Annotated in this window: 109 protein-coding genes and 1 tRNA gene (2 of these 110 only partly in view); 42 read left to right on the plus strand and 68 right to left on the minus strand. The window is 56.7% G+C overall.

What is annotated here, in order from left to right; translation table 11 throughout:
* Nucleotides 1–220, minus strand: the 5' portion of a protein-coding gene (locus tag D4100_RS15360) for a DUF4282 domain-containing protein (protein WP_004950762.1). Its footprint begins 17 nt before the window's first position; only the first 220 of its 237 coding nucleotides appear in the window; the start codon lies at nucleotides 218–220; its stop codon lies off the left edge, out of view.
* Between the two features lie 160 nt (nucleotides 221–380).
* On the opposite strand from D4100_RS15360, the gene D4100_RS15365 reads away from it, so the two are divergent.
* Entirely contained in the window at nucleotides 381–980 is a 600-nt protein-coding gene (locus D4100_RS15365) for a histidine phosphatase family protein (RefSeq protein ID WP_119804701.1), read from the plus strand.
* A gap of 35 nt (nucleotides 981–1,015) precedes the next feature.
* On the opposite strand, the gene D4100_RS15370 is transcribed toward D4100_RS15365, so the two are convergent.
* The 4 genes from D4100_RS15370 to D4100_RS15385 form a co-directional block, all read right to left on the minus strand.
* The gene (locus tag D4100_RS15370) at nucleotides 1,016–1,753 is read right to left on the minus strand and encodes a helix-turn-helix transcriptional regulator (protein ID WP_119804702.1); all 738 of its coding nucleotides are present in this window, start codon (nucleotides 1,751–1,753) and stop codon (nucleotides 1,016–1,018) included.
* A gap of 488 nt (nucleotides 1,754–2,241) precedes the next feature.
* A complete protein-coding gene (locus tag D4100_RS15375) occupies nucleotides 2,242–2,994 on the minus strand; it encodes a nucleotidyltransferase domain-containing protein (RefSeq protein ID WP_119804703.1) in 753 nt (250 codons plus the stop codon).
* A 122-nt stretch (nucleotides 2,995–3,116) separates the two neighbouring features.
* Nucleotides 3,117–4,028: an O-acetylserine/cysteine exporter gene (locus D4100_RS15380; RefSeq protein ID WP_006316709.1), complete on the minus strand. Its 912-nt coding sequence runs from the start codon at nucleotides 4,026–4,028 to the stop codon at nucleotides 3,117–3,119.
* 284 nt (nucleotides 4,029–4,312) lie between these two features.
* A complete protein-coding gene (locus D4100_RS15385; RefSeq protein ID WP_332271536.1) occupies nucleotides 4,313–4,504 on the minus strand; it encodes a YdgH/BhsA/McbA family protein in 192 nt (63 codons plus the stop codon).
* Nucleotides 4,505–4,713: 209 nt separating this feature from the next.
* Here D4100_RS15385 and D4100_RS15390 point away from each other — a divergent pair, with 209 nt between their 5' ends.
* Entirely contained in the window at nucleotides 4,714–6,156 is a 1,443-nt protein-coding gene (locus D4100_RS15390; RefSeq protein WP_119804704.1) for an aminotransferase-like domain-containing protein, read from the plus strand.
* A 62-nt stretch (nucleotides 6,157–6,218) separates the two neighbouring features.
* On the opposite strand, the gene D4100_RS15395 is transcribed toward D4100_RS15390, so the two are convergent.
* Entirely contained in the window at nucleotides 6,219–6,497 is a 279-nt protein-coding gene (locus tag D4100_RS15395; protein ID WP_237141097.1) for a nucleotidyltransferase domain-containing protein, read from the minus strand.
* Between the two features lie 492 nt (nucleotides 6,498–6,989).
* Between D4100_RS15395 and D4100_RS15400 the strand changes: the two genes are divergently transcribed.
* From D4100_RS15400 to D4100_RS15410, 3 genes are all read left to right on the plus strand, one after another.
* A complete protein-coding gene (locus D4100_RS15400) occupies nucleotides 6,990–7,316 on the plus strand; it encodes a hypothetical protein (RefSeq protein WP_119804705.1) in 327 nt (108 codons plus the stop codon).
* Between the two features lie 257 nt (nucleotides 7,317–7,573).
* Nucleotides 7,574–8,068, plus strand: coding sequence for a helix-turn-helix domain-containing protein (locus D4100_RS15405; protein WP_119804706.1), 495 nt, complete (start codon nucleotides 7,574–7,576; stop codon nucleotides 8,066–8,068).
* A 2-nt stretch (nucleotides 8,069–8,070) separates the two neighbouring features.
* On the plus strand, nucleotides 8,071–9,339 hold the full coding sequence (locus tag D4100_RS15410; RefSeq protein ID WP_119804707.1) for a type II toxin-antitoxin system HipA family toxin: 1,269 nt from the start codon (nucleotides 8,071–8,073) through the stop codon (nucleotides 9,337–9,339).
* Between the two features lie 134 nt (nucleotides 9,340–9,473).
* Here the strand turns inward: D4100_RS15410 and D4100_RS25695 are convergent.
* From D4100_RS25695 to D4100_RS15425, 3 genes are all read right to left on the minus strand, one after another.
* Nucleotides 9,474–9,568: transfer RNA gene (locus D4100_RS25695), tRNA-Sec, on the minus strand.
* Between the two features lie 101 nt (nucleotides 9,569–9,669).
* A complete protein-coding gene (locus D4100_RS15420) occupies nucleotides 9,670–11,016 on the minus strand; it encodes an esterase-like activity of phytase family protein (protein ID WP_119804708.1) in 1,347 nt (448 codons plus the stop codon).
* A gap of 76 nt (nucleotides 11,017–11,092) precedes the next feature.
* A complete protein-coding gene (locus D4100_RS15425) occupies nucleotides 11,093–12,292 on the minus strand; it encodes a cyanate transporter (RefSeq protein ID WP_119804760.1) in 1,200 nt (399 codons plus the stop codon).
* Between the two features lie 126 nt (nucleotides 12,293–12,418).
* Between D4100_RS15425 and D4100_RS15430 the strand changes: the two genes are divergently transcribed.
* Nucleotides 12,419–13,273: a LysR family transcriptional regulator gene (locus tag D4100_RS15430; RefSeq protein ID WP_119804709.1), complete on the plus strand. Its 855-nt coding sequence runs from the start codon at nucleotides 12,419–12,421 to the stop codon at nucleotides 13,271–13,273.
* Nucleotides 13,274–13,279: 6 nt separating this feature from the next.
* Here the strand turns inward: D4100_RS15430 and D4100_RS15435 are convergent, their stop codons facing one another.
* The 6 genes from D4100_RS15435 to xylF form a co-directional block, all read right to left on the minus strand.
* Nucleotides 13,280–13,720 carry a HEPN domain-containing protein gene (locus D4100_RS15435; protein ID WP_119804710.1) on the minus strand — a complete coding sequence of 147 codons (441 nt, stop codon included), beginning with the start codon at nucleotides 13,718–13,720 and terminating at the stop codon, nucleotides 13,280–13,282.
* On the minus strand, nucleotides 13,671–14,291 hold the full coding sequence (locus D4100_RS15440; protein ID WP_065505666.1) for a nucleotidyltransferase domain-containing protein: 621 nt from the start codon (nucleotides 14,289–14,291) through the stop codon (nucleotides 13,671–13,673). The genes D4100_RS15435 and D4100_RS15440 overlap by 50 nt, the downstream gene beginning before the upstream one ends.
* 61 nt (nucleotides 14,292–14,352) lie before the next feature.
* Entirely contained in the window at nucleotides 14,353–15,531 is a 1,179-nt protein-coding gene (gene xylR / locus D4100_RS15445) for a D-xylose utilization transcriptional activator XylR (protein WP_119804711.1), read from the minus strand.
* 94 nt (nucleotides 15,532–15,625) lie between these two features.
* The gene (gene xylH / locus D4100_RS15450) at nucleotides 15,626–16,810 is read right to left on the minus strand and encodes a xylose ABC transporter permease XylH (RefSeq protein WP_119804712.1); all 1,185 of its coding nucleotides are present in this window, start codon (nucleotides 16,808–16,810) and stop codon (nucleotides 15,626–15,628) included.
* Nucleotides 16,788–18,329, minus strand: coding sequence for a xylose ABC transporter ATP-binding protein (locus tag D4100_RS15455; RefSeq protein WP_062869147.1), 1,542 nt, complete (start codon nucleotides 18,327–18,329; stop codon nucleotides 16,788–16,790). Before D4100_RS15455 ends, xylH begins: the two co-directional genes overlap by 23 nt.
* A 29-nt stretch (nucleotides 18,330–18,358) precedes the next feature.
* Nucleotides 18,359–19,354: a D-xylose ABC transporter substrate-binding protein gene (gene xylF / locus D4100_RS15460; protein ID WP_119804713.1), complete on the minus strand. Its 996-nt coding sequence runs from the start codon at nucleotides 19,352–19,354 to the stop codon at nucleotides 18,359–18,361.
* A 343-nt stretch (nucleotides 19,355–19,697) separates the two neighbouring features.
* Between xylF and xylA the strand changes: the two genes are divergently transcribed.
* The 5 genes from xylA (at nucleotide 19,698) to D4100_RS15485 (ending at nucleotide 25,633) form a co-directional block, all read left to right on the plus strand.
* On the plus strand, nucleotides 19,698–21,017 hold the full coding sequence (xylA, locus tag D4100_RS15465; protein WP_119804714.1) for a xylose isomerase: 1,320 nt from the start codon (nucleotides 19,698–19,700) through the stop codon (nucleotides 21,015–21,017).
* 47 nt (nucleotides 21,018–21,064) lie between these two features.
* Complete coding sequence (gene xylB / locus D4100_RS15470; RefSeq protein ID WP_119804715.1) at nucleotides 21,065–22,516, plus strand: xylulokinase; 1,452 nt, start codon at nucleotides 21,065–21,067, stop codon at nucleotides 22,514–22,516.
* Between the two features lie 145 nt (nucleotides 22,517–22,661).
* Entirely contained in the window at nucleotides 22,662–24,056 is a 1,395-nt protein-coding gene (locus D4100_RS15475; RefSeq protein WP_065505660.1) for an amidohydrolase family protein, read from the plus strand.
* A 99-nt stretch (nucleotides 24,057–24,155) separates the two neighbouring features.
* Complete coding sequence (locus D4100_RS15480; protein ID WP_119804716.1) at nucleotides 24,156–24,710, plus strand: cysteine hydrolase family protein; 555 nt, start codon at nucleotides 24,156–24,158, stop codon at nucleotides 24,708–24,710.
* Nucleotides 24,710–25,633, plus strand: coding sequence for a GlxA family transcriptional regulator (locus tag D4100_RS15485; RefSeq protein WP_065505658.1), 924 nt, complete (start codon nucleotides 24,710–24,712; stop codon nucleotides 25,631–25,633). The genes D4100_RS15480 and D4100_RS15485 overlap by 1 nt, the downstream gene beginning before the upstream one ends.
* Here the strand turns inward: D4100_RS15485 and D4100_RS15490 are convergent.
* Nucleotides 25,628–26,620, minus strand: coding sequence for an acyltransferase (locus tag D4100_RS15490; RefSeq protein ID WP_065505657.1), 993 nt, complete (start codon nucleotides 26,618–26,620; stop codon nucleotides 25,628–25,630). The two genes, D4100_RS15485 and D4100_RS15490, sit on opposite strands and share 6 nt — an antisense overlap.
* Nucleotides 26,621–26,839: 219 nt before the next feature.
* Here D4100_RS15490 and D4100_RS15495 point away from each other — a divergent pair, with 219 nt between their 5' ends.
* Complete coding sequence (locus tag D4100_RS15495) at nucleotides 26,840–28,087, plus strand: MFS transporter (protein WP_065505656.1); 1,248 nt, start codon at nucleotides 26,840–26,842, stop codon at nucleotides 28,085–28,087.
* 44 nt (nucleotides 28,088–28,131) lie between these two features.
* Here the strand turns inward: D4100_RS15495 and selB are convergent, their stop codons facing one another.
* The 8 genes from selB to fdnG form a co-directional block, all read right to left on the minus strand.
* Nucleotides 28,132–29,973 carry a selenocysteine-specific translation elongation factor gene (gene selB, locus D4100_RS15500; RefSeq protein ID WP_119804717.1) on the minus strand — a complete coding sequence of 614 codons (1,842 nt, stop codon included), beginning with the start codon at nucleotides 29,971–29,973 and terminating at the stop codon, nucleotides 28,132–28,134.
* Nucleotides 29,970–31,361: an L-seryl-tRNA(Sec) selenium transferase gene (gene selA, locus D4100_RS15505; RefSeq protein WP_119804718.1), complete on the minus strand. Its 1,392-nt coding sequence runs from the start codon at nucleotides 31,359–31,361 to the stop codon at nucleotides 29,970–29,972. Before selA ends, selB begins: the two co-directional genes overlap by 4 nt.
* 69 nt (nucleotides 31,362–31,430) lie before the next feature.
* Entirely contained in the window at nucleotides 31,431–32,036 is a 606-nt protein-coding gene (locus D4100_RS15510; protein ID WP_119804719.1) for a glutathione S-transferase, read from the minus strand.
* Between the two features lie 35 nt (nucleotides 32,037–32,071).
* Entirely contained in the window at nucleotides 32,072–32,713 is a 642-nt protein-coding gene (locus D4100_RS15515; RefSeq protein WP_119804720.1) for a DcrB/PsbP domain-containing protein, read from the minus strand.
* Nucleotides 32,714–32,844: 131 nt separating this feature from the next.
* Nucleotides 32,845–33,774: a formate dehydrogenase accessory protein FdhE gene (gene fdhE, locus D4100_RS15520; protein ID WP_119804721.1), complete on the minus strand. Its 930-nt coding sequence runs from the start codon at nucleotides 33,772–33,774 to the stop codon at nucleotides 32,845–32,847.
* Nucleotides 33,774–34,409: a formate dehydrogenase cytochrome b556 subunit gene (gene fdoI / locus D4100_RS15525; protein WP_006317206.1), complete on the minus strand. Its 636-nt coding sequence runs from the start codon at nucleotides 34,407–34,409 to the stop codon at nucleotides 33,774–33,776. Before fdoI ends, fdhE begins: the two co-directional genes overlap by 1 nt.
* The gene (gene fdxH, locus D4100_RS15530) at nucleotides 34,406–35,305 is read right to left on the minus strand and encodes a formate dehydrogenase subunit beta (RefSeq protein WP_006317209.1); all 900 of its coding nucleotides are present in this window, start codon (nucleotides 35,303–35,305) and stop codon (nucleotides 34,406–34,408) included. The genes fdoI and fdxH overlap by 4 nt, the downstream gene beginning before the upstream one ends.
* 12 nt (nucleotides 35,306–35,317) lie before the next feature.
* Nucleotides 35,318–38,365: a formate dehydrogenase-N subunit alpha gene (gene fdnG, locus D4100_RS15535; RefSeq protein ID WP_119804722.1), complete on the minus strand. Its 3,048-nt coding sequence runs from the start codon at nucleotides 38,363–38,365 to the stop codon at nucleotides 35,318–35,320.
* A 144-nt stretch (nucleotides 38,366–38,509) separates the two neighbouring features.
* On the opposite strand from fdnG, the gene fdhD reads away from it, so the two are divergent.
* The 5 genes from fdhD to D4100_RS15555 all read left to right on the plus strand — a co-directional run bounded on the left by fdhD (nucleotide 38,510) and on the right by D4100_RS15555 (nucleotide 41,982).
* Nucleotides 38,510–39,337, plus strand: a complete 828-nt coding sequence (gene fdhD / locus D4100_RS15540; protein ID WP_119804723.1) for a formate dehydrogenase accessory sulfurtransferase FdhD — start codon at nucleotides 38,510–38,512, stop codon at nucleotides 39,335–39,337.
* A gap of 127 nt (nucleotides 39,338–39,464) precedes the next feature.
* Nucleotides 39,465–40,085: a superoxide dismutase [Mn] gene (gene sodA / locus D4100_RS15545; protein WP_006317212.1), complete on the plus strand. Its 621-nt coding sequence runs from the start codon at nucleotides 39,465–39,467 to the stop codon at nucleotides 40,083–40,085.
* A gap of 124 nt (nucleotides 40,086–40,209) precedes the next feature.
* Nucleotides 40,210–40,338 (plus strand): hypothetical protein, encoded by a 129-nt coding sequence (locus D4100_RS25980; protein WP_006317213.1) that lies wholly within the window; start codon nucleotides 40,210–40,212, stop codon nucleotides 40,336–40,338.
* A gap of 140 nt (nucleotides 40,339–40,478) precedes the next feature.
* Entirely contained in the window at nucleotides 40,479–41,150 is a 672-nt protein-coding gene (gene yiiM, locus D4100_RS15550) for a 6-hydroxyaminopurine reductase (RefSeq protein WP_119804724.1), read from the plus strand.
* 52 nt (nucleotides 41,151–41,202) lie between these two features.
* Complete coding sequence (locus tag D4100_RS15555; protein WP_006321719.1) at nucleotides 41,203–41,982, plus strand: class I SAM-dependent methyltransferase; 780 nt, start codon at nucleotides 41,203–41,205, stop codon at nucleotides 41,980–41,982.
* 31 nt (nucleotides 41,983–42,013) lie between these two features.
* Here the strand turns inward: D4100_RS15555 and D4100_RS15560 are convergent, their stop codons facing one another.
* Both D4100_RS15560 and D4100_RS15565 read right to left on the minus strand, forming a co-directional pair.
* A complete protein-coding gene (locus tag D4100_RS15560) occupies nucleotides 42,014–42,376 on the minus strand; it encodes a YibL family ribosome-associated protein (protein ID WP_006321720.1) in 363 nt (120 codons plus the stop codon).
* Nucleotides 42,377–42,449: 73 nt separating this feature from the next.
* Nucleotides 42,450–43,916 carry an aminotransferase-like domain-containing protein gene (locus tag D4100_RS15565; RefSeq protein ID WP_006321721.1) on the minus strand — a complete coding sequence of 489 codons (1,467 nt, stop codon included), beginning with the start codon at nucleotides 43,914–43,916 and terminating at the stop codon, nucleotides 42,450–42,452.
* Between the two features lie 139 nt (nucleotides 43,917–44,055).
* Here D4100_RS15565 and D4100_RS15570 point away from each other — a divergent pair, with 139 nt between their 5' ends.
* Nucleotides 44,056–44,664, plus strand: coding sequence for a LysE family translocator (locus tag D4100_RS15570; protein ID WP_006321722.1), 609 nt, complete (start codon nucleotides 44,056–44,058; stop codon nucleotides 44,662–44,664).
* On the opposite strand, the gene D4100_RS15575 is transcribed toward D4100_RS15570, so the two are convergent.
* From D4100_RS15575 to D4100_RS15590, 4 genes are all read right to left on the minus strand, one after another.
* Nucleotides 44,661–45,212, minus strand: coding sequence for an MltR family transcriptional regulator (locus D4100_RS15575; protein ID WP_006321723.1), 552 nt, complete (start codon nucleotides 45,210–45,212; stop codon nucleotides 44,661–44,663). The two genes, D4100_RS15570 and D4100_RS15575, sit on opposite strands and share 4 nt — an antisense overlap.
* 94 nt (nucleotides 45,213–45,306) lie before the next feature.
* The gene (locus D4100_RS15580) at nucleotides 45,307–46,458 is read right to left on the minus strand and encodes a mannitol-1-phosphate 5-dehydrogenase (protein WP_119804726.1); all 1,152 of its coding nucleotides are present in this window, start codon (nucleotides 46,456–46,458) and stop codon (nucleotides 45,307–45,309) included.
* A gap of 58 nt (nucleotides 46,459–46,516) precedes the next feature.
* Nucleotides 46,517–48,436 (minus strand): PTS mannitol transporter subunit IICBA, encoded by a 1,920-nt coding sequence (locus D4100_RS15585; RefSeq protein ID WP_006321725.1) that lies wholly within the window; start codon nucleotides 48,434–48,436, stop codon nucleotides 46,517–46,519.
* Nucleotides 48,437–48,968: 532 nt separating this feature from the next.
* Nucleotides 48,969–49,688, minus strand: coding sequence for a DUF3053 domain-containing protein (locus D4100_RS15590; protein WP_004950637.1), 720 nt, complete (start codon nucleotides 49,686–49,688; stop codon nucleotides 48,969–48,971).
* A gap of 225 nt (nucleotides 49,689–49,913) precedes the next feature.
* On the opposite strand from D4100_RS15590, the gene D4100_RS15595 reads away from it, so the two are divergent.
* Nucleotides 49,914–50,918 carry a Fic family protein gene (locus D4100_RS15595; RefSeq protein WP_119804727.1) on the plus strand — a complete coding sequence of 335 codons (1,005 nt, stop codon included), beginning with the start codon at nucleotides 49,914–49,916 and terminating at the stop codon, nucleotides 50,916–50,918.
* 39 nt (nucleotides 50,919–50,957) lie between these two features.
* Here D4100_RS15595 and glyS read toward each other — a convergent pair whose 3' ends face one another.
* Nucleotides 50,958–53,027, minus strand: a complete 2,070-nt coding sequence (gene glyS, locus D4100_RS15600; protein WP_119804728.1) for a glycine--tRNA ligase subunit beta — start codon at nucleotides 53,025–53,027, stop codon at nucleotides 50,958–50,960.
* 9 nt (nucleotides 53,028–53,036) lie between these two features.
* A complete protein-coding gene (gene glyQ / locus D4100_RS15605) occupies nucleotides 53,037–53,951 on the minus strand; it encodes a glycine--tRNA ligase subunit alpha (RefSeq protein ID WP_006321728.1) in 915 nt (304 codons plus the stop codon).
* 262 nt (nucleotides 53,952–54,213) lie between these two features.
* Between glyQ and D4100_RS15610 the strand changes: the two genes are divergently transcribed.
* Nucleotides 54,214–55,554 (plus strand): MFS transporter, encoded by a 1,341-nt coding sequence (locus D4100_RS15610; protein WP_119804729.1) that lies wholly within the window; start codon nucleotides 54,214–54,216, stop codon nucleotides 55,552–55,554.
* Nucleotides 55,555–55,763: 209 nt separating this feature from the next.
* Here the strand turns inward: D4100_RS15610 and D4100_RS15615 are convergent, their stop codons facing one another.
* Together D4100_RS15615 and D4100_RS15620 are read right to left on the minus strand one after the other, a co-directional pair.
* Nucleotides 55,764–56,507 carry a helix-turn-helix transcriptional regulator gene (locus D4100_RS15615; RefSeq protein WP_119804730.1) on the minus strand — a complete coding sequence of 248 codons (744 nt, stop codon included), beginning with the start codon at nucleotides 56,505–56,507 and terminating at the stop codon, nucleotides 55,764–55,766.
* A gap of 811 nt (nucleotides 56,508–57,318) precedes the next feature.
* Nucleotides 57,319–59,307 (minus strand): autotransporter outer membrane beta-barrel domain-containing protein, encoded by a 1,989-nt coding sequence (locus tag D4100_RS15620; protein WP_119804731.1) that lies wholly within the window; start codon nucleotides 59,305–59,307, stop codon nucleotides 57,319–57,321.
* Nucleotides 59,308–59,504: 197 nt separating this feature from the next.
* On the opposite strand from D4100_RS15620, the gene D4100_RS15625 reads away from it, so the two are divergent.
* The 8 genes from D4100_RS15625 to ghrB all read left to right on the plus strand — a co-directional run bounded on the left by D4100_RS15625 (nucleotide 59,505) and on the right by ghrB (nucleotide 66,823).
* Complete coding sequence (locus D4100_RS15625) at nucleotides 59,505–60,071, plus strand: DNA-3-methyladenine glycosylase I (RefSeq protein ID WP_119804732.1); 567 nt, start codon at nucleotides 59,505–59,507, stop codon at nucleotides 60,069–60,071.
* Nucleotides 60,068–60,502 (plus strand): N-acetyltransferase, encoded by a 435-nt coding sequence (locus D4100_RS15630; protein WP_006321732.1) that lies wholly within the window; start codon nucleotides 60,068–60,070, stop codon nucleotides 60,500–60,502. The genes D4100_RS15625 and D4100_RS15630 overlap by 4 nt, the downstream gene beginning before the upstream one ends.
* A gap of 132 nt (nucleotides 60,503–60,634) precedes the next feature.
* Nucleotides 60,635–61,294, plus strand: coding sequence for an OmpA family lipoprotein (locus D4100_RS15635; RefSeq protein WP_119804733.1), 660 nt, complete (start codon nucleotides 60,635–60,637; stop codon nucleotides 61,292–61,294).
* 156 nt (nucleotides 61,295–61,450) lie between these two features.
* Entirely contained in the window at nucleotides 61,451–62,467 is a 1,017-nt protein-coding gene (locus tag D4100_RS15640) for a LacI family DNA-binding transcriptional regulator (protein WP_006321734.1), read from the plus strand.
* Nucleotides 62,468–62,650: 183 nt separating this feature from the next.
* A complete protein-coding gene (locus tag D4100_RS15645; protein WP_006321735.1) occupies nucleotides 62,651–63,403 on the plus strand; it encodes a sugar phosphate isomerase/epimerase family protein in 753 nt (250 codons plus the stop codon).
* A gap of 5 nt (nucleotides 63,404–63,408) precedes the next feature.
* Complete coding sequence (locus D4100_RS15650) at nucleotides 63,409–64,368, plus strand: sugar kinase (protein ID WP_119804734.1); 960 nt, start codon at nucleotides 63,409–63,411, stop codon at nucleotides 64,366–64,368.
* Nucleotides 64,369–64,475: 107 nt separating this feature from the next.
* Nucleotides 64,476–65,744, plus strand: coding sequence for an MFS transporter (locus D4100_RS15655; protein WP_006321737.1), 1,269 nt, complete (start codon nucleotides 64,476–64,478; stop codon nucleotides 65,742–65,744).
* A 101-nt stretch (nucleotides 65,745–65,845) separates the two neighbouring features.
* A complete protein-coding gene (gene ghrB, locus D4100_RS15660; RefSeq protein ID WP_119804735.1) occupies nucleotides 65,846–66,823 on the plus strand; it encodes a glyoxylate/hydroxypyruvate reductase GhrB in 978 nt (325 codons plus the stop codon).
* 44 nt (nucleotides 66,824–66,867) lie between these two features.
* Here ghrB and D4100_RS15665 read toward each other — a convergent pair whose 3' ends face one another.
* Nucleotides 66,868–67,155: a type II toxin-antitoxin system RelE/ParE family toxin gene (locus D4100_RS15665; protein ID WP_119804736.1), complete on the minus strand. Its 288-nt coding sequence runs from the start codon at nucleotides 67,153–67,155 to the stop codon at nucleotides 66,868–66,870.
* Nucleotides 67,145–67,393, minus strand: coding sequence for a CopG family ribbon-helix-helix protein (locus tag D4100_RS15670; protein WP_119804737.1), 249 nt, complete (start codon nucleotides 67,391–67,393; stop codon nucleotides 67,145–67,147). The genes D4100_RS15665 and D4100_RS15670 overlap by 11 nt, the downstream gene beginning before the upstream one ends.
* Nucleotides 67,394–67,580: 187 nt before the next feature.
* On the opposite strand from D4100_RS15670, the gene D4100_RS15675 reads away from it, so the two are divergent.
* Together D4100_RS15675 and D4100_RS15680 are read left to right on the plus strand one after the other, a co-directional pair.
* A complete protein-coding gene (locus tag D4100_RS15675; RefSeq protein WP_119804738.1) occupies nucleotides 67,581–69,647 on the plus strand; it encodes an alpha-amylase in 2,067 nt (688 codons plus the stop codon).
* A gap of 134 nt (nucleotides 69,648–69,781) precedes the next feature.
* Nucleotides 69,782–71,035, plus strand: a complete 1,254-nt coding sequence (locus tag D4100_RS15680) for a valine--pyruvate transaminase (RefSeq protein ID WP_119804739.1) — start codon at nucleotides 69,782–69,784, stop codon at nucleotides 71,033–71,035.
* Nucleotides 71,036–71,083: 48 nt separating this feature from the next.
* Here the strand turns inward: D4100_RS15680 and D4100_RS15685 are convergent, their stop codons facing one another.
* From D4100_RS15685 to ibpA, 3 genes are all read right to left on the minus strand, one after another.
* Nucleotides 71,084–72,742: a putative transporter gene (locus D4100_RS15685; RefSeq protein ID WP_119804740.1), complete on the minus strand. Its 1,659-nt coding sequence runs from the start codon at nucleotides 72,740–72,742 to the stop codon at nucleotides 71,084–71,086.
* A 167-nt stretch (nucleotides 72,743–72,909) separates the two neighbouring features.
* Entirely contained in the window at nucleotides 72,910–73,338 is a 429-nt protein-coding gene (gene ibpB, locus D4100_RS15690) for a small heat shock chaperone IbpB (RefSeq protein ID WP_119804741.1), read from the minus strand.
* A 228-nt stretch (nucleotides 73,339–73,566) separates the two neighbouring features.
* Complete coding sequence (ibpA, locus tag D4100_RS15695) at nucleotides 73,567–73,980, minus strand: small heat shock chaperone IbpA (RefSeq protein WP_006321748.1); 414 nt, start codon at nucleotides 73,978–73,980, stop codon at nucleotides 73,567–73,569.
* 303 nt (nucleotides 73,981–74,283) lie between these two features.
* Here ibpA and D4100_RS15700 point away from each other — a divergent pair, with 303 nt between their 5' ends.
* The gene (locus D4100_RS15700; RefSeq protein WP_043913092.1) at nucleotides 74,284–74,628 is read left to right on the plus strand and encodes a YceK/YidQ family lipoprotein; all 345 of its coding nucleotides are present in this window, start codon (nucleotides 74,284–74,286) and stop codon (nucleotides 74,626–74,628) included.
* A 35-nt stretch (nucleotides 74,629–74,663) separates the two neighbouring features.
* On the opposite strand, the gene D4100_RS15705 is transcribed toward D4100_RS15700, so the two are convergent.
* Complete coding sequence (locus tag D4100_RS15705) at nucleotides 74,664–75,944, minus strand: YidR family protein (RefSeq protein ID WP_006321750.1); 1,281 nt, start codon at nucleotides 75,942–75,944, stop codon at nucleotides 74,664–74,666.
* Between the two features lie 89 nt (nucleotides 75,945–76,033).
* A complete protein-coding gene (locus D4100_RS15710; RefSeq protein ID WP_119804742.1) occupies nucleotides 76,034–76,768 on the minus strand; it encodes an acid phosphatase in 735 nt (244 codons plus the stop codon).
* Nucleotides 76,769–77,000: 232 nt separating this feature from the next.
* Here D4100_RS15710 and D4100_RS15715 point away from each other — a divergent pair, with 232 nt between their 5' ends.
* Complete coding sequence (locus D4100_RS15715; RefSeq protein ID WP_006321752.1) at nucleotides 77,001–77,969, plus strand: threonine/serine dehydratase; 969 nt, start codon at nucleotides 77,001–77,003, stop codon at nucleotides 77,967–77,969.
* Entirely contained in the window at nucleotides 77,956–78,897 is a 942-nt protein-coding gene (locus tag D4100_RS15720; RefSeq protein ID WP_119804743.1) for an ornithine cyclodeaminase family protein, read from the plus strand. Before D4100_RS15715 ends, D4100_RS15720 begins: the two co-directional genes overlap by 14 nt.
* A 47-nt stretch (nucleotides 78,898–78,944) precedes the next feature.
* On the opposite strand, the gene yidA is transcribed toward D4100_RS15720, so the two are convergent.
* From yidA to dnaA, 5 genes are all read right to left on the minus strand, one after another.
* Complete coding sequence (gene yidA / locus D4100_RS15725; RefSeq protein ID WP_119804744.1) at nucleotides 78,945–79,760, minus strand: sugar-phosphatase; 816 nt, start codon at nucleotides 79,758–79,760, stop codon at nucleotides 78,945–78,947.
* Nucleotides 79,761–79,884: 124 nt separating this feature from the next.
* Nucleotides 79,885–82,299 (minus strand): DNA topoisomerase (ATP-hydrolyzing) subunit B, encoded by a 2,415-nt coding sequence (gene gyrB / locus D4100_RS15730; protein ID WP_006321763.1) that lies wholly within the window; start codon nucleotides 82,297–82,299, stop codon nucleotides 79,885–79,887.
* Between the two features lie 18 nt (nucleotides 82,300–82,317).
* Nucleotides 82,318–83,403: a DNA replication/repair protein RecF gene (gene recF / locus D4100_RS15735; RefSeq protein ID WP_119804745.1), complete on the minus strand. Its 1,086-nt coding sequence runs from the start codon at nucleotides 83,401–83,403 to the stop codon at nucleotides 82,318–82,320.
* Between the two features lie 145 nt (nucleotides 83,404–83,548).
* Complete coding sequence (dnaN, locus tag D4100_RS15740; protein WP_006321766.1) at nucleotides 83,549–84,649, minus strand: DNA polymerase III subunit beta; 1,101 nt, start codon at nucleotides 84,647–84,649, stop codon at nucleotides 83,549–83,551.
* Between the two features lie 4 nt (nucleotides 84,650–84,653).
* Complete coding sequence (gene dnaA, locus D4100_RS15745) at nucleotides 84,654–86,045, minus strand: chromosomal replication initiator protein DnaA (protein ID WP_006321767.1); 1,392 nt, start codon at nucleotides 86,043–86,045, stop codon at nucleotides 84,654–84,656.
* Nucleotides 86,046–86,727: 682 nt separating this feature from the next.
* Here dnaA and rpmH point away from each other — a divergent pair.
* From rpmH to D4100_RS15790, 8 genes are all read left to right on the plus strand, one after another.
* The gene (rpmH, locus tag D4100_RS15755) at nucleotides 86,728–86,868 is read left to right on the plus strand and encodes a 50S ribosomal protein L34 (RefSeq protein WP_004093983.1); all 141 of its coding nucleotides are present in this window, start codon (nucleotides 86,728–86,730) and stop codon (nucleotides 86,866–86,868) included.
* An 18-nt stretch (nucleotides 86,869–86,886) separates the two neighbouring features.
* Nucleotides 86,887–87,246, plus strand: coding sequence for a ribonuclease P protein component (rnpA, locus tag D4100_RS15760; protein ID WP_004950547.1), 360 nt, complete (start codon nucleotides 86,887–86,889; stop codon nucleotides 87,244–87,246).
* On the plus strand, nucleotides 87,210–87,467 hold the full coding sequence (gene yidD, locus D4100_RS15765; RefSeq protein WP_004933881.1) for a membrane protein insertion efficiency factor YidD: 258 nt from the start codon (nucleotides 87,210–87,212) through the stop codon (nucleotides 87,465–87,467). The genes rnpA and yidD overlap by 37 nt, the downstream gene beginning before the upstream one ends.
* 2 nt (nucleotides 87,468–87,469) lie before the next feature.
* Entirely contained in the window at nucleotides 87,470–89,107 is a 1,638-nt protein-coding gene (yidC, locus tag D4100_RS15770; protein WP_006321773.1) for a membrane protein insertase YidC, read from the plus strand.
* Between the two features lie 100 nt (nucleotides 89,108–89,207).
* Complete coding sequence (gene mnmE / locus D4100_RS15775) at nucleotides 89,208–90,575, plus strand: tRNA uridine-5-carboxymethylaminomethyl(34) synthesis GTPase MnmE (RefSeq protein ID WP_119804747.1); 1,368 nt, start codon at nucleotides 89,208–89,210, stop codon at nucleotides 90,573–90,575.
* A gap of 240 nt (nucleotides 90,576–90,815) precedes the next feature.
* On the plus strand, nucleotides 90,816–91,541 hold the full coding sequence (locus D4100_RS15780) for a 4'-phosphopantetheinyl transferase family protein (protein ID WP_043913073.1): 726 nt from the start codon (nucleotides 90,816–90,818) through the stop codon (nucleotides 91,539–91,541).
* A gap of 175 nt (nucleotides 91,542–91,716) precedes the next feature.
* The gene (locus D4100_RS15785) at nucleotides 91,717–92,283 is read left to right on the plus strand and encodes an NADPH-dependent FMN reductase (protein ID WP_119804748.1); all 567 of its coding nucleotides are present in this window, start codon (nucleotides 91,717–91,719) and stop codon (nucleotides 92,281–92,283) included.
* Nucleotides 92,284–92,380: 97 nt separating this feature from the next.
* Nucleotides 92,381–93,430 carry an alpha/beta hydrolase gene (locus D4100_RS15790; protein WP_119804749.1) on the plus strand — a complete coding sequence of 350 codons (1,050 nt, stop codon included), beginning with the start codon at nucleotides 92,381–92,383 and terminating at the stop codon, nucleotides 93,428–93,430.
* Between the two features lie 34 nt (nucleotides 93,431–93,464).
* Here the strand turns inward: D4100_RS15790 and D4100_RS15795 are convergent, their stop codons facing one another.
* Nucleotides 93,465–94,802, minus strand: a complete 1,338-nt coding sequence (locus D4100_RS15795; RefSeq protein ID WP_006321780.1) for an NCS2 family permease — start codon at nucleotides 94,800–94,802, stop codon at nucleotides 93,465–93,467.
* A 223-nt stretch (nucleotides 94,803–95,025) separates the two neighbouring features.
* Here D4100_RS15795 and yieH point away from each other — a divergent pair, with 223 nt between their 5' ends.
* On the plus strand, nucleotides 95,026–95,691 hold the full coding sequence (gene yieH / locus D4100_RS15800; RefSeq protein ID WP_119804750.1) for a 6-phosphogluconate phosphatase: 666 nt from the start codon (nucleotides 95,026–95,028) through the stop codon (nucleotides 95,689–95,691).
* Between the two features lie 10 nt (nucleotides 95,692–95,701).
* Here yieH and D4100_RS15805 read toward each other — a convergent pair whose 3' ends face one another.
* From D4100_RS15805 to mnmG, 21 genes are all read right to left on the minus strand, one after another.
* Nucleotides 95,702–96,442 carry an amino acid ABC transporter permease gene (locus D4100_RS15805; RefSeq protein ID WP_006321782.1) on the minus strand — a complete coding sequence of 247 codons (741 nt, stop codon included), beginning with the start codon at nucleotides 96,440–96,442 and terminating at the stop codon, nucleotides 95,702–95,704.
* A gap of 1 nt (nucleotide 96,443) precedes the next feature.
* The gene (locus D4100_RS15810; RefSeq protein ID WP_119804751.1) at nucleotides 96,444–97,157 is read right to left on the minus strand and encodes an amino acid ABC transporter permease; all 714 of its coding nucleotides are present in this window, start codon (nucleotides 97,155–97,157) and stop codon (nucleotides 96,444–96,446) included.
* A 79-nt stretch (nucleotides 97,158–97,236) separates the two neighbouring features.
* Entirely contained in the window at nucleotides 97,237–98,076 is an 840-nt protein-coding gene (locus D4100_RS15815; protein WP_006321785.1) for an ABC transporter substrate-binding protein, read from the minus strand.
* Nucleotides 98,077–98,245: 169 nt separating this feature from the next.
* Nucleotides 98,246–98,980, minus strand: coding sequence for a phosphate signaling complex protein PhoU (phoU, locus tag D4100_RS15820; RefSeq protein WP_006321786.1), 735 nt, complete (start codon nucleotides 98,978–98,980; stop codon nucleotides 98,246–98,248).
* Nucleotides 98,981–98,994: 14 nt separating this feature from the next.
* On the minus strand, nucleotides 98,995–99,765 hold the full coding sequence (pstB, locus tag D4100_RS15825; RefSeq protein WP_369982368.1) for a phosphate ABC transporter ATP-binding protein PstB: 771 nt from the start codon (nucleotides 99,763–99,765) through the stop codon (nucleotides 98,995–98,997).
* A gap of 54 nt (nucleotides 99,766–99,819) precedes the next feature.
* The gene (gene pstA / locus D4100_RS15830) at nucleotides 99,820–100,710 is read right to left on the minus strand and encodes a phosphate ABC transporter permease PstA (RefSeq protein ID WP_006321787.1); all 891 of its coding nucleotides are present in this window, start codon (nucleotides 100,708–100,710) and stop codon (nucleotides 99,820–99,822) included.
* Nucleotide 100,711: 1 nt separating this feature from the next.
* Nucleotides 100,712–101,668 (minus strand): phosphate ABC transporter permease PstC, encoded by a 957-nt coding sequence (gene pstC / locus D4100_RS15835; RefSeq protein ID WP_006321788.1) that lies wholly within the window; start codon nucleotides 101,666–101,668, stop codon nucleotides 100,712–100,714.
* Nucleotides 101,669–101,756: 88 nt separating this feature from the next.
* Complete coding sequence (gene pstS, locus D4100_RS15840) at nucleotides 101,757–102,797, minus strand: phosphate ABC transporter substrate-binding protein PstS (protein ID WP_006321789.1); 1,041 nt, start codon at nucleotides 102,795–102,797, stop codon at nucleotides 101,757–101,759.
* Between the two features lie 335 nt (nucleotides 102,798–103,132).
* Nucleotides 103,133–104,962, minus strand: a complete 1,830-nt coding sequence (glmS, locus tag D4100_RS15845) for a glutamine--fructose-6-phosphate transaminase (isomerizing) (RefSeq protein ID WP_006321790.1) — start codon at nucleotides 104,960–104,962, stop codon at nucleotides 103,133–103,135.
* Nucleotides 104,963–105,246: 284 nt separating this feature from the next.
* Nucleotides 105,247–106,617: a bifunctional UDP-N-acetylglucosamine diphosphorylase/glucosamine-1-phosphate N-acetyltransferase GlmU gene (gene glmU / locus D4100_RS15850; protein ID WP_006321791.1), complete on the minus strand. Its 1,371-nt coding sequence runs from the start codon at nucleotides 106,615–106,617 to the stop codon at nucleotides 105,247–105,249.
* Between the two features lie 296 nt (nucleotides 106,618–106,913).
* The gene (locus D4100_RS15855; RefSeq protein ID WP_004950490.1) at nucleotides 106,914–107,333 is read right to left on the minus strand and encodes a F0F1 ATP synthase subunit epsilon; all 420 of its coding nucleotides are present in this window, start codon (nucleotides 107,331–107,333) and stop codon (nucleotides 106,914–106,916) included.
* Between the two features lie 20 nt (nucleotides 107,334–107,353).
* On the minus strand, nucleotides 107,354–108,736 hold the full coding sequence (gene atpD / locus D4100_RS15860) for a F0F1 ATP synthase subunit beta (RefSeq protein ID WP_004950488.1): 1,383 nt from the start codon (nucleotides 108,734–108,736) through the stop codon (nucleotides 107,354–107,356).
* Between the two features lie 32 nt (nucleotides 108,737–108,768).
* Nucleotides 108,769–109,632 (minus strand): F0F1 ATP synthase subunit gamma, encoded by an 864-nt coding sequence (gene atpG / locus D4100_RS15865; protein WP_006321796.1) that lies wholly within the window; start codon nucleotides 109,630–109,632, stop codon nucleotides 108,769–108,771.
* A 59-nt stretch (nucleotides 109,633–109,691) separates the two neighbouring features.
* Nucleotides 109,692–111,233, minus strand: coding sequence for a F0F1 ATP synthase subunit alpha (atpA, locus tag D4100_RS15870; RefSeq protein WP_006321797.1), 1,542 nt, complete (start codon nucleotides 111,231–111,233; stop codon nucleotides 109,692–109,694).
* Between the two features lie 12 nt (nucleotides 111,234–111,245).
* Nucleotides 111,246–111,779 (minus strand): F0F1 ATP synthase subunit delta, encoded by a 534-nt coding sequence (gene atpH / locus D4100_RS15875; protein WP_006321798.1) that lies wholly within the window; start codon nucleotides 111,777–111,779, stop codon nucleotides 111,246–111,248.
* Nucleotides 111,780–111,793: 14 nt separating this feature from the next.
* Entirely contained in the window at nucleotides 111,794–112,264 is a 471-nt protein-coding gene (gene atpF / locus D4100_RS15880; protein ID WP_004950476.1) for a F0F1 ATP synthase subunit B, read from the minus strand.
* Nucleotides 112,265–112,319: 55 nt separating this feature from the next.
* On the minus strand, nucleotides 112,320–112,559 hold the full coding sequence (gene atpE, locus D4100_RS15885) for a F0F1 ATP synthase subunit C (RefSeq protein ID WP_004093904.1): 240 nt from the start codon (nucleotides 112,557–112,559) through the stop codon (nucleotides 112,320–112,322).
* Between the two features lie 49 nt (nucleotides 112,560–112,608).
* Nucleotides 112,609–113,385: a F0F1 ATP synthase subunit A gene (gene atpB, locus D4100_RS15890; RefSeq protein ID WP_119804752.1), complete on the minus strand. Its 777-nt coding sequence runs from the start codon at nucleotides 113,383–113,385 to the stop codon at nucleotides 112,609–112,611.
* A gap of 21 nt (nucleotides 113,386–113,406) precedes the next feature.
* Nucleotides 113,407–113,790, minus strand: a complete 384-nt coding sequence (atpI, locus tag D4100_RS15895) for a F0F1 ATP synthase subunit I (protein WP_006321811.1) — start codon at nucleotides 113,788–113,790, stop codon at nucleotides 113,407–113,409.
* Nucleotides 113,791–114,428: 638 nt separating this feature from the next.
* Nucleotides 114,429–115,049: a 16S rRNA (guanine(527)-N(7))-methyltransferase RsmG gene (gene rsmG / locus D4100_RS15900; protein WP_006321814.1), complete on the minus strand. Its 621-nt coding sequence runs from the start codon at nucleotides 115,047–115,049 to the stop codon at nucleotides 114,429–114,431.
* Between the two features lie 137 nt (nucleotides 115,050–115,186).
* Nucleotides 115,187–115,343: the final stretch of a tRNA uridine-5-carboxymethylaminomethyl(34) synthesis enzyme MnmG gene (gene mnmG / locus D4100_RS15905; RefSeq protein WP_119804753.1), read on the minus strand. The gene runs 1,733 nt beyond the window's last position; 157 of the gene's 1,890 nt are visible here — the last part of the coding sequence; the start codon falls outside the window, past its right edge; the stop codon is at nucleotides 115,187–115,189.

Consider the following 115,343-nt stretch of genomic DNA (forward strand, 5'->3'; position numbering starts at 1 on the left):
TTTTGCGCAGATATTCGTTATTTTTGAATGCAATGATGATCATTTCAAAACAGACGCGGGTAAACACGCCGCCGAGAATAATCCCGAGCAGGCCACGGAAGAATTCCCCGTAGAACATCGCCCCAATCCCGCTAACAAGAATGCCCAGCAGGCAAAGCCAGTAAACGGCGGTGATGATTTTCGGTGTCAGCATCGCGTCAAAAAAGAAAATATTTTTCATTGTAAATCCTTCCTTAGGTCAGTATTTAATTATCCCAGAGGCGACTCGTCAGCGTCAGTATGGCGGCCGGCCCTTTTTGTTACACCGGTTATGATAACGAGTTATGCGAGGCAAAGCGCAGGAAAATCAACGAACCATTGCATGAAGGTTGAGGGTAAAGATGCGCAATAAGATAGGCCAAAACATACTGGGCTGCTTGGCGGCATTGCTGCTGTGCAGCCAGAGCGTACAGGCGCAGGAAACGCTGATCTTCGTCCGGCACGGGGAGAAACCCGCCAACAACAGCGGCCAGTTGACCTGCAAGGGGTTGAACCGCGCACTGGCATTACCGCAGGTGCTGCTGGGCCGTTACGGCAAACCGGACTTTATCTTTGCCGCCGGGCCGAAGGAGAACAAAAGCGGCAGTTCGCTGCGCGCTTTATCGACCATTATGCCCACCGCCGTGCAGGCTGAGTTACCCATCAACATTCAGTTCCACGCCGACGACATCGCCGGGCTTGAACAAGAGCTGCTCAGCGATAAATACCGGAGTTCACGCGTCTTTATCGCCTGGGAACACAAGAACCTCGACAAGGCGGTGAAGAACATCGTTGCCGCACGCGGTGGCGACGCCAATCAGGTGCCCAAATGGCCGGGCAGCGACTTCGACAGCATTTTTGTGGTCACGCTGGATAACAGCGGCGGAGTGAATACGGTGTCATTTAAGCAGGAAAGTGAGGGGCTGACTCAATTGGCGGAGACCTGCCCATCCGCAGGGTAAAGCCAAAACAGCCTTCTATGAGATGGACCTCCTTATCACCTGACTGCTGTCGCTAACGGTGTAATAAGCCCCAACTCAACGCCCAATCGGATCGCCTGACGGGCGTTGCTGAAGCCCAGCTTCACCACAATATTACCCATATGAAACTTCACCGTTCTCACGGAAATACCCGCGATGGCGGCAATCTCTCCATAGGTTTTCCCCATGCTAGACCAATACAACACCTCATTCTCCCGTGGGGTGAAAATGGGTTTGCACACGCCCGCATGATGCTCTCTTATGCCGGAGGAGACCGACCCGGCGAGACGATACATCTGTTCATTAAAATCGATCAGTAACATCTGCATGGCTCCGCTATCGGACGAGAGCCGCTTTTTCATCGCCCCTTGTCCGTTGCTGCCGATGATGACAGACAGCAACGCCAGGTTGTTCATAGGGTCATGCAATACAAAAGTGAAGCCGTTAACGATGTTGTATCGCCTGGAGAGGGAAAATATTTTATCTGACATCAGGGTGATATTTTCACCCCATATAAAAGGCGAGGCACGTTTGAACGCAGTCAGTATCACCGGGTCAGTGAGCTGGAAATTATTGGCGCGGTAAAGATCCACCCATTCGTCAGGGTAACTGGAGATAATGAGAACATCTGACGGATTATTCTTCCTGACAACCGTGTAGGCGTATGCCGGGCTACCGAGTGATGATAACTTCCTGTCGATATGCTCCCGAAGCGTTCCCGCTATGATTTGATTTTCATTGAGGGTAGAAAACATACGGGCTCCGTGGCGCTCTGGCTTTCCCCTTTAGATGAAAGAACCTGAACTTAAGCACAGCTTATATATTATGACCCGCGATATATAATAAACCCGTTCGGTACTGGTAAAAAAAACCTGACCTTTACGGTCAGGTAGCCAATATGGCCAACACCAGGGAAAATTTTTCGGTCAGACAGGGCATACAAAAAGTCACTGCTGGCCGGGTTAATTACTTTAACACTGCTAACCTATTCTTTCAAACTCATCTTCGCCAAAACAGCAAATCTGTAGTTAGCCGACCCGTGTCCATGTGAGCTTGTCTCCTGCGCCAGGCACTGCCAGCGATAACGTCTTTGATCAGACAATCAGCAGGAAGGTCTGAAACTCTTGTAGAACCAAACTGTTTTTGTACGTTTTGCGAACAATACGTTAAATCGGGGCGAGCGCGTGTGCAAACCGGTCACATGGGTAACTGTTTTAAACTCGCATGGCAGACACCGCCCCTATTATTGGCGCTCAAGCCAGTCGAGAAAGCCCCTCGCGTTATCGGCAAATGCAGCGTCGTTAGCAGTACCGGCAGCATGCGCCAGCAGATATTCCAACTCTGCCGCCCTATCAGGATAAACAGCCAAAAATTGCTCAGCGTAATCATTAAGCGCAATCGGCCAAAACCGGCTATCTGGATCGCGCAGCATATTGGTTGCCCTGATCAGCTTTCTGGCCGCCTCACGTTTAAGCCGCTGTAGCTCTGCGGGTACCCGCTCGTCGGCGATGTTTTGGAAATATTGCTCAAGCACAGCCCGTAGATCGGCATTTACCGCCTGCGGAATGCGGCGGTCCGGCTGAAAAAGCGGAAACGCTGAGGAGAGATCGCTCCCCCAAATACATCGGCAATGGTGTTTCAGCCAATAGCCCCAGCTAAAGAGATTGCTCGGTTTCAGCGCCTGATCAACCGTACCGATATCAAAATCCACCTTGCTGACTATCGCGTGCTGTTGCTGAAAATTTTGGCGCCACTGCTCGATATGCTGCAACTCCACCGCCGCTGCTGGGCGGGCCAACAACAGGGTAATATCCAGATCGGAAACACCAGGTGTCGCTTCACCCCGCGCAACGCTGCCGTAGAGATAAATGCTGTGGATCAGTTCAGGAAATTGACGTGGCAACCCCGTGGTCAAAGCCGCCAGCACGAGAGCGAACGCATCCTGTAGCTGAAAGCCGGTCACCGTGGGAATAAAAATATCGCCGTTCAATATCATTGGCTGCTCCGTTTATCTGCCGATTGTGTGTTTGGATCGAAAAAAGGTGCACAAACTTCCAGAAGGCACCATTGCGAATGTCACTGCCTTACCTTTTTGTTTGGCGATAAACAGTCCAGCCGCTAACGCCGTTGATACTCTCCCCGACGAGACGTCAACACACCGCCAAATACATTCACCAACAAACCAGCGATAATCACCAGAGCGCCAATAAGCTGTTGGGATGACAGTTTTTCACCCAGTATTAAAGCAGCACTCAAAATACCGACAACGGGTACAAGTAACGACAGCGGCGCAATTCGCCAGGTTTCATAGCGGCTTAACAAAGCCCCCCAGATAGCGTAGCTGATGATGGTGGCAATAAATGCCAGATAAATCAGAGCAAGAAAGGTCTTCCCCTGAATATGCATCAGGCTATCGATCATCGCGGCTTTGCCCTCGAACAGCCAGGAGCAGGCGAGAAATGGCACTATTGGCACCCATGCGCTCCAAACGACCAAAGACATTATCGGCACCGGGTTATTACGCATGATCGCTTTATTCGTAATATTGCCAACCCCCCACGAAAACGCCGCAGCCAAGGTTAACATCATAGTGGTGAGCGTGACGCCGCCAGAGAACGGCCCTTCCAAACCAGCGACAGCCAGCATAAACATACCGATCGTCGCAATTAAAATTCCGGCGATATGGTTCCATTTCAATTTTTCGCCAAGTATCAAAGCCCCTAACAAAATGGTAAAAAAGGCCTGCGCTTGTATTACCAGTGATGCCAGCCCGGCCGGCATACCCATTTTTATCGCCAAAAACAAAAAGGCGAACTGGCCAAAGCTGATGGTCATGCCATACGCCACTAACCAACGAATAGGTATCTTTGGCGGTTTAACAAAGAATACGGCCGGAAACGCCACCAGTGCGAAACGCAAGCCAGCCAGTAAAAACGGCGGCATCGTCTGAAGCCCCATTTTTATCACGACAAAGTTAACCCCCCAGGCCACAATCACACACAGAGCCAACAATATATCTCTAACTGACATGGTGCCTTCCTTCCATCACTCGTTCGCTATTACCGGAACGGCAATCTCACCGATGCAATGCCGGCCTACCACACGGAAATAATCGTCAACACTCATTACCAGCGCGTCGTTGGCTACCGAACTGCGCCGTTGACATTGTCCGCGACCGCAGACTTTTTCCGCCGCGTGCTGTAAAAAAGCCCCCTGAACAACGGGGGCCTAAGTCTTACCGTTCAGCGAGAGTGTCGCCTGTTCTCATTTGCCGTCTGTTGGCGCGGCTTCGTTCCCTGGTACTGCATTTTCGCTTAGTGATACAACTCGGCGCTGACGTGAAGGGTGCTGTTGCTGTCCGGCTCATGCAGGGCAATGATGCGGTAGGCGGTGGCGTCATCCAGCGATACCACATTTTGGTTTAACGTGATGAAACCGACGCTCTGGCTCTGCTTCCCGGAGGAAATAATATATGGCGAGAGATATTTTTCGATATTGGTCATCATATCGGTGAGATTACTCATATTTTATCCTTTATAAAAAATGCGTTATTTAACCACAAATGGAATGCTGGGCGATTTTCAACCAACGCTAAAATAAAAAGACTCCTGTGAGGGAATATCCTGATTTCATTATTTCTAAGTCTTGATAGTTAAACTACTATCAAAGTAATCGCTTTTATACGCACAGATCGGATCGAAATGGAGTGGAACAGATGTCTGTTGAAAACGCGGAGCAAGGAAGGTCAGGCAGCCGATATCGTCAGATTACCGAACAGATAAAGCAGGCCATTCATGCGGGTTTGTTACTGCCCAATACGCGTCTGCCTTCGGTGAGAACCTTAGCCACTCAGTACCAAATCAGCCTGACAACCGCGTTAAAAACCTTGCGCACACTGGAAGATGAACATTACGCAGTGGCAAAACCCAAATCCGGTTTTTTTGTCGCGTCGCGGCAACACATTCAGCAAAAGAAGCCTGCCGTTGTCGAGCAGCCACGCGAGATTGCGCCACTCGATGAGCAAACGGAGTTACACATGGCAATGGTCGGTGAAAATTGCCGTGTTCGTTTGGATCTGGCCAACGGTGACAGCGCCTTGTATCCCATCAAAAAGCTGAGCTTGATCATGCGACAGCTAGGCTACAGTAAGCCATTTTTACTCGGGGATACGGTAAAAGGTACCGGTTATGCGCCGTTAAAAGCGGAAATAGCCCGACGAGCGATAGACTACGGGTGCAATATCAACTCGGATAACATTTTAGTGACCAACGGCTGTATTGAAGCTCTTTCGCTCTCGCTGCGTGCAACAGTAAACCCGGGGGATACGGTCGCCGTTGAATCACCATGCTATTTTGTTTTATTGCAAATGTTGCGTAATCTCAACTTGCGGGTGATTGAAGTCGACGCATGTAATGAAGGCTATGTTGACTGCGAAAAGCTGGTTGCGCTTTTCCAGAGAAAAGCCGTTAAAGTATTTGTTACTCTCGCCAATATTAATAACCCTCTGGGAAAAATAATACCCAATGAGAAAAAAGCACACATCACCCGACAAGCGGATGAAAATGATGTGATCATTATTGAAGATGATATTTTTGGTGATACGGCCTTTGGCGAGCAACGACCTTTTCCAATGCGAGCCTTTAGTCCGCACGTCATTTTGTGCAGTGGTTTTTCTAAAACGGTAGCGCCTGGCGTACGCATAGGTTGGGTGCATAGCAACAACTACATGCGCAAAATCACCTCGTTGAAGTATACATCGACCATGGGTTCGCCAATATTACCGCAGGCAACCATTAGCGAATTACTAAGAAATGGGGGATATGATGCTCATTTACGTAAGCTAAGACGTGAGCTGGCCTGTCAGATTGACAAGCTCCGTCAGGCAATACTACAAAAATTCCCCTTGGGGACGAAAGTTTCTAAACCGGAAGGCGGGTATGTGCTGTGGGTAGAAATGCCGAAGAAAGCCTTGAATGTACGATCCCTGTTTATCAAGGCTCGCAGTGCCGGGATCGGAATTGCCCCAGGGCATATTTTTGCCACTGATGATCGCTATGATCACTGCTTCCGGTTGAACGCGGGGTTTGGTTACAACGCTGAAGTTGAACAAGCGATAGCGCAACTTGCACAATGGTGTATTCAATCACTGAAAGAATAATAGTGCTTCCACCATCGCTGGTAGTTGTTCGGTAAAATCGAACAACTACATTTTTGACCTTTTCACCGCGTTGGCTGTTGCTGAAAATTTTGGCGCCACTGCTCGATATGCTGCAACTCCACCGCCGCGGCTGGGCGGGCCAACAACAGGGTAATATCCAGATCGGAAACACCGGGCCTCGCTTCACCCCGTGCAACGCTGCCGTAGAGATAAATGCTGTGGATCAGTTCAGGAAATTGACGTGGCAACCCCGTGGTCAAAGCCGCCAGCACGGGAGCGAACGCATCCTGTAGCTGAAAGCCGGTCACCGTGGGAATAAAAATATCGCCGTTCAATATCATTGGCTGCTCCGCGGGCGTGATTTGATCATCACAAGAATCGCATTTGATAACTAACTTTATGGATTTTACTTGTGGGGGCAAAAGGTATTCCGGCTACTTATTAGTATCGGTTTCCACAGTCACAAACCGGCAATATCTTTTCTCCTTCAGCTTCTGTTAAGCGGCATTGCTACTCACTTTGCGATCCCGATTCCAATCCCTACAACAAATCCCTGTAAATCCATCCAGCCTGTTTCCTGCACGTTATCGCCGGGATAGAGTCTTCTTGCTGCGGCAAAATCCGTAGCCGGGATTGGAACCCCCGATTATCTCAGAACTGAAAAACCTTGTGTTTTTTCAGCGCCTACGTGCACACTCTCTTTGGTGGCTCAGGCAGGGCAACCGCAAGGTTGACCGGTTTTTCTGAGAGCCGGGGTTCCAAACCTGTCTGGGCCACCACCCGAGATTGGAACCTCGCGTGATGGTAGCAATCACTACTATCTCGGAAAAAACATGATGAACACGACAATTGAAAACACCGCATCCTCTATCACCCTCTTCCGCAACCTCATTGCCGACCTGCAATTCTGCAAACTCAGCGATATCCAATTGTGCGATCTCAGCGCCGTGGCTCAGGAATCCGCAGAAGGGTTATGTCATGGCTTATTGTATCTGGCGGAATCGCTGGAAAACGGGGAACAGAGCTCAGCAAGCAGCAGGGTGCAAATCAGCTCCTGGCTCAAAGCCTCCGCGCATGTGCTCCCTGCCCTGTTAGAACTTTGCGAGCAGGCGAACAACCATCTGTTGCAGATGCATGAAGGCAATGTTTATCAATCCTAGTTTGCCCGGAATGCGTTATTGACTTGATGGCGAAACCTGCAAAAAAGACACCGAACGCGGGTGTCTTTTGCAGACAAAATGCAGAGCGCCCCTACCTAAACCCAACACTAAAAGTGCTAATATTTTGGCGTTTTAAAGGCTTTATAGAAGCAATATTAGCACTCCATACCACTTAACAAAGCATTCATCACCAGGCCACACGCAGATATGCTAATATTATGGCTATATCCACCGCTTAAAGATAAAATATTATCACTATGGCTAAAAAAACAGCTACTTTACTTCCTGGCACAAACCAGTTGCTTACTGACTTTGGTGAGCGGCTGAAACTTGCTCGCCTACGCCGGAAGTTGACTGCCAAACAGGTTGCAGAACGGGCAGGCATGACGCCAATGACGCTACGCTCCCTCGAAGCGGGGGGCGCAGGCGTCACGATTGGCGCTTACCTGTCCGTCATGCAGGTGCTGGGGCTTGAAAATGACCTGAATAAGCTGGCAGCCGAAGACGAACTGGGTCGCCAGCTTCAGGATTCTCGCCTGATAAAGAACGTAAACGCTTTTCCTTTTAGCGTTACTCCACCTCGCAACAAACCCATGACTGATGCCAGGAACGCAGAGTCAGACAAGCAAGTAACAACAACCGTAAAAGCCAGTTTGCCCCCAAACAATACCGTCCGAAAAACGACAGGTACTACCTCGGCGGCTCTGGCTTCCTTACTAAAACCATTGAAGAAACCAATAAAAGGCAATTAACAATGGCAATGATCGGTGTCTACGCAGACTGGAATGGATTACCAGAGCCAAAACGGATGGGTTTCTTGCATAGCCGACAAACCCGCATGCGGGAGCTCTTTGAATTTGAATACGACCCTCTGGCATTGGCCGATCCCACTATCAATCATCTACAACTTGACCCAGAGATACAGCTGTTTACCGGTGCTCAGTATCCCACTCAGCCAAAGGATAAGTTCGGAGTATTTGGCGATTCCAGCCCCGATCGCTGGGGCCGGTTGCTGATGAAGCGTCGCCTTGAACGAGATATTCGTGCAGGCAGTAAAGCGGTGGGAACCCGGCTATACGAATCAGATTATCTCTTGGGTGTACATGACCTTTATCGGGTAGGCGCTCTACGTTATAAACTTGAAGATGAAGGTGAATTTCTCGATAACAGGACTGGCGTAGCAGCTCCACCTTTTACCGAAATTCAAGCTTTAGAAAGAGCCAGCCGTGCACTGGAAGATGATCCCGGCAATACATCTCCGCAGGGCCAGGAATGGTTGCGGATGCTCATTGCTCCAGGTGGCTCTCTGGGTGGGGCAAGGCCAAAGGCCAGCGTTGCTGATGAGCACGGCCATCTCTATATCGCAAAATTCCCAAGTACCAGAGATGATTATGATGTCGGTGGTTGGGAGATGGTCGTCAATGCGCTTGCCGTTGGTTGTGGATTAAACGTCGCGGCAGCCGAAGCGCATAAATTTGCCAGCGATTATCACTGCTTTATGGTCCGCCGGTTCGATCGCACCCGCACAGGACAGCGCCTTCATTTTGCTTCCGCAATGACGATGACCCGGCATCAGGATGGTGATGATGCCTCGACCGGCGTCAGCTATCTGGAACTTGCCGAAGTTCTGATAAGAGAGGGTTCGCAAACCAACACCGATCTGAAGGAACTCTGGTCAAGGATCGTTTTCAATATCCTCGTATCCAACACAGACGATCACTTGCGTAATCATGGGTTTATTTTGGTGCCCGGCAGGGGCTGGCGGCTTTCAGAAGCCTACGATATAAATCCGGCCCCCTGGTCTGACGGCCTGAAACTTAATATCACCGAGTCGGATAATGCGTTAGATCTCGAATTGGCACGCGAGGTTGCCGGATACTTTCGCCTAAGCCTGGCTGAAGCAGATGAAATAATCGAAAATTTTATTGGCATCGTTAGCCAGTGGAGAACCATTGCTAATCGTTTGGAACTGCCTCTACGGGAACAGGAGCGCATGGCTGAAGCATTTAGGGGTGCCATATAGCCCGCAGAGAGTCGCCAGAGAACCACATCGAAACTCATTACTCGAATAAGGGTTATTTTCCTAAAAAATACCTGGGAGGTGATTCGCCCGGAGAGGGTTGCGTTGAATTTGAGAAAGTGCGGGAAACAGTGATTTGGCGGAAGATCACAGGAGTCGAACCTGCCCAGGACCGCTGGCGGCCCCAACCGGATTTGAAGTCCGGCCGCCCCACCGGGGACGAGGATCTTCCTTCGGGAGTCAGAAGCAAGAGGCTGATTATAGCGCAGTTTATCCCTGGCGCTAAGGGGGAATAGCGGTGGCCCCCGGCAGCGATACCGGAGGCCGGCGGGGTTAAGGCTTCAGCAAATCTTTCACGTCCAGCAGGATAAATTCGTTATCGTCCGCCACGTTCGGCTGGCGGCTGGAAGAGAACGGGAAGTTATTGTCGTTGCCGACAATGATATGGCTACCGTCTACCACATCAACATTCTCGATAGTGAAGAACGGGAAGGTCAGCACGCCGTCGTTCAGCGGCTTGCGCGCCAACTTGTTCGGGTCCTGAATGTTCAGCAGATCGATATACGCCAGTTTTTCCACCGGTTTGCCGACGTTGGCGTCCGAGAAGGCTATTTTATACACCCGTTTGAACTTCGCCAGCTGGCTGAAGCAGTTGTCGGTCGGTGCACCCGCCGCGCAGGCTTTGTCCGGCGTGCCTTCGCCGTTGTCGCGCTCAATCACCAGGCCATGCGTGGCGTCGATCATATTGAAATCGCCGATGGCGTTCTGGTTATCTTCCAGTACGTATTGCCAGCTGCGGCCGGTCCATGCCTGCTGTTTCACGTCAAACTCCAGCACCCGCAGGTAGCGTTTGCCGTCGACGTTTTCAAACTTCTCGCCGTCCCACAGTGCGCCTTCGAGCAGCGGGTAGAGTTTGCTGCCGTCCGGCGACGCCGCCATGCCTTCAAAGCCCTTGGAGCGCGCCACCTGGAAGTTCTGTTTGCCGTCCGGTGCGCCCGGCAGGGTCAGCGTCGGGTTGTCCGGCGATTTCACTACCTTGCCGTCCACCTTGGTGTCGAACACCGCCAGCACCTTGCCGTCCAGATCGGCCTTGATCAAGTAAGGGCCGAATTCGTCGCCGATCCACAGCGCATTGTCGGCGAACTGGAAGCTTTCAGGGTCGAAATCACTGCCGGTCAGGTAACGTTTTTCGGTGCTTTCATTGATGATATGGAAGGGCACCTTCTGATCCGGATCGTGCAGGAATACCGTCTTCAGCGGCGTGACCGTGCCGGTGCTGAAGTCGATTTTATAGTGATTAAGATACAGCATGGCGTCCGGCGAGTTGGCCTTGCTGCCAAAGCCGTTGTCGGTCAGCACCCAGTAGGTGCCGTCGGGCATATGTTTGATACCGGAATGGCCCTGCAAGGGTTGGCCGTTGATCGGCAGGCCGACGCCGGTCATGCGATCGGCAGATTTGCCCGCCACGCTGCCCAATTCGGTGACACGTTGGCCGCTGGTGTATTTGCCGCTTTGCCGTAAATCGCTCGGCGCATCCTGTGGCGCGGAGATGTTGGATTTAACCGGCAGCAGCGCATGCCCGGCCAGTATCGCCTGCGCCGGCTGCGCGTCGGCCCACAGGTTGCTGCTTAATGCCATACAGCCGGCCAACAGCGCCAAACGGGTTTTGGTGATGTGCATGTCATGGTTCCCTAGTTGTTGTTATCGCCCCGAGGTAAAAGCAACGTCACTATAGGGAGCCGCAATGACAGAAATATTATTCGCGGAACGCCTGCCGGTAGCTGCGCGGATGAAAACGACCGGTGATGGCGATCAACACCACCACCAGCAGCGCATGGATTTGCCAGTCCAGCGTAAAGCCGCCGCTGTAGTCGCGCAGCAGGCCGGAAAGATACGGCGTCACCCCCGCCAGCAGAAAACCGATGCCCTGCATAAACGCCACTAACCGCCCCGCCGCCGCCGGGTGCGGGAGATGATCGAGCGCCAGTACCAGGCACAGCGGGAAGGCACCGCCCAACCCCAGACCGGCGATCAGTACCCACAGCCACGGCAGCGTCTGCGGCAGGTAAATCAGGCCGATAAAACCGATCAGTTGCAGCATCAGCGCCAACCATAACAGCGGCCGACGATCCTGCGCCCGCGCCACCGCCGGCAGCAACAGCGCGCCAATCACCTGGCCGAAGGTCATCAGCGCCAGCAGCGTTCCGCTGGCCTGCGGCTGCCAGCCAAGCTGCATGTAATACGGCGGCAGCCAGGCGATCAGGCTGGTATAACCGCCGTTGATCAAACCAAAATAAGCGCCCAGCAACCAGGCGCGGCGGCTGAACAGCAGGCTCGGGCCGGCAGAAGCGCCGGATGGCGCAAGGCGAGTCAGCCCAAGGCTGACCGGCCACCAGGCGATCAACGCCACCAGCGCCGGTGCGGCCCACCAGGCCAGCGCACTGTGCCAGCCATGTCCGGCGCTCATCAGCCACGGCGTTATCGCCGCCCCCAATCCGCCGCCACCCATCAGCGCCGCCGACCACAGCCCGGCCACCAACGCCATCCGCTTGAGAAAGTGATGCTTGATAATGCCGGGCATCACCGCCTGGATCACCCCAATCCCCAGCCCGCCCAGCGCCGCGCTCAGCATCAGTTGCGCGCTGCCCGGTGCCAGTTCGCGCCAGGCAGCACCAAGGCCGATCGCCAGCAGGCTCAGCACTACGCTGGTCCGTTCGCTGAACATGCGATTGATCGCCCCACCCGCCAGCGCCATCAGCCCCATCATCAGCACCGGCAAGGTGGTCAGCAGCGCCGCGCCGCCAAAGCTCAGCCCGGTGGCCTGCCGCAGCGTCGGCAGCAGCGGGCCGACAGAGGTCAACAAGGGCCGCATATTCAGGCCAATCAGCACCAGCGCCCACAGCAGCGGGTTAAACCAGCGGCGCGGGGTGGCGGGGGAAGCGGAATGATTTAACACGGCATAATCCTGGTCTTGCGGCATGAAGAGTGCAGCGTCACAGCCTGTGCGCCACAGCGTTGCGTTACTGTAGGCACCACCGCTAGTATTGGGAAATTAAATAATAGAATAGCCGGCAGTGGGAAAATGAATCGTTACCCGATGTTCAATCCGCAGTTATTGCTCAGCTTTGTCGCGGTCTGCGACAGCGGCAGCTTCACCCGCGCTGCGGATCGGGTGTTCCTGTCGCAATCGACCGTCAGCCAGCAAGTGCGGCGGCTGGAGGAGATGCTCGGCAAACCGCTGTTTGAACGTTCATCCCATCAGGTGTTGCTGACCGAAGAGGGCGTCAAGCTATTGAGCTATGCGCGGCGGATTATCGCGTTGAATGAAGAAGCGCACGACGCGCTGACCGGCATCTGGCGCGACGGGGTATTGCGGTTGGGGATGCCGGAGGATTTCGCGGCACCGACCACCGAGCTGCTGGCGGAATTCAGCCGTGCGCACCCGCATCTGCGCCTCGACGTCGCCAGCGGCCTGAGCGCCGATCTGCACAGCGCCTACGCCCGCGAAGAGCTGGATCTGATCCTGGTCAAACAGCGCCGCAGCCAACCGCCGCGCGCCGCCAGGCCGGAACCGCTGCTGTGGCTGGACAGCCTGGCCTTTCCGGCGATCGAACAATCCCCGGTGCCGTTGGCGGTGTTTCCGCTCAATGGCCTGTACCGTGAGGAGCTGTGTCTGGCGCTGGATAACCTCGGCAAACGCTGGCGCATCGGTTACAGCAGCGCCAGCCTGGCGGCACTTACCGCCGCCTCCGCCGCCGGGTTGGGCGTCACCCTGTTGCCGGCCGGCTGCCGGTTGCCGAGCCACCGGGTGCTGGGCATCGCCGAGGGGTTACCGCCGGTCGGCAGCTTCGAGCTGGCACTTTACTACCGCGACAGTGCCCCCGCCGCCACCCCGGCGCTGGCCGAGCGCCTGAAGGCGTTCTGCGGGTTGGTGTGAGGGACGTTATTCCAAAAGCTGGGGATGTTTGAGTCGAAGCCAGTCATTGACCGCCAGCCATAATGCCTCGGCCTGTTCCAGACAAGCCTGCACCGCCGCATCTGTGACCAAATCACCTGAATAATCAGCAATGTTGCGTTGTTTTCGCAAAGTATCCAGACAAATCATGGTTTCACGGGGGATCCCCACCGTAAGCGGCAATGATTGAATCACAATCTGGTGATGGCCTGGTTTACTGGTCAACGTCCGAAAGCCTTGCGCCTGTAAAGCCGCATTGGCCATTTGCATTACCGCTTTATACGCCGTGTCAAAACGGCTTTCATTGCTGAGCTGCGCAATGCTGGCATCACGCCTATTACGTGCAGCGGCGGAGAGTAATTTTCTAATAGCGCCCGAATCAGGCGGTATCGCCTCCTGGCCGATGCCGACCAGATTGTCCAATGTCATCCTTGTCTCCCAAAATCCATAATTGCGGTTTATTCATAATGTCCTGAATAAACGCAGAACCCTCAGCCAAAGCCAACTGCCATTCTGCTGAAGAGTACAACTTAGGGTTAATTTCCCTGCCCAGCGTCTCCTGTAGCGGATAAAAAGTTTTGATAATCTCCGTGAAAGACACATCGCCGACGATCAAAACATCTATGTCGCTGTCTGCATTAGCTTTACCACTGGCGATTGAGCCAAAAACAAAGGCCAACTGAAGCTCGGCGTTGAGCCCGGACAAAGCCTGTTGCAAACACCCGACAACCCCGGAAGTTTTGCGGAAAACAGCCGCCAGCTCAGTAAAAATCAGGCAGTCGGGATTAGCCCTGTAACAAATTTGATTCCCCTGTTGCTGCCTGAGCAAAATGCCGCTCTGCGCCAGTTTATTCAACTCTTTATGCAGAGTGCCGGCCTGAGTTGCGGTCCGGCGCGCAATTTCACGCACATGAAACGCTTGCTCCGGCTGAGTTAGCAGCAGGCTTAGCACTTTTCGCCGATATTCGCTGAACAGGATGTCGAGCAGAGGATGGTACATGACGCCTCTTTTTGTAGCCTTATTTGCTACGAATGTAGCCTTTAAGGCTACAAAAAGGCAACTAATACCCGGCTTCACCATGGCGTTCGCGGTACTCTTTGGGCGTTGCGTCATAGCCTTTCTTGAACACCGAATAGAAATATTGCAACGACGGGTAGCCGCACATCTGCGAGATTTCGTTGATGGTCAGCGAAGTCGCCGTCAGCAGATTACGGGCGCGCTCCAGTTTTTCCTGATGGATCATATGGTGGATGGTTTCGCCGGTCTCGTCCCGAAAGCGTTTTTCCAGGTTGGAACGCGACATACCGACCGCATCCAGCACCTGCTCGACCTTGATGCCCTTGCAGGCGTGATGACGGATGTAATGCATGGCCTGAATCACCGCCGGATCGCGCAGCGAGCGGAAATCGGTGGAACGGCGTTCAATCACCTTCACCGGCGGCACCAGGATACGTTGCAGCGGCAGTTCGCGGCGGTCCAGCAACTGATGCAGCAGCTTGGCGGCGCGGTAACCCATCTGCCGGGTGCCCTGCGCCACCGAAGACAGCGCCACCCGCGACAGGTAGCGCGTCAGCTCTTCGTTATCGATGCCGATCACGCAGAGTTTCTCCGGCACCGCGATATCCAGGTGCTCGCACACCTGCAGCAAATGGCGCGCCCGCGCGTCGGTCACGGCGATGATGCCGGTCTGCTGCGGCAGGGTCTGCACCCAATCCGCCAGCCGGTTCTGCGCGTACTGCCAGTTCTCCGGCGCGGTGGCCATACCCTGATACACCACGCCCTGATATTGCTCTGCCACCACCCGCTGGCGGAAAGCCTGTTCGCGCTCCTGCGCCCAGCGTTTGCCGCCTTCCGCCGGCAGGCCGTAAAAAGCAAAGCGATTGATCCCCTTCTCCTTCAGGTGCATAAACGCCGCCTCCACCAGCGCCTGATTATCGGTGGCGATATAGTGCACCGGCGGGTAGTCCTCCTCACGGTGATAGGAGCCGCCAACGCCGACGATCGGCACATTGACGTTATGCAGCAACCGCTCAATCTCGCGATCGTCGTAATCGGCGATCACCCCATCGCCCAACCAGTCCTTGATGTTGTCGATACGGCAGCGAAAATCCTCTTCGATAAAGATGTCCCAGTCACACTGTGAAGCCTGTAAATACTCGCCGACGCCCTCGACCACCTGGCGGTCATACACTTTATTGGCGTTGAACAGTAACGTAATGCGAAAGCGCTTCGCGAACATGCGGCATCCCCGATAAATAAACTGCTCTCTGGGATAGCACAGCTATCTTCGAGAGCAGAAAGCATTACCTCATAACTGTGAGCTCAAGCGCGATTTATGCCCGGCGCTTGGTGGCAGAGTCCATCCACACCGCCAGCAGCAGTATCGCGCCCTTGACGATGTACTGCCAGAAGGTCGGCACGTCCAGCATGCTCATGCCGTTATCCAGCGACGCCATGATAAACGCCCCCATCACCGCGCCGGCTACGCTGCCGATGCCGCCGGCCAGGCTGGTGCCGCCAATCACGCAGGCGGCGATGGCATCCAGCTCGGCGATATTGCCCGCCGACGGCGAGCCGGCGCCCAGCCGCGAACTGAGGATCAGCCCGGCAATCGCCACCATCAGGCCATTGATGGCGAACACCGCCAGCTTGGTGCGTTCGACGTTGACCCCCGACAGGCGCGCGGCGTCGATATTGCCGCCAATGGCATAAATCCGGCGGCCAAAAGCGGTGCGGGTGGCCATAAATATCCCCGCCAGCATCAGCGCGGTGAGGATCAGTACCGGCGTGGGTACGCCGCGGTAATCGTTGAGCAGATAAATGGCCCCCAGCACCACCACCGCCAGGATACTTTGCCGTGTCACGTCGCCGGTCGCCGCGGCCACCGGCAGCCCGAGCTGCGCGCGTCGGCTGCGTCGCCGCCATTGCCAGGCGACGAACAGCATCAACCCGACGGCACCGATGCCAAAACCCACACCGCTCGGCAGATAGCTCTGGCCGATCTGCGACATGGCGCCGCTGGTCGGCGCTACCGTGGTGCCGTTGGTGATGCCGATCAGAATGCCGCGAAAGGCCAGCATGCCCGCCAGCGTGACGATAAACGACGGTACCTTGCGGTACGCCACCCACCAGCCGTTCCAGGCTCCCAACAGCAGGCCGGCCAGTAGCGTGACCACGATGGTCAGCGGCAGCGGCCAGCCGAGCCAGACGTCAAAAATCGCCGCCGCGCCGCCCAATAGCCCCATCATCGAACCGACCGACAAGTCGATCTCCGCCGAAATGATCACGAACACCATGCCTACCGCCAAAATGCCGGTAATCGCCGTCTGGCGCAGCAGGTTGGAGATATTGCGCGCGCTGAGATAAGCCCCCTCGGTGGTAAAGGTAAAGAACAGCATAATGACGGCGATCGCCGCCAGCATCACCAGCACCTGAAAATTGATGGATTTCAGCTTCAGGATGGGCTTTTTATCGGTAATTTCCTGCACTATCGCGTCAGACTGCGTGCTTTTCGACATCTGTTTCACTCCTCAATGCGGCTTCCATCACCTGTTCCTGGGTCAACCCCCGGTTTTCCAGCGACGCCTTGATACGCCCCTGATGCATCACCAACACGCGGTCGCTGAGGCCCAGCACTTCCGGCAGTTCCGAAGACACCACGATCACCGCGATACCCTGCTGTACCAGCTGATTGATTAATTTATAGATTTCCTGTTTTGCGCCGATATCGATACCGCGGGTCGGCTCGTCCAGAATGAGGATTTTCGGCTTCAGCAGCAGGCATTTGGCCAAAATCGCCTTCTGCTGATTACCGCCGCTCAGCCTGGCGATCGCCAGCTCGGGCGACGACGTTTTCACCTTCAGTTGCGCCAGCGACTGGCGAATGGTCGCCTGCTCCTGCGCGTCGTCGATCACCGTCAATGCGCCACTGAAATCGCTCAGCGCCGCCAGCGTCATATTCGCCCCGACGCCCATCACCGGCACAATGCCGTCGCGCTTGCGGTCTTCCGGCACCATGGCGATGCCGTGGCGCATCGCCTGCCGGCAATTATTGATAACGGCCGGCTGGCCGTTAATGCGGATGCTGCCCTGCCAGCGGCCGGCATAGACGCCGAACAGGCACTGCATGGTCTCGGTACGGCCGGAGCCGACCAACCCGGCGACGCCAAGAATTTCGCCGCGCCGCAGGCTGAACGACACTTCATCCACCCGGCGGACGTGGCGGTTCACCGGGTGCCAGGCGGTCAGGTTATCCACCTGCAAAATCACGTCGCCGATCGCATGCTGCTGTTGCGGGTACAGCTCGGTCAGTTCGCGCCCCACCATCATGGCGATAATGTCTTTTTCGCTCATCTCCGCCGCCGGCCGCGTGCCGATATGCTTGCCGTCGCGGATCACGCAGATCAGATCCGAGATCGCTTTCACCTCGTTCAGCTTGTGCGAAATGTAAATGCAGGCGATGCCGTGATCGCGCAGATCCTGAATGATCGCCAACAGCGTGGCGGTTTCGCTTTCGGTCAGCGACGCCGTCGGTTCATCCAGCACCAGCAGCCGCACCTGCTTGTTGAGCGCCTTGGCGATCTCCACCAGTTGCTGCTGCCCCAACCCCAACTCGCCGACGCGGGTATTGGGATCCACCTCCAGCTTGACCTGCGCCAGCATGCGCCGGCAGCGCAGGTACATGGCGTCGTAATCCATCACGCCACGGCGACACTGTTCGTTGCCGAGAAACATGTTTTCCAGCACCGTCATCTGCTTCACCAACGCCAATTCCTGATGGATGATGGCAATGCCTTTTTTCTCGGTGTCGCGGATATTTTTTGCCGCCAACACATCGTCGGAAAAATAAATATCGCCCTGATAACTGCCGTGCGGATATATTCCGCACAGCACTTTCATCAGCGTGGATTTTCCCGAGCCGTTTTCACCGCACAAGGATAATACCTGGCCGGCCTCCAGTTGCAGGCTGACATTATCCACGGCCTTGACCGCACCGAATTGCATGGTGATATTTTTCATTTCCAATAGGCAGGGCATTATTCCCTCCACGTCACCGGATATCGGTATTAATTAAGGTCGGATTTTTTATGGAAACCGTCGGCAATAATAGTGCTGTCGATATTCGATTTATCTACCGGGATCGGCGTCAATAACCAGGCCGGCACCGGTTTGACGCCGTTATTCAGGGTCGCGTTGGATTTGGGTTTTTCGCCTTTGCCCAGTTGCACGGCAATGCTCGCCGCCTCATCGGCCAGCTTGCTGATCGGCTTGTAGACCGTCATGGTCTGGGTGCCGGCCATGATGCGCTTCACCGCCGCCAGATCGGCGTCCTGGCCGGTGATGGCCACCTTGCCCGCCAGTCCCTGCGCGGCCAGTGCCTGGATCGCCCCGCCGGCGGTCGCGTCGTTGGAAGCCACCACGGCGTCGATATGGTTGCTGTTGGCGGTCAGCGCATTTTCCATGATTTTCAATGCGTTTTCCGGCAGCCAGCCATCAACCCACTGATCGCCCACCACCTTGATTTTCCCGCTGTCGATCAAGGGTTGCAGCACCTTCATCTGGCCCTGACGGAACAGTTTGGCGTTGTTATCCACCGGTGAACCGCCCATCAGGAAATAATTCCCCTGCGGCACCCGCTGCACCAGGCTTTGCGCCTGCAGTTCACCGACCTTTTCGTTATCGAAGGAGATATAGAAATCGATATCGGCGTTATTGATCATGCGATCATAGGCCAATACTTTAATGCCTTCCCGCTTGGCCTCGCTGATGACGTTGCTCAGCACCTGGCCGTTATAGGGAATGATCACCAACACGTCGACGCCGCGGTTAATCATGTTTTCTATCTGCGCCATCTGGGTTTCTTCATTGCCGTTGGCCGATTGAACAAAAACGTCCGCCCCCAATGTTTTGGCCTTGCTGACGAAAATGTCGCGGTCTTTTTGCCAGCGCTCCAGACGCAGATCGTCGATCGCCATGCCGATTTTGATTTCTTTGCTCAGTGCCGGTTGGCTGGCCAGCGCCAGCAGCGCGCAGACCGAAAGGAACAGGGGTTTTAATTTCATCTTATATACCTTTGTTATTTAATGTGTAAGGGTAATAATTGAAACGAACTGGTTAAGGATTGTTGTCGGTTATTTACTGTTCGGCAATTACAGATTTTTACCGGCGAATTATGTTTTTTGGTTTAATGTTGTTTTTATGATGGCGGTCATGCTTTCACCCTGAAAAAAGCCTTCGAGTACCATAAAATTCAAATGAAACACGCTTAAATACCTATTATGAGATCTGCCGCACATTTAATAATTCTGTGAATTTAAGAGTGAAATAACGTAATTGAGCCACAGGGCTCTAACTCCGAAGATAAATGCATCCCGTAAATCGGGCATCGCTACCCAGGAGTCGAAAATGCAATCCTATTTTGATCAGCTTGAGCAAGTTCGCTACGAAGGCCCCGACAGCAATAACCCGCTGGCTTTCCGCCACTATAATCCCGATGAGTTGGTGCTCGGCAAACGCATGGCCGACCATCTGCGCTTCGCCGCCTGTTACTGGCACACCTTCTGCTGGAACGGCGCGGACATGTTCGGCGTCGGGGCCTTTGATCGGCCCTGGCAGCAGCCGGGCGATGCGTTGACGCTGGCAAAACGCAAGGCCGACGTGGCGTTCGAATTCTTCCACAAGCTGAACGTGCCTTACTATTGCTTCCACGACGTCGACGTTTCGCCGGAAGGCGCTTCGCTGAAAGAGTATCTGAATAACTTTGCGGTGATGACCGACGTGCTGGCGGAAAAGCAGCAAAGCAGCGGCGTGAAGCTGTTGTGGGGCACCGCCAACTGCTTTACCCATCCGCGCTACGGCGCAGGCGCGGCCACCAACCCGGACCCGGAAGTGTTCAGTTGGGCAGCAACGCAGGTATTCACCGCCATGAACGCCACTCATCGACTGGGTGGCGAGAACTACGTGCTGTGGGGCGGGCGCGAAGGTTACGAAACCCTGCTGAATACCGACCTGCGCCAGGAGCGCGAGCAGATTGGCCGCTTTATGCAAATGGTGGTGGAGCACAAACACAAAACCGGTTTCCAGGGCACGCTGTTGATCGAACCCAAACCGCAGGAACCCACCAAGCATCAGTACGACTACGACGTCGCCACGGTGTACGGTTTCCTGAAGCAGTTCGGGCTGGAGAAGGAGATCAAGGTCAATATCGAGGCCAACCACGCCACCCTGGCCGGGCACTCCTTCCACCATGAAATCGCCACCGCCATCGCACTCGGCATCTTCGGCTCGGTCGACGCCAACCGCGGCGATCCGCAGTTGGGCTGGGATACCGACCAGTTCCCCAACAGCGTGGAGGAGAACGCCCTGGTGATGTTCGAAATCCTCAAGGCCGGCGGTTTCACCACCGGTGGCCTGAACTTCGACGCCAAGGTCCGCCGCCAAAGCACCGACAAATACGATCTGTTCTACGGCCATATCGGTGCGATGGACACGATGGCGCTGGCGCTGAAAGTGGCGGCCAGGATGACCGCCGATGGCCAACTTCCTCAGCAGGTCGCCCGACGTTACGCCGGCTGGAACGGTGAGCTGGGCCAGCAAATTTTGCAGGGCAAACTGTCGCTGGAAGCCTTGGCGCAGTACGCTGAACAGCATGCACTGGCGCCGCAGCACGCCAGCGGCCGTCAGGAGCAGCTCGAGAACCTGATGAACCGCTACCTGTTCGGTTAACTGACCCGCGCGGCGCACCGTCCGCCGCGCTTTAAAGGATCTCAATCATGTACATCGGCATCGATCTCGGCACCTCCGGCGTAAAAATCATTTTGCTCGGTGAGCAGGGCCAACTGCTCGCCAGCCAGAGTGAACCGCTGCCCATCTCCCGCCCCCATCCCCTGTGGTCAGAACAGGCGCCGCAGGACTGGTGGCACGCCACCGATCGCGCCATGCTGGCGCTGGGCAAACAGCACAGTCTGCAACAGGTGAAGGCCATTGGCCTCAGCGGCCAGATGCACGGCGCCACGCTGCTGGATGACCGCCAGCAGGTGCTGCGCCCGGCCATCTTGTGGAACGACGGCAGAAGCGCCGCGCAGTGCCAGGCGCTGGAGCGGGCGGTGCCGCAATCGCGGCAAATTACCGGCAACCTGATGATGCCCGGCTTTACCGCACCCAAGCTGCTGTGGGTGCAACAGCATGAACCGCACCTGTTCAGCCAGATCGATAAAGTGCTGTTACCCAAAGATTATCTGCGCTGGTGCATGACCGGTGAATTCGCCGGCGATATGTCGGACGCCGCAGGCACCGGGTGGCTGAACGTAGCGCAGCGCGACTGGAGCGACGAGATGCTGGCCGCCTGCGGCCTGTCGCGCCGCCACATGCCGCAGCTGTTCGAAGGCAATCAGATCACCGGCCAGACCCACACCGAGCTGGCAAGGCGCTGGGGGATGCCGCCGGTGCCGGTGGTGGCCGGCGGCGGCGACAATGCCGCCGGGGCGATCGGCGTTGGGCTGTATCAGGCCGGACAAGCCATGCTGTCGCTCGGCACCTCGGGCGTTTACTTTGCGGTCAGCGACGGCTTTCTCAGCAACCCGGCCAGCGCGGTGCACAGCTTCTGCCATGCGCTGCCCGACACCTGGCACCTGATGTCGGTGACGCTCAGCGCCGCCTCCTGCCTGGATTGGGTCTGCAAACTGACCAATGTCGACAGCGTCGCCACCCTGCTGCGCAACGTCGAACAGGCCCCTCCGGCGGAAGCCCCGCTGTGGTTTTTGCCTTACCTTTCCGGCGAACGCACGCCGCACAACAATCCCAACGCCAAGGGGGCGTTCTGGGGCCTCACCCACCAGCACGGGCCAAACGATCTGGCGCGCGCGGTGCTGGAAGGCGTCGGTTTTGCCCTGGCGGACGGCATGGACGTGCTGCACGCCAGCGGCCTGCAGCCTTCGAACATCACCTTGATCGGCGGCGGCGCACGCAGCCCGTTCTGGCGGCAGATGCTGGCGGATATCAGCGGCCAACGGCTGGAATACCGCACCGGCGGCGACGTCGGTCCGGCGCTGGGGGCAGCGCGCCTGGCGCAGATTGCCCTGAATCCGCAGCGCCCGCTGAGCGACCTGCTGCCCGAATTGCCACTGGAACAGCTGCACGAACCGGATGCCGAGCGCCATCGGCACTACGCCGCGCGGCGCAGCACCTTCCGCGAGCTGTATAGCTGTTTGTTGCCGCTGATGTAAGGCCGTGGGGGCGTTAACCCTGCCCCCTCATTATTACCAAATCGAATAGTCGCCAGTGGTAAATGTCACTGCCAACCTGCGGGTTCCTCTCCTAAATTGGTGGGTGTTTTTTGACGCACCTCACCTCTGGATTAAGGAACTGAACGTGGAAAAAACCCAACAACAAAGCCGCAGAGATTTCCTCAGCCAAACCGGCAAGCTAACCACCGCCTGCGCGGTGATCGGGCTGACCGGCGGCGTGGCGCAGGCTGCACCACAGGCTGGCGGCCACTGTGCACCGGAGGCCAACCCCATGACCCTGACCGACAATCACTACGTGCTGAGCGACGTGCGGCTGGAGGAGGGTTTCGAATACGATGGCGATACGGTGATCGGCACCCGCACTGCGCTCTACCAGTTGGAAATCAAAGACGGCAACATTGCCGCCATCCATGCGGCGGATGCGGCGCCGATCGCCGGCGTGCCGCGCTATCAGGCACAAGGCCAGTTGCTGCTGCCGGCGTTTCGCGACATGCACATCCATCTGGACAAAACCTTCTACAGCGGCCCGTGGCAGGCACCGCGCCCACGCCAGGGCAAAACCATCATGGACATGATCGCGCTGGAACAGACGCTGATCCCCAAGCTGCTGCCGACCTCGCAACAGCGCGCGGAAAACCTGATCGCCCTGTTGCAATCCAAAGGCAGCACCGTGGCGCGCAGCCACTGCAATATCGATCCGGTCAGCGGGCTGAAAAGCCTGGAGCATCTGCAACGTGCGCTGGAAAATCACCGGGCCGATTTCAGCTGCGAAATCGTCGCCTTCCCGCAGCACGGCCTGTTGCATTCTAAAGTCGACAGCTTGATGCGCGAAGCCATGCAGATGGGCGTGCAATACGTCGGCGGGCTGGATCCGACCAACGTCGACGGTGCGATGGAGAAGTCGCTGGACGCGATGTTCCAGATTGCACTCGACACCGGCAAAGGCGTCGATATCCACCTGCACGAAACCAGCCCCGCCGGGGTAGCGGCGATTAACTACATGATCGCCACCCTAGAAAAAAACCCGGCGCTGCGCGGTAAGGTCACCATCAGCCACGCGTTCGCCCTGACCTCGCTGAACCCGAATGAGCTGGCGGAAACCGCCACCCGCCTGGCGGCACAGCAAATCACCATCGCCTCCACGGTGCCGATCGGTGGGCTGATGATGCCGCTGCCGCAGCTCAGTGAAAAAGGGGTATTTGTGATGACCGGAACCGACAGCGTGATCGACCATTGGTCGCCGTTCGGTACCGGCGACATTCTGGAAAAAGCCAATCTCTACGCCCAGCTGTATCGCGGTTCGGACGAGTTCCATCTGTCGCGCGCCCTGGCCATTTCCACCGGCGGCGTGCTGCCGCTGAACGACAAAGGCCAACGCGCGTGGCCCAAAGCCGGCGACAGCGCGGAGTTCGTGCTGCTCAACGCCAGTTGCTCCGCCGAGGCGGTGGCCCGCCTGCCTGCACGCAGCGCCACCTTCCATCGGGGGCGTCTGGTCGCCGGCCAGGTCAGCAAAGCCTGATGCTGGTCCGCTGATGCCATCATGATGGCCGTTTTTGGCCTTCTTCCCTGCAGGATAACGGCGCAGTATGGCGTTATACCCCACAGGCGGAGGCCGAAAATGTCACATAGCGCACTATTGATCATCGATGTTCAGCAATCATTCCAGCATCGCCCTTTCTGGCAAGAGGACGATCTGCCCGCTTTCCAGCAGGCGATCACAAGATTAATTGAAGGCTGCCGCCGGCAGGGCGTGGCGCTGGTCGACGTGTTCCACGTTTCCCCGCAGGGGCCATTCTCGCTGGCGTCCGGTTTTGTGCAGCGTCTGCCGTTCCTCAGCCACCAGGCGGACGTTACCCTGCACAAACATGTGCATAACGCGCTGACCGAATCCGGGTTGGATGCCTGGCTACGTGAACGGGAGATCAACCACCTGATTATCTCCGGCATTCGTACCGAGCAGTGCTGCGAAACCACCACCCGCGTGGCAAACGATCTCGGCTATCGGGTGACCTTCGTCACCGAGGCGACCCTGACGTTCCCGATGCAGCACCCCGACGGCCAGATCTTTACCACCGAACAGCTCAAGCGGCATACTGAGACGGTGCTGGTCGACCGTTTCGCCCAGCTCGCCAGCGTGGATGAGGCGTTGGCGCAACTGTCACAGGAGTCATAATGCCGCAGGCCGTCTACTTTCTGATGCTGCCCCAGGTGCTGTCGCTGGACGTCAGCGGCCCGGCCGAAACCCTGCGCCTGGCCGGTACGTTCAGCCTGCATTACATCGGCCCGGAGCCGCAGGTAACCTGCTCCATCGGCATGACGCTGAGCCGGCTGGAGCCGCTGCCCGCCCGGCTGGAAGACGACGCAATTTTGGTGGTGCCGGGGGTCAGCGATTCGGCGCGCTACTTTGCCAATCCGCAAGCCGAGCAGGCTCGCCGCTGGCTGTCGGCGCTGCAACCCGATCTGCAAAGCCGGCGCATCACGCTGGTCTGCGTGTGTTCCGGCGCGCTGCTGGCGGCGCAGGCCGGCTTGCTCGACGGCTACCAGTGCACCACTCACCATGACGTGCTCGAACGCATGCGCCTGCAAGCGCCGGCAGCGCTGGTGAAAGAAAACCGCATCTTTGTCGAGGACCGCAGCGTCTACACCAGCGCCGGTATTACCGCCGGTATCGATCTGGCGCTGCACCTGATCAACCGCCAGTGCGGCGCAACCCGGGCGACGGAAGTCGCCCGCGAAATGGTGGTGTATTTCCGCCGTTCCGGCGACGACCCGCAGCTTTCGCCGTGGCTACGCTATCGCAATCATCTGCACCCGGCGGTCCACCGCGCCCAGGATGTGATGGCCGCCGAGCCTGAGGCCGAATGGTCAGTGCCGCAAGTGGCGGAAAAAGCCCACGTCAGCAGCCGCCATCTGGCGCGGCTGTTCCGCAGCCATATCGGCATCAGCGTACGGGAATATCATGAGCAGCTGCGGCTGGCCGTGGCGCAACAGCGACTGCAACAGGGATATGGGCTTGAGAAGGCGGCGCTGGCGGCCGGGTTCTCGTCCGGTCGCCAGCTGCGGCGCGCGCAACAGCGCGGGCAAAACCCGTTATGACACCAGCCTGCGAACATCCAGCTTTTGCAACCCCATCGACAACAGCAGGCTGAGCGCCAGCGCCACACCGAATACCCAGAAGATATCCAGCAGCGGATAAGCGCTGAGTTCAAGATGCCGGTTGCGCATAAAGTTGACGATAATGGCGTGAAAACCGTAGATCGCCAGCGAATGGCGGGAAAAAACGCCCAGCCAGCCGATCGGATCCGGCAGGCAGTTTTTAAACCATACCAGCAGCGACACCGCCGCGATAAACACCAGCGGGCCGCAGTAGATGTAAAAGGTATCGGCGAAACTGCCGTTGATGAACATCTGGCTTTTGGTGCCGCGAACAATCAGCGCCACGCTGAGTACAAAGCCCAGCGCCGCCAGCCAGCTGATGCCACGCCGCCCGGTGTCCATCATGCCAATCGCCCGCCCGGCCAGCGCGTACAGCAGGTAATAGAAGGTGTCGCCGTAGATATACAGATTCACCGGCAGCAGGTGGGCGTTGCCGACAGTCAGCGAGCCGGTATTGGGGTTGGCGATCACTGCCAGGATCACCAGTACCCCGGCCAGATAACGGCGCGAGACCGGTTTGACGCTGATCAGCGGCGAGAGCAAATAAATCACCGCAATCGCATAGAAGAACCACAGGTGATAAAACACCGGTTTTTGCAGCATGCCGCGCAGAGACGGCCAGAAGCCGATTTTGGTGAAGGCCGCGATATAGACCAGCGCAATGAGGCTGTAGAACAGGATGCAGCAGCCAATACGGATGAAATGTTTTTTGCCGGCGCTTTTCTCACCGAAAAACAGATAGCCGGAAATCATGAAAAACAGCGGCACCGAAACGCGCGACATGCCGTTCAGCACGTTGGCGATGTCCCAGTTATGTTCCCCCACCGCCATGCCGTTGGTGACGTAATAGGTGGTGGCGTGGATCATCACCACCATCATGCACGCCACCGCGCGCAGGTTATCTATCCAGCCAATTTTAGTGCTCAAAACGGTGCCCGACGTTGTGTCATATTTGTATGTTAATAAGAGGTTATAGAGCACGGGGCGCGGCGACAACCCAAAAGCGAAATATCAGAATGTGCTGAAACAACACCTTATCGTTGCTAAGGTGAACAATTGGCGGCAAAATAGCCGCCATAACTCGCTCAGTTTGCGCTTCCCGCCCTGGCAGTTCCTTTTTTCTTCTTCACTATCAGTACTATAAATATGAAAACGACATTACCACCTGCGGCACGCTTGGGCCGCCAGGCGCTTTTATTCCCTCTTTGTCTGGTGCTGTTCGAATTTGCCACCTATATCGCCAACGATATGATCCAGCCCGGTATGCTGGCGGTGGTGGCAGAGTTCAACGCCGGCGAAGAGTGGGTGCCGACATCCATGACCGCCTATCTGGCCGGTGGCATTTTCTTGCAATGGCTGCTCGGCCCGCTGTCGGACCGACGTGGCCGCCGCCCGGTGATGCTGGCCGGCGTAGCGTTCTTTATCGTCGCCTGTCTGGCCATTTTGCTGGTGACCAACATCGAGCAGTTTATCTTTATGCGTTTCCTGCAGGGTATTGGCCTGTGCTTTATCGGCGCGGTCGGCTACGCCACGATACAGGAATCCTTCGAGGAATCGGTGTGCATAAAAATCACTGCGCTGATGGCCAACGTGGCGCTGATCGCCCCGCTGCTCGGGCCGTTGGCCGGGGCTGCGCTGATCCACGTCGCGCCATGGCAGAGCATGTTCGTGCTGTTTGCGGCGCTGGCGGCGATTGCCTTTTACGGCTTGTGGAAAGCGATGCCGGAAACCGCCTCGCTACAGGGCGATAAATTCTCGGCCGCCAACCTGTGGCGCGACTATCGCCAGGTGCTGGCCAACCGCCGCTTTGTCTGCGGGGCGCTGGCCATCGGTTTCGCCAGCCTGCCGCTGCTGGCCTGGATTGCCCAGTCGCCGGTGATCCTGATCAGCGGCGAATCGCTGTCGACGCTGGATTACGGCCTGTTGCAGATCCCGGTGTTCGGCGCGCTGATCCTCGGCAACCTGACGCTGGCGCGCCTGACCGGCAAAAACAGCGTAGAACGCCTGATCAAGCTGGGCGCGGTACCTATGATGCTGGGGCTGCTGGTCGCGGCGCTGGCTACGCTGTTCTCCAGCCACGCCTATCTGTGGATGACCGCCGGGCTGAGCCTGTACGCCTTCGGTATCGGGCTGGCCAACGCCGGGCTGTACCGCCTGACGCTGTTCTCAAGCGCCGTCAGCAAAGGGACGGTCTCCGCCACCATGGGTATGTTGAGCATGCTGGTGTTTACCGTCGGTATCGAGCTGGCGAAAGTGGCCTATGTCTGGGGCGGCAGCGGGTTGTTCAACCTGTTTAACCTGATCAGCGGCCTGTGCTGGCTGGCGCTGGTGGCGCTGTTCCTCGGCAAACGCCGCAGCGGCGACGCAACGCCCACGCCTAACGAAGCGCTGTAACGACAAACGGGGCTAACGCCCCGCTTTTTTCTAGCGTATTACCATCAACCGCCAAACAGCCCGCCATCGCGCAGCAGATGTTGATTGCCTTTGCGACGGGTAAAGCCGCTGCGATCGAAAAATTCCAGCACCTGGATCGCCAGCTTGCGGCCGACGCCGAGCCTGTCGCGGAAATCCGCGGCGTTGGTGCTGCCCTGCGTGGCATCCAGCTCCCGGATAAGCGCAGCGAACTGTTCGATACGCCGGCTGAGATAGTAACGGTCCACCACCACCGCAGTGATGTGGCCCAACTGCGCCGCTTTACGCAGCGTCGCCCGCACGGGGGCCTCTTCCTCACCCAATTCGGCGGCCAAATCGCGCACCCACCAGGCTTCGTCACCGAACAGCGGCTCAATACGAGCCCACAGAATCTGTTCTTCAGCGCTGAACGCCAGGCCATGCTCCGGCAAGTGCAGCCAGCCGCGCGTATTGCGCACGCTGCCGGCGGCCAGCAGCCGATCGATCATCATAAATACCGGCGCTTCAGGCAACAAAGGCAACGCCATGCGCCGCAGGCGCGCTCGTCCCAACCCAAGCTGATCGGCATGTTGGCGGTGGTAATCTTCCAGCACCTGCAGCAGGCGTTGTTCGCTCTGCTGCACGTTATCCTGCGCCAGCGCCAACTCACCGGCGATCAACAGCTCATGACCCGCCAACAGCTCCGACAGCCCGCTTTCGGTCAGTTGCCGCGCCCAGGCGAACATCGCCAGATCCAGCGGCCCGTTGGGCAAGTGCAGCGCCAGCGCCTGGCGATCGTCGCCGGCCTGCGCCAATGCCGCCAACCAGGCAAGGTAGTCCGGCTGGCGTTTACCGCGTTTCGGCGTCGTCAAACTCAGCACCCGTGCGCCGCCCAGGGTCTGGCGCGCGCCGATATCGCGCAGCACCAGCCGATCGTTGTCCGCCAGCCACAGCGGGCGATCGAGGATCAGTTCCGCCAGGTGTTCATTCAATAACGCAATGCGTCCGGTGATATGGCTGGCGGCATGATGCAGATGCAGCGGTTGCCAATGCTTTATCGGCTGGTCGGCATCCAGCGCGACCAGAATGCGTTCTGCCGCCTGCAACGGCTTTTTCGCCAACAACCAGTCACCGCGAGCCACCTGCTCTTTGCCGACGTCACCGCTGATATTCAGCGCAATGCGCTGTCCGGCCTGCGCCCGTTCAACCTGTTGATTCTGCGCATGCAGGCCACGCACCCGCACCGGGGCGTCCGCACCGGTCAGCCATAACATATCCCCTACCGCCACCTGCCCACCCAGCGCGGTGCCGGTCACCACCAGACCCGCCCCTTTCACGCTGAAGGCGCGGTCTACCGCCAGCCGGAAACGGCGCGTCAACGCATGCTCATCAGGCCGTAACGCCAGTAAATGCGCACGCAGCGCGTCAATCCCCCGATCCCGCACCGCGGCGGTGACAAACTGCGGCGCATCGGGCCAGCCCTGCCGCGCCAGTTCATCGCTAACCTGCCACCGCACCTCGTCAACCCGCGCTTCGTCCACCCGATCGGCCTTGGTCAATGCCACCGTCAACGCCGGACGCCCGCTCAGCCGCAGGATCGCCAGGTGCTCACGGGTTTGCGCCATCACGCCGTCGTCGCAGGCCACCACCAGCAGCGCATGATCGATACCGCCGATGCCCGCCAGCATATTGGCGAGGAATTTTTCATGGCCGGGCACGTCGATAAATCCCAGCACCCGGCCGTCGGGCTGCGGCCAGTAGGCATAACCCAGATCTATGGTCATGCCACGGCGCTTTTCTTCCGGCAGGCGATCGGCGTTGATCCCGGAGATCGCCTGCAACAGGGTGGTTTTGCCATGATCGACATGGCCGGCGGTGGCGATAATCATGCGTTTAACGCCTCAATCAGCGCCTGTTCCTGCTCCAGACAGCGCAGATCCAGCCACAGCCGGCCGTCGTTAATTCGGCCAATCACCGGCTGCGGCAAGCGGCGCCAGCGTTCTGCCAGCGCTTCCAGCGTCGCCCCACGGCCGTCGAGCGGCGTAAAGGTCAATGCGTAGCTGGGTAACCTGTCCACCGGCAGCGAGCCGCTGCCAATTTGCGACCAGCACGGCTCGGCGCGCAGCTGGAAGCTTTCGCCAAACAGCGGTTCCAACGCGTGCGACAAGCGTTCGGCTGCGGCCTGCATCGCCTGCTGCGGGCGGGTCAGCAGCCGCAGCGTCGGCAGTTGCTCCACCAACAACTCAGGCTGTTGATAGAGGCGCAGCGTGGCTTCCAGCGCCGCCAGCGTCAGCTTGCCGACACGCAACGCACGTTTAAGCGGATGCTGCTGCAACCGGGCGATCAGCGCCTTTTTGCCGACGATAATCCCGGCCTGCGGGCCACCCAGCAGCTTGTCGCCGGAGAAAGTCACCAGATCCACCCCGGCGGCCAGCAACCGCTGCGGCATCGGCTCGGCCGGCAGGCCGTACTGCGCCATATCGATCAACGAACCGCTGCCCAGATCGGTGACGGTCGGCACGCCGTATTCGGCGCCGAGCTGCGCCAGTTCGGCTTCATCCACCGCAGCGGTAAAGCCCTGAATGCTGTAGTTGCTGGTATGCACCTTCATCAGCAACCCGGTCTGTTCGTTGATGGCGTTGCGGTAATCTTTCAGGTGGGTGCGATTAGTGGTGCCGACCTCAATCAGCCGGCAGCCCGCCTGGCGCATCACGTCGGGGATGCGAAATGCGCCGCCGATTTCCACCAGCTCACCGCGCGACACCACCACTTCCTTGCCGGGCGCTAGCGCCGCCAGCATCAGCAACACGGCCGCCGCATTGTTATTGACGATGCAGGCATCTTCCGCGCCGGTCAGACGGCACAGTAAATCCGCCACGGCGCGATCGCGATGCCCGCGCCCGGCGCCGTCCAGATCGTATTCCAGCGTCACCGCCGCCCCCATCGAATGCCTCACCGCCTCGATAGCCGGTTGTGCCAACAGGGCGCGGCCAAGGTTGGTGTGCAGCACGGTGCCGCTCAAATTGAAGACCGGCGTCAGCGCCGATCGCTGCCGTTGCGCCAATCCGGCGCAGAGCGCCTGCGACCAGTCGCTGCACCAATCGGGCAGCCGTTGCTGCTGCTTTATCGTCTCACGCGCCTGCAACTGCAGTTCGCGCAGCAGGTCGCCAATCAGCGTCTGACCATGCTGGGCCACCAGCGGTTCGATAGCGGGATCGCGCAGCAGGCGGTCAATGGCGGGTAACTGGCTGTAAAGACGGTGGGATTCAGTGCTCATGGTCGCTCGGTTTTTTTGTGTGATGATGTCGGCATAAACAAAACCCCCGCCAAAGCGGGGTGAGGGAATTCAGGGGGGTGAAGTACGGGCAAAACTTTCGCGGGCAAACAGCCGCTCGGCCAGTTTGATCAACGCAGGCCGTTCGACGCACCAGTTGGGCATGATGCGGCGGAAATTGAGGTAACCCAGCGCACAACCGGTAGCGATGTCCGCCAACGTCAGCTCGGCGGCGTTCAGCAGCGTCTTCTCCTGCGCCAGCTTCTCCAGCGCGTCCAGCCCGTGCGTCAGCTTGTCGCGCTGGCGCAGTATCCAGTTTTCATCCTGTTTTTCCGGTGCGCGCTTGCTCTCGCGAAACAGCGTAGCGGCGGCTTCGGTTACGCCGTCGGCCAGCGCTTCCACCTGGCGAATACGCAGCGCAGCCGCGCGATCGGCGGGCAAAAATGCCGGGGCGGCGGGAAGCAGTTCGAGGTATTCGGCAATCACCCGCGAGTCGTAATACACCGCGCCGTCATCGGCCACCAGCACCGGCACCTTGGCAAGCGGATTCAGCTCCACCACCCGGCTACCCGGTTCATAGGGCGGATCGTTAACGAACTCGAACGCTATCCCCTTTTCCAGCAGCATCACGGAAATCTTGCGTACAAAAGGGCTGGTATAGCTGCCTATCAGCTTCATTCGTCTTCCCCCCGAGCTGTCGAAACACAGCGTTGTTATTTCACCACCAGCGTGTCGATAACCCGCTGAACCAGCGCCTGGTGCGCCTCGGGCGTTTTGGCCGGTGACAGCATTTGCAACGTCACCACCCTTTTATTCAATACCGTCAGCACAAAGGTGGAAATCACCTTTTGCCCATTGACGCTTTGTTCGGTATCCAGCCGATGGAACTTCTGCTTACCGACGATGAAATTCTCTTCTTTGGTCGTCTTGATATTCTGATAGCGATCGGCCAGCTCGGTGATGATGCTTTGCGTCAGATCTTTCAGCATTTTATCGCTGGTATTGAGCTTCATGTCGTCGGGCGGGACCACTTCAGAAGAGACGGTGCTCTGACGTGTCTTGCCGTCGAGGAAACGCTGAATGGTGGATTTGCTGTCGTTGATAATGCCGCTGTTCTGGGTCTGATCGCTAAACCCCGCCGGCAGTAAAAAGGTCACGTTGCCCCTTTGCAGCGACACCTTCAGCCCCACAGGCTCGCTTTCCACCGGCGGTGGCGGTGGCGCAATGGGCTGCGTCACGATCGGCTTGGGGTCCGGCTTAGGTACTGCCGGTTTGGTGTCTTCCTTGTTGTCACAGGCCGACAGCCCGATCGCCAGAACGGCGACCGCCGTGAGTTTCGCAATGGTCTTCAACATCGTCCGTCCCTTTTCTTTCGCGTTGCGCGTCATTGCGTAAACGTAGCAACTCGCCCCTGCGAATGCCAGATGCGCAGTCTGAAATTAATCATCTGACCTCTCGTAAGGGGCAAATACCGGCGTTTTGCGATTTACTCCCCCGGGAACAGGAACGGGTTGATGCTGCTGCGGGCAAAACCTTCATCTTCCAGCTTGGCGTCGAGCACCAGCGAGGCCAGATCGTCGGCTACCGCCTCAACCTGCGGGTCCTTTTCCTGATATAAAATCTTCAGGTAAGTACCGCAGTCGCCACAGCTTTCCGCTTTCACCGCCGCCAGCTCGCTGTCCAGCGACCAGTAATTCAGATCGCGGGTTTGCTCGCAGTTGCTGCATTTTATCCGCACCACGTGCCACTCGCTTTCGCACAGGTTGCAGTGCAGATAGCGCAGGCCGCTGACGGTGCCGATATGCACCACGCTGGAGACCGGAATGCTGCCGCACACCGGGCAGAACTGACGGTGTTCGCCATATTCCGCACGCGCCTTGCCGGGGATCAGGCTTGCCATCTGCGTCCAGTAAAGCGACAGCGCCGCCCAGATGAACGGCGCTTTCTCGCTGCCGATCTTGCCGAACTCGCGGTTGAGCAAGGCGTCGGCCATCAGCTCCAGCTCATGCGCCGATGCCTTTTCCAGGTTATCCAGCACCGCCAGAATGTGTTCCGGCGCCTGTGGACGCAGCTCGGCGATCAACGAGCCCAGCAGCCGGTGCCAATGCTCGCTGCGCGGATAGACGCTCAAATCCAGCGGCGGCTTGCCGCTGGCCGCGCCCTTCAGCAGCGCTTCGGTCAGATCCAACTGCAACGGGTTGTCGTGCAGCGCATGGTGCTGCGCCTCGGCCAGTTGGGCGGCGAAGTTCAGGTAGTCGCCCAGCGGGTTGTCCGTCGCCAGCTTGCGCAGGCGTTCGGCGCGGCGGCTGTAGAGGCTTTTCAAATTGGCGAAAAGTAACGGCGGAATTGTCTCCGCCGTTGTGGACTTCTCGCGCTGTGCCCCTAACTGCTCTTTAGGAACGATGCGGATGCTCATCAGGGTTTGTCTTCCTGTCGTTTCTCGCGGACCTCTCGGTACCAGCGTGGATGATGTTTTTTAGCCCAGGCCGCAGGCACCCAGCCTTCGACCATCGCGGTGATGGTGCCTTTTACCCACAGCGCGGCGTAAATGTGCACCATAATCACGATGATCAGGCCGACCGCCGCCAGCGAATGCACCAGCAGCGCGATGCGGATCAGCGGTATCGGGAACGACGGCGCAAAGTACGGCCGCCAGATCACCACACCGCTGGCCAACAGCAGTACCAGGCTGATGATAGCTGCCCAGAATACGCACTTCTGACCGAAATTATAACGCCCGGTGTCGCCCACTTCCTCGTTCATGGCGATTTTGTGGATGTTTTTGGCCCAGACGATGTCTTCCCGGTTGATCAGATTATGCTTCCAGTAGCGCAGGAACATCAGCAGGAAGGCCGCAAACATGATCACCCCGACAAAGGGGTGCAGGATGCGCGCCAGCTGTGGCGTACCGAAAATGTTCATCAGCCAGTTGAAGGAGGGGAAAAAGAACCCCAACCCACTGATGGCGGCGAACACGAAACAGAACGCCACAATCCAGTGGTTAATCCGCTCCGGCGCGCTGTAGCGCTGAATCCGCTTTTCCTTCTTCATTTGCGCGTCTCCTCATCGTGCAGCTCGTCGTCGTCTTCCTCTTCGACGCGGTTTGGCCCGACGCCGACATAGTGGAACACGCTGGCTGCAAAGGTGGCGGCAAAGCCGATGGCCGCCAGGGGTTTCCACACGCCCTTCCAGAACGTGATCGCCGGGCTGATGGTCGGATTATCCGGCAAACCGTGATACAGCTGCGGTTTGTCGGCGTGGTGCAGCACGTACATCACATGGGTGCCGCCCACACCCGCCGGATCGTACAGACCGGCGTTCTGATAACCGCGGGTGTTCAGCTCGCCGACACGCTCGGCCGCAATCTGCTTCATCGCGTCCTTGGTGCCGAAGTGGATGGCGCCGGTCGGGCAGGTCTTCACGCAAGCCGGTTCCTGGCCGACATCAACGCGGTCGACGCACAGGGTGCATTTGTACACCCGGTTGTCGTCCTTGTTCATGCGCGGCACGTCGAACGGGCAGCCGGCGATGCAGTAACCACAGCCGATGCAGTGCTCGGACTGGAAGTCGACGATACCGTTGGCGTACTGAATGATTGCGCCTTCCGACGGGCAGGCCTTCAGGCAGCCCGGGTCGGCACAGTGCATGCAGCCATCCTTGCGGATCAACCATTCCAGCTTGCCGTTTTCCTCCACTTCGGAGAAGCGCATCACCGTCCAGGATTTGGCGGTCAGGTCGGCAGGGTTATCGTACACCCCGACGTTGCTGCCGATTTCATCGCGGATGTCGTTCCATTCGGAACAAGCCACCTGACAGGCCTTGCAGCCGATACAGGTGGTGACATCGATAAGTTTGGCCACTTCTTCCTGATGGTCACGGGCGCGCGGGGCCGGCGTGAAACCATTGGTGGCGGATTTACGAATGATGTCCTGAGATTGCATTGCCATAATTCGTCTCCGTTACACCTTTTCCACGTTAACCAGGAACGCCTTGAACTCCGGCGTTTGCGTGTTGGCATCGCCGACAAACGGCGTCAGCGTGTTGGCGATAAAGCCTTTCTTCGCCACCCCTTCGTAACCCCAGTGGATCGGGATGCCGATGGTGTCGACGTCCTGGCCGTTCACCTGCAATGTGCGGATACGCTTGGTCACCACCGCCTTGGCCTTGATATAGCCGCGGTTGGAGCTGACTTTCACCGTATCGCCGTGCTTGATGCCTTTTTTCTCCGCCAGCTTCTCGCCGATCTCCACAAACTGCTCCGGCTGCGCGATGGCATTGAGCTCCGCGTGCTTGGTCCAATAGTGGAAGTGCTCGGTCAGACGATAGGTGGTGCCGACATACGGGAACTTGTCGGATTTGCCCATCGCCGCCAGATCGTCCTTGAACACGCGCGCCGCCGGGTTGGAGACCACGTTCGGGTGCAGCGGGTTGGTGCCGAGCGGCGTTTCGAACGGCTCGTAGTGCTCAGGGAACGGCCCTTCCGCCATTTTGTCGGTGGCGAACAAGCGGCCCATGCCTTCCGGCTGCATGATAAACGGCCCGACGTCGCTGCCCGGTGCGGCGGCGCTGTAGTCCGGGATATCCACCCCGCCCCACTTGGCGCCGTCCCACTCCAGCAACTGACGTTTCGGATCCCAGGGTTTACCCTGCGGGTCGGCCGAAGCGCGGTTATACAAAATGCGGCGGTTGAGCGGCCAGGCCCAGGCCCAACCCAGCGTGTTGCCGAGACCGGACGGATCGGCGTTATCGCGCCGCGCCATCTGGTTGCCGGCCGGCGTCCAGCTGCCGGCGAAAATCCAACAGCCGCTGGCGGTGGTGCCGTCGTCGCGCAGGTGAGCGAAGGTGCTGAGCTGTTCGCCCTTTTTCGCCAGCACTTTGCCGTCGGCGTCGAGAATGTCCGCCAGCGCCTTGCCGTTGCTTTCCATCGCCACTTCTTCCGAAGCCGGGTTTTCCGGCGTCAGGTAATCCCAGGTCATGTTCAGCACCTGTTCAGGCACCGCACCGCCTTCACGCGCGTACATCTCACGCAGGCGGATGAAAATGCCCGCTAGGATTTCCCCGTCGTTCATCGCCTCACCCGGTGCGTCCGCGCCTTTCCAATGCCACTGCAGCCAGCGGCCGGAGTTGACGATCGAGCCGTTTTCTTCGGCAAAGCAGCTGGACGGCAGGCGGAACACCTCGGTCTGAATCTTCGACGGATCGACGTCGTTGAACTCACCGTGGTTCTGCCAGAAGTTGGACGTTTCGGTGTTGAGCGGATCTATGGTCACCAGGAACTTCAGCTTCGACAGCGAGGCCACGACCTTGTTTTTGTTCGGGAACGACGCGACCGGGTTAAAGCCCTGGCAGAAATAGCCGTTGACCTTCCCTTGCGACATCATCTCGAAGTACTGCAGTACGTCGTAGCCTTTGTCCCACTTCGGCAACCAGTCAAAACCCCAGCCGTTGTCTTTCTGCGCCTTGTCGCCGTAGAAGCTCTTCATCATGCTGACGAAGAATTTCGGGTAGTTGCTCCAGTAGTTCACCTGGCCCGGCAGCAGCGCCTTCGGCGTGTTGGCCTTCAGGTAGGTGTCGATATCCGGCTGTTTATCCGAAGGTAGCGTCATATAGCCCGGCAGGCTCTGCGACAGCAGGCCCAGATCGGTCAGGCCCTGGATATTGGAGTGGCCGCGCAGCGCGTTGACGCCGCCGCCCGCCATGCCCATGTTGCCGAGCAGCAGCTGGATCATCGCCATGGTGCGGATGTTCTGCGCGCCGACCGAGTGTTGGGTCCAACCCAGAGCGTACAGGAACGACGCGGTTTTATCCGCCACGCAGGTTTCGGCGATGTATTCGCAGACCTTGATGAAATCCTCGGTCGGCGTGCCGCAGATATTGTTCACCACCTCCGGCGTATAGCGGCTGACGTGCTGTTTGAGCATGTTCCACACGCAACGCGGATCCTGCAGCGTCAGATCACGCTTGGCGAAGCCGTTTTCATCGAGTTGATAATTCCAGGTGGTTTTGTCGTATTTGCGATTTTCGGCGTCGTAGCCGCTGAACAGACCGTCTTCGAAGGTAAAGTCTTCCCGCACCAGCAGGCTGGCGTTGGTGTAGGCCTCGACGTATTCGCGGTTGATTTTGTTGTTGGTGATCAGGTACAGCAACACGCCCGACAGGAAGGCGATGTCGGTCCCGGGACGGATCGGCGTGTAGAAATCCGCCACCGATGCGGTACGGGTAAAGCGCGGATCGATCACGATCAGCTTGGCTTTATTGTGAATTTTGGCTTCCATCGCCCAGCGGAACCCCACCGGATGCGCTTCTGCCGCATTACCGCCCATGACGATAATCAAATTCGCGTTCTTGATATCAACCCAGTGGTTGGTCATCGCACCGCGACCAAATGTTGGAGCAAGACTTGCTACCGTTGGTCCGTGTCAGACACGCGCCTGGTTATCTACGGCAAGCATGCCGAGAGCGCGACTAAATTTTTGGGTTAAATATCCGGTTTCGTTACTGGAAGCGGAGGCACACAGCATGCCGGTGCTCAGCCAGCGGTTGACGGTAACGCCCTGTTCGTTGGTTTTTACGAAGTTGGCGTCGCGATCTTCCTTCATCAGTTTGGCGATGCGGGTAAAGGCATCGTCCCAGGTAATGCGCTGCCATTTATCTGAACCTGGCGCACGATACTCCGGGAACTGGAGACGGCTTGCACTGTGGATGAAGTCGACCAGCCCCGCGCCTTTCGGGCAAAGCGCGCCGCGGTTTACCGGGTGATCCGGGTCCCCTTCAATGTGGAATATGCTTTCTTTGGCGTTTTTGGCGCCATCACCAAGGCTGTACATCAACAGCCCACAGCCGACGGAACAATACGTACAGGTATTACGGGTTTCACGGGCGCGCAGCAGTTTGTACTGCCGGGTCTCCGCTAACGCCACTTCCGGGGCAAAGCCCAGTGCGGCTACCGTCGTTCCTGCCATACCGCCAGCGCAGATCTTAAAGAACTGCCTTCTGCTGACCTGCATGGGGATCTCCTTTCACTCTCGATTGTCACATTGTTTCAAATGGCGCTTTCCCCCTCGAAGCGGGAAGCGCTAAAATTGATCTTGTTTTTACGCGGCAATATTACCACAGCGTATATGTGGTTGTTACAAACAGGTGCCAGTTAAGTGAACACTATAAACCCAGAGCAGCACATAAATGAGACCCCGCTCACAGGGGTGACCCAGGCCCGGGTTTATCAGCGCGGGCAACTCGCCACCGCACAACCGGACTGGCTGGCGGAAGAAGTGCCGGTCGCCCTGGTCTATAACGGCATCTCTCACGTAGTGATGATGTGCACGCCAAAAGATCTGGAGGCATTCGCCCTCGGCTTTTCGCTGTCCGAAGGCATTATCGAGTCACCGCGCGATATCTACAGTATAGAGATTAACCAAACCTGTAACGGGCTGGAGGTGCAAATAGAGCTCTCCAGCCGCCGATTTGCCGGTTTGAAGGAGCGCCGCCGCGCCATGGCGGGCCGTACCGGCTGCGGCGTGTGCGGCATCGAACAGTTGGCGGACATCTTCCGCCCGTTGCCTGCGCTGCCGTTCACCCAACGCTTTTCTCTCGCCAACCTCGATCATGCGCTGGGGCAGCTCAAGCAGGTGCAGAGCGTCGGGCAGCTCACCGGCTGCACCCACGCCGCCAGCTGGATTTCGCCGCAAGGTGAACTGCTGGGTGGCTGCGAAGACGTCGGCCGCCACGTAGCGCTCGACAAGCTGCTCGGCGTGCGCGCCAAGCAAGATTGGCAACAGGGCGCGATCCTGGTCTCCAGCCGCGCCAGCTATGAAATGGTGCAAAAATCCGCGATGTGCGGCGTCGAGATCCTGTTCGTGGTTTCTGCGGCCACCTCGTTGGCGGTGGAAATCGCCGAGCGCAGCAACCTGACGCTGGTCGGCTTCAGCAAACCCGGCCGCGCTACGGTGTTTACTCACCCGCAGCGCATTGTGGATTGATTTAATCCCTTACACTAAGTAGGGCATTGATAATCATTTTCAAGATCATTTAATTAACTATAATGATCCGACTGCTTACGCGGTGCTAGCACCTTGCGCCGCCCATACACCACTGGAGATGATGATTATGAGTTATTCACTGCCATCCCTGCCGTACGCCTACGACGCACTGGAACCGCATTTCGACAAGCAGACGATGGAAATCCATCACACCAAACACCACCAGACTTACGTCAACAACGCGAACACCGTGCTGGAAGCGTACCCTGAGCTGGCTTCGCTGAGCGTTGAAGCGCTGATCCAGGATCTGGATAAAGTGCCTGCCGACAAGCGCACTTTCATGCGTAACAACGCCGGCGGCCACGCTAACCACAGCCTGTTCTGGAAAGGCCTGAAAATCGGCACCACGCTGGGTGGCGATCTGAAAGCCGCTATCGAGCGCGATTTCGGCAGCGTTGAGAAATTCCAGGAAGAGTTCGAGAAAGCCGCAGCGACCCGCTTCGGTTCAGGTTGGGCCTGGCTGGTGCTGAAAGGCGACAAACTGGCCGTGGTGTCTACCGCTAACCAGGACAGCCCGCTGATGGGCGAAGCCGTTGCCGGCGCTTCAGGCTTCCCAATCATTGGCCTGGACGTGTGGGAACACGCTTACTACCTGAAATATCAGAACAAACGCCCAGACTACATCAAGGCATTCTGGAACGTGGTTAACTGGGACGAAGCGGCAGCACGCTTCGCTGCGAAGAAGTAATTCGCCCCCAGCATTGATGATGCCCGCGTGAAGCGGGCATTTTTTTGCCCAAAATCCGCTAAAGTTTGACCGCCCTTTGCCGATGGTTTGTTCGATCGACGTTCGCCCGCAAAGAAAAAATAATATGGCGGCATTGCAAACATTGGCAGGAAAGTTCGTTCATCTCACCGTGGGTAAAAAGCTCGGTCTCGGGTTTGGCCTGATGCTGCTGCTGACGGCGATCATCGCCGGCACCAAAGGTTCCGGCGGTTAAAGCGGCTGCCGCAACAGCGCAAGACAGCTGGACCACTTTCTGATACTTCCCCCCGCCCGGTTATTTTCGGGCGGGATATTCTGTTCCCGCCGATCAACTCAGGCTATGCTGAACCTCTGACGCAAAGAACGGAGGCGCATATGCATCACCCAGAGGTTTACATCGGCACCATCCAGCCTTATGAAGGCGGGCGGCCGAGCGGCATCGCCAAACGCCAGGTGGACGGCGCCATCAAGCTGACCCCGCTCGGCCTGGAAGGCGACGAGCAGGCGGAAAAAAGCTATCACGGCGGGCCGGACCGCGCACTGTGCCACTATCCGCGCGAACATTACGCTCACTGGCGCGAACAGTTTCCCGCGCAAGCGGAACAGTTCAGCGCGCCGGCCTTCGGCGAGAATATTTCCACTCTGGGGCTGACCGAGCACAACGTGTTTATGGGCGATATCTTCCGCTGGGGCGAAGCCTTGATTCAGGTCACCCAGCCGCGCTCTCCCTGCTTCAAGCTCAATTACCACTTCGAGATCGACGACATCTCGGTGCTGATGCAGCAGAGCGGCCGCTGCGGCTGGCTGTACCGGGTGGTGTCCGTCGGCGCCGTCAGCGGCGATCGTCCACTGGAGCTGGTGACACGCAACAGCGACATCTCTGTGGCCGAAGCCATCGGCATCGCCTGGCATATGCCGTTCGATGAAGAACAGTATCGCCGTCTGCTGGCGGTCGCCGGGCTGTCCGCAAGCTGGAGCAAAACCATGCTGACGCGCATCACTACCGGCCGTATCGAAAACCTTAACCGCCGTCTGTTGGGGCGTTGAAACAGACCCAGGCATACTGTTGTACAACCTCTTTCAGGCAGGAGCAGAAGCTATGACCACCCCATCTCGTTCGATCCACCACACCGCAGCCGTTGGTTATCAGGCCAATGCCGACCGTTACGTGAAAGGGCGACCGGATTATCCGCCGGAGATCGCCACCTGGCTGCATGAGGTTATCGGCCTGCACGCCGGCATGACGGTTGTCGACCTCGGCGCAGGTACCGGCAAATTCACCCCGCGCCTGCTGGAAACCGGAGCGCAGGTGATCGCCGTCGAACCGATAGCGCAGATGCTGGAGAAACTCTCGGCCGCACTGCCGCAGGTGAAAACGCTGGCGGCCACCGCCGAGTCGATCCCGTTGCCGGACGAATCGGTCGACGCCGTGGTCTGCGCGCAGTCCTTCCACTGGTTCGCCACGCCGCAGGCGCTGGCTGAAATTCAGCGCATCCTCAAGCCCGGCGGCAAACTGGGTCTGGTGTGGAACATGCGCGATGCGCGGGTGAGTTGGGTACGCAAGCTGAATCAGATCGTGGATCGACACGAAGGCGACGCGCCGCGTTTCTACACCGGCGATTGGCGCAAACTTTTTCCGGTCAAGGGATTAGAACCTCTGCAGGAACAGGTGTTTATGTTCGGCCATCAGGGCGCAGCAGAAGACGTGATTTACAACAGGGTGCGCTCCACCAGCTTTATCGCCGCTTTGCCGGCGCAACAGCAGGAACAGGTGATCGATCAGATTCGCCAGTTGGTGGCGGAGGAAGGGGAATTGCAGGGCAAGGAAACAGTGACCGTGCCCTATCAAACCAAGGCGTATTTCACGACCAAGCGATGAAAACCGGGCGCCAAAGATGGCGCCCCGGCGATCAGAAGGCTTTTTTGGCGTAGCCGGTGACCACTTTCAGGCCCATCTCACGGCCCAGCGCGGTCATCGGGTGCACCACGATCAGGCCGCGCGCACTTTTCTTCAACGAGCCCATATCCGCCTGCTCTTTCTTGGTGATTTCGCGGCTGAAAGGCAGTTGACTCAGCTTCTGCGCCTCCGCACTCAGCTTCTCGACGCGCACGCCTTTCAGACGTTCGATTTCCGCCGCCAACTTCTCTTTTTCTTTGGTGTGCTGGGCAATCAGCTCGACATTGCCCTGTTGGATCACCGCCGTGTCTTTGTGATTCAGTGCGTCCAGCAGGTCGCTAAGGCGCTTAATTTCTGCCTTTTCTTTCTCTTTCATGGTTTATGGCCTGTTTGTGCCTGTACGGCACGCTAATCAACGATGCCCACATTGTAGCAAAATGCGCACGCAGTTACTCGCCTTGCTCGATTCCCGGCGGCAACCCGCTCATCTCGCAGGCTTTCGCCCCCACGCGCGCCAACGCCTGGGTATAACGTGCATTAAACGGATAGCAGCAAGAGAGCCGCAGCCCGTTGCGGTAGCGACCGCTGGGGGAATACAAGGTGCCCGGCGTCAGGCAGATTTGTTCCTCCAGCAACTGGTGGAACAGCGCCACGCTGTCGACCCCGCCCGGCAGCTCAACCCAGAACACAAAACCGCCCGCCGGCTGCGTCGCCCGCGTGCCGCGCGGGAAATGGCGGGCAATCAAGGCCCGCGCCGCCTCCACCTGAGCGGCATAGCGTTTACGCAGGTTGCGCAAATGGTGATCGTAGCCGCCGGTTTCCAGGAACATCGCCAGCGTCTCCGACAGCAGCTGTGATTCCGCCATCGATGACACCGCCTTCAGCTTGCGCAGCGCGTCGTTGAAGCGCCCGCCGGCGATCCAACCGATGCGGAAATCCGGTGCCAGCGTCTTGGTAAAGCTGGAACAAAACAGCACCCAGCCGTCGCGATCGAAAGATTTCACCGCCGGCGACAGCGCGCCGCCGAACTGAATCTCGGCGTACAGCCCGTCTTCAATCAGCGGTACCCGATGATCGTTCATCAGCTGCGCCAGCCGTTTCTTGGCCGCCAGCGGCATGGTGCAGCCCATCGGATTCTGCACCGTCGGCATGGCGATTACCGCATCCAGCCGCTTCTCATTCAACAACAACTCCAGCGCGTCCAGCGACAGGCCATGCTGCGGATCGGTCGGGATTTCCAGCGCCTTCAGCCCCAGGCTGGCCAGCAGCGGCAGCAGATAAAAATAGGTCGGCGACTCCAGCCCGATACAGTCGCCCGGCTTGGTGGTCACGCGCAGCGCCAGCTGCAGCGCTTCCATGCAGCCGTGGGTCAGAGTGATATCGCCAGGCTCCAGCAGCATGCCCAGCGTCATCGAGCGACGAGCTATCTGCTGGCGCAGCCGCAAACTGCCGGGCGGTAACGCGTACTTGCCGATCAGATCGGGCTGGCGACGCAGCTGCGACGACAGCATCCGCCCCAACTTACCGCCGGGATAAAAATCGGCGGTTTGCGGGCAGGCCAACGACAGATTGGTGAACGCCGGGTTCTGCTGGGCGGCAAACACCCTGTCGATCAGCGCCAGCACGTCATCCGCCGGCGGTTCTATCCGGCTACTGGGCTGCGAGGCGGTTTTCAGCGCCGGCAGCGTGCTGCGCACATAGAAACCGGACTGCGGCCGCGCTTCGATCAGCCCACGGTCTTCCAACGCACGGTAAGCCGCCACCACGGTATTGATGCTGACGCTGTGGGTCTGCGCGCAGCGGCGCACCGAAGGCAAACGGCTGCCGGGCAGCAGCGTGCCGCGGTGAATGGCCTGCGCCAGGGTATCCGCCAGTTGCTGATAACGCGTTTCAGGCATTTCATCGAGCAGGGTCACAGTTTATCTCCAGAGAATGGGTACAGTTTGCATTTTATAAAACTGTACCCGTAACAATAGCGGGTTTCTGGTTCTGTCACCATCCGTCCGCAAGTTTTATGCTGGTTCCTTTGCTACTGTGCCGTTTAAGGAACCCGTTATGCTGGACTCCGCCTTTATCAGTTATGTCACGGTGATGTCGATCACCCCCGGCCCCAACAACCTGCTGCTGGCCTCTTCCGGGGTCAACTTCGGCCTGCGTCGCACCCTGCCGATGGTGTTCGGCATCAGCCTGGGTTGTGGGGTACAGTTGGCCCTGACCACCAGCCTGCTGGCGCTGGTGCTCAGTTGGGCCGGAGCGATACGTTTCCCGCTGGCGGTGATTGGTTGCGCCTATTTACTGTGGCTGTCGTGGAAGCTGTTCCAGGCAACCTCGCCGGATGCCAAACAGCAGGCGCAGCCGATGCGGTTGCTCAACGGCGCGCTGTTCCAGGCGGTCAATCCCAAAGCCTGGTTGATGGCCATTAACATCGCGATCCTGTTCACCCCGCGCGAAGGGACCAGTCTTAGCCACACGCTAATGCTCGTTGCCGGCTTTGTCGCCTTGAATATCCCTTGCGTGCTGGTGTGGGCGGCGCTGGGCGATCGCCTGCGCGATGCGCTGCGCGTCACCTGGAAGCTGCGGCTGTTTAACGCGACGATGGCGGGTTTGATGGCGGTAACGGCGCTGTGGCTGTTGTTCGATGAGTGGCGCGCGGCCTTTGCTTAACCGCGGCCGAGAGGAGAAAGCCGGGACGGCTGTTTGGCGCCGATGCCGGCGATCAGATCGGTAATCGACAGCACCATGGTGGAGCGCACTACCTGCTGGTAACGCTGACGCTGCATGGCGATCAGCGATTCTTCCGCTTCACCCGGCTGCAGAAAAGTCGGCACCGGCGGCAGCGCGGCCACGCAGTGCAGTTCGCCGAACGGGCCGAGGATTTCATCGTCGACAAAACGGTATTCCGTCCCGTCGTGATTGAGCTCTTCGCGCATCGCCATCAGCAGTTCGGCGTCTTCGTATTCGTGACGCGAGATAACGCCCAGCCCGTACATCAGCTTAAGGCGCACCGACAGCTCACCCAAGGGGCCGGCACCGGACAATAGCGGTTCAACGGCATACTTCACCGCATAGTCGTCCTTGCGGAACACCTGCACCACCAGCACGTTGAGCGCTTCCGCCAGCAGCTCTACCGCTGCGATCAGAAAACTGCGCACCGTCTTGCCTGCGTTCAGCTTTTCCAGAACCTGGTTTTCAAATGCCTGTGGCTCGATCATCGTCGCTTTTCGAATGGCCTGGGAGATACCGTCAATGCTGAAGTCGGGGTATAGGGGCGCAGCTTGCCGCGCCCGTGGATTCGTCATACTGAATCTACTTTTGCATGGCGTTATACACAGCAACCGCCTGTTCTACAACCTCACTTTCAACCGGCAGGCCGGAAATTTGCGCCAGAGCCGCTTTTGGCCCCAGTTTGGCCAGCAACGCCACCAACTCTTGCGCCTGCGGATCCTGCTCACTCCGGTAGCTCATGGCGGCGGCGATGCCCTGGATCAGGTTGTCGTGCGGCAGGCCATATTCCAACGTGCCCAGCAGCGGTTTGATCAGGCGGTCACCGGCGCTCAGCTTGCGCAGCGGCTGGCGGCCCACGCGCTCGACATCATCGTGCAGGTACGGGTTTTCAAAGCGGCCGAGGATTTTGTCGATGTAGGCGGCGTGCTTGTCGGCGTCAAAGCCGTAGCGCTTGATCAGCACCGCACCGCTCTCTTCCATCGCGCCTTTCACCACGCGGCGGATAGCCGAGTCGAGGATCGCATCACGGATGGTCAGCAGACCGGCCTGTTGGCCAAGATACGCGGTGATGGCGTGGCCGGTATTGAGCGTAAACAGCTTGCGTTCGACAAACGCCATCAGGTTATCGGTCAGTTCCATGCCGGCGATCGCCGGTGGTTGGCCCTTGAACTGGGTCTGATCGACAATCCACTCGCTGAAGGTTTCTACCGTCACTTCCAGCGGATCGTTGCTGCCCGCTTCCGCCGGCGGCACGATGCGGTCCACCGCCGAATCGACAAAGCCGACATGCTGTTCGACCCACGCCTGCTCATCTTGCGGCAGCGCGTCGAACACGTGCTGTTTTAACTGGCTGGTGCCGCGCACCATGTTTTCGCAGGCGATGATGTTCAGCGGCCGGGTGTTGCCCTGCTGATGGCGCTTGATCAGCCCTTTGGCGACAGTGCCGGCAATTTTAGCCAGGATCTGCGGGCCGACGGCGGTGGTCACGATGTCCGCTTCGGCGATCAGCGCCACCGCCTCTTCGCTGCCGCTGTTAACCGCGCTGACGTTATTCACGCTCTCAACCCGCGCCTGCTCGCCCACGACGTGAACCTGATAGCTTTTGCGGCTGTTCAGCAGGTCCAGTACGCTTTGGTTAACGTCGGCAAAGGTCAGTTCGGCGTGTGCGTCCGCCAGCAGCTTACCGATAAAGCCACGCCCGATATTCCCTGCACCGAAATGTAATGCTTTCATATTCCTACCTTTCCAATGTCGAAGGGTGCAGCAAGCTGCACCCCTTAAAATGATTCTGTTACCCGGCTTTTTTGCCACCCAGCAGATCCAACACTTCCTGCACACTGGTGGTATTCGCCAACCGCTCGATGACGCCTTCGTCATCCAACGCGTTGGTCAGGCTGGTGATCACCTGGATATGTTCGTTGTTGCGGGCGGCGATACCGATAACCAGCCGCGCCACTTCATCCTCTTCATCCCCGAAGCGCACGCCCTGCGGATACTGGCAGAACACCACGCCGGTACGCAGCACCCGATCTTTGGCTTCGATGGTGCCATGCGGCACCGCGATCGACTCGCCCAGATAGGTGGAGGTGAGTTTTTCACGCTCCAGCATCGCCGGGACGTATTCCGGCTCTACGTAGCCGCCTTTAACCAATTGTTCGCCGGCGAAGCGGATCGCCTGCTCCTTGTCGCTGGCCTGCAGGTTAAGGAACACGTTGCTTTCGCTCAGTTTGAACAGGTTTTGCTCGGTCGCTTCAAAGCTGTCGTCAAGCGTGCTGATGACTTTTTGCTGGTTATCGGTGGTTTTGTTGGCCGCCACCAGACGTTCGGTCAGATCGCTGTACAGCTTGCTGTCGAGGAAGTTGGTCAGCGAGATGTGCTGGGCCTGCGGCGCATGACGCATCGCACGCTCGGTCAGATCGCGGTGGGTGATCACCAGATCCACATCGTCCGGCAGGCTGTTGATGGCGCTGTTGGTCACGGAGATGTTTTTCAGCCCGGCGTCCGCCACTTTTTTGCGCAGCACGCCGGCGCCCATGGCGCTGGACCCCATGCCCGCATCGCAGGCGACGATGATTTTACGTACGGTAGTCAGGTCGCCGTCCACCGCAGCGTGCACTGCAGCACCACCTTTAGCCTGAGACTTCATCTCCTGCATGCGGCGGGTCGCTTCTTCCAGATCGTCCTCTTCCTTCACTTTCGAGGTTTTCAGCAAGAAGGCGGAGACCACGAATGATACGGCAAAGGCCGCCGCAACCGCCGCGATATTGGCGAAATAAGCGCCTTTCGGCGTCATCGCCAGCACCGCCAGGATGGAGCCAGGGGAAGCCGGAGAAACCAGGCCGCCGTTCAGCATGGTCAGGGTGAACACGCCGGTCATGCCGCCCAGAATCACCGCCAGCAGCAGGCGTGGATTCATCAGCACGTACGGGAAGTAAATTTCGTGGATACCGCCGAGGAAGTGAATGATCGCCGCACCGCCGGCAGACTGCTTGGCGCTGCCACGGCCAAAGAACATGTAAGCCATCAGCACACCCATGCCCGGGCCTGGGTTGGCTTCAATCAGGAAGAATACTGACTTGCCGGCCTCGGTGGCCTGCTGAATGCCCAACGGCGAGAAGATACCGTGGTTGATGGCGTTGTTCAGGAACAGGATCTTCGCCGGTTCGACGAAGATTGACGCCAGCGGCAGCAGGTTATTCACCACCATCACATGTACGCCGGCCGCCAGCAGCTTGGACAGCACCTCCACCAGCGGCCCGATGCCCAGGAAGGCCAGGATCGCCAGCAGCATACCGATAATGCCGGCGGAGAAGTTGTTCACCAACATCTCGAAGCCGCTTTTGATTTTGCCATCGACCCAGCGGTCAAAATGCTTGATAGCCCAGCCACCCAGCGGGCCGGCAATCATCGCACCGAGGAACATCGGCATGTCTGCACCGACGATCACCCCCATGGTGGTAATGGCGCCGACTACCCCGCCGCGATCGCCCCCCACCAGCCGCCCACCGGTGAAACCGATCAGCAGCGGCAGCAGGTAGGTGATCATCGGGCCAACCAGCTTGGCTAAGGTTTCATTGGGCAGCCAGCCGGTAGGAATGAATAACGCGGTGATGATACCCCAGGCGATAAAAGCGCCAATGTTGGGCATCACCATGTTGCTCAGGAAGCGGCCAAAGTTTTGAACTTTGACTTTGATGTCTGGTGAAAACATAAAACACACCCCTATTGTTACGCGCTGACAATAGAGCGCGTGATTATTGTTGTTACGATCCAGCCGTGTTGGTGCTGTCTGCGAGTGGACTCTATCACGCTGTTTTTACCACGCGAACTTCACGGATTTTTCGTGATCAACATCACACCAAACACCCCATACACCGGGCACTTATAGTGATATTCATCACAATTACTCCGTGTAAAAAAAACACAGCGAGAGCAAAACCCGCGTAAATGCGCAAAAATAGTGATACATGTCACATTTTCAAGATGCGTGTTTGTTTTTAAATTGTGATATTGGTCACAATTTATTTTATCGGTGACTACCGAATCCTGGTTTGAGGAAGACCTTCCCTGTGAGCACTCATCCCGCCGGGAAATAGCGATGTGATGAATGTAAGAAAACTACATGACGAAATACGGTGATTCATTGAAGTGTAGTACAGAAGCGCCGGGGAAGAAGTGAGCAAGTTATTGGAAAGCTGGGGGGATAAATAACAGAAGCCGGCAAGCCGGCCTCTTAAAAACAATTACTGGGTCACGCTCGCAACGGTTTTCTGTGCATTCAGTAAATCCTGCTGCTTGGCCACCAGATTCGACATCATGGTGTTGTACTGCGTTGCCTGCTGCGAAGTACGGAACTGCACGCCGTTATTGTTGAAGCTCACCTGATTGCCCTGGGTACGCAGGAAATCCCCGACCTGCACCAGATCCTGAACGAAACTGGCAGTGGTAGGGATAACCGGCATCAGCGCATTGGCCGGCCCGGTGACAATCTTGTCATACACCTGATTATAAACGGCTTTCAGATCGTCAGGTTGCTTCAGCGCCGCCCGGGAGGTGTCCGCCTGTGACTTGGCCGACTGAATCTGCTGGCCCAGCAGGTTCAGCGCCCCAACGGATTGCTGCAGCGAATCGCGCTTGCTCATGTAATCCTGTGCGGTGCGGATCTGGTTAATCTGATCCAACGCCGGCGTCAGGCTGGCATCCAGCGATTTGGACAACTGCTGTGAAAAACCGACCAGGATGGCGTAATCACCGGCATAGTTGCCGAATTTCTGCTTCTGATCTTCGCTCAGCGTCGGGATTTTCGCGCCGCTGCGCATAACCGTATTCTGTAAGTAATCAACAAACGCCTTGCGTTGTTCCGGCTCTTTATCGCCGCAGGCGGTCAATTGCATGACCACCAACAATGCCAATACCGGGGCCAACCAACGCGCGAAAACTCTGCTCTGGATCCCTACCGCCATGTGACATAACTCCTGTTATAAACCTGCTTTCTCATCGGACTCCGTCCCTTTTGTTGCACTCCTTGCGCCTATAAGAATAGATCAACTGAATGCGATCCGATACGCGATTCACCATTCGGTTGCGATTCTGTGGCGAAAGGCGGCTTGCCCAAGGGCAACAGGCTACTGCACGGGCTCTGGCACATGGTACACTTTTGTATCATTTCTCACCGAGCCAACCTGCGCATGTCATCCTATCAGCCACCGTTGACCATCACCTCACGCATTCTGCATCTGACGACCGATGTAGGCGCTGCGTTGGCTCGCCTAAAGATGCAGGCCGAACACGAGCACAGCCTTCGGCTGCGCCGCATCAACCGGATCCGCACTATTCAGGGCTCACTGGCAATTGAAGGAAATACCCTGAGTGAAGAGCAGATCACCGCCATCATCGCTGGAAAACGCATCATTGCACCGCCACGGGATATTCAGGAAGCCCTCAATGCCATTCGTTGTTATGCAAACCTGAGTCATTGGCGTGCCCATAGGGTGGCGGATTTACTCGCCGCACACCGTATGTTGATGGAAAGCCTGCTGCCAGATGCCGGGCATTATCGTCGCGGTGGCGTCGGAGTCATGAACGGTAAAACGGTCATTCATATGGCGCCGCCGGCAGAGCGGGTATCCCCGTTGATGCATCAGTTGCTGGTCTGGTTGCAAGAGACGGACCTGCCGCCGTTGATCGGCAGTTGCGTGTTTCATTATGAGTTTGAATTTATTCACCCCTTTGCTGATGGCAACGGGCGTATGGGCAGATTGTGGCAAACGTTAATTCTTTCACGCTGGGATCCGCTGTTTGCCAACGTGCCGGTTGAAAGCCTGGTGCATGATAACCAATCCGGGTATTACCAGGCACTCAATACCAGTAACCAACGCACCGACTGCGCGCCCTTTGTTGAGTTTATGCTGGAGATGATTTTGCGGGCGCTGGAGCAAAGTCTTACCCCCCAAGTCACCCCCCAAGTCACCCCCCAAGTCGGCGAGCTGTTAGCGGCGCTAAAGGGAGAGATGTCGCGCGAAGCCATTCAGAGCGCGCTGCAACTGCAGGATCGGAAATCTTTCCGCGAACGTTATCTGCAACCGGCGCTGAACGCAGGATGGATCGAAATGACGCTACCGGATAAGCCCAACAGCCGTCTGCAAAAATACCGGCTCACCGCAGAAGGCGCAGCACAGCGCCGCCCGCAATAGAAAAGGCGCCCGCAGGCGCCTTTTTCACGGCAGAACCGCTTACTGCAATACGGAGATATCCGCCACCTGCAGGAACAGCTCACGCAGCTTGCTCAGCAGCGTCAGGCGATTGACGCGCACGGCGTCATCCTCGGCCATGACCATTACGTTGTCGAAGAACGCATCCACCGGCTCGCGCAGGGCAGCCAGTTGCACCAGCGCATCCTGATAGTCGCCTGCGGCGAACACTGGCTCCAGCTTGTCGCGCAGCACCACCAGGTGGGTCGCCAGTTGGATCTCGGCCGCTTCCTTCAATACCGCTGCGTGAACGCGATCGTTCAGCGTATCGGTGGATTTAGCCAGGATATTGGACACCCGCTTGTTGGCCGCCGCCAGCGCCGCCGCTTCTTCCAGAGTACGGAAGTGGGTCACCGCCTTGACGCGCGCGTCGAAGTCCGCAGGTTTGGTCGGACGACGCGCCAACACCGCCTGAATGGTGTCGACGGCGTGGCCTTCTTCCTGATACCAGGCGCGGAAGCGGCCCAGCATGAATTCGACAACCTCATCGACGACCTTGGCGTTGCTCAGCTTGCTGCCGTACAGGCGCACGGCCTCTTCGGTCAGGGTCTGCAGATCCAGCGGCAGGTTTTTCTCAACGATGATGCGCAGCACGCCCAATGCAGCACGGCGCAGAGCGAACGGATCCTTGTCGCCTTTCGGATGTTGCCCGATGCCGAAGATACCGGCCAGGGTGTCCATTTTGTCGGCGATCGCCAGCGAACAGGCCACCAGCGATTCCGGCAGCGCATCACCGGCAAAGCGCGGCTGATACTGCTCGTTCAGCGCAACGGCAACGTCTTCCGCTTCGCCGTCGTGGCGCGCGTAGTGCATGCCCATCACGCCCTGGGTGTCGGTGAATTCGAACACCATGTTGGTCATCAGATCGCACTTCGACAGCAGGCCCGCGCGGGTAGCGTGGTTAACGTCGGCGCCGATTTGGCCGGCAACCCAGCCCGCCAGCGCCTGGATGCGATCGGTCTTGTCGCGCAGGGTGCCCAGTTGCTGTTGGAACAGCACGGTTTCCAGACGCGGCAGATTGTCTTCCAGGCGTTTTTTGCGGTCGGTGTTGAAGAAGAACTCGGCATCGGCCAGACGCGGGCGCACCACCTTCTCGTTACCGGAGATGATTTGCTGCGGATCTTTGGATTCGATATTCGCCACGAAGATAAAGTTCGGCAGCAGTTTACCCGCGGCGTCATACACCGGGAAATACTTCTGGTCACCCTTCATGGTGTACACCAGCGCTTCCGCCGGCACCGCCAGGAATTTCTCTTCGAATTTGGCGGTCAGCACCACCGGCCATTCCACCAGCGAGGCCACTTCTTCCAGCAGGCTTTCGCTCAGATCGGCCTTGCCGCCAATCTGCTGTGCCGCCAGCTCGGCGTCGCGCTTGATCAGCGCCTTGCGGGCTTCGTAATCGGCAATCACCTTACCGCGCTCCAGCAGGATCTCCGGATATTGGTCGGCGTTGTCGATAGTGAACTCGGCTTCGCCCATAAAACGGTGGCCGCGAAGGGTGCGAGCGGAATCGATACCCAGCACGGTGCCCGGGATCAGTTCATCGCCCAGCAGCAGGGTCACGGTGTGTACCGGACGCACGAACTGCACTTCGGAGTCGCCCCAGCGCATCAGTTTCGGGATCGGCAGTTTGGACAGCGCAGTGCTGACCATGCCCGCCAGCAGCGCTTGCGCGGACTGGCCTTTGACATGGGCGCGATACAGCAACCACTCACCTTTGTCGGTCACCAGGCGCTCGGCCTGATCGACAGTGATGCCGCAGCCACGCGCCCAGCCTTCGGCCGCTTTGCTCGGCTTGCCTTCGGCGTCGAACGCCTGGGCAATCGCCGGGCCGCGCTTTTCGACTTCGCGATCGGCCTGTGCGGCGCTCAGATTGGCCACTTTCAGCGCCAAGCGGCGCGGAGCGGCAAACCAGCTCACTTCGCCGTGCTCGAGGTTGGCGCTATCGAGCTCAGCGGTAAAATTCGCGGCAAAGGATTCTGCCAGTGAACGAAGAGCCTTCGGCGGCAGCTCTTCCGTGCCGATTTCCACCAGGAAAGTCTGTTGAGTCATGGCTGCCTCTTAGTTCTCGTTCTTTTTGCACATCGGGAAGCCCAGCGCTTCACGGGAAGCGTAGTAAGCCTCGGCAACGGCTTTGGTCAGCGTGCGGATGCGCAGAATATAGCGCTGACGCTCGGTCACCGAGATCGCCTTGCGCGCATCCAACAGGTTGAAGGTGTGCCCGGCCTTCAGAATACGTTCGTAAGCCGGCAACGGCAGCGGTTTTTCCAACGCCAGCAGCGACTGAGCTTCTTTCTCGTACTGCTCGAAGCAGGAGAACAGGAAGTCGACGTCGGCATACTCGAAGTTGTAAGTGGACTGCTCCACTTCGTTCTGGTGGAACACATCGCCGTAGGTGGTCACACCCAGCGGGCCGTCGCTCCAGACCAGATCGTAGACGCTGTCCACGCCCTGGATGTACATCGCCAGGCGCTCCAGACCGTAAGTGATCTCGCCGGTCACCGGTTTGCACTCCAGGCCGCCGACCTGCTGGAAGTAAGTGAACTGCGTCACTTCCATGCCGTTCAGCCACACTTCCCAGCCCAGGCCCCAGGCGCCGAGCGTCGGGTTTTCCCAGTTGTCTTCTACGAAGCGGATATCGTGGATGGTCGGATCCAGACCCAGCTCTTTCAACGAGCCGAGGTACAGTTCCTGAATGTTGTCCGGCGACGGTTTAATGATCACCTGGAACTGATAATAGTGTTGCAGGCGGTTAGGGTTTTCACCGTAACGGCCGTCGGTCGGGCGACGGGACGGCTGCACATAGGCGGCGGCAATCGGCTCTGGGCCGAGTGCGCGCAGGCAGGTCATCGGGTGAGAGGTTCCCGCGCCGACTTCCATGTCCAATGGTTGAACAATGGTGCAGCCTTGGCGCGCCCAATAGTCCTGCAGTGTCAGGATCAGGCCCTGAAAGGTCTTGGTATCAAACTTTTGCATGTTGAATTCGCACGCGATACAAGTGGATTTATATGGAATGCGCCAGTATACCCGTTGACCGTAAGATATACAGCCAGAATCCGGCAACAACTGCGAATCGGCAAAGAAGCGTCGCCTTTTCATGCACTCTTTTAGGGCAAATGCTCCTGCCAAGCGCCCGTTCAACGCCCTCGCCGCCCCGCCGCATCCCGTCCCGCAACGATCACGATACTGGCACCAACCTTGCAACGTCCTGATATCAAACGTTTCAGGAGGTTCGCTGATGACCAACACCTTAACCGACAGCCGCTATCGCTACCGTATTTTCGCCATGGTGTTTTTTATTGCGCTGATTAACTACGTCGACCGCGGCGCGTTATCCTTCGCCGCCAACGATATCTCGCGTGAATTCAACTTCAACAAGGCACAGCTGGGCGCCGTGCTGGGCTACTTCGGCTTTGGTTATTTGTTCGGTTCGCTGTGCGGTGGCTTTCTGGCCGACCGTATCGGCACCAAGAAAGTCTGGCTGATGGCCGGTGCGCTGTGGTCGCTGCTGGAGATCGCCACCGCCTGGGCCGGCGAGCTGGGGGTGGCGCTGTTCGGCGGCTCGGCGATCATGGGTTTCGCCGCGCTGCGGATCATGTTCGGCTTCGCCGAAGGCCCGGCCTACGCGCTGATGAACAAAACCATCGCCAACTGGGCACCACGCAAGGAACGGGGATTTTCATTGGGCATCGGCCTGTTGAGTACCCAGGTGGGCTCGCTGCTCACCGCACCCTTGGCGGTGGGGCTGCTGCTGTTGACCGATGACTGGCGCAGCATGTTTATCCTGCTGGGCCTGTTCTCGCTGATCGCCATTTTGCTGTTCGCCCGCGTCTTTACCGATACTCCGCAGGAGCATCCTCTGGTTAACGCCACCGAACTGGCGGCCATCGGCGCCGATCAGGAGCCGGACAGCCGGCAACCGCACCTGCCGTGGTGGGCATTTTTCACTAACCGCACGCTGGTGTTTAACGCCCTGGGTTACTTCTCTTTCCTCTACGTCACCTTTGTGCTGGTCACCTGGGGGCCGAAATACCTGCAGGACACCTTTAATTACGATCTGCACTCGCTGTGGTATGTGGCGATGATCCCGTGGAGCGGCGCCTGCTTTACCGTGCTGCTCGGCGGCCGCATCGCCGATGCTTTGCTGAGGCGTTTTGACAACCTGCGGCTGGCGCGCAACCTGTTTGCGGCGGTGACGCTGCTGCTGACCGCCACCTGCTTCCTGCTGATCCCGTTTATGAGCACGGCGACCGAAATCATTCTGTTGATGACGCTGGGCAATGCGCTGAACGCGCTGGTGAATAACGTGTATTGGTCGGTGGTGATCGACGTCACGCCGAAGGCGTCGGTGGGCGCTTACAGCGGCATGACGCTGGCGATCGCCAATATTGCGTCGATCACCGCGCCGATGCTGAGCGGTTGGTTGGCGCAGCACCACGGCTATGGCGCCATGTTCTTCGCCACCGCCGCAGTATCCTTCTGCAGCATGTTGTGCATGACCCTGCTGCAACCGGAAAGGAAGATGAGAGCTAACGGCTCACTACCGAACCACAGTAGCATGCAGCAAACCTCTTCCTGACAACAGCATGGCCCCAAGGCAAGGATGCCTTCAGGTCAGCGCATTCTGCATTAAGTTAATTTCGGCTCCCATCGCCTCGATAATGATGCTTCATATTATCTATCGCGGAAATTAACGGGTTTACGTACAAATGGACGACCGCAACCGGCAAATATGGGTCGTTCGCATCAACCAAGCCAGGCTTAAAATCAGATTGCGACACTCGTCCGTTAGCCTTCCGCGTCAAGGAGCACGGGCCTGATGAGCTGCAGCTCGACCCCAAGTCTAATGGCATGCTTAGCATTGGTGACGCCCAGTTTTTTTACTGCGTTACCGACATGATATTTTATTGTCGTTAACTTCACGCCCAAGATAAGTGCAATTTCTGGATAGGATTTCCCCATACTTGCCAGATAAAGCACTTCATTTTCGCGAGCAGAGAAAATTTCTTTGTCATTTATTCTTTCAAAATATCTCTCACCGTTAATATTCTGATATCCAGTGATTAATTTTTCATGTGTAGTTATTAACAACATCTGAATTTTATTTTTATTTCTCTCTAACTTCCCTCTATTTTCAGAGAGCAGATCATCCAAAAAGAAAGACAACACGACAAGATTATGATGATTATCATGCAGTACAAAAGTATAACCATGAACGATGTTATAATCTTTAGCCGCATCAAATAACTTTGAGAATTTCACCCCTGACTCAACGATGAGGTTTTCATCCCAGGAAAATGGGGTAATCCGATTAGACGCAGTGATAAGCACGGGGTCGATAAACTGAAAGTTACTTTGCGTGTAGAGTTCAAACCAATCCATTCTGTTTGATATGACAGAAAAATTCGCCGGATTTCTTTTATTCATTATTGCATAAACGTAATTTATATTATTATAACTTACAAGGTTATTTTCCAGATCCTTTTTTATTTTCTCATTGATTAATTTATTATCGAAGAATGAGCTATTCACGTAACATCTCCTTGAAAGAAAATAAAAGTATAATATAGTATACTAATCCAATGTCACACTAATAAATTTGTTAACTGACATTCATTAAAAAATATTTAATGACTACTATTTCATACCAAAACAATAAATATAACAGTCACATTATGAAATATAACAGAATTTGAAGTATATATTAAGATCCGATCACAATAGAGATTGTCATAAGGTAAAAAAAAGTAAACCGACTGCTCGTCTAAGGTTATATCTGGAGAAAGGTTATGACACGAAGTGGTTGATGGATGAGCTGAAAAATCAGCGACCAATGCTGTTACTTGACCTGAAATGAACATCCTTACGCTATGTTGATACCAGGCAGATCGCCAGAGCCACCTGATAGGAAAATAGAAGCGCCAGAAGGCACATTCAAGTGAGACGAAGGACTAACAACAACGATGAAAAAAATATCTTATTGATTAATAATGATTCCCTGGTGTTGAGCAATAAATTCTAAAGCGACTTTTTTCTTTAACTTCATAAGTCGTCGCAGTAGGGCTGCTCCACATCAAGCACCCTACTAAAGTACAGTCGCTACACTATGCTTTTTCTTATGGCATGTAAATAGTCTATACGGTAAGTTCCTTACCCCTACGGTTCGAACTCCAAATAAACTCAATATTTTCAATACCGTAACAGGAAAGGACTCCAACCAGAGGATGAGTCATTATTTATGGCAGCTTTGTGATTTTTGTCGTACAAGGCGAAGGATCAAACGGAAAAAAATAACTAATTAATATTTGTAGGCCTTGTGCTTTAGGCCCACAAACCTTAACGATCAAAACCGCGCGCTGACGCCGACGTTATACATAAACTGCTCGCCGCTGCTCAGGCCACCGGTTTGCGAAACGGTGGCGAACGCCGCCACCTGATCGGTCAGCGGCATGTTTGCCCCCAGCGTCACATCCACCCAGTTTTTATCCTGGCCGGCGCTGTCGCGGGTGAACGAGGTCTGCGTGGACTTCAACCCGCCGCCGGCACGATAAACGTCATCGCCAAACTGATGTTGATAGCTGACTTCAGCGTACGGATTAAACAGGCCAAATTGGCTGTCCAACCGCCAGCCCAACGCGCCGATCTGCGAATGGTAGGTCTGGTCGTTGAAGCGCATTGAGGTACTGTTGTCGCCATCCTCGCTGTAACCGGAGACGTTGCTGTAATCCCAGGCAAACTGCGCCATCGGGCCGGTCGTCAGGTAAGAAGTTATGGGGAAGTCGTATCCGGCGGTAAGGCGCGCGCCCCACTGCTTGCCGGAAGTCGAGCCGGTTTCGGTACGGGTTAGCGGCCCAAGCTGCATGCTGCGGCGAATATCGTCGTAATCCATCGTCGCGTAATGCAGATCGGCATTCACCCAGCCGTGTTCAAACAGATCAAGGGCGGTAAAGGCCGACAACAACAGGCCGCGCGCCTTGTATTCATAGCGGCTGGACGGCTGTTGATCGTCATTGGAGCCGGATATCAGCGCGCCAATCAGCCAGCCTTCGGTCAACTGATAATCTACCCCAACCGTCAGATTATGGCTGGTAGCGTTGCCGTCGCCCGCCGCCTTATTGGCCGAGTAATCATAATGCTGCCCGGCATAGCCGCCGAAGACGCCCAGCGCTCCCTGTGGGTTGTCGCCATTGCGCAGTTGCTGGAAACGGCTGTCGAGCGTCGCGCGGCTGTCACGCGCCATCGCCGCCGTCGCCTGATTCAGCGCCACCACCTGCGCCGGGCCGTCCAGCACCGCCTGAATATAATCGGCAATCAGCAGATGCGCCTGCGGGCTGGGGTGAAAATGGTCGGAGAACAGATAGGACTGGTTGGCGTCGAAACCCGGCGTGGCGGAACTGCACACCGCCGACGACACGCCGGCCGGACAGGCCATGCCGGCGGTATTGGCGAAGCCAAACTGCGCCGGATTGGCTATCGCCTCGGCGAACAGCTTGTTCACGTCGACGCGAACAATATTACCGCCGCCCTGCGCCAGCAGGCGATCCTCACTCTGGTTATAAAAATCGGTCAGTTGCGCGGCCTGAGCACTCAGGCTGTCGTAGGCGGCAATCAGCTGCGCGGCAATCGCCTGCTGCACCTGCGGGATTGCGCTGGCCTGTGCGGCGGCGGACGTCAGCGCCTGATGAATTGCCTGGGTGCGCGAAGCACTATCCGGCGTGGTCAGCGAATTGAGGGTGGCGTAGGCCGCCTGCACTGCTGCGCCCTGCACCGGCGTCAACGCCTGCTGGATAATCAGCTCCATCAGCTGCGGCGTTGAACCAATATTCGGTACCGTCGGTACGATCACCGTACCGGCGCCGGCATTCAACAGTGAACGAACCTGTATTGCGGCTGCCGCTGCACTGTTATAAGCCACGTCCGGCCCGGTCGCAGGGTTTAACGCCGCCGCCGCCAGATCGTTGCCGCCAATCCAGTGAATATACAGACCGTCGCCATCGGCCCGGCCATCGACCCGACCAAGGTAACTCTGCACCTGATCCTGAGTATTGTCCGCCGGGTTGAGCGCCGGCACCGCCACGCCGCCGCCGGCGGCATAGTTGTAGCCACCGTCGTCCGACGCCACCAGCGCTGCGCCGATGCGTTGCGCCAGGACTTCGTCATACAGCAGGTGTTTATCGCTGTCGTAGGTAAAGCGACCATTGTTGCCGGTATCGCTCAGGCTATCGCCAAATACGTAGACTTGGTCATAAGCCGGCGCCGGGGTAGTCATACTGCATAATATCGCCACTGCAAGCGCCGCCGGGCGGGGCATGCGAGTTATTTTTAGAGGCATGAAGAGACTCCTGAGAGCCAGCAAATGAAGGAAAACCGTTTCTTATCATTGACCTTTTTTACCTGCGGCCATCTAGTAAATATTGCTGGCTTTTTCGCCACGTCAAGTCGCTTGATGATAAAACAATCAGGGGCTTGCCAAGTTTACCGCTTCAGGCGATGATTACTGTAAATAAACACAGCTTAAGGACAGGCAGTATGACCAGCGAACGTTGCGGTTGGGTAACGGCAGATCCGTTATATCTCGACTATCACGATAAGGAATGGGGCGCACCGACCACCGATGCGCGCGAACTGTTTGAAATGCTGTGTCTGGAAGGTCAGCAGGCCGGGCTTTCCTGGATCACGGTGCTGAAAAAGCGTGAAAATTACCGTCGCGCCTTCCACAATTTCGATCCGCAACGGGTGGCGGCCATGACCGAACAGGACGTGGAAACGCTCCTGCAGGACAGCGGCATCATCCGCCATCGCGGCAAAATCGAAGCCATCATCACCAACGCCAGAGCCTATTTGGCCATGGCAGCGGCCGGCGAAGATTTTTCCGCCTTTATCTGGGGCTTTGTCGGTGGCGAGCCGCAGCTCAACGGCTGGCAAGCGCTGAGCCAGGTGCCGGCGAAAACCGAGCTGTCCGATGCCCTGTCCAAGGCGTTGAAAAAACGCGGCTTCAAATTTATCGGCTCCACCATCTGTTACGCCTTCATGCAGGCCTGCGGGTTGGTGAACGATCATCTGACCGGGTGTATTTGCTACCCAAAGCAGAAATGATCCGCGCCTGCCGTCCGGCCGATATGCCACGGCTGATGGCCCTGTGGTTGCCCAGCACCATCGCCGCCCACCCGTTCGTGGTGGAAAGCTATTGGCGGGAAAGCGCCGTGCTGGTGCGGGATAGCTATCTGCCGCGGGCGCAAAGCTGGGCGTATTGCCACGCCGGGGAGATCGTCGGGTTTATCAGCGTGCTGGATGAACGCTTTATCGGCGCGCTGTTCGTCGAACAGGCCTTTCACGGCCACGGTGTCGGCCAGGCGCTGATGACGCACGTACAGCAGCGCTATCCCCGGTTGAGCCTTGAGGTGTATGAACAAAATCTGCGCGCCTGCGCGTTCTACCGTAAACAGGGTTTTCAGGTGGCCCAACGGCTGTTCAATGAAGAAACCCAGGCTTATACGCTGATCATGAACTGGGCACCGGCCGTCTGAACCCTGTCGATTTCGCTTAAAAATAACGCATCCCGCACCGGGGTGCGTTCAATTCAGAATCCGCTGCATGGTATTCCCCTGATTTTTCCCTGATAACAGGTTCAGCTTCTATCCGCTTGTTAAGGAAAAAACATGAAACGCATTGCGATTATTGCCGGCGCGGTGAGCGTCGCGCTCACGCTGTCGGCCTGTACCACCAACCCGTACACCGGGGAATCTGAAGCCGGTAAAGCCGGTATTGGCGCCGGCCTTGGCGCGGCACTGGGTGCCGGTGTGGGCGTGCTCTCCTCGTCGAAAAAAGACCGCGGCAAAGGTGCGCTGATCGGCGCAGCAGCCGGTGCGGCCCTGGGCGGCGGCGCAGGATATTACATGGACGCGCAGGAAGCCAAACTGCGTGACAAAATGAAAGGCACCGGCGTCAGCGTCACCCGCCAGGGCGACAATATCGTGCTGAATATGCCGAACAATGTCACCTTCGACAGCAGCAGCGCTACCCTGAAACCGGCGGGCGCCAACACCCTGACCGGCGTAGCCATGGTGCTGAAGGAATACCCAAAAACTGCGGTTAACGTGATTGGCTACACCGACAGTTCCGGTTCCCGCTCCCTGAACATGACCCTGTCGCAGCAGCGCGCCGACGGCGTGGGCAGCGCGTTGATCACCCAGGGCGTGGCGGCAAACCGTATCCGCACCTCAGGCGCAGGCCCGGATAATCCAATCGCCTCCAACAGCACGGCGGAAGGCAAGGCGCAAAACCGCCGCGTCGAGATCACCCTCAGCCCGCTGCAATAATCCCGTGCGGGGCGCCAAGCCCCGCCGCTTCTCGCTTTCCGCCCATCCCTTAGTCACACACAACCTGCCATTCAGCATTCCCGGCCCCGCGCCGGGTGTGGTAGTCTCCTTGGCAATTAACCGCAGGGGAGATCGGCAGTGAGCACTGTTAAGGCAATGCGCGCCTCGGGGCGTGCCACCATCAGCGATGTGGCGAAAACCGCCAAAACCGGCAAGACCAGCGTATCGCGCTATCTCAATGGTGAGCAGCACCTGCTTTCTGACGATCTCAAACAGCGCATCGAACAGGCAATCCATCAGCTCGACTACCGGCCCAGCCAGATGGCACGCAGCCTGAAGGGCGGGCAAACTCGCCTGATTGGCCTGATCATCGCCGATATCACCAACCCCTACTCGGTGGACGTCATGCGCGGCATCGAAGCCGCCTGCCGTCAACACGGCTTTACCCTGCTGGTGTGTAATACCAATAACGAGGTCAATCAGGAGCAACACTACCTGCAGTTACTCAGCAGCTATCGGGTGGAGGGCATCGTGGTCAACGCCGTCGGCATGCGTGAAGAAGCGTTGTCGACGCTGCAACAATCCATGCTGCCGATGGTCCTGATCGACCGCAAAATCCCTGATTTCGCCTGCGACGTGGTCGGCCTGAACAACCATGAGGCGGCGACCACCGCCACCGAACATCTGTTGCAACAGGGATTCGAAGCCATCCTGTTTCTCAGCGAGCCTATCGGCACGGTCAATACCCGGCTGGAGCGGCTGCACGCCTTTAACCAGACCATGGCGCAACATGACGGGCTGCTGGCTGAACAGGCCGAGACGCCGCTTAACGACCTGAAGCAGCTGGAAAGCGTGCTCAGTGGCTTTAACGCCCGCCACCGCGGTATGCGCAAGGCGGTGATTTCCGCCAACGGCGCGCTGACGTTGCAGGTCGCGCGCGCCATGCGCCGGCTGGGCATTCAATGGGGCAGCGATATCGGCCTGCTCGGCTTTGACGAACTGGAGTGGGCCGAACTGGCGGGAGTAGGCATCACCACCTTGAAGCAACCGACCTATCAAATGGGCCACGCGGCTCTGGAACAACTGGTACAACGCATTCAGGGCCTGGATGCGCCGATCGGCGAACAGATGTTCTCCGGTGAACTGATCGTGCGCGGCTCCACCACCCGCTAATCCCCCTTTTCCCCAGCTGTGGCGCGGTTTACGGCGCCTATCCACCTCCCCTGAAAGACTATTTTTTGCTCATGTTCGTGATTGCGATCATATTTTTACATTCTGTCGCTTTCGTCTGGAACCGGTTCCATTTAACGTACCCTTAACAGCAGCGGTGGGAATAACGCCACCTCAGGAGCCAAAATGAAAAGAGAAATTATCGTAGTGACCGGCGCATACGGCACCGATGTGGTTCAGCAATACGGTGGGCAAGCCGCCTTACTGCCGATCATCGCCGGCGCGGGCGCTGATGGCGTGGAGATCCGCCGCGAACTGTTTTCCGCCCAGGAGCTGGAAAGCCTGCCGGCGCTGGCTCAGGCGATTGAACAACAACAGCTATTTGCCGTTTATTCCGCCCCTGAGGCGCTATTTACCCCACAGCATTCGCTGAACCCAAACCTGCCGGCGCTGCTGGCAGAAGCCCAGTTGCTGAAGGCACGCCAGTTGAAGCTTTCCCTTGGCCACTACCAACCGGGTTTCGATTTTACCGAACTGAAAGTGGCGCTGGAGCAGCACCCGATCAAGCTGGTGGTGGAAAATGACCAGACCCCTGATTGCGGCATTCTGTCGCTGTTGAATGCTTTTTTCCATGCGGCGGAAGACAACCACCTGCCGGTCAGCATGACGTTCGATATGGCCAACTGGCACTGGGTGGGGCAAGACGCCTTCATCGCCGCCGAGCGCCTGGCGCGCCACGTCAGCTATGTTCACGTCAAAGCCGCCACCCACGGCCTGCGCGGCTGGCGCGCGGTGGCACTGGATGATACCGACGGCAGTTGGCGCGGCCTGCTGGCCCGCCTGCCGCTGGATGCGCCGCGCGGCATCGAATTCCCTCTGCAGGGTGACAGCCTGGAAGCCGTTACCCGCCACTACGTTAACCTTCTGCGTGCGGAGTAACCATCATGACAATGCTGACAGCGGCGCGTAACGCGCCATTGGACGTAGTTACGCTGGGTGAGGCCATGGCGATGTTCGTGGCCACACAAACCGGCGATCTGGCTGAAGTCGAGACCTTCACCAAACGCATCGCCGGTGCCGAGCTGAACGTGGCGATCGGACTTGCGCGCCTGGGTCTGAACGTGGGCTGGGTCAGCCGGGTCGGCAACGACGCTTTCGGCCGTTTCGCCCTGCAACAGCTGAAAAAGGAAGGCATTAACTTCCAGCAGGTCACGGTAGACGGCAACTATCCGACCGGTTTTCAGATCAAATCGAAAACCACCGATGGTACCGATCCCAGCGTGGAATATTTCCGCAAAGGCTCAGCGGCCAGCCACCTGTCGACCGCCGATTTTAACCGTGAGTACTTCGGCTCCGCACGTCATCTGCACCTGAGTGGCGTGGCTGCAGCCCTGTCAGGCCAGTCGCTGGAGCTGTGCAACCATGCCGCTCGTGAAATGCGCGCCATGGGCAAAACCATTTCATTCGATCCCAACCTGCGTCCGGTGTTGTGGTCCAGCCAGCAGGTGATGATCGATCAGTTGAACAAACTGGCGTTCGCCGCCGATTGGGTGCTGCCGGGGCTCAAAGAGGGGCAAATTCTTACCGGCCAATCGACGCCGGAAGGTATCGCCGATTTCTACCTGGAACGCGGCGTGCAAGCGGTGATCATCAAAACCGGCCCGGACGGCGCCTGGTTTAAAACCGCTGCCGGCGATCGGGCCACGGTGCCGGCGATCAAAGTCAGCAACGTGGTGGATACCGTAGGTGCGGGAGACGGCTTTGCCGTCGGGACAATCAGCGCCCTGCTGGAGGGCAAAACGCTGAAACAGGCGGTGCAACGCGGCAATAAAATCGGCTCGCTGGCGATCCAGGCCATCGGCGACAGCGAAGGGTTGCCAACCCGCGCGGCACTGGCTGAATAAAAATAACAAACATAAACAGTTAACAGCCTTCTCCGAACGGCAAACGCCTCTGGCCCTACAACCAGACTCGCCGGGAGAGCACCACTCCGACACTGAGGAATCTGAACATGAATACAGTCACTCTCGCGGCCAAACGCTGGTGGTACATCATGCCCATCGTGTTTATCACCTACAGCCTGGCCTACCTCGATCGCGCTAACTTCAGCTTTGCTTCAGCCGCCGGTATCAACGACGATCTGGGCATTACCAAAGGCATGTCCTCGCTGCTGGGCGCACTGTTTTTCCTTGGCTATTTCTTCTTCCAAATTCCCGGCGCGATTTATGCCGAACGCCGTAGCGTAAAAAAACTGATCTTCTGGTGCCTGATCCTGTGGGGCGGTTGTGCCTCGTTGACCGGCGTGGTCAGCAATATCCCTATGCTGGCCGCCATTCGCTTTATTCTCGGTGTGGTGGAAGCCGCCGTGATGCCGGCGATGCTGATTTACATCAGCAACTGGTTCACCAAATCAGAACGTTCACGCGCCAATACCTTCTTGATCCTCGGTAACCCGGTAACCGTGTTGTGGATGTCGGTGGTTTCCGGCTACCTGATCCACGCCTTCGGCTGGCGCGAGATGTTCATCATCGAAGGTATTCCGGCGGTACTCTGGGCCTTCTGCTGGTGGGTGCTGGCGAAAGACAAGCCGGCGCAGGCCAAATGGTTGAGCGAAGACGAGAAATCGGCGCTGCAAAAGCAGCTTGATGAGGAGCAGAAAGGCATCAAGGCGGTGCGCAACTACGGTGAAGCCTTCCGCTCACGCAACGTGATCCTGCTGTGCGTACAGTATTTCGCCTGGAGCATCGGCGTATACGGCTTCGTGCTGTGGCTGCCGTCCATTTTGCGCAGCGGCATGCAAATGGGCATGGTGGAAGCCGGCTGGCTGTCGGCGGTACCTTACCTGGCGGCGACTATCTCTATGATCCTGGTGTCCTGGGCGTCGGACAAAATGCAGAACCGCAAACTGTTCGTCTGGCCGCTGCTGCTGATCGGCGCGCTGGCGTTCTTCGGTTCCTATGCCATCGGCACCAACCATTTCTGGGTTTCCTACAGCCTGCTGGTGATCGCCGGCGCGGCAATGTATGCCCCGTACGGGCCGTTCTTCGCCATCATTCCGGAAATGCTGCCGAAAAACGTCGCCGGTGGCGCGATGGCGCTGATCAACAGCATGGGTGCGCTGGGCTCCTTCTTCGGTTCCTGGTTCGTCGGCTACCTGAACGGCGCGACCGGCAACCCGTCGGCGTCCTATATGTTTATGGCGATTGCGCTGGTGGTGGCGGTGGTGGTGACGTTGATCGTCAAACCCGCCCGCAACGAGGTTCATCCACAAGTAGCCTGATCTCGTTATACTTTATTTTCCGTTGAACATACCCAATGGATTTAAGGCTGTAGCCAATAACGCTGCAGCCTGAAAGACAAAGGGTATTGCTGGAGTTCGTGATGAAGCCTTCTATCGTATTGTACAAAAGTATTCCCACCGAGCTGCGTAAACGGCTGGAACAGCACTTCACCGTGCACGCCTTCGATGGCCTGTCGCCGGATAACCGCGACGAGCTGAAACAGGCGCTCGCTCAAGCGGAAGGGATCATAGGTTCCGGCGGCAAGATTGATGAAGCTTTCCTGCAACAGGCACCCAAACTGCGCGCCGCCTCGACCATTTCCGTCGGTTACGACAATTTCGACGTCGATGCGCTTAACGCCCATAACGTGGTGCTGATGCATACCCCGACCGTGCTGACCGAAACCGTCGCCGATACCATCATGAGCCTGGTGCTGGCGACGGCGCGCCGCGTGGTGGAAGTGGCCGAGCGGGTCAAAGCCGGTGAATGGCAGGGCAGCATCGGGCCGGACTGGTTTGGCGTCGACGTACACCATAAAACCCTCGGCATCCTCGGCATGGGCCGCATCGGTCTGGCGCTGGCGCAGCGCGCGCATTTCGGCTTCGGTATGCCGATACTGTACAACGCCCGCCGCACTCACGAAGAGGCCGAGACGCGTTTTAACGCCCGCCGCTGCGATCTGGACACCCTGTTGGCCGAGTCCGATTTCATCTGCATCACGCTGCCGCTGACCGAAGAAACCTTCCATATGATCAGCCGCGACCAACTGGCGAAGATGAAAAAGAGCGGTATTTTGATCAATGCCGGCCGTGGCCCGGTGGTGGATGAAGCCGCACTGATCGAAGCGTTGCAGAACGGAACGATCCACGCCGCCGGGCTGGACGTGTTCGAGAAAGAGCCGCTGCCGGTCTCTTCGCCGCTGCTGACGCTGCCGAACGTGGTGGCGCTGCCGCACATCGGCTCCGCCACTCATGAAACCCGCTATGGCATGGCCGAATGCGCGGTGGATAACCTGATTGCCGCACTGACCGGCACGGTAAAAGAAAACTGCGTCAATCCGCAGGTACTGAAGAGGTAACTTTCATGGATGCCAGCGGGTGACAAACTGGCATCCATGCAAAACTACCAACCGTCTTTCGGTGAGCGTCTCCGCATATGAAATATCCTAAGAATATGTATTTCATTGTTTTTAATTCTGTAGGGGATCAGATAAGGGAAGGTTTGCATCACGATTTCCCGGGTTCCCATCACTCTGCCGGCCCGGCCCAGGGCCGGGTTTGTAACCAGCAAACTCACTAAACGAAAAACCTCCCTGGCAAATTCTGTCGCAACCTGCGGACTCTCTAGATAAAGCCAATCGTACTCATCATCAAAATTGCTTGCGGCTTTCCTTAGCCATTTAATTTTCATCGTTATCACTCACTCCCATCCTCTTGAAGCGGGTTTCCATTTCATCATCAGCAGCAAAATCCCCCTTATCCGCCTCAGTGATGGCCTGTTGAATTTCCGCAATCTGCCAGGCTTCACGGTTGATGAAATCCCGGATAGCCTGCCCGGCCAGAAATGATTTTGTCCTGCCGGTCGCTTTGGCCAAAGCTTCTAGCTGCTCACTGAGCTCTTCCGGGAGTCGAACGGACATCACGCTCATAGGTCACCTCACACTACAATGTATACATTGTAATATAGATTAAAAAAACACCGGATAACAGACCGGGCTCTCCCCCTTCTCCCTCCTCCCTGAAAATACGCCATCGGGATGAGGCTATTTTTTCTTCATTTGTCACACTGACCTTACCTTAGAATAAAAACGCTTCCTGCCACGCGTAAGGAGAGCCATGAAACGCCTGACCCTACCTCTGCTGATGCTGCTGTCACCGACCGCAACAGCAGGCTGGACGCTGCAAAGCTTCCCGGCCTTTGACGAATCCACCGCCGGGCTGTTCACCAGCCAGGCCACGCTGCCCAAGGGCGAACTGCCGCTGAAAATTTATCAGGATCGGCAATGTTGGCAGCCGACCACTGCGGCCAGGCTGAATCAAACCCTGTCGCTGCAACCTTGCGGCGATGGCCCTCCGGTCAATTGGCGGCTGTTCCGCGACGGTGAATATCGGGTGCGCATCGATACCCGCAGCGGTACACCGACGCTGCAACTCAGCCTGAAAACGCCCCCACAGGCCACCGCAGCAACGACACCCCGCGTCTGCCAGCGCTGGGACGGCAAGCCCGTCACTCTTGACGTAGCGGCGACCTTCGCCGAAGGCGAAAGGGTACGCGATTTCTATTCCGGCCAAACGGCCAAGGTCAGCCAGGGCAAAGTGACCCTTCAGCCTGCCGCAGGCAGCGGCGGCATGCTGCTGCTGGAATCCGCCGGCACGGAAAAACCGGCACCGTTCAACTGGCACAACGCCACGGTCTATTTCGCACTGACGGATCGCTTTGAGAACGGCAACCCGGCCAACGATCACAGCTACGGCCGCCGCAGCGACGGCATGCAGGAGATCGGTACCTTCCACGGCGGCGATCTCGCCGGGCTGACGCAAAAACTGGATTACCTGCAACAGCTTGGCGTCAACGCACTGTGGATAAGTTCGCCGCTGGAACAGATCCACGGTTGGGTCGGCGGCGGTACCAAGGGCGATTTCCCGCACTACGCTTATCACGGCTACTACGCGCTGGACTGGACCCGGCTCGACGCCAATATGGGCAGCGAGCAAGACCTGCGCAAGCTGGTCGAACAGGCGCACCGACGCGGTATCCGCATTCTGTTCGACGTGGTGGTAAACCATGTCGGCTACGCCACATTGGCCGATATGCAGACCTTCCAATTCGGCTCGCTCTACCTGAAGGGCGCGGAGATAGAAAAAACGCTGGGTAAAAACTGGGGTGACTGGCGGCCTGGTCCAGGCCAAAACTGGCACAGTTTCAACGATTACATTAATTTCAGCGACAAGACAGGTTGGGGACCCTGGTGGGGGAAAAATTGGATCCGCACCGATATCGGCGACTATGACTCCCCGGGTTATAACGACCTCACCATGTCACTGGCTTTCCTCCCGGACATCAAAACCGAAGCGCCCGGCGCCAGCGGTCTGCCGCTGTTCTACCGCCACAAACCCGACACCGCCGCGCATGACATTCCCGGTGCCACGACCCGCGACTACCTCACTACCTGGCTCAGCCAATGGGTGCGCGATTACGGCATTGACGGCTTCCGCGTCGATACCGCCAAGCACGTAGATAAACCCACGCTGGCGCTGCTGAAACAACGTGCCACGGCGGCGCTGGCGCAATGGAAAGCCGCTAATCCGCAACAGGCGCTGGATGACGCTCCGTTCTGGATGACCGGCGAAGCCTGGGGCCACGGCGTGATGAAAAGTGATTATTACCAGAATGGCTTTGACGCGATGATCAATTTCGATTTTCAGGATCAGGCTGCGCAGGCGCTGAGCTGTTTCTCCAGTATCGATGCCACTTACCAGCAAATGGCCGGCAAACTGAAGGATTTCAACGTACTGAGTTATCTTTCCTCGCACGATACCCGGCTGTTCTTCGCCAGCGACGCCAAAGGTTCGCTGCCATTGCAGCAGCGTGCGGCAGATCTGCTGCTGCTGGCTCCGGGGGCGGTGCAAATTTACTACGGTGATGAAAGCGGTCGCCAGCTCGGCCCGACCGGTTCGGATCCGCTACAAGGTACGCGTTCCGATATGAACTGGAGCGAGCTGCAAGGCACCAAAGCGCCGCTGCTGGCGCATTGGCAGCGGCTTGGGCAGTTCCGCGCCCGCCATCCGGCGATCGGCGCCGGCACGCAGCAGTCGCAGCAAACCGCAGGCTACTATGCTTTCAGCCGTCGGCTCGGCGACGACAAGGTGATGGTGGTGTGGGTCGGCGATCGGTCACATTAATTCAGCACAATATGCTGGCAAACTATCGCCGGGTGACGTTTATTCCCGGCGGTTGTTTTATGTACCGCATTGCGCCGAAAATTATCTGACGGTATGGTGGGCGATTACCTGCTAAAAACAATACTGCTGCACCTATGACTTTTTCACTTTTCGGCGACAAATTTACCCGTTACGCGGGCATTACCCGTTTAATGGATGACCTGAACGAAGGCCTGCGCACGCCCGGCGCCATCATGCTCGGCGGCGGCAATCCGGCGCAAATTCCAGAGATGGAAAGCTACTTCAAACAGCTGTGTCAGGACATGCTCGACCAGGGCAAACTGACCGAGGCGCTGTGTAACTACGATGGCCCGCAGGGCAAAGACGCCCTGCTGAAAGCGCTGGCTACTTTACTGCGCGACGAGCTGGGCTGGCAGATTTCACCACAGAATATTGCACTGACAAACGGCAGCCAGAGCGCGTTTTTCTACTTGTTTAACCTGTTTGCCGGGCGTTATGCCGACGGCAGCCGCCGCCGTGTGCTGTTCCCGCTGGCACCGGAATATATCGGCTATGCCGACGCCGGGTTGGACGAGGGGCTGTTCGTTTCGGCCAAGCCCAATATCGAGCTGCTGCCGGAAGGCCAGTTTAAATATCACGTTGATTTCGAACATCTGAACATCGGCGACGATATCGGCATGATCTGCGTCTCGCGCCCGACCAACCCAACCGGTAACGTGATCACCGACGAAGAGCTGATGAAGCTCGATCTGCTGGCGCAACAACGCAATATTCCACTGGTGATCGATAACGCTTACGGCGTGCCGTTCCCCGGAATTATTTTCAGCGAAGCGACGCCGCTGTGGAACCCGAACATCATCCTGTGCATGAGCTTGTCCAAGCTCGGGTTGCCCGGCTCGCGCTGCGGTATCGTGATTGCCGATGAGAAAATCATCAGCGCCCTGACCAACATGAACGGCATCATCAGCCTGTCACCGGGCAGCATGGGGCCGGCGATGGCAGCTGAAATGATCGAACGTGGCGATCTGCTGCGCCTGTCGAACGAGGTGATCCGCCCGTTCTACAAACAGCGCGTTGAACACACCATCGAGATAATCCGCCGTTATCTGTCGCCAGAGCGTTGCCTGATCCACAAACCGGAAGGGGCGATTTTCCTTTGGTTGTGGTTCAAAGATCTGCCGATCACCACCGAGCTGCTGTATCAGCGCCTGAAAAAACGCGGCGTGCTGATGGTGCCGGGCCACTACTTCTTCCCGGGATTGGAGCATGAATGGCCGCATACTCACCAGTGCATGCGGATGAACTACGTGCCGGATCCGGAGAAAATCGAGCGCGGCGTGGCGATTTTGGCGGAAGAGATCGAACGCGCGCACCAGGAAGCGGGCTAACGCCCGAGCCGGAGCGCAGCTGGCAGGTAAAAGCTGCGCCCCGGCAGGTTACATCGCCCAAAACAGCACCGCCAGCAACTGCGGCGACATGATGCGCAGGAACATCGCCAGAGGGTAAACCGTGGCGTAGGACAGCGCGGCAGCGCCGCTGGTCGGGTGCAGGCCGTTGGCGAAGGCCAACGCCGGCGGATCGGTCATCGAACCAGCCAGCATGCCGGACAGCGTCAGATAATTCATCTTGCCTACCACCCGCGCCAGCACGCCCACGCTGAACAACGGGATGGCGGTAATCAACGCGCCGTAGCCAACCCACGCCAACCCTTCGCCGTGCATCAGGGTATCGACAAAGTTTCCCCCCGATTTCAGCCCCACCACCGCCAGAAACAGCACAATGCCCAACTCGCGCAGCGCCAGGTTGGCGCTCGGTGGCATAAACCAGTACAGCTTGCCAATGCTGCCGATACGCCCGAGGATCAATGCCGCCACCAACGGCCCGCCGGCCAGCCCAAGGCGCAATGCCGCCGGGAAACCCGGAACAAACAGCGGGACAGAACCCAGTAATACTCCCAGCCCGATGCCGATAAATACCGGCAGCATCTGCACCTGCTGCAATTTCTGTTGAGCGTTGCCGACGATGGCCGCGACCGCCTCAATCGATTCCGGCCGGCCAACCAGGTTGAGGATATCGCCAAATTGCAGCGTAACGTTGCTACCGGCCACCAGTTCAACCCCGGAACGGTTGAGGCGAGAGATCACCACGTCATATTTTTGCTTAAGGTTAAGATCGCGGATTTTGCTGCCCAGCACCTTCTCATTGGTCACCACCGCCCTCACTACCTGTAACGCCGTGCCGCGCGTTGACAATGAGACGTCCACCTCTTCGCCAATCACCAATCGGGCATTTTCCAGGCTCTCGCGCTTCCCTACCAAATGCAGATAGTCGTCCAACTCCAGCCTCTCGAGCGGTGCAGGCACCATCAGCAGATCGCCGCGTTTCAGCCGTGAGCAGATGATGTCCTCCCCGTTCAGCAGCGGCACATTTTTTATCGCCATTCCCTGCAGATTGGGATTCCGCACCGCCACGTTCATGGTGTGCAGCAGCTCGCGGTGATTGCCCAGACTGTTTTCGAACGCCTGCGCTTCCCGATCGATATTGATACGGAAGAACAGGCGGATCAGCCACATCACCAGCAGAATGCCGCAGATACCGAACGGATAGGCCATGGCGTAACCCATCCCCATGCGATCGACCAGCGCCGGATCCGACCCCAGATCGGTAAGAATTTGCTGCCCGGCACCGAGCGCGGGGGTGTTGGTGACTGCCCCGGAGAACACGCCGAGAATGATCGGTAGCGGCACGTCAAACAGCTTGTGAACCGCCGCCGCCACCACGCCGCCAACCAACACCAGTAAAATGGCGAAACCGTTGAGCCGCAGCCCGGACACTCGCAGGGAAGAGAAGAAGCCGGGCCCCACCTGAATACCAATGGTGTAAACGAACAGGATCAACCCGAATTCCTGAATGAAATGCAGCATGTCGCCGTTAAGACTGATTTGCCAGCTCTGGGCGAAATGCCCCACGAGAATGCCACCGAACAGCACCCCGCCAATGCCCAGCCCGACGCCATACACCTTCCAGTTGCCCATCCACAGCCCGAGAACGGCCACCAATGCCAACATACTGACGGTCAGGGCGATATCGCTCATAGGTCACATCCTTGCCAGAAGTTTAACAACAGGCTCGCGGTTAAAGACGCACAATTAGCAGGGATTTTGACATAAGCAGGAAAGGGGGAATGTGGGTTGCGCCACAGAATGCAACGGGGGAAGCCCTTTTGGACTTCCCCCGTGTTATTACCGTTTTTTTCAGTCGGTTACCGGGTTTCTAACCCCGGAGTGGTGCCGATGGCGATACGTTGTGGCTGCAAGGCATCCGGCACCTGACGCACCAGATCGATATGCAACAGGCCGTTTTCAAACTGCGCCTCGGAAACCTGCAGATGCTCGGCCAGCGTGAAGGTCAGAGTAAACTCTTTGCACACCAACCCCTGATGCAGATATTCCACCTGTTTTTCCGGCGGCGTCGGTTTACCGCTCACGGTCAGGCGTGGGCCTTCCACTTCAATATTCAGTTCGCTTTGTTTGAACCCGGCCAGCGCCAGAGAAATGCGGTAGTGATTGTCATCGCTTTTTTCGATGTTATAAGGCGGGAAGCCCTGAGGTTCCTGACCGCCCATTGAGCTGGCCAACTTGTCAAAACCAATCCACTGACGCAGCAAAGGTGACAAATCGTAATTACGCATGATGTAAACTCCTTCTATGAAGCGAGATTTTACCCGTCGCCTTTCAAGCTACGGCGTTGTTATCTGCACTCATTCACCCCAGTTACTTACTAAAGTAAGCTCCTGGGGATGAATGAGCTGGTCGCCTGGCCGTAACTTAAAATTCATAGGGTAAATTAAGGTATGCCCCCTGACGGCAGGCAAGCTAACATTTAACACCAGCGAGACGTTTCGCTGATGAAATAAGAATTATTTAATTTCAATCCGACGCGGTTTTAATGTTTCCGGCACGATGCGCTCCATTTCGATATACAACAACCCATTTTCCAGCTTCGCGCCTTTAATTTGGATATGCTCGGCCAACTGGAATTTACGCTCGAAGTTACGCTCGGCAATACCTTGATATAAGTAGGTTCTTTCAGCAGGTTCGTTATTATGGGCGCCACGTACAATCAGAAGATTGTCCTGGGTGGTGATCTCCAGTTCCTGCTCGGAAAACCCGGCCACCGCGATCGCAATGCGATAATGGTTTTCATCCACCAGCTCAACGTTATAAGGGGGATAGCCGCCATTCCCCTGGCTCTGCCCGGCCTCCAACGCGTTAAACAAACGGTCAAAACCAATGGCGGAACGGTATAGCGGGGAAAGATCAAAATTGCGCATAAAACAGCCTCCTACGGCACTTCAGCGAGGTTTAATAATTAAGCCTTCCACTAAGGACAGACTAATAATAAGAATTCCCTTACGGCAAATTCTTAATTTGGTTCTGATAAGAAAATGGGGGTTGATTTCATCATTTCAACCGACGGCGATCAAAAAAATGACAATCAGTTCGGCGAAAGTTTTTTTATCCCTTACAATAAAGTGAGAGAGCCGCCACAGAGCGTGACCTTGCTCCTTTTAAAACATCGACAAGATGTTATAGATCAGCAAATTTTGGGGAACAGCACCCTGCAGGATGGAATAATGAAAACGATAAAAGTGATAGCAACCAGTTGCATACTGCTGGCAACCAACGGCTGCTCCAGCGTCATGAGCCACACCGGCCCGAATCAGGGCTACTATCCGGGTACCCGCGCCAGCATGGGTATGCTGAAGGACGACAACACCAGTTGGGCGATGATGCCGTTGGTGGCATTGGATCTACCCTTCTCCGCCGTGATGGACACCGTGCTGCTGCCTTACGACTATATGCGCTCCGACAGCGACGACACCGCAGACTCACCGAAAGCACGCATCCTGCGCGGCGAAGAGCAGAACCTGGCGGCCAGCGGCGATCCCAGCCATGCAGCCAACGTAGCCGCGCATTAATATGCCTTACGCGGGCTGTACGGCCCGCGTCCTGATCACACCTCAGCCACAAAAATCTGGCTGAATCCCTCAACCTCGCGCATAAATGCCACATGATTGCCGTCCGGCGAAAAGACAATGGCATCGCCCGACGGCGGCAGCGCAGTGCGTTGCGTCAGCCGCTGCATACGGCCGCTGGCTACTTCGCACAACATCAGGCTGTTATCACACACCAGTGCGATCCGCCGGCCCTGCGGGTGCCAACTGAACGCCGACTGGATCCCATGTTCGCCCCGGGTAATTTGGCGCGGCTCACCGCCGTTCGGCGAAACCGTCCACAGTTGCACTACGCCCTCGTCATCCTTCATCAGAAAGGCAATCATGCTGCCATCAGGCGAGCTGCGCAGCCAGTGGCGCGGCGCGGTGGCGACCCCCGGATAACGACGCCGGCCGGTAAAGGTCAGGCGACGTTGGCGCACGCCCAAAGGGGGAGCGGGTAAATGGGTCGAGGTGCCCTGCAACGGTCGGGAACCGGCTTTGGCATAGTCGGCGTCGTCGTGCGGCAAGTCGACAATAAACACTTCCGGCAACTTTTCGTCGGCAGCGGAACGCGTATCGCCGATAAACGCCAGTGCCCAACGCTGTTGGCGTCCATCGGACCGGGCATAGCCGCACTGCCCGACCCATCCCTCTTCGTAGGCGCGGCTAATCTGGTCACTGCCCGGCTGCGGTTGTGGTGTGGTCTCGCTGACCAGCACGCAGTAATGGCTGCCATCATATTCACGCGGATGCTGCTTGGGCGGATTTACGCCCTGCAAAGGCACAGCCACACCAACGTTACGCAAATCCAGTGCCGGGTCCAGCTCATGCATCACATGGTCGTTATAGGTAAAACTCAGGCGGCTGCCGTCCGGGCTGAATACGTGGACATGAGTGCCGCCGCGCAGCGCCCCGGGGGTATAAGGTGCGGAGATATCCATCGCATCGAGAGTAATGGCCAGTTCAAGATCCGGTTCGCTGACGACCACGCCACGCCGGTGATGAAAATCGTAATGCCAAACGCTGTCCGGGTGTTCCGGGCCGTGAATAAAAGCGTAACGGGCCGGCGCGTCCGGGCTGACGGTCACCACACCTACATGTGCGCCGTGCTGGGCTCTATATAACACCTCTACCTTGCCGCTGTTGGCATTCACCCGTTCAATACTCAGGCCGGTAAAGGAAGCGCCGTTCGGACGCACGTCGTAAGCCAGCCACTGGCTGTCTGGCGTCCAGACGTTGATATTGGTTAACTGATGTCCACGTGGATCAAAAGTCAGCTGTTTTTCCCGGTAGCTCATGGCGGCTCCCCTGCACATGTTGGCACTAAGTCACCATCTTACCGGATTGGCCGGCGCGTTTCATTTCGCCGGCCGGGGATGAGAAAAGATTACTTTTTCAGGCCGTTGAATTCGTCCTTGGCCTTTTGCAACAGGGCGGCAAAGGTGGGCTCGGCATGCAAACGGGCCACGATGGCCGACGCCACCATGCGCGCCGCAGTCACGTCGCTTTGCCAGTGGTAACCGCAGATAACCCGGCTTTGGCCCATATCATAGCCACGCTGCAGGATCTCGCCCTGCCTGGCGGGGTTGATTTCAGCCAGCACCAGCGCGGTCGCCCAGCCAATGGTGGTATGCCCGGAAGGGTAAGAGCCGTTCTTCGACAGGGAGCTTTCTTCATCCGGCCGGCAGGTTGATTCATTATAAAAAGCAAAAGGACGAATGCGCATATAGTGATTTTTTGCGCTGCGGGTCGCCAGATCGCCGGCATCTTCGCGCATTTTCATCACCAATCGATACAGTTCCGGCGTTTTCTGCTGGGTTATTTCCACGCCGAAGGCGTTGGAAAATGCGGCGGCGACGCCGTCCCCTGCAACATGGGCATCATCATAAGCCTGCTTGCCCCTGGCGGTATTGCGCACTATTTTCCCGGCGTCGTATTGCGCCTTGTCATTGAGGAAATCAATGCTGTCCATCGCCGGTGGCGGCGGCAGCAATGCCAGGCTATCTATGGACTGCGACTCTTGCAGAAAATAAACCTCTGGCTGAGTGGTGACATCTTTGGCGGCAAATGAAAACTGCGTTAACGCGGCACTGGTTAACGCGGCTAATAATATCTTTTTCATATCAATTCCCTTATTAAAATAATTAATTTTTATTCAACATCCTTGATGCAAATAATTAAAAAATACGGCCGGTTAACTATAAATTAATAAGGATTTTTCACCTCAATAGCGATCACAGAACTCAACATTGGTTTTCTGACCGCACCTGGGGTTGTAGGGGTTTACAAAAAATACTAAAAAGTACAAAATGGATTTAAAGTCTACAATAAACTCTCTGTCTACAGGAACCCATATGAGCCACCTCTTCGATGCCATTGTTTCCGCCCATCAGCAGTTGCGCCCGCAGGTTCGCGTGACCCCTCTGGAGCGCAGTGTGCTGTTGTCGCAACAACTGGGTTGCGAGCTGTATCTGAAATGCGACCATCTGCAGCCAACCGGTTCATTCAAGTTTCGCGGTGCCAGCAATAAACTGCGGCTGCTGAGCGACGAACAGCGTCGACGCGGGGTGATCGCCGCCTCCAGCGGTAATCACGGCCAGGCGATGGCGCTGGCGGGCAAACTGATGGGTGTCAGCGTGACGGTCTATGCGCCGGAAACCGCCGCCGCGATCAAGCTCGAAACCATCCGCGCTTTGGGCGGGAAAGTCGTGACGGTGCCGGGAGATGCTCTGAAAGCGGAACAGGCAGGCGAGAAGGCAGCCCAGGAACAGGGCAAAGTGTATGTCTCCCCTTATAACGACGAGCAAGTGATCGCCGGTCAAGGCACCTGCGGCATGGAGCTGGTCGAACAGCAGCCGGATCTGGATGCGGTGATTGTCGCCGTGGGCGGCGGTGGCTATATTTCAGGTATTGGCACCGTGCTGCGGCAATTGTCGCCGAAAACCCAACTGATCGCCTGTTGGCCCGAGAATGCCACCAGCATGTACAGCGCACTGGAAGCCGGCCATATCTTCCCGGTAGAAGAGCAGGAGACCTTGTCCGACGGTACCGCCGGCGGCGTGGAGCCGAACGCCATTACCTTCCCGCTGTGCCAGCGGCTAATCGATCGCAAAATTCTGGTCAGTGAAAAGGAAATCAAACGGGCGATGCGCCAGATTGCCGCCAGCGATCGCTGGATTATTGAAGGCGCAGCCGGGGTGGCCCTGGCGGCAGCTATCAAACTGGCACCGGAATTTCAGGGAAAAAAAGTGGCGGTCGTGCTGTGCGGAAAAAACATCGTGCTGGAGAAATACCTCAAGGCCATTGCCGATGAAAATCATTAACCAGCAACAGATAATGGACAGTTTCGACGCAGATAGCATCACGTCGCTGCTTAAATCTGGATTTATTGCTTACTCGCGCCAACAGGTACAACAACCGCCGGTACAGCATTTCCTGTTTAAGCAGGCCGCAGGCGACTGCTGTATTAAATCGGCGTGGCTGGAAGGCGATGAGCAGTTTGTCGTCAAGGTGTCCGCCGGTTTCTACCGCAACCCGGCGCAAGGGTTGGCCAGCAATCAGGGATTGCTGATGGCTTTCTCTGCGCTGACCGGCGAACCGCAGGCGCTGCTGCTGGACGAAGGCTGGCTGACCGCGTTACGCACCGCGCTGGCAGGGCGTATCGCCGCCGAGCTGTGCGCCCCGGCGGACATCCCGGCGATCGGCATCGTCGGCTGCGGCATGCAGGCCCGGTTGCAGTTGCAGCAGTTAAAACCTCTCACTCCGTGCCGTGATGTCTGGCTGTGGGGGCGTAGCGAAGCGGCTCTGCAAGCCTTTCGCCACGATGCCGAAACAGAGGGTTTCCGGGTGCATACCACCCGGGATGCGGCAGCGCTGGCGGCACATTGTCGGCTGATTGTCACCACCACCCCCAGCCGCGAGCCCATTTTGCAGGCGGCGGATATTCAGCCTGGCACCCATATTACGGCGATTGGCGCAGATGCCCACGGCAAGCAGGAGCTGGCGACCGATTTGGTGGCCAGAGCGGATCTGTTGCTGGTTGATGCTTTGTCGCAGTGTGCAGACTATGGCGAGATCGCCACCGCTTATCGACAAGGTTTGCTGACATCAAAGCCGATCGTTGAATTTGGCGCAGCTCTGGCGCAGGGAGGAACGCTGCGCAGCAGCCCGCAGCAAATCACTATTGCCGATCTTACCGGGCTGGCGATTCAGGACGTCCAGATTGTGAAGGGTATTTTAGCGCGGCTCTAACGCGCTTCAAGGGCGCAGATGCGCGCCCCCGGTGATGCAACAACGCCTCAGACATTCAGCACAAACTTCTCAATGGCGTGCGCCACGCCGTCTTCAGTGTTGGTGGTGGTAACGAACTGCGCCACCGCTTTCAGTTCCGGAATGGCGTTACCCATAGCTACGCCAACGCCGGCGTATTCGATCATCGCAGTATCATTGGCCTGATCGCCCAACGCCATCACGTTTTCCTGCGCAATACCGAGGTGTTCTGCCAGCATTTTCACCCCGGTGCCCTTATCAACCCGTTTATGCAAAATCTCCAGGAAGTAAGGCGCGCTTTTCAGGATGGTGTAACGCTCCCACGCTTCGGCAGGCAGACGCGCAATCGCGCGATCGAGCAGCTCCGGTTCATCAATCATCATCACTTTCGGGAAACGCATCTGGCGGTCCATTTCTTCCACGCTGCGGTATTTCAACGGAATACCGGTCATATGGGCTTCATGGATGGTGTATTTGCCGATGTCCTTGTTCGGCGTATACAGGGTATCGAAATCAAACGCGTGATAGTGCACGCCAAACTCGCGCGCCAGCCGTTCTACATAGACATAGTCTTCGAAATCCAGGGTTTCCTGCAGGATGCAGGAGCCGTCTGCCGCCTGTAAAACCAGCGCACCGTTATAGGTAATGCAGAAATCACCGCTGCCCTGAATGTCCAATTGACGCAGATAGTCCTGCACGCCGACGTAAGGCCGCCCGGTAGCCAGCACCACGTGAACCCCTTTGCGGCGCGCCTCGGTGATGGCCTGCTTCACCGCAGGCGTTATCTGGTGCTGCGGATTAAGCAACGTGCCGTCCATATCAATCGCAATCAGTTCAATAGCCATTCGAGCTTCTCCCAGTGGTTTTTTCCCATGCTAACGCGTTTCAGCCCGCGCTGTCAGCGCCAAAAAAGGCGTAAAAAAATCCGCGCGGGTCGCCCGGCGCGGATTTTCATGGCCATTTAACCGGTTAGATATCGATGTTCGCCGCTTTCAGGGCGTTTTCTTCGATAAAGGCGCGGCGCGGCTCAACCGCATCACCCATCAGGGTGGTGAACAGCTGATCGGCAGCGATGGCGTCCTTCACGGTCACGCGCAGCATACGGCGGCTTTCCGGATCCATGGTAGTTTCCCACAGCTGCTCAGGGTTCATTTCGCCCAGACCTTTATAACGCTGTACCGACAGGCCACGGCGTGACTCTTTCACCAGCCACTCCAGCGCTTGCTCGAAGCTGTCTACCGGTTGACGGCGCTCGCCGCGTTCGATGAAGGCATCTTCTTCGATCAGGCCACGCAGTTTTTCGCCCAGCAGGCAGAGTTTGCGGTATTCGCCGCCGTGGAAGAACTCGAAGTCCAGCGGATAATCGGTATCCACACCGTGGGTACGGATGCGCAGCACCGGCTCGAACATCTGGCGTTCGCGATTTTCGAAGATCACCGAGTCATAGCTGCTGCCGTGCTGCTCATTATCGTTCAACAGTTTTACCAGCGACTCAATCCATACCTGAACTTTGCTCTGATCGGTCAGATCGCTTTCATTCAGGGTTGGCTGGTAGATCAGGTTGTTCAGCAGCGCGCGCGGGTAGCGGCGTTCCATACGACCGATCAGTTTCTGCACGCTGTAGTGCTCGGACACCAGTTTCTCCAGTGGTTCACCGGCAAGTGCCGGCGCGTTGGCATTGGTGTGCAGGGTTGCGCCGTCCATCGCGATGGCGATCTGGTACTGATCCATCGCCTCGTCATCTTTGATGTACTGTTCCTGCTTGCCTTTTTTCACCTTGTAGAGCGGCGGCTGGGCAATGAACACGTGGCCGCGCTCAATGATTTCCGGCATCTGGCGGTAGAAGAAGGTCAACAACAGCGTACGGATGTGCGAGCCGTCGACGTCGGCATCGGTCATGATGATGATGCTGTGGTAACGCAGCTTGTCCGGGTTGTACTCGTCGCGGCCAATGCCGCAGCCCAGCGCGGTGATCAGCGTCGCCACTTCTTGCGAAGACAGCATCTTGTCGAAGCGCGCCTTCTCAACGTTGAGGATTTTACCTTTCAGCGGCAAAATCGCCTGGTTTTTACGGTTACGCCCCTGCTTGGCAGAGCCGCCCGCAGAGTCCCCTTCCACCAGGTACAGTTCCGACAGCGCAGGGTCACGTTCCTGGCAGTCCGCCAGTTTGCCCGGCAGGCCTGCCAGATCCAACGCGCCTTTACGACGGGTCATTTCACGCGCTTTACGCGCCGCTTCACGGGCACGCGCCGCATCGATGATTTTACCGACGACGATTTTCGCATCGCCCGGGTTTTCCATCAGATAATCGACCAGCTTTTCGTTCATCAGCGTTTCAACCGCGGTTTTCACCTCGGAGGAAACCAGCTTGTCTTTGGTCTGAGAAGAGAACTTGGGATCCGGCACCTTCACCGAAACCACGGCAATCAGGCCTTCACGCGCATCATCGCCGGTGGCGCTGATTTTGGCCTTTTTGCTGTAGCCTTCTTTATCCATGTAGCTGTTCAGGGTACGGGTCATCGCGGTACGGAAACCGACCAGATGGGTACCACCATCACGCTGCGGGATGTTGTTGGTGAAGCAGTAGATGTTTTCCTGGAAACCGTCGTTCCACTGCAACGCCACTTCCACACCGATATCGTCTTTCACGGTGGAGAAATAGAACACGTTGGGGTGAATTGGGGTTTTATTTTTGTTCAGATACTCAACAAACGCCTTGATACCGCCTTCGTAGTGGAAGTGGTCTTCTTTGTCCGTGCGTTTGTCTTTCAGGCGGATAGACACGCCGGAGTTAAGGAAAGACAGCTCGCGCAGGCGCTTGGCCAGAATATCGTACTCAAATTCGGTATTGTTGGTGAAGGTTTCATAGCTTGGCCAGAAACGCACCGTGGTGCCGGTCTGATCGGTTTCACCGACCACTTTCAGCGGCGCCTGCGGTTCGCCCATGGCATAGGTCTGCTCATGCACCTTGCCTTCACGGCGGATCACCAGTTCCAGTTTCTCCGACAGGGCGTTAACAACGGAAACACCCACGCCGTGCAGGCCGCCGGATACCTTGTAGGAGTTGTCGTCAAATTTGCCGCCGGCATGCAGCACGGTCATGATCACCTGCGCTGCGGAAACCCCTTCCTCTTCGTGAATACCGGTCGGGATACCGCGACCATCATCCTGTACCGAAACAGAGTTATCGGCATGGATGACCACCTGAATGTCACTACAGTGGCCAGCGAGTGCTTCGTCGATAGCGTTGTCCACAACCTCGAATACCATGTGGTGCAGACCGGTGCCATCATCGGTGTCGCCGATATACATGCCCGGGCGCTTACGCACCGCATCCAGCCCTTTTAATACCTTGATACTTGAGGAGTCATAAGAATTCGACATCAACGTTTCTCGCTCATTTTAGTCCTGTGGTTGAACCTCTATTTTACCTTGTTCCACGCGGAACATCTTGCCCTTTTCACCGGCCATGTCGGTCACTTGCTCAGCGCTCACGGCGCTGACAAAGACCTGGGCCTGGGTGGCTTTCAGGCGATCGGCCAGTAACCGGCGACGGCCGGTGTCCAGCTCGGAGGCAAAATCATCAATCAGATACAGGCAACGCCGCCCGCTCTGCCGGGTGAGAAACTCACCCTGCGCTAAGCGCAACGCGCACATCAGCAGTTTCAACTGACCGCGCGATAACAAATCCTCTACCGGCGTGCCGTCGGCACGTATGCGGAAGTCCGCCTTATGCGGCCCCACTGCGGTATAGGTTAACGCCCTGTCGCGCTCAAACTGGCGCTCCAGCAGCTCTCCGTAGTCGCTCTCTTTGTCCCAGCCGCGCTGGAAAGAGAAACTCAGGGCAAATTCGGGCAAAAACTGCGCGCATGTCGCGGTGATATCCGCGGCAATCGCGTCGCTGTAAGCTGCCCGCCACTCGCTGATACGCTCGGCCAACGGGATCAACTCTTGATCCCAGGCGCGGATCTGCGCATAGCGACTGACCTGGCGCAACGCGGCATTGCGCTGCTTCAGTAACCTTTTCAGGTTGCTCCAGGCGGTGAAAAAACCGGGCTCGTTATGAAAACAACCCCAGTCCAGGAAGGCGCGCCGGAATTTCGGCCCGCCGTTTAGCAGGGTAAAACCTTCGGGGGTGATCAGCTGCATCGGCAATAGCTGCGCCAGTTCGGCCACTTTGTGGCCATCGCTGCCATCGATACGTACCTTGCTGTCCCCCTGACGGCTCTTGCTTAATCCTACGGACATTTCACGTTCTGCGCCGTCAATGCGGCCGTGCAAAATGAACTCCGGCTGGTCGTGGCGGATCACCCTGCCGGCCTGCAGGCTGCGAAATGCGCGCCCGTGGCCAAGGGTATACACCGCCTCAAGCACGCTGGTTTTCCCACTGCCGTTGGCCCCAACCAGGAAATTGAATCCCGGCGCCAGAGCCAAATCCGCAGTTTCAATATTGCGGAAATCTTTAATCAGTAAACGCGTCAGAGCCATGCCATTATTTCTTATGATCGAGGGCGCAATTGTCGCAGGCAGATTGGGTGCGGCCAGCGCACAGCCACCGGAGCGTACTTAATGTACGTGAGGATGGCGAGCACTGCCCAATCCCAAGCTGGCAAATAAAATAGCCCGCCATCGATCACAGACGCATCGGCATGACGACGTAGGCGGCAGCCTGACTCGCACCGTCTTCGATCTGCACGCTGGAAACCGAATCGGTCAACAGCAGACGCACATCTTCGCACTTGAGCGCATTCAACACGTCCAGCACGTAGCTGACGTTGAAACCAATTTCCATCTCGGTGCCGTCGTAGCTGACATCGAGGATCTCTTCCGCTTCTTCCTGCTCAGGGTTGTTGGCGGTGATCTTGAGCTGGTTCTGGCTGACATACAGACGCACGCCGCGGAATTTTTCGTTCGACAAAATGGCCGCTCGGGCAAACGCCTGCTTGAGCAGATCGCAGCCGGCTTCCAGCGTTTTGTCCGGGTTCTTCGGCAATACGCGGCGATAATCAGGGAAACGGCCATCAACCAGCTTGGAGGTGAAGATAAAATCACCGACGTGAGCGCGGATGTTGTTGCTGCCGATCTGCAACTGCAACAACGTATCGCCACCGTCCAGCAGACGCACCAGCTCCATCACCCCTTTACGCGGCACAATCACCGAATGCGAAGGCAGTTGCTGCCCGATAGGCATTGAACATACCGCCAGGCGGTGACCGTCGGTCGCCACGGTACGCAGTTCTTCACCTTCGGTTTCGAACAGCATGCCGTTTAAGTAGTAGCGCACGTCCTGATGAGCCATCGAGAACTGCGTGGCCTCGATCAGACGCTTCAACGTCGCCTGCGGCAGAGTAAATTCGACTTCACTCTGCCAGTCGTCCAGGTTCGGGAAATCCGCCGCCGGCAGCGTAGAGAGCGAGAAGCGGCTGCGGCCGGAACGCACCAACATACGTTCGCTTTCAAGCGTTACGGTGATCTCGGCCCCTTCGGGCAGACCACGGCAGATATCAAAGAATTTACGCGCGGGGACGGTAGTCGCGCCCGCTTCATGGGGCTGGGACAGGGCAACGCGCGCCACCATCTCCATCTCCAGATCGGTACCGGTCAGCAGCAGGGAGCCTTCCGTCACCTGCAACAGCAGGTTACCCAGAATTGGCAGCGTTGGGCGGCCGCCCAGCGGGCTGCTCACCTGTTGCAGCGGTTTTAGCAGATGCTCACGTTCAACGATAAATTTCATAGCGCTAGGAAGATAATGTTCTGATTAAATTGGAGAAATCTTCTTTGATGTCGTGACTTTCCTCACGCAACTGCTCAATCTTCCGGCAGGCGTGCAACACCGTGGTATGGTCGCGGCCACCAAACGCATCGCCGATTTCTGGCAGGCTGTGGTTGGTGAGTTCCTTTGCCAGCGCCATCGCCATCTGGCGTGGACGGGCAACCGAACGCGAACGCCGCTTGGACAGCAAATCCGCGACTTTAATTTTATAGTACTCCGCCACCGTCTTTTGAATATTGTCGATGGTGACCAGCTTTTCCTGCAGTGCCAACAGATCGCGCAGCGCTTCACGCACGAAATCAATGGTAATGGCACGGCCGGTAAAGTTTGCGTTGGCAATCACGCGGTTCAGCGCCCCTTCAAGCTCACGCACGTTGGAACGCAGGCGCTTGGCGATAAAGAACGCCACTTCGCCCGGCAGACGGATATCGTTCTCGTCGGCCTTTTTCATCAGGATCGCCACGCGGGTTTCCAGCTCCGGCGGTTCGATCGCTACCGTCAGCCCCCAACCGAAGCGGGATTTGAGGCGATCCTCAACCCCGTTAATCTCTTTGGGATAACGATCCGAGGTCAGGATAATCTGCTGATTGCCTTCCAACAAGGCGTTAAAGGTATGGAAGAACTCTTCCTGCGAACGCTCTTTGTTGGCAAAAAATTGGATGTCATCGATCAGCAGCGCGTCGACCGAACGGTAGTAACGCTTAAATTCTTCAATGGCGTTGTTCTGCAAGGCTTTAACCATGTCCTGCACAAAGCGTTCAGAGTGCATATAGACCACTTTGGCATTGGCCTTGCGCGCCATGATGCCGTTACCGACCGCATGCAACAGGTGAGTTTTACCCAGGCCGGTACCGCCATACAAAAACAGTGGGTTATAGGCGCCACCCGGGTTATCCGCCACCTGTCGAGCCGCCGCGCGCGCCAGTTGGTTGGATTTACCCTCAACAAAGTTATCAAAGGTGTGCTTTGGGTTAACGTTGGAGCGGTAAGAAAGTTCGGGCTGAGGCGCCGCGTTATCCCAGCTTGGCCGGGAAGGTGCCACGGTGCGCACCACCGGCGCGCTTGGTGCGCTGCGGCTTTCGGTGACGGTCTGGCTGATGATTTGGGTGAGCGGTTTACTGCCGACTTCAAAACGCAGCAAAGGGACATCCGTACCGCAGAAGTCATTCAACAGGCCATTGATATTGTTTAAGTATTTATCGCGAACCCAATCCAGCACAAAGCGATTGGGCGCATAAAGCGCCAGGGTGTTGTCACTCAGTTCCGCCTGCAATGGGCGTATCCACATACTAAATTCTGTGGCAGGTAACTCATCCTGCAATCGGGCAAGACACTGCTGCCAAAGCGAAAGTGACACGGCGGACTCCACTCGAACAAGATCAATAAAAAGAAAAGAATCAGGCTACTTTTTTATAACTCATGATTTTTGACACATGCCCGGCATCGGCTGAACACCAGTGGGGCATGCGAACCGCCTTTCACGGTTTATGTCCCCCACGATCCCCGCTTGAGAGATCGCGATCGGAATGACGGATCATAGCGCAATCCGAGCAAGAGATCCTCCCCTTCATCGCAGATTAGATCCATTTTATCCACAGGCCCCGGCCTGCGGCGATCTTTTCGCCACCCGCGTTAAATTACAGGCGAGATCACGCCCGAGGAACGCCGTTTTTTACATTGTCAACCGGTTATACCCTGTTATCCACGAAGGATCCTGGGCTTTAACCGCAAGGATCGCTTCAGGATCCTTGCGGTTTCCCCCCGAGTCCGTATAATATTCGCCCTACGTGTGATACCTGGTTCCTTATGGTGAGTCATTAGCCAGACAGGATTCAGCTGTGACCACGAGCCAAGACCGGATTTTACTCCGTATTGGCAGACAACCAGGTAGGCTCGCGCGATGTGAATTGACTCAGGACTGTACAATTATTACAATCCCGCCTCTTTATATATTGCGATTGAGGCGTCGGTAGCTTTCACGCCGAGTAGCCAAACGCATTTGACTTATGTCCTTATTTTAAGTTTAGGTAGAAATCGCCATGAAACGCACTTTCCAACCGTCCGTATTGAAGCGCAACCGTAGCCACGGTTTCCGTGCTCGTATGGCCACCAAAAATGGTCGTCAAGTTCTGGCCCGCCGTCGTGCGAAAGGCCGTACTCGTCTGACTGTTTCTAAGTAATAAAAGCTAACCCGCTGAGTGGTTAAGCTCGCTTTTCCCAGGGAGTTACGTTTGTTAACTCCCACTCATTTCACTTTCGTCTTCCAGCAGCCACAACGGGCTGGCACGCCGCAAATCACCATCCTCGGCCGCCTGAACCAGCTGGGGCATCCCCGCATCGGTCTTACCGTCGCCAAAAAACACGTCAAACGCGCGCATGAACGCAACCGGATCAAACGCCTTACCCGCGAGAGCTTCCGTTTACGCCAGCACGAGTTACCGGCGATGGATTTTGTCGTGGTGGCCAAAAAAGGGATAGCGGATTTGGATAACCGCGCGTTGACGGAAGCTTTGGAAAAATTATGGCGTCGCCACTGTCGCCAGGCTCCCGCATCCTGATCGGGCTGGTGCGGGCTTACCAGCTCGTCATCAGTCCGCTGCTTGGGCCTCGTTGTCGCTTCCAGCCGACATGTTCTCATTACGCAATTGAGGCATTAAGCAGGTTTGGCATGATAAAAGGCAGTTGGTTAGCATTGAAACGCGTATTAAAATGCCACCCCTTGAACCCAGGTGGCGATGATCCCGTGCCGCCGAAAACCGACGATAACAGAGAACACTAACGATGGATTCGCAACGCAATCTTCTCCTCATCGCTCTGCTGTTCGTGTCTTTCATGATCTGGCAAGCCTGGCAAACGGACAACGCTCCGCAACCAGTCGCCCAGACCACGCAACAGACTTCGAACACTGCTACCGGTGATGCCGCAAGCCAGGCTGTGCCCGCCAGTGGCCAGGGTAAACTGATTACCGTTAACACTGACGTGCTGTCGCTGACCATCAACACGCGTGGTGGTGATATCGAGCAGGCTAAACTGTTGGCCTACCCGGATACCCTGGGTTCATCGACTCCATTCCAACTGCTGGAAAACACCCCGTCATTTGTTTATCAGGCGCAAAGCGGCCTGACCGGCAGAAACGGCCCGGATAACCCGGCAAACGGCGATCGTCCTCTGTTCCAGGCGGCGCAGGACAGCTACACCCTGCCGGAAGGCCAGGATGAGTTGCGCATTCCGCTGACCTTCACCGGTAAAGACGGTGCGGTTTACACCAAGACTTTCGTGCTCAAGCGTAACCATTACGCGGTTGGCGTTGACTACAACGTCGACAACAAAAGCACCACTCCGCTGGAGCTGACCCTGTTCGGCCAACTGAAGCAGACTACAGAGCTGCCTAAGCACCGCGACACCGGCAGCAATAACTTCGCTCTGCACACCTTCCGTGGCGCGGCGTACTCTTCCAGCGAAGACAAGTATCAGAAATACGCGTTCGACAAGGACGAGAACCTGAATGTCACCACTCAGGGCGGTTGGGTTGCGATGCTGCAACAGTACTTCGCCACCGCGTGGGTGCCGGCAACTCAGGGCAGCAATACCTTCTATACCGCTAAACCTGGCGACAACCTGTCCACCATCGGCTTCAAATCTACCCCGGTTGTGGTGCAGCCTGGTGCGCAGCAGCAACTGAACGCCACCCTGTGGGTTGGCCCGGAGCTGCAGGATCAGATGGCCCAACTGGCGCCGCATCTGGACCTGACAGTGGATTACGGTTGGTTGTGGTTCATCTCCCAGCCGCTGTTCAAACTGCTGAAGTTCATCCACGGCTTCATCGGTAACTGGGGCTTCTCGATTATCATCATCACCTTCATCGTGCGCGGCATCATGTACCCGCTGACCAAAGCGCAGTACACCTCGATGGCGAAAATGCGCATGCTGCAGCCAAAACTGCAGGCGATGCGTGAGCGTATCGGTGATGACAAACAGCGCATGAGTCAGGAAATGATGGCGCTGTACAAATCCGAGAAAGTGAACCCGTTGGGAGGTTGTCTGCCGCTGGTTATCCAGATGCCAATCTTCCTGGCGCTGTACTATATGTTGATGGGCTCGGTTGAGCTGCGCCATGCGCCGTTCGCTCTGTGGATCCACGACCTGTCGGCGCAAGACCCGTACTACATTCTGCCAATCCTGATGGGCGTGACGATGTTCTTCATCCAGAAGATGTCGCCAACCACCGTGACTGACCCGATGCAGCAGAAAATCATGACCTTTATGCCGGTGATCTTCACAGTGTTCTTCCTGTGGTTCCCGTCCGGTCTGGTGCTGTACTACATCGTCAGTAACCTGGTTACCATCCTCCAGCAGCAGCTGATTTACCGCGGCCTGGAAAAACGTGGCTTGCACAGCCGCGACAAGAAAAAGACCTAAGCGTATTGTAGGGGTTCGGCGCGCTGAACCCTTGCAGCGAAAGATAAGAGGCGGTCATTTGACCGCCTTTTTGCATGTTGAATCGTCAGAGAGAACCGTTATGAGCAGCACTACCGATACCATCGTAGCCCAAGCCACTCCGCCGGGACGCGGCGGCGTCGGCATTCTGCGTATTTCCGGCCGTGGCGCAAAAGACGCCGCACAGGCCCTGCTTGGCAAATTGCCGAAGCCACGATACGCCGATTATCTGCCGTTCCGCGACGCCGAAGGCGCCACTCTGGATCAGGGTATCGCTCTGTGGTTCCCCGGCCCAAACTCGTTTACCGGTGAAGACGTGCTGGAACTGCAAGGCCACGGTGGGCCGGTCATCCTCGATCTGCTGCTGAAACGGGTACTGGCACTGCCCGGCGTGCGTATCGCGCGGCCCGGCGAGTTTTCTGAACGCGCCTTTCTCAACGACAAGCTGGATTTGGCGCAGGCCGAGGCAATTGCCGACCTGATCGACGCCAGTTCCGAACAGGCAGCGCGTTCCGCAATGAACTCATTGCAGGGGGCGTTTTCCACCCGCATCCACCAGCTTGTGGAAGCACTTACTCACCTGCGAATCTACGTGGAAGCCGCGATCGACTTTCCCGATGAAGAAATCGACTTCCTGTCTGACGGTAAAATCGAAGCGCAGCTCAACGGCGTGATGGCCGATCTGGACAACGTACGTGCCGAGGCACGCCAGGGCAGCCTGCTGCGCGAAGGGATGAAAGTCGTGATCGCCGGGCGGCCAAATGCCGGTAAATCAAGCCTGCTCAATGCGTTAGCCGGCCGCGATGCGGCGATCGTCACCGACATTGCCGGCACTACCCGCGACGTGCTGCGCGAGCATATTCACATCGACGGCATGCCGCTGCACATCATCGACACCGCCGGCCTGCGTGAAGCCAGCGACGAAGTAGAGCGCATCGGCATCGAACGTGCGTGGAACGAGATTGAACAGGCAGACCGCGTGCTGTTTATGGTTGACGGCACCACCACCGCCGCGACCGAACCGGCAGAGATTTGGCCAGAGTTTATGGCACGGCTGCCACACAGCCTGCCGATCACCGTGGTGCGCAACAAAGCCGATATCACCGGTGAAACGCTGGGCATGACCGAAGTGAATGGTCACTCACTTATTCGCCTTTCGGCACGCACCGGCGAAGGCATCGACCTGCTGCGTGATCATTTAAAACAGAGCATGGGTTTCACCAGCAATATGGAAGGCGGCTTCCTGGCGCGCCGTCGCCACCTGCAAGCACTTGAACAAGCGGCCCTGCATCTGGTCGAGGGCAAAGAGCAGTTAGTGAGCGCTTACGCGGGGGAACTGCTGGCCGAAGAATTGCGCCTGGCGCAACAAGCGCTGAGTGAAATCACCGGCGAGTTCACCTCAGATGACCTGCTGGGACGCATTTTCTCCAGTTTCTGCATCGGAAAATAACCGGCAGCGGGTGCTGGAAACGGCACCCGCATCCTCAATCATTTGCTCGAAAAACCGCATTTTGATCTGACGCCTAATGCCTCGCTGATACCATGGTGGAGTGACGCGACACCGGACAATGTCATTCAAAAAACAGATAAATAGGATAAACCTCATACTGTTTTTTAATGATAAATCCGCGACTTATGCTTAATCTAACACTCCTGCGTTATCAGAGCGCTCTCTGTCATGGAGTGAACAATGGCATGTCATTTTGCCCGATGGACCCCCGCTAGCGCCGCCCTGGATACCCACAGATTATCCGTCGAGGTGTTGACCGCGACCGCTGATTTTTCCGTTAAACGCCGCCAGCGTTTCCTTCAGGGGCGCATCCTGCTCGCCGAGATGATGTTTTATCTTTATGGGCTGCCGACACTGCCACCGATAGCCACCACCCCCACCGGGCGCCCCTGTTTTGCCGACAACCATCTGCCTGACTTCAGTCTGGCCTATGCCAGCGATACGGTAGGCGTCCTGCTCAGCAATGAAGGCAAGGTAGGGCTGGATATAGAGGTCATGCGCGCGCGCGGCGGCCAGCAAAAAAAACTGCAACACCAATATCAATCACCGACAGAGACCGCCTGGATCAGCGCACAATACGATCGGCTGGAAGCGGAAACCCAGCTGTGGAGCATCCGTCAGAGCGTGTTGAAGCTTTCCGGTCTGGGAAACAGCGGGCAATCAACGCTGCTGCTGCACCCCTTTTCCGGCCATCTTCGCTCCAGCGCCACGCCTCAGGTTCAGGTGATGAGCGATGCCGACGAGTATCTGAGCTGGGCCTGCGCGCATGAACCCTATCTTGAACAGTTGGTGTGCTGGCGGTACGAAGAGCACAAAGGTCTGCAGAAGTACGGCGAGATTTCATCACGCGCCCCCGCCATCTCCACCCGCTTTGTAAAGCTGACCAGCCTGGCTCATCACCGCTGACATCGGCAGTTTATGGTGAAAAAGATAAGATAAAACTATCTTTAACCTATTAATTTCTTAATAAAACTATAAATACAGGCAAATATGCAGGAATTGGCTATTCTCACCGCCATGTTTGCCCTACTATCGGCAGGTGTTCTAAGCTGAATCTGTTCATTCGAAAGGGAGAGTCATCATGTCAGACCAAGCCTTAAAAATAGTCACCCTGCTCGGCAGCCTGCGCAAAGGTTCTTACAATGCCATGGTGGCCCGGGCGCTGCCCGACCTCGCCCCCCAGGGTGTGATCATCGAAGCGCTTCCCTCTATCCGTGATATCCCGCTGTATGATGCCGATGTGCAACAAGATGAAGGCTTCCCCGCCACGGTTGAAGCTATCGCCACGCAAATCCGTCAGGCTGACGGCGTGATCATTGTGACCCCGGAGTATAATTACTCGGTGCCGGGCGGGTTGAAAAATGCCATTGACTGGCTATCCCGCTTGCCGAACCAGCCGCTGGCCGGTAAACCGGTAGCGATTCAGACCAGTTCGATGGGGCCGATCGGCGGCGCGCGTTGCCAATATCATCTGCGTCAAATTCTGGTGTTCCTCGACGCCATGGTGATGAACAAGCCGGAGTTTATGGGTGGGGTCATCCAGAACAAAGTGGATGCACAGGCCGGGCAATTGATCGAACAAGGCACGCTGGATTTCCTGACCGGCCAGCTGTCCGCATTCAGCGACTATATCCGCCGCCTGAAGTAAATTCTATTTTTTGACGCCTTCGGTCGCGAAGAGATTGAAGGCGCTGTTCCAGTAAGAGAACGCTCTCTAATCCATTAAAAAATAAAGTTATGCAATTATGTATTTTTTTATTTTAGCCTTATTACTGGCTTTGTTTACCAGACCTTTGCTCGCCGCAGAAATGCGTTATCCCGCAGGGGAAGAGCCGATCGAGCTGCCTGCGCATAGCCCGCTGAACACCCAGTTGCCGCGTACCGCCCAAAGTCACGAAGACAAGAAAATCGAGGCCATGTCGCTTTATTTGACGCTGATGCGCGAAGACGAACGCAACGTATGGGCCCCCTATCAGTTAGCGGCCTCTTCGGCTGAAAAGGGCCAGACAGAGCTGGCTGAACGCTATCTGCAACTGAGCGCCAATCGTGGGCTGTGGTATTACTACACGTTGCTCGAAGACGACGCCTTTAACAGCATCCAGCACCGCGCCACCTATCGGTCGATCCTCGCCGCCACCAAGGCTCGCTACCTCCAGCACGCCCATTTATTCGAAGGCAAAGCCAGCTACGCCATACCGAAGGGCGCTCCTCCGTCAGGAGGATGGCCAACGGTGGTGTTCCTGCACGGCTATGGCAAAGGCGCCAATATCAGCCCGGAAGAACGTTTGCTGTTCAGTGAAATGGGCGTCGCCTATATCGAGATCAACGGCACCCAGATGCTGTCGGAAAACAGCTTCCGCTGGTCGAATTACAGCGAGGAAAGCACCCAGAGCGCCATTCAACAGGCCCTGCGGCCGCAGGAAGAATTAAAGCTTAATCCGCAAAAGATCTACCTCACGGCCCGTGGACAAGGGGCTTTGCATGCCGCCAATCTACTGAGCAGATATCCGCAGTTTTATGCCGGCGCAATGCTGATCGCCCCCAATGGCGGGATCAAACCGGCGCAGCAATCGCTGGCGGCGCGCAAAAAGGTGGTGGTGGCGTACTACGATCGGCAAAACTTCAGCGATCAAGCGCTGGCGCTGCACTTCGCCAATCTTTTCAGCGAGAACAATCAGGTGGAGACGCTGCATTTTCCCCAGGGGGAGAACGCGGAAGGCGGCTGGCAGGCGCGTTTCAAACGGCCGTTACAGTGGGTATTGAATCAGGCGCCGGACGCGACGCCTGGGGCATAGATAACAGGGCCGGCAAGCGTCGGCCCTTGTGGTATTAATGACCGTCCACAAAGACAATCTTCAGCACAAACAACAGCGCCACGACAACCACGCAGGGGCTGATTTCACGCCAGCGGCCGGTACCGAGCTTCATCACGCAGTAAGAAATAAAGCCCAGCGCGATGCCTTCGGTGATCGAGAAACTGAACGGCATCATCACCGCAGTGACAAACGCCGGCACTGCCTCGGTCAGATCGTCCCATTTCACGCGCGCCAGGCTGGATGTCATCAGCACGCCAACGTAGATCAACGCGCCGGCGGCGGCATAAGCCGGCACCATGCCCGCCAGCGGCGACAGGAAGATCACCAGCAGGAACAGAATACCGGTCACCACCGCAGTCAGGCCGGTGCGGCCGCCAACGGATACGCCGGCAGAGCTTTCAATGTACGCAGTGACGGAAGAGGTGCCGACAAACGAACCGGCAACCGAACTGATGCTGTCCACATACAACGCCTGTTTCATACGCGGGAACTTGCCCTTGTCGTCGGTCAGCCCAGCCTTGTCGGTCACGCCAATCAGGGTGCCGGAAGAGTCGAACAGGTTAACCAGCATAAAGGAGAAGATCACCCCGGCCAGGCCGATATTCAGCGCTCCGGCCAGATCAACCTGACCCACCACCGAAGTAATACTCGGCGGCATGGAGAACAGGCCACCGTATTTGACATCGCCCAGCGCCCAGCCGATCAGAGTGGTTACCACGATGGAAACCAGCACCGCCGCATGGAAATTGCGTGAGGACAGCACGGCGATGATAAAGAAGCCCAGCGCGCCCAACAGCACGTTGTGCGAGGTCAGGTTGCCGATGGTGACCAGAGTGTCCGGATTGGCCACCACGATACCGGCGTTTTTCAGCCCCATCATGCCGATGAACAGGCCGATACCGCTGGTGATCCCCACCCGCAGGCTCATCGGAATGTTGGCAATCATCCAGTAACGAACACGGAAAATGGTCAGCAGCAGCAAACCGACGGCGCCCCAGAAAATAGCGCCCATGCCGATCTGCCACGAAATGCCCATCGCGCCAACCACCACAAATGCGAAGAACGCATTCAGGCCCATCGCCGGTGCCAGCGCCACCGGCAGGTTAGCCAGCAGGCCCATAAAAATGCTGCCAAAAGCGGCAATCAGACAGGTCGTTACGAACACCGCCTGCGTATCCATGCCCGCCGCGCCCAGGATCTGGGGGTTAACGAACACGATATACACCATGGTCAAAAAGGTAGTAATACCGGCAATCGTTTCCGTACGCGCCGTGGTTCCATGCTGCTTGAGTTTAAACACGCGCCCAAGCAAGCCTTGCTCAACGTCAAGGCCAGATACTGGTTTGCTCATTATCAGAATTCCGAAGAGGGGAATGGACAGTCGTTGGCTATCCTATAACAAAAAGTCTGGCTTTTGACGCGGGTCACAGGTTTTTTTCGCCGTCTTTACGGCCAAAGTAGTCAACAGACTGTATTTATTGATATTCATCGGCAAAGTGGATTAAGGAGTCGCAATATTGCCTGATGCGGTTAAAGTGGTTTTATCGCCGCTTAACCGAAGGACGCTTACCCTGATGAATCAGATTGACTGCATTTTGTTTGATTGCGACGGCACGCTGGTAGACAGCGAGGTGCTGTGCAGCAAGGCTTATGTGCATATGTTCGCCCACTATGGCCTTGAGCTGTCGCTGGAAGAGATGTTCAGGAAATACAAAGGAATAAAACTGTACGAGATCATCGAGCAGGTTAATGCGGAACACGGCGTAGCGCTGCCGAAAGAGGAACTGGAACCCTTATATCGCCGGGAAGTGGCTCGCCTGTTCGACAACGAACTGCAGGAGATCGCCGGTGCACGCGAGCTGCTGGCTCAGGTAGCCGTGCCGATGTGCACCGTATCCAACGGCCCGGTCAGCAAAATGCAGCACTCGCTCGGCCTGACCGGCATGCTGAACTATTTTGATGACCGATTTTTCAGCGGTTATGACATCCAGCGTTGGAAACCCGACCCCGCGATCCTGTTCCACGCCGCCGAAAAAATGCAGGTCCCCATTGAACGCTGCATTCTGGTGGATGACTCCGCCGCCGGTGCCCAGGCCGGGATCGCCGCCGGTATTCCGGTGTTTTACTTCTGTGCCGATCCGCACAACCAGCCTATCGAAAATCCGCTGGTAACGCCGTTTGACGACCTGGCCCAACTCCCGGCGTTATGGCGTGAACGCGGCTGGCGATTGACCCGTTAATCGGCCCCGATCAACTCGCCGGCAGCGGCGGTTTGTTGCGCCACCAACGCCAGGAGCGTTTTATTGCCCTGGCCTGCGGGCTGAGGCGGCGGTTGACCGCATTGGCCAGCAGATCGAGCGCCAGGCAGAACACGAAGTACACCAAGGCGACGAACAGGAAGACTTCCATCGGGTACACCATGCTGCGATTATTGACCTGGGTTGCCAGAAAGGTCAGTTCGCTGACGCCGACGATATAAGCCAGCGAGGTGTCCTTGATCAGGGAAATCCACTGGTTGATAAACGACGGCACCATCATGCGCAACGCCTGCGGCAGCACAATCATGCGCAGCGTTTGCCAGCGGGTCAGCCCCAGCGACAAACCGGCCTGCCATTGGCCGGGGCCAATGGCGACAATGCCTGCTTTCACTGCATGGGCCAGATAGGCCGAGGCGATCAGTGCCAATGCGCAGACCACGGTGGTGATCTCCGGAATATCCACGCCAAACAGGATCGGCAGCAAGAAATAAGTCCAAAAAATCAGCATGATCACCGGAATAGCGCGGAAAAAGCCCAGTACCGCAGCCAATAACCCGGCAGCTACACCGCGCGACATCGCCAACGCCACGCCCAGCAGCGTACCGAGGACAGCCGAAGCTATACCGGCCATCAGGCTGATCGCCAGCGTCAACGCCGCGCCGCCCAACGGCCCATCCGGCCAGGTGCCCCACAGCAAATACCCCAGATTGTCGTAAATAACGCTGAAATCCATGTTAGTGCCCTCTCAGGGGTTTACGCTGCTGCCGCCACATGCCCCAGCCTTCCAACAACGCAATGATGGCGATGTACAACACCGTCGCGACGCCGAACGCCTGGAAGGTGCGCAGCGTTTCGGTTTCCACCTGACGCGAGGCGTAAGACAGCTCGGCAACGCCGATCGCCATGGTCAGCGAAGAGTTTTTTATCACGTTCATGTATTGGCCCAGCAGCGGCGGAAAGGCAATTTTCAGCGCCTGCGGCAACACCACGTAGCGCATGGCCTGCCAACCGGTCAGCCCCAGCGCGTTAGCGGCGTATTTTTGTCCGCCGGCGACGCCGCGAATGCCGGAACGGATCTCTTCGGCGATAAAGGCGGAGGAATACAGCGTCAGGCCAAAGAAGCCGGCGAGGAATTCGAACGACGGCCAGGCGATTGGCCCAATTTGATGCGAAGCGTTCAGCCATTGCATGGCGGCGGAAGGCAGGATCTGCCCAGCGGCAAAATACCAGAAGAACAGCTGTACCAGCAGCGGCGTATTGCGAAACAACGAACTGTAACCCACCGCCAGCCAGCGCAGCGGGCGCAGGCTACTGTCGCGCATCGCCGTCAGTATCAAGCCCAACAGCGTGGCCGCCAGGCTCGCGCAAGCGGAAAGCCACAGCGTCAGCAGGAAGCCATCCCATAACCAGCCCAGATACTGAGGTGCCAGCAGCCAGTCCAAATTCATGTTCAATCCTTGTTTTGCCAAATGCATCAGGGGCGCAGCAAGCTGCGCCCCTCCGTTCAGATCTCGGCACTCCAGATCGTCAGGCTTTTGGCTGTTGATCCAAAGGCGCTATCTTGAAATCGCCGCGCGGCTGGGCGGTTTTGGTTTCCGGACCGAACCAGCGGTCGTAGATCTTAACCGCTTCGCCGTCTTTTTCCAGCTTGATCAGCGTGTCGTTAATGCTGGCCGTCAGACGATCTTCCCCTTTTGGAATACCGACGCCCTGGTACTCTTTGGTGATGCTGAACGGTGAGATCTCAAAATCGGCTTTCTGCGCCGCCGGCAGGTTGCCGAGCAGGCCAACCAGCTTGGCGTCATCCTGAGTGATCGCCTGTACGTTACCGTTACGCAACGCCACAAAGGCCAGCGGGGTATCGTCGTAAGAGATCACTTTTGCGGTTGGGTAATGTTCACGCAGGGTGATTTCCTGCACCGTCCCTTTATCCGCACCTATGCGCAGCTTTTTAATGTCTTCCGGGGTTTTCAGTACGCCTTTACGGGCAATAAATTTCTGGCCGGTGGCGAAATAAGGCACGCTGAAGTTCACTTCCTTGGCGCGCTCGTCGGTAATGGTGAAGTTGGCGGCGATCAAATCGACCTTCCTGGATACCAGCAAAGGAATGCGGTTAGCCGGATTGGTGGCGCGCAGCTCAACCTTCACGCCCAGAGCCTTGCCGATCGCGTCTGCAACATCAACGTCATAGCCGACCAACTTTTTGCTTTGCGGATCGATATAGCCGAACGGCGGGTTGCTGTCGAACACCGCGATACGCACTACGCCGGCTTTTTTGATGTCGTCGAGTTTGTCCGCATGTGCGGCGCCGGTGGCGAGGCTAGTCAGGCTGGCTAACAAAGTTAAGGCCAAAGCGCGATGTTTCATGAAAAGCTCCTAAGTGGGTGATGTCCTGCTGGCTGATAAGCTAGCAAGAGCCGCTTAGGTCAGGAAATAATATAAAAAGCTATATTTATAACCTTTTTAACTTTAAGGACTTTAAATGGCATAAAGGCGCAGTTTTCTGCGCCTTCCGGGGAGTAACTAGCGGGGAAAATTACTCTTTTTTCTCTTCTTTGCCGTCGGAAGACAGCAGTTTTTCCAGCGCATCGCCGCCAATGTGGCGGAAATCCTGACCTTTCACGAAGTAGAAAATAAATTCGCAGATGTTCTGGCATCGGTCACCGATACGCTCGATCGAACGGGCGCAGAACAGCGCAGTCAGCACGCTTGGAATGGTGCGGGTGTCTTCCATCATGTACGTCATCAACTGACGGACAATGCCCTCATACTCCTGATCGACCTTCTTGTCTTCGCGGTATATCCGGATAGCCTCATCCAGATCCATGCGCGCAAAGGCGTCCAGCACGTCATGCAGCATCTGTACGGTATGGCGGCCAAGCGACTCCAGGCTGACCAGCAACGGCTGATGCTGGTGCGAGAATTTCTCGAGCGCGGTACGACAAATTTTATCCGCCACGTCGCCGATACGTTCCAGCTCGGAGATGGTCTTGATGATCGCCATCACCAGGCGCAGGTCGCTGGCGGTCGGCTGACGCTTGGCAATGATGCGCACGCAAGCTTCGTCGATCGCCACTTCCATCATATTGACCTTGGCGTCACCTTCAATAACGCGTTTGGCCAATTCACCGTCCTGATTGTGCATCGCGGTGATAGCGTCGGTCAGTTGCTGTTCCACCAGCCCGCCCATGGTCAACACCTGGGTACGGATATGCTCAAGTTCTGCGTTGAACTGGCCGGAAATGTGTTTATTTAAATTCAGGTTGTCCATTTGGGTTCCCGTAATCAACCGTAGCGGCCGGTGATGTAGTCTTCGGTCTGTTTTTTCTGTGGCGCAGTGAACAGGTTATCAGTATCACTGAACTCGATCAGTTCGCCCAGATACATAAATGCCGTGGAGTCAGAGCAACGCGCGGCCTGCTGCATGTTGTGGGTCACAATCACCACGGTGTAGTCAGACTTCAGTTCGCTGATCAGCTCTTCTATTTTGCCGGTGGAGATGGGATCCAGCGCCGAGCATGGCTCATCCAGCAATAAGACGTCCGGACGGATGGCGATGCCGCGTGCGATGCACAGGCGCTGTTGCTGACCGCCGGACAGGCTGTAACCGCTCTGGTGCAGCTTGTCCTTGGTCTCGTTCCACAACGCCGCCTTGGTCAACGCCCACTGTACGCGCTCATCCATGTCGGCACGCGACAGCTTTTCAAACAGACGTACGCCGAAGGCGATATTGTCGTAAATCGACATCGGGAACGGCGTCGGTTTCTGGAACACCATACCGACCTTGGCGCGCAGCAGAGCGATATCCGAGTTATCGGTCAGAATGTTCTGCCCATCCAGCAGGATGCCGCCTTCAGCACGCTGCTCGGGATACAGCTGATACATTTTGTTGAAAGTACGCAGCAGAGTGGACTTGCCGCAGCCGGACGGGCCGATAAACGCGGTGACCTTGTTCTTGGCAATGTCCAGCGTGATGTTTTTCAGCGCATGGAATTTGCCATAGTAGAAGTTCAGATCGCGTACCTGAATTTTGCTGCTGGAAGCGTCAGTAACCATACTCATCAAGACTTCTCTCTTTTCATCAGCGCCGCCACGGCAGCGCTCAAAATTTTATGAATGCTTCTGCTTGGCGAAAACCACACGCGCCAGGATATTCAGTAACAGTACACACAGGGTAATCAACAGCACCCCGGCCCAGGCCAACTGCTGCCATTCGGCGAACGGGCTCATGGCGAATTTGAAAATGGTGACCGGCAGGTTGGCGATCGGCTGCATCAGGTCGGTGCTCCAGAACTGATTCGACAGCGACGTAAACAGCAGCGGTGCGGTTTCCCCGGCGATACGCGCAATGGCCAGCAACACGCCGGTAATAATGCCGGAGATCGAGGCTTTCAGCGTGATGGCAGAAATCATGCGCCATTTCGGCGTACCCAGCGCGTAAGCCGCCTCACGCAGCGTATCCGGCACCAGTTTCAACATGTTCTCGGTGGTACGGATTACGATCGGCACCTGCAGCAGCGCCAGCGCGATAATCCCGGCCCAGCCGGAGAAGTGTTCCATTTTCGCCACCACAATGGTGTAGACGAACAGGCCCACGACTATCGATGGCGCCGACAGCAGAATGTCGTTAATAAAGCGGATGACTTCCGCCAACCAGGATTTACGGCCGTACTCCGCCAGGTAAATGCCGGCCATGATGCCCAGCGGCGTACCGAACACGGTGGCCCACAGGATCAACAAGCCGCTACCGGCGATGGCGTTGGCCAGGCCGCCGCCTGCGGTGTTCGGCGGCGGCGTCATTTCGGTGAACAGCGCCAACGACATGCCGTCGATGCCTTTGGTCACGGTGGAGAACAGGATCCACACCAGCCAGAACAGGCCGAATACCATGGTCGCCATCGACAGGAACAGCGCCAGCCGGTTTTTCTGGCGGCGCCAGGCCTGCATTTTGCGGCGGCTTTCCAACAGCGCCAGGTCGTTTTGCATTTCCATAGTCGCCACGTTAGCGCCCCTCTTTCTTGGCCAGACGCATGATCATCAACTTCGACAGCGCCAGGACGATAAAGGTGATAACAAACAGAATCAGGCCCAGCTCCATCAGCGCGGCGGTATGCACTCCCGATTCCGCTTCGGCGAATTCGTTGGCCAGCGCAGAGGTAATGCTGTTACCCGGCATATACAGTGAAGCGCTGTCGAGCTGGTAGGTGTTACCGATGATGAAGGTCACCGCCATGGTTTCCCCCAGCGCGCGGCCCAGTCCCAGCATCACGCCGCCAATCACGCCATTCTTGGTAAACGGCAGCACGATACGCCACATCACCTCCCAGGTGGTGCAGCCGATACCGTAAGCCGACTCTTTCATCATCACCGGGGTTTGTTCGAACACGTCGCGCATTACCGCAGCGATGTAAGGAATAATCATAATCGCCAGGATCACCCCGGCAGCCAGAATACCGATACCGAACGCCGGGCCAGAGAACAGCTCACCGACAATCGGAATGCCGGACAGCACGTCGCCGACCGGGGTCTGGAAATATTCGGCAAACAGCGGGGCGAACACGAACAGGCCCCACATGCCGTAAACGATACTCGGGATTGCCGCCAGCAACTCAATAGCGATGCCCAGTGGGCGTCTCAACCAGTTTGGCGCCAGCTCGGTCAGGAACAGTGCGATACCGAAACTCACGGGTACGGCAATAATCAGGGCAATCAGCGACGTGACGACGGTACCGTAAATCGGAACCAGCGCACCGAACTGCTCAGCAGGCGCGTCCCATTCTTTGGTCCACAGGAAAGAGAAGCCGAATTTCTGCATGCTCGGCCAGGAGGCGAAAATCAGCGAAACAATAATGCCGCCCAGCAACAATAGGGTAATCAGCGCCGCCAGTTTGACCAGCGCGCTGAAGATGACATCACCATTTTTACTCGGTGCTTTAATGGTCGGCTTATACTCAGCCATAGATCACTCTCTGTTTTAACCCTGGCGAGCTCAATGGGTGAGCCCTGCAAAATAGGCTGGAGCGCGGTGAACCGCGCCCCTGCGTTCTTTAGTACAGTGCTTTACCGGAACTGTCTTTTACGTTGGTTTTCCATGCTGCACGTACCTGCTCAACCACTTCGTCAGGCAGAGAGGCGTAATCCAGATCGTTGGCCTGCTTGGCGCCGGTTTTGTACGCCCAGTCAAAGAACTTCAGCACTTCTGCGCCCTGAGCCGGGTTTTTCTGCTCTTTGTGCACCAGGATGAAGGTGGTGGAGGTGATTGGCCACGCGTCATCGCCTTTCTGGTTAGTCAGGTCCTGCGCGAAAGTTTTGCTCCAGTCCACGCCTTTAGCCGCGTTGCTGAAACTCTCTTCAGTCGGGCTGACCGGCTTGCCGTCGGCAGAAATCAGCTTGGTGTAAGCCAGGTTGTTTTGCTTGGCGTAAGCGTATTCAACGTAACCGATAGAACCAGGCAGACGCTGTACGAACGCGGCAATGCCGTCGTTGCCTTTGCCGCCCAGACCGGTTGGCCAGTTAACGGTAGAGCCTGCGCCGATTTTCTCTTTCCACTGCGCGTTGGCTTTAGCCAGGTAGCTGGTGAACACGAAAGAGGTGCCTGAACCGTCAGCGCGGCGTACCACGGCGATATTCTGATCCGGCAGCTTGACGCCCGGGTTCAGCTTGGTGATTGCCGGGTCATTCCATTTCTTCACGTTGCCCAGGTAGATGTCACCCAGCGTTTTACCGTCCAGGGTCAATTCACCGGATTTGATGCCCGGGATGTTTACGGCCAGCACCACGCCACCGATCACGGTAGGGAACTGGAACAGGCCGTCAGCCGCCAGTTTGTCGTCAGACAACGGGGCATCAGAGGCACCAAAGTCAACGGTGTTGGCGATGATTTGCTTCACGCCGCCAGAGGAACCGATCCCCTGATAGTTAACTTTGTTGCCGGTTTCTTTCTGATAAGAATCTGCCCACTTGGCATACACCGGAGCGGGGAATGTCGCACCTGCACCGGTCAGGCTGGCAGCAGCGAACGCGGACACGGCGGTCAGGGAGAAAGTCGCTGCCACAATACTGGCGACGGTGGTACGCATCAGTTTCATAATCCCTCCTAATGGGATATTCAAAAATCGACTTCAAGTCGTTTTCATCAGAGTAAGTATTGCTGCAGGAGGGAAAATAGGACAGTTTGGTGACAGTAAAATGTACGAAATATGACAGTTATATTACAACGCCAAACAATCGATTAATATAGTATAAAAATCATGATGTTAAACACAAAAACACACAATAATTAATCAATAAAAAACCGTTGCCGACGCAGCTATCCGCTTGAAAACGACAACTTTTATCCTCTGTGTCACAGTATTGTCATCGTTGATTCGGTAATGCAAAAAGCCGGCGCTCAGGCCGGCTTTTCAAACATAACAGCAGTTGATTACTCTACCGTGACGGACTTCGCCAGGTTACGCGGCTGGTCAACGTCGGTGCCTTTGATCAGCGCCACGTGATAGGACAGCAGCTGCAACGGCACGGTGTAGAAGATTGGCGCCACGATTTCTTCCACGTGCGGCAATGGAATGATGGTCATCCCTTCGCTGCTGACAAAGCCGGCATCCTGATCGGCGAACACGTACAGCTGGCCGCCGCGCGCGCGCACTTCTTCGATGTTGGACTTCAGTTTTTCCAGCAGTTCGTTGTTCGGCGCCACCACGATGACCGGCATATCGGCGTCGATCAACGCCAGCGGGCCATGTTTCAGCTCGCCTGCCGCATAGGCTTCCGCGTGAATGTAGGAGATCTCTTTCAGCTTCAGTGCACCTTCCATGGCGATCGGGTACTGATCGCCACGGCCAAGGAACAGCGCGTGATGCTTGTCGGAGAAACCTTCCGCCAGCGCTTCAATGTTTTTGTCCAGCGACAGCATCTGTTCGATACGCGCCGGCAACGCCTGCAGAGCATGCACGATTTCATGCTCAACGCTTTCCGCCATGCCTTTCAGACGACCCAAACGCGCCACCAGCATCAACAACACCGCAAGCTGGGTGGTGAAGGCTTTGGTAGAGGCTACGCCGATTTCAGTGCCGGCTTTGGTCATCAGCGCCAAATCGGACTCACGCACCAGCGAAGAACCGGCCACGTTACACACCGCCAGGGAACCGAGGTAACCCAACTCTTTAGACAGACGCAACGCCGCCAGGGTATCGGCGGTTTCACCAGACTGCGACAACGTGATGATCAGGCTGCCCGGGCGCACGGCAGATTTGCGGTAGCGGAATTCAGAGGCAATTTCGACGTCGCAAGGCACGCCGGCCAGCGCTTCGAACCAATAACGCGCCACCATACCGGAGTGGTAAGAGGTGCCGCAGGCGATGATTTGTACGTGCTGCACTTTAGCCAGCAATTCATCGGCGCGCGGACCCAGCTCGCTCAGGTTGATTTGGCCATGGCTGAAACGCCCTTCCAGGGTGTTTTTCAGTGCCAGCGGCTGTTCGTAGATCTCTTTTTGCATGTAGTGACGGTAAGCGCCTTTGTCACCGGCGTCATACTGCACTTTGGATTCGATCTCAGGGCGCTCGATGGCGTTCCCCTGTTTGTCGAAAATGCTGACGGTGCGGCGGGTCACTTCCACCACGTCGCCTTCTTCCAGGAAGATAAAGCGGCGGGTTACCGGCAGCAGAGCCAGCTGATCGGAAGCGATAAAGTTTTCGCCCACGCCGCGGCCGATAACCAACGGGCTACCGGAACGCGCAGCCACCAGCACGCTGGGATCGCGGCTGTCCATGACCACGGTGCCGTAGGCGCCACGCAGCTGTGGGATCACGCGCTGAACCACTTCCAGCAGCGTACCGCCCTGGCGCTGTTCCCAATGCACCAGGTGTGCAATCACCTCGGTGTCGGTCTCAGAGCTGAAGTGATAACCGCGCTCGATCAGCAATTCACGCAGCGGTTCGTGGTTTTCGATGATGCCGTTATGCACCACGGTGATGTAATCGGAAACATGCGGGTGCGCATTCGCTTCGGTAGGTTCACCGTGCGTTGCCCAGCGGGTATGCGCAATACCGGTGCCACCGTGCAGTTCGTGTTGTTCTGCGGCTTCGGTCAATTTATGCACTTTGCCTACGCGGCGTAAACGGCTTACGTTGCCTTCGGCGTCAACCACCGCCAGACCGGCGGAGTCGTAACCGCGGTACTCGAGACGGCGTAACCCTTCCAACAGAATTTCTGCAATATCACGTTGCGCTACTGCGCCTACAATTCCACACATCAGTTGTATTCCTAATTAAACGCCTTTCGGGGCGCTTTCGATGTCTTGACCTGATTTTGCCGGTTTTTACCGTGCGTCCCCGAGCCTGTAGAGAATGGGGATTATTATGTTTTGTATTGGGCTCATCTTCGGAGCCCAATACAAAACATAATTTTTTAACTACCGCCCAATAGATTTCGGGTTGCAGCTAGGCGGCAAGTGCCAGAATCCCCAGGAGCTTACTCAAGTAAGTGACTGGGGTTCTGGCGTGAAGCCAACAACGCTGCAGCTCGAAAGATGAAGGGCTATCTCTTTTTCACCGGGCGCTGCCAGCCCTGGATATGCACCTGCTTGACGCGGCTCAGCACCAGCTCGTTTTCAGCGATATCACGGGTGACCGTGGTGCCCGCAGCAATGGTGGAACCTTTGCCAACGGAAACCGGTGCCACCAGTTGGGTGTCGGAACCGACAAACACGCCGTCGCCAATAACGGTTTTATGCTTATTGGCGCCATCATAGTTACAGGTAATGGTACCAGCGCCGATATTCACATCATCGCCAATTTCGGCATCGCCCAGGTAGCTCAGATGGCCTGCTTTAGAGCCTTTACCCAGACGCGCTTTTTTTATCTCCACGAAATTACCGACGTGAGCGCCTTCCGCCAATTCTGCGCCCGGGCGTAAACGGGCAAAAGGCCCCACCGTACAGGCCGCTTCCAGCACCGCATCTTCCAGCACGCTGTAGGGGCTGATTTCGCAGTCATCACCGATCACGCAGTTTTTCAGTACGCAGCCGGCACCGATCTTCACCCGATCCCCCAGCTTTACCGATCCTTCGATGATGACATTAGCATCAATAGAGATATCGCGGCCGTGCACAAGTTCCCCACGCAGGTCAAAACGCGCCGGATCCAGCAGCATTACGCCTGCCAGCAGCAATTTTTCAGATTGTTCTGCCTGATAGATACGCTCAAGCCGTGACAGCTGCAGCCGGTTATTCACGCCTTCCACTTCGCTCAGGCGTGACGGATGCACCGCTTCAATTTTCTTACCGTCGGCATGGGCCAGCGCAATGATATCCGTGATGTAGAATTCACCCTGCGCATTGTCGTTGTTCAGCATCCCCAGCCAGCGCTTCAGATCGCGCCCATTAGCGACCAAAATACCGGTATTGATTTCAGTAATCTGGCGCTGGGCTTCGCTGGCATCCTTGTGCTCAACGATACCCACTACATCGTCGTTCTCACGCACGATGCGGCCGTAACCGCTTGGGTCAGCCAGCTTCACCGTCAGCAGGCCAATGCCACCCTGCGGCTTCGCCGCCAGCAGGCGCGTGAGCGTATCGACGGAGATCAACGGCACGTCGCCGTATAGCATCAGGACGTCTTCATCATCGGCAAAATGCGGCGCAGCCTGCTGCATGGCATGGCCGGTGCCCAGCTGCTCGGCCTGCAACACCCAGTTCAAGGCCTCGTCGGTCAAGGTGCTTTTCAGCAGGTCACCACCGTGGCCGTACACCAGATGGACGTTTTTCGCGCCCAGTTTCATCGCGGCATCAATGACGTGCTGCACCATCGGCTTGCCGGCCAACGGATGTAACACTTTGGGAAGATCGGAATACATGCGTGTTCCCTTGCCCGCGGCGAGGATCACCACACTCATTGCGCTGTTCGACATAAGCAACCTGATAACTCCATTTTGATAGACGAAAGTAGAACCCTTTAGTGACGATATTACTACATATTTCTCTGCACGAACCCGGCGCAAGCCATGTGGCACTAGGCGTGCCGCAGCTCAGGCTGACACCCTGCCATCCTGGGCATAACTGTCGGCAATCGGAGACATTTTTAGCCTGTGCCAAGAGTTATACATCACAATGCCCAGCAGGCTGAAACGCTTATTTTAAAGCAAAAAAAAAGCGACCATATAGGCCGCTTTCTTAATTTTAGCTGCGTTATGCACGCGCTAAAATATTACATCGATCTTCTGGTAAGCTCGATAACGCGCAGTTTCGCGATCGCTTTCGCCAGTTCTGCAGATGCCTGAGCATAGTCGACATCGCCATGAGAGCTGCTGATATGCTCTTCAGCTTTACGCTTAGCTTCCAGCGCTCTCGCTTCGTCGAGGTCCGTTCCACGGATAGCAGTGTCAGCCAGCACGGTTACCACGCTCGGTTGTACCTCAAGGATACCACCGGACAGGTAGATGAACTCTTCTTCACCGTGCTGTTTAACAATACGCACCATGCCAGGCTTGATGGCAGTCAGCAGCGGCGCATGGCCAGGGAAAATCCCCAGTTCGCCTTCGCTACCTGTCACCTGGATCTTTTGCACCAGGCCGGAAAACATATGTTTTTCCGCGCTGACTACATCCAGATGGTAAGTCATAGCCATATCACCCTCCTCTCAAGACGTTACAGTTTCTTGGCTTTTTCCACTGCTTCTTCAATGGTGCCAACCATGTAGAACGCTTGTTCAGGCAGGTGGTCATAGTCGCCGTCCATAATGCCTTTGAAACCACGAATGGTGTCTTTCAGCGATACGAACTTGCCCGGAGAACCGGTAAAGACTTCTGCCACGAAGAACGGCTGAGACAGGAAGCGTTGGATTTTACGCGCACGGGATACGACCAGTTTGTCTTCTTCTGACAGCTCGTCCATACCCAGAATTGCGATGATATCTTTCAGTTCCTGGTAACGTTGCAGAATGGACTGCACGCCACGCGCTACATCGTAGTGCTCCTGGCCAACTACCAGCGGATCCAATTGACGGCTGGTGGAATCCAGCGGGTCAACGGCCGGGTAGATACCCAGAGAAGCGATATTACGGCTCAGTACCACGGTTGCGTCCAAGTGGGCAAAGGTGGTGGCTGGTGACGGGTCAGTCAAGTCATCCGCAGGAACGTAAACGGCCTGTACGGAGGTGATAGAACCGGTCTTGGTAGAGGTGATACGTTCTTGCAGAACGCCCATCTCTTCCGCCAGCGTTGGCTGATAACCTACCGCAGATGGCATACGGCCCAGAAGTGCGGACACTTCGGTACCGGCCAGGGTATAACGATAGATGTTATCAACGAACAGCAGAACGTCGCGGCCTTCGTCACGGAATTTCTCCGCCATGGTCAGACCGGTCAGAGCAACGCGCAGACGGTTACCCGGTGGCTCGTTCATCTGGCCGTAAACCAGGGATACTTTGTCCAGTACGTTGGAGTCGTTCATTTCGTGGTAGAAGTCGTTACCCTCACGAGTACGTTCACCCACGCCTGCAAACACGGAATAACCGGAGTGCTCGATCGCGATGTTACGGATCAGCTCCATCATGTTTACAGTTTTACCCACGCCCGCACCGCCGAACAGACCGACTTTACCGCCCTTAGCGAACGGACAGATCAGGTCCATAACCTTGATACCGGTTTCCAGCAGATCCTGGGAGTTGGCCAAATCTTCGTAGCTTGGCGCCGGACGGTGAATTGCCCAACGTTCTTCTTCGCCGATGTCGCCTTTCATGTCGATTGGTTCACCCAATACGTTCATGATGCGGCCCAGGGTAGCTTTACCTACCGGTACTTCAATCGGGTGATCCAGGTCGATCACTTTCAGACCACGACGCAGACCATCAGAGGTCCCCATCGCGATACAGCGAACCACGCCACCGCCCAGCTGTTGCTGAACTTCCAGCACCAGCTTATCGGTACCGTTTTCTACCTCAAGAGCGTTGTACACTTTCGGTACGGCATCCTGAGGGAACTCGACGTCCACTACGGCGCCGATTACCTGGATAATCTTTCCAGTAGCCATCTTGAATCCTCTACGTAATTCGTAAACCTAGCTTAAACCGCGGAGGCTCCCGAAACGATCTCGGTGAGTTCCTGAGTGATGCTGGCCTGACGAGCCTTGTTGTATACCAACTGCAGCTCTTTGATCAGGCTACCGCCGTTATCGGTTGCGGCTTTCATCGCTACCATTCGTGCGGCCTGCTCGCTGGCCAGGTTTTCCACGACGCCCTGATAAACTTGCGATTCCACATAGCGGCGCAGCAAGGTATCAAGCAGCACTTTTGGATCGGGTTCATACAGGTAATCCCAGGACGTTTTCTTCAACTCACCGTCATCGGAAGGCGGTAACGGCAGCAGCTGAACGATCTGTGGTTCCTGGGACATCGTATTGACAAATTTGTTGCTGACAATGTACAGCTTGTCCAAACGACCTTCGTCGTAGGCTTGCAGCATCACTTTCACCGGCCCGATCAGATCCGACAGGGAAGGTTTATCCCCCATGCCGGTCACCTGGGCAACCACGTTGCCGCCCACGGAACCAAAGAAAGAAGCCGCTTTAGAGCCAATCAGCGCCAAATCAGCTTCGACGCCTTTTTCGGACCAGCCTTTCATCTCTGACAACAGCCGCTTGAACAGGTTGATGTTCAAACCGCCACAGAGACCACGGTCAGTAGACACCACCAGATACCCGACGCGCTTAACGTCACGCTCATCCAGGTACGGGTGCTTATATTCCAGATTACCCAACGCAAGGTGACCAATCACTTTGCGCATGGTCTCTGCATAAGGACGGCTGGCCGCCATGCGTTCCTGCGATTTACGCATTTTGGAGGCGGCGACCATTTCCATCGCTTTAGTGATCTTTTGCGTGTTTTGCACGCTCGCGATCTTACTACGTATCTCTTTTGCGCCGGCCATCTCTGCTTCTCCTCATTACCAGACGGCCTGCTGTCTTTCAACAGCAGGACCGTTAGGCGTTACCAGGACTGGGTTTTCTTGAAGGTCTCGAGGATAGCTTTCAGCTTGCCCTCGATCTCGTCATTGAAATTGCCAGTTTGGTTGATGTGGTTCAGCAACTCGGCATGCTCGCGGTCTGCGTAAGCAACCAGCGCGGCTTCGAAGCTCACGACTTTCGCGACTTCAACGTCGTTCAGGTAGCCACGTTCAGCGGCAAACAGCACCAGAGACTGTTGTGCGACGGACATCGGCGCATACTGTTTCTGTTTCAGCAGCTCGGTCACTTTCTGACCGTGGCTCAGCTGTTTGCGGGTCGCATCATCCAGATCGGAAGCGAACTGAGAGAACGCAGCCAGTTCACGGTACTGTGCCAGCGCGGTACGAATACCACCGGACAGTTTTTTCATGATCTTGGTTTGCGCTGCACCGCCCACACGGGATACAGAGATACCCGGGTTAACTGCCGGACGAATACCGGAGTTAAACAGGTTGGATTCCAGGAAGATCTGACCATCGGTAATCGAGATTACGTTGGTCGGAACGAACGCGGAAACGTCACCCGCCTGGGTTTCAATGATCGGCAGAGCGGTCAGTGAACCGGTTTGACCTTTGACTTCACCTTTGGTGAAGGCTTCGACGTAGTCGGCGTTTACACGCGCAGCACGCTCCAGCAAACGGGAGTGGAGGTAGAATACGTCGCCTGGGTAAGCTTCACGACCTGGTGGACGACGAAGCAGCAGGGAGATCTGACGATAAGCAACGGCCTGTTTGGACAGGTCATCGTAAACAATCAGTGCATCTTCGCCGCGGTCACGGAAGTATTCACCCATTGCGCAACCGGCATATGGCGCCAGATATTGCAGTGCAGCGGACTCAGACGCGGTAGCAACCACAACGATGGTGTTTGCCAATGCGCCGTGCTCTTCCAGTTTGCGAACCACGTTAGCGATGGTGGACGCTTTCTGGCCGATAGCCACGTAAACACATTTGATACCGGAGTCGCGTTGGTTGATGATCGCATCGATGGCCAGAGCGGTTTTACCGGTCTGACGGTCACCGATCACCAGCTCACGCTGACCACGGCCGATTGGAATCATCGCATCAACAGATTTGTAGCCAGTCTGAACCGGCTGATCAACGGATTGACGCTCGATAACACCAGGGGCAATAGCTTCAACCGGGGAGAAACCGTCGTTATCAACCGGGCCTTTACCGTCGATAGGTGCGCCCAAGGTGTTAACTACACGGCCCAGCAGGCCACGGCCAACCGGAACTTCCAGAATACGGCCGGTACATTTTACCTTCATGCCTTCGGCCAGATCCGCGTACGGACCCATAACCACGGCACCTACGGAGTCGCGCTCCAGGTTCAATGCGATTGCGTAACGGTTGCCTGGCAGCGCGATCATTTCGCCCTGCATAACTTCGGCCAGACCGTGTACGCGGATGATCCCGTCACTGACGGAAACAATAGTACCTTCATTGTGAGCTTCGCTCACCACATTGAACTGAGCAATGCGCTGCTTGATCAGTTCGCTGATTTCGGTGGAATTCAGTTGCATGCTCCAGTCCCCTTAAGACTGCAAGACGTCTGTCAGGCGTTCAAGACGACCGCGAACGCTGCCATCAATCACCATATCGCCGGCGCGGATAATCACGCCAGCCAGAACAGACTTGTCAATTTTGCAATTCAGCTTAACTTTGCGTGACAGACGTTTTTCCATCGCAGCGGCAATTTTAGCCTGCTGTTCGTCGTTAAGTACGCTCGCAGAGAGCACTTCGACTTCGACGGTGGATTCCAGCAACGCGCGCAGTTCGATGAACTGCTGCAGCACCGCAGGAAGAACCAGTAAACGTCCATTTTCGGCCATTACACGGATAAAGTTCTGGCCATGTTCGTCGAGCCGATCGCCACAAACAGCGATGAACGTTTTGGACAGCGTCTCCGGCGCGACAGCGCCAGACAGCAGTTCAGAAATTTGTTCATTGCGAGTGACAACAGCCGCAAACGCCAGCATATCCTGCCAGCGCTCTACGCTTTGGTGCTCAACGGCAAAGTCAAAAGCTGCTTTGGCGTAGGGGCGAGCTACAGTTACAAATTCAGACATCAGCCCCTCCCTCCTTACAGTTCAGCGACCAGTTTATCAACGATGTCGCTGTTAGCAGCTTCATCCACGGAACGTTCGATGATCTTCTCGGCGCCGGCAATTGCCAGCATCGCGACTTGCTTACGCAACTCTTCACGAGCGCGCTTACGTTCGGCTTCGATCTCAGCCTGAGCCTGCGCCACGATTTTGTTACGTTCCTGCTCGGCTTCGGCTTTCGCTTCATCCATGATCTGAGCTTTGCGTTTGTTTGCTTGCTCGATGATCACCTGAGCTTCTGCTTTAGCAGTTTTCAGCTGGTCGGTCGCATTGGCTTGCGCTAAGTCCAAATCTTTTTTGGCACGCTCTGCAGAAGCGAGACCGTCAGCAATTTCTCCCTGACGCTTCTCGATGGCAGCCATAATCGGCGGCCATACATACTTCATGCAGAACCAGACAAACAGAACGAACGCGATGGCCTGGCCGAGGATTGTTGCGTTAAGATTCACAGCACAATGCCTCTTTAAAAGTTAATAGTGGTTTCAGTGTAGAGAAATTCTCTACTTACGCGACAGCAAACATCACGTACAGACCCAGACCAACAGCGATCATCGGGATGGCGTCAACCAGACCCATAACGATAAAGAACTGTGTACGCAGCAGAGGAATCAGGTCAGGCTGACGTGCAGCGCCTTCCAAGAATTTACCACCCAGGATGCCGATACCGATCGCAGCACCGATTGCCGCTAAACCCATCATCACAGCGGCAGCCATGTACAGCAGATCCATACTCAGGTTTTCCATGACAGTCTCCAGTTTGTTTCAGTTTAAAAGTGCAAGTGTTTTAAGAAAATCAGTGCTCTTCAGATGCCATCGACAGATAGACAATCGTCAGAACCATGAAAATAAAGGCTTGAAGCGTAATGATCAGGATGTGGAAGATAGCCCAAGGCAAGCTCAGGACCCACTGTGACCACCACGGCAACAGGCCGGCAATCAGGATGAAGATCAACTCACCCGCATACATGTTGCCGAACAGTCGCAGGCCCAGTGAAACAGGCTTGGACAGCAGGCTGACACCTTCAAGAATCAGGTTGATAGGAATGAATACAGGGTGGTTGAACGGCTGCATGGTTAACTCTTTAACGAACCCGCCAACGCCTTTCATTTTGATGCTGTAGAACAGAATCAGGATAAATACGCCCAACGCCATCGACAAGGTCACGTTCACGTCCGCGGTTGGTACTACGCGCAGTGCAGGCAGACCAAGATGAGCCCCGATAAACGGCAGGAAATCTACCGGAATCAGGTCCATCATGTTCATCAGGAATACCCAGACGAACACGGTCAACGCCAGTGGAGCAATGACTTTGCTCTTGCCGTGGTACATATCGCGCACGCTGCTGTCGACAAACCCGACGACCAGTTCCACTGCGGTTTGCAGTTTACCCGGCACGCCGCTGGTGGCGTTTTTGGCAACCCTGCGGAAAACCACCAGGAACAGAACCCCGAGGACAACGGAGAAAAACATCGAGTCGAGGTTAATCGACCAAAAACCAGTCCCGACCTGAAGCTGCGTCAGGTGGTGACCGATATACTCCTGTGGACTGTTGTATCCCTCTGCAGACATGATGCCTCTACCCTTATTTAGTTAATTTCGGTAACTGTTAATCACGGCGGGTGCCAAAATTTGCACCACTAACACCGCTAAATAGGTCAGGCCAAGCGGTATAAATTCCGCCTTGAACACCCCAAGCGCCACGATCAGCAAAACTATGGTGATCACGACCTTTAGCCCCTCGCCTATGGCGAACGACCAGGCAACCCGACCGGGCGCCGGCGTCTGCGCCTGATGGCGCAAGGCAAACAGCATAAACATTGCACTCGGCAACCAGGCGGCGAGACCACCAGCCAATGCCGAAGCGCTCCATTCCAGGCTTTTCAGCAAGAAAACAGCGCTGATCAGAACAAACGTCATTAACTGCAGAAACAGCAGTTTGCGTGCTACTTTTCCGCTGTAAAGGGACACAGACATGACGTTTGTTCTCTCCGTACCCCAGAGGGGGTATGCTGAGTGACGTATAAAACTGTCTTTGCTGTCCTGAGTCAAGCAGCAAAAAACGAGCAAATTATACGGGGCATACCAACGAATTCAATCGATAAGTAGCGAAAAGGTGAACAATTATTTAAATTCCCCCATTTGAGGCCATTTTCACAAGAAAACGGTCGGAATAATAGGGCTAATTTAATTGTCTGATTATTCCAGCATTGCACCAAGAAACGCGAAGCCGCTCACAATAATGTCTCGTCCTGATTTATAGCTCATCGTAGCCTAAACTGTCTTTAGCTAATTGAGTGATCAAAAGACATTACAAATCAAAACATTACAAGTTAACTGTTCAAAAACAATCCATACACCCGATAAAAACCTTTTATTGACAGCTTCCGGGCTAATATTACAACAGCCAATTAACATTAGCAGCAAAGCAGAATCGTTCGCCTATCGTTGCTAACGTGACTATTTCAAAATGCAATTACCTTATTGTCGCTAATTAACGGCGCTTTTTGTGTTAATAAAAAGTAAATTAACTAAAAAAACCGCATTTGGTTAGCCTGCTTATTTTTACTTTGGGCACTATCTTTTAATTCACGCTTATTTGATCGAAAGCAAACTCAGTTTGCCTTAAGTACCACCAAATGGCGTTCACCTTCGAGTTCCGGCACCTGCAGACGCACCACCGACTCCAGCACTATGCCTTCAGGCAGCTGGGCCAGCTCTTCATCCGGGCGTACCCCTTTCAGCGCATAGAACCTGCCCTGCCCTTTTGCCGGCAGATGATGGCACCAGGACAGCATATCCTGCAGCGAAGCGAAAGCGCGGCTGATGACGCCGTCAAACGGCGGTTCGGCCGGGAAAGCCTCAACACGGCTCTGCACCGGTTCGATATTGGTCAATCCCAGTTCATGCTGTACCTGGCGCAAGAAGCGCACTCGCTTGCCCAAGCTGTCCAGCAGGGTGAAATGTGAATCAGGACGGACGATGGCCAACGGGATGCCAGGCAGGCCGGGACCTGTGCCTACGTCGATAAAACGCGAGCCTTGCAGATGCGGATTCACCACGATGCTGTCGAGAATATGGCGCACCAGCATTTGCTGCGGATCGCGCACGGAGGTGAGGTTATAAGCCTTGTTCCACTTATCCAGCATGCCGACATAACCCAACAGCTGCTGTTTTTGCTGATCGGGAAGCGCAATACCTGCCGCCGAGAGCAGCGAATCTAATTTTTTCTGCACAACGTGTCCTCTGACAGGCGCGGAACGGCAAGCCAAATCAGGGCTGGCCAATGAGGCGACCATGATAATTCAGGCCCGGGATGATGTCAGCGGCCGTTTGCTCACAAAGGAAACAAACGACCGCCCAGAAACAGGATTTATGCGCTGCGGCGCAGCAGCCCCTGCTTTTTCAGCCAAATCAGCAGGATCGAGATCGCCGCCGGAGTGATGCCGGAGATACGGGAAGCCTGGCCGATAGAGTTCGGTTTATGATCGTTCAGTTTGGCGATCACTTCATTCGACAGGCCGGAAACC

The organism is Serratia inhibens, from assembly GCF_003591175.1.
GTDB classification, from domain to species: Bacteria; Pseudomonadota; Gammaproteobacteria; order Enterobacterales; family Enterobacteriaceae; genus Serratia; species Serratia inhibens.

Bases quoted from the DNA above. Each gene is read 5' to 3' on its own strand.
- D4100_RS15365 (WP_119804701.1), top strand. From the start codon at position 381: ATGCGCAATAAGATAGGCCAAAACATACTGGGCTGCTTGGCGGCATTG.
- D4100_RS15370 (WP_119804702.1), bottom strand. From the start codon at position 1,753: ATGTTTTCTACCCTCAATGAAAATCAAATCATAGCGGGAACGCTTCGG.
- D4100_RS15375 (WP_119804703.1), bottom strand. From the start codon at position 2,994: ATGATATTGAACGGCGATATTTTTATTCCCACGGTGACCGGCTTTCAG.
- D4100_RS15380 (WP_006316709.1), bottom strand. From the start codon at position 4,028: ATGTCAGTTAGAGATATATTGTTGGCTCTGTGTGTGATTGTGGCCTGG.
- D4100_RS15385 (WP_332271536.1), bottom strand. From the start codon at position 4,504: ATGATGACCAATATCGAAAAATATCTCTCGCCATATATTATTTCCTCC.
- D4100_RS15390 (WP_119804704.1), top strand. From the start codon at position 4,714: ATGTCTGTTGAAAACGCGGAGCAAGGAAGGTCAGGCAGCCGATATCGT.
- D4100_RS15395 (WP_237141097.1), bottom strand. From the start codon at position 6,497: ATGATATTGAACGGCGATATTTTTATTCCCACGGTGACCGGCTTTCAG.
- D4100_RS15400 (WP_119804705.1), top strand. From the start codon at position 6,990: ATGATGAACACGACAATTGAAAACACCGCATCCTCTATCACCCTCTTC.
- D4100_RS15405 (WP_119804706.1), top strand. From the start codon at position 7,574: ATGGCTAAAAAAACAGCTACTTTACTTCCTGGCACAAACCAGTTGCTT.
- D4100_RS15410 (WP_119804707.1), top strand. From the start codon at position 8,071: ATGGCAATGATCGGTGTCTACGCAGACTGGAATGGATTACCAGAGCCA.
- D4100_RS15420 (WP_119804708.1), bottom strand. From the start codon at position 11,016: ATGCACATCACCAAAACCCGTTTGGCGCTGTTGGCCGGCTGTATGGCA.
- D4100_RS15430 (WP_119804709.1), top strand. From the start codon at position 12,419: ATGAATCGTTACCCGATGTTCAATCCGCAGTTATTGCTCAGCTTTGTC.
- D4100_RS15435 (WP_119804710.1), bottom strand. From the start codon at position 13,720: ATGACATTGGACAATCTGGTCGGCATCGGCCAGGAGGCGATACCGCCT.
- D4100_RS15440 (WP_065505666.1), bottom strand. From the start codon at position 14,291: ATGTACCATCCTCTGCTCGACATCCTGTTCAGCGAATATCGGCGAAAA.
- xylR (WP_119804711.1), bottom strand. From the start codon at position 15,531: ATGTTCGCGAAGCGCTTTCGCATTACGTTACTGTTCAACGCCAATAAA.
- xylH (WP_119804712.1), bottom strand. From the start codon at position 16,810: ATGTCGAAAAGCACGCAGTCTGACGCGATAGTGCAGGAAATTACCGAT.
- D4100_RS15455 (WP_062869147.1), bottom strand. From the start codon at position 18,329: ATGCCCTGCCTATTGGAAATGAAAAATATCACCATGCAATTCGGTGCG.
- xylF (WP_119804713.1), bottom strand. From the start codon at position 19,354: ATGAAATTAAAACCCCTGTTCCTTTCGGTCTGCGCGCTGCTGGCGCTG.
- xylA (WP_119804714.1), top strand. From the start codon at position 19,698: ATGCAATCCTATTTTGATCAGCTTGAGCAAGTTCGCTACGAAGGCCCC.
- xylB (WP_119804715.1), top strand. From the start codon at position 21,065: ATGTACATCGGCATCGATCTCGGCACCTCCGGCGTAAAAATCATTTTG.
- D4100_RS15480 (WP_119804716.1), top strand. From the start codon at position 24,156: ATGTCACATAGCGCACTATTGATCATCGATGTTCAGCAATCATTCCAG.
- D4100_RS15485 (WP_065505658.1), top strand. From the start codon at position 24,710: ATGCCGCAGGCCGTCTACTTTCTGATGCTGCCCCAGGTGCTGTCGCTG.
- D4100_RS15495 (WP_065505656.1), top strand. From the start codon at position 26,840: ATGAAAACGACATTACCACCTGCGGCACGCTTGGGCCGCCAGGCGCTT.
- selB (WP_119804717.1), bottom strand. From the start codon at position 29,973: ATGATTATCGCCACCGCCGGCCATGTCGATCATGGCAAAACCACCCTG.
- selA (WP_119804718.1), bottom strand. From the start codon at position 31,361: ATGAGCACTGAATCCCACCGTCTTTACAGCCAGTTACCCGCCATTGAC.
- D4100_RS15510 (WP_119804719.1), bottom strand. From the start codon at position 32,036: ATGAAGCTGATAGGCAGCTATACCAGCCCTTTTGTACGCAAGATTTCC.
- D4100_RS15515 (WP_119804720.1), bottom strand. From the start codon at position 32,713: ATGTTGAAGACCATTGCGAAACTCACGGCGGTCGCCGTTCTGGCGATC.
- fdhE (WP_119804721.1), bottom strand. From the start codon at position 33,774: ATGAGCATCCGCATCGTTCCTAAAGAGCAGTTAGGGGCACAGCGCGAG.
- fdoI (WP_006317206.1), bottom strand. From the start codon at position 34,409: ATGAAGAAGGAAAAGCGGATTCAGCGCTACAGCGCGCCGGAGCGGATT.
- fdxH (WP_006317209.1), bottom strand. From the start codon at position 35,305: ATGGCAATGCAATCTCAGGACATCATTCGTAAATCCGCCACCAATGGT.
- sodA (WP_006317212.1), top strand. From the start codon at position 39,465: ATGAGTTATTCACTGCCATCCCTGCCGTACGCCTACGACGCACTGGAA.
- D4100_RS25980 (WP_006317213.1), top strand. From the start codon at position 40,210: ATGGCGGCATTGCAAACATTGGCAGGAAAGTTCGTTCATCTCACCGTG.
- yiiM (WP_119804724.1), top strand. From the start codon at position 40,479: ATGCATCACCCAGAGGTTTACATCGGCACCATCCAGCCTTATGAAGGC.
- D4100_RS15555 (WP_006321719.1), top strand. From the start codon at position 41,203: ATGACCACCCCATCTCGTTCGATCCACCACACCGCAGCCGTTGGTTAT.
- D4100_RS15560 (WP_006321720.1), bottom strand. From the start codon at position 42,376: ATGAAAGAGAAAGAAAAGGCAGAAATTAAGCGCCTTAGCGACCTGCTG.
- D4100_RS15570 (WP_006321722.1), top strand. From the start codon at position 44,056: ATGCTGGACTCCGCCTTTATCAGTTATGTCACGGTGATGTCGATCACC.
- D4100_RS15575 (WP_006321723.1), bottom strand. From the start codon at position 45,212: ATGATCGAGCCACAGGCATTTGAAAACCAGGTTCTGGAAAAGCTGAAC.
- D4100_RS15580 (WP_119804726.1), bottom strand. From the start codon at position 46,458: ATGAAAGCATTACATTTCGGTGCAGGGAATATCGGGCGTGGCTTTATC.
- D4100_RS15585 (WP_006321725.1), bottom strand. From the start codon at position 48,436: ATGTTTTCACCAGACATCAAAGTCAAAGTTCAAAACTTTGGCCGCTTC.
- D4100_RS15590 (WP_004950637.1), bottom strand. From the start codon at position 49,688: ATGGCGGTAGGGATCCAGAGCAGAGTTTTCGCGCGTTGGTTGGCCCCG.
- D4100_RS15595 (WP_119804727.1), top strand. From the start codon at position 49,914: ATGTCATCCTATCAGCCACCGTTGACCATCACCTCACGCATTCTGCAT.
- glyS (WP_119804728.1), bottom strand. From the start codon at position 53,027: ATGACTCAACAGACTTTCCTGGTGGAAATCGGCACGGAAGAGCTGCCG.
- glyQ (WP_006321728.1), bottom strand. From the start codon at position 53,951: ATGCAAAAGTTTGATACCAAGACCTTTCAGGGCCTGATCCTGACACTG.
- D4100_RS15610 (WP_119804729.1), top strand. From the start codon at position 54,214: ATGACCAACACCTTAACCGACAGCCGCTATCGCTACCGTATTTTCGCC.
- D4100_RS15620 (WP_119804731.1), bottom strand. From the start codon at position 59,307: ATGCCTCTAAAAATAACTCGCATGCCCCGCCCGGCGGCGCTTGCAGTG.
- D4100_RS15625 (WP_119804732.1), top strand. From the start codon at position 59,505: ATGACCAGCGAACGTTGCGGTTGGGTAACGGCAGATCCGTTATATCTC.
- D4100_RS15630 (WP_006321732.1), top strand. From the start codon at position 60,068: ATGATCCGCGCCTGCCGTCCGGCCGATATGCCACGGCTGATGGCCCTG.
- D4100_RS15635 (WP_119804733.1), top strand. From the start codon at position 60,635: ATGAAACGCATTGCGATTATTGCCGGCGCGGTGAGCGTCGCGCTCACG.
- D4100_RS15640 (WP_006321734.1), top strand. From the start codon at position 61,451: ATGCGCGCCTCGGGGCGTGCCACCATCAGCGATGTGGCGAAAACCGCC.
- D4100_RS15645 (WP_006321735.1), top strand. From the start codon at position 62,651: ATGAAAAGAGAAATTATCGTAGTGACCGGCGCATACGGCACCGATGTG.
- D4100_RS15650 (WP_119804734.1), top strand. From the start codon at position 63,409: ATGACAATGCTGACAGCGGCGCGTAACGCGCCATTGGACGTAGTTACG.
- D4100_RS15655 (WP_006321737.1), top strand. From the start codon at position 64,476: ATGAATACAGTCACTCTCGCGGCCAAACGCTGGTGGTACATCATGCCC.
- ghrB (WP_119804735.1), top strand. From the start codon at position 65,846: ATGAAGCCTTCTATCGTATTGTACAAAAGTATTCCCACCGAGCTGCGT.
- D4100_RS15665 (WP_119804736.1), bottom strand. From the start codon at position 67,155: ATGAAAATTAAATGGCTAAGGAAAGCCGCAAGCAATTTTGATGATGAG.
- D4100_RS15670 (WP_119804737.1), bottom strand. From the start codon at position 67,393: ATGAGCGTGATGTCCGTTCGACTCCCGGAAGAGCTCAGTGAGCAGCTA.
- D4100_RS15675 (WP_119804738.1), top strand. From the start codon at position 67,581: ATGAAACGCCTGACCCTACCTCTGCTGATGCTGCTGTCACCGACCGCA.
- D4100_RS15680 (WP_119804739.1), top strand. From the start codon at position 69,782: ATGACTTTTTCACTTTTCGGCGACAAATTTACCCGTTACGCGGGCATT.
- D4100_RS15685 (WP_119804740.1), bottom strand. From the start codon at position 72,742: ATGAGCGATATCGCCCTGACCGTCAGTATGTTGGCATTGGTGGCCGTT.
- ibpB (WP_119804741.1), bottom strand. From the start codon at position 73,338: ATGCGTAATTACGATTTGTCACCTTTGCTGCGTCAGTGGATTGGTTTT.
- ibpA (WP_006321748.1), bottom strand. From the start codon at position 73,980: ATGCGCAATTTTGATCTTTCCCCGCTATACCGTTCCGCCATTGGTTTT.
- D4100_RS15700 (WP_043913092.1), top strand. From the start codon at position 74,284: ATGAAAACGATAAAAGTGATAGCAACCAGTTGCATACTGCTGGCAACC.
- D4100_RS15705 (WP_006321750.1), bottom strand. From the start codon at position 75,944: ATGAGCTACCGGGAAAAACAGCTGACTTTTGATCCACGTGGACATCAG.
- D4100_RS15710 (WP_119804742.1), bottom strand. From the start codon at position 76,768: ATGAAAAAGATATTATTAGCCGCGTTAACCAGTGCCGCGTTAACGCAG.
- D4100_RS15715 (WP_006321752.1), top strand. From the start codon at position 77,001: ATGAGCCACCTCTTCGATGCCATTGTTTCCGCCCATCAGCAGTTGCGC.
- D4100_RS15720 (WP_119804743.1), top strand. From the start codon at position 77,956: ATGAAAATCATTAACCAGCAACAGATAATGGACAGTTTCGACGCAGAT.
- yidA (WP_119804744.1), bottom strand. From the start codon at position 79,760: ATGGCTATTGAACTGATTGCGATTGATATGGACGGCACGTTGCTTAAT.
- gyrB (WP_006321763.1), bottom strand. From the start codon at position 82,299: ATGTCGAATTCTTATGACTCCTCAAGTATCAAGGTATTAAAAGGGCTG.
- recF (WP_119804745.1), bottom strand. From the start codon at position 83,403: ATGGCTCTGACGCGTTTACTGATTAAAGATTTCCGCAATATTGAAACT.
- dnaN (WP_006321766.1), bottom strand. From the start codon at position 84,649: ATGAAATTTATCGTTGAACGTGAGCATCTGCTAAAACCGCTGCAACAG.
- rpmH (WP_004093983.1), top strand. From the start codon at position 86,728: ATGAAACGCACTTTCCAACCGTCCGTATTGAAGCGCAACCGTAGCCAC.
- yidD (WP_004933881.1), top strand. From the start codon at position 87,210: ATGGCGTCGCCACTGTCGCCAGGCTCCCGCATCCTGATCGGGCTGGTG.
- yidC (WP_006321773.1), top strand. From the start codon at position 87,470: ATGGATTCGCAACGCAATCTTCTCCTCATCGCTCTGCTGTTCGTGTCT.
- mnmE (WP_119804747.1), top strand. From the start codon at position 89,208: ATGAGCAGCACTACCGATACCATCGTAGCCCAAGCCACTCCGCCGGGA.
- D4100_RS15780 (WP_043913073.1), top strand. From the start codon at position 90,816: ATGGCATGTCATTTTGCCCGATGGACCCCCGCTAGCGCCGCCCTGGAT.
- D4100_RS15785 (WP_119804748.1), top strand. From the start codon at position 91,717: ATGTCAGACCAAGCCTTAAAAATAGTCACCCTGCTCGGCAGCCTGCGC.
- D4100_RS15790 (WP_119804749.1), top strand. From the start codon at position 92,381: ATGTATTTTTTTATTTTAGCCTTATTACTGGCTTTGTTTACCAGACCT.
- D4100_RS15795 (WP_006321780.1), bottom strand. From the start codon at position 94,802: ATGAGCAAACCAGTATCTGGCCTTGACGTTGAGCAAGGCTTGCTTGGG.
- yieH (WP_119804750.1), top strand. From the start codon at position 95,026: ATGAATCAGATTGACTGCATTTTGTTTGATTGCGACGGCACGCTGGTA.
- D4100_RS15805 (WP_006321782.1), bottom strand. From the start codon at position 96,442: ATGGATTTCAGCGTTATTTACGACAATCTGGGGTATTTGCTGTGGGGC.
- D4100_RS15810 (WP_119804751.1), bottom strand. From the start codon at position 97,157: ATGAATTTGGACTGGCTGCTGGCACCTCAGTATCTGGGCTGGTTATGG.
- D4100_RS15815 (WP_006321785.1), bottom strand. From the start codon at position 98,076: ATGAAACATCGCGCTTTGGCCTTAACTTTGTTAGCCAGCCTGACTAGC.
- phoU (WP_006321786.1), bottom strand. From the start codon at position 98,980: ATGGACAACCTGAATTTAAATAAACACATTTCCGGCCAGTTCAACGCA.
- pstB (WP_369982368.1), bottom strand. From the start codon at position 99,765: ATGGTTACTGACGCTTCCAGCAGCAAAATTCAGGTACGCGATCTGAAC.
- pstC (WP_006321788.1), bottom strand. From the start codon at position 101,668: ATGGCTGAGTATAAGCCGACCATTAAAGCACCGAGTAAAAATGGTGAT.
- pstS (WP_006321789.1), bottom strand. From the start codon at position 102,797: ATGAAACTGATGCGTACCACCGTCGCCAGTATTGTGGCAGCGACTTTC.
- glmS (WP_006321790.1), bottom strand. From the start codon at position 104,962: ATGTGTGGAATTGTAGGCGCAGTAGCGCAACGTGATATTGCAGAAATT.
- glmU (WP_006321791.1), bottom strand. From the start codon at position 106,617: ATGTCGAACAGCGCAATGAGTGTGGTGATCCTCGCCGCGGGCAAGGGA.
- D4100_RS15855 (WP_004950490.1), bottom strand. From the start codon at position 107,333: ATGGCTATGACTTACCATCTGGATGTAGTCAGCGCGGAAAAACATATG.
- atpD (WP_004950488.1), bottom strand. From the start codon at position 108,736: ATGGCTACTGGAAAGATTATCCAGGTAATCGGCGCCGTAGTGGACGTC.
- atpG (WP_006321796.1), bottom strand. From the start codon at position 109,632: ATGGCCGGCGCAAAAGAGATACGTAGTAAGATCGCGAGCGTGCAAAAC.
- atpA (WP_006321797.1), bottom strand. From the start codon at position 111,233: ATGCAACTGAATTCCACCGAAATCAGCGAACTGATCAAGCAGCGCATT.
- atpH (WP_006321798.1), bottom strand. From the start codon at position 111,779: ATGTCTGAATTTGTAACTGTAGCTCGCCCCTACGCCAAAGCAGCTTTT.
- atpE (WP_004093904.1), bottom strand. From the start codon at position 112,559: ATGGAAAACCTGAGTATGGATCTGCTGTACATGGCTGCCGCTGTGATG.
- atpB (WP_119804752.1), bottom strand. From the start codon at position 113,385: ATGTCTGCAGAGGGATACAACAGTCCACAGGAGTATATCGGTCACCAC.
- atpI (WP_006321811.1), bottom strand. From the start codon at position 113,790: ATGTCTGTGTCCCTTTACAGCGGAAAAGTAGCACGCAAACTGCTGTTT.